A 90,541-nucleotide genomic window follows, 5' to 3' on the forward strand; every position below is an offset into this window, starting at 1 on the left:
TGTGCAATCATGATAAAGGCAGCGCTGGCGGACAGACTGTAGGCTTCGCTGCCGGCAGCGGCACACTATATCCGCAATTTGTCCTCTGGTTATATTTAGAAGGGTAAATTGTGGATTTTTTTTATGAGGAGGACAAAAGGTGGAAAAATGGTTCCTATCGATGAAGAAAGCGGATTTTAACCAGATTGCCCGGAAATACAATATTTCTCCTATTCTTGCAAGGCTGATACGGAACCGGGATTTGATTGGAGATGAGCAGATTGATTTCTATTTAAATGGCACAATTGCTGATTTATACGACGGAATACTTATGAAAGATATGGACAAGGCCGTGGAGATTCTTTCGGAAAAGATTCGGGAGGACAAGCCTATCCGGGTCATTGGGGACTATGACATAGATGGGGTAAATGCAACTTATGTGCTTCAGGAAGGAATTTCAAAGCTGGGTGGAAATGTGGATACCGATATTCCAGACCGTATGAGGGATGGATATGGATTAAACCAAGCCCTCATCGACAGGGCCCTGGCAGACGGGATTGATACAATTATCACCTGTGACAATGGGATTGCGGCGGCAGATGAGATTGATTACGGCAGGCAGCAGGGACTCACTGTGATAGTAACGGATCATCATGAGGTTCCCTACTTGGAAGACGGTGGTGAAAAAGAGTATATTTTGCCTCGGGCGGATGCGGTGGTCGACCCTCATAGGACGGATTGCGAATATCCCTTCAAAGAATTGTGCGGGGCAGCGGTTGCTTATAAGTTGATTGAGGTTCTGTTCGAAGTAATGCTAAGAGATGTGGATGATATCGATTACTTAATGGAAAATGTGGCAATTGCGACGGTAGGAGATGTAATGGATCTGACCGGGGAAAACCGGATTTTTGTAAAGCAAGGTCTGGAAATGCTCAAGCGTACACATAATTATGGCCTGAGGGCGCTGATTGAATGTACTAAAATTTCCGTAGAAAGGTTATCGGCGTATCATATCGGATTTGTGCTGGGACCCTGCATCAATGCCAGCGGCCGGCTGGATACGGCAAAGCGGGCATTGGAACTTTTGATGGCGGATAATTGCAGAGATGCTATGATGCTGGCAGAGGATCTGAAGGCATTAAATGATAGCCGAAAGCAAATGACGGAAAAAGGGGTAGAGGAAGCGGTGAGGCAGATTGAGGAGGGCCCTCTGAAGGAAGATAAGGTGCTGGTCGTTTATCTTCCCGACTGCCACGAAAGTATAGCAGGGATTATTGCCGGCAGAATAAGAGAAAAGTATTACCGCCCGACATTTGTGCTCACCCGGGGAGCCCGGGGGGTAAAGGGCTCCGGCCGCTCCACCCCTGTCTACAATATGTTTGAGGAGATGTGCCGCTGCCGGGAGTTGTTTACTAAGTTCGGGGGACATAAGCTTGCGGCAGGACTATCTCTTGAGGAGGAGAATGTGGACAAGTTCAGGAGAAGCATCAACGAGCTTTCCAATTTGTCTGCGGATGACCTGCTTCCAAAGGTATCCATTGATATGCAGCTTCCGTTTGTTTATGTTACAGAAACTCTTGTGGAGGAAATAGAGCTTATGCAGCCATTTGGAAAGGGAAATCCCAGGCCTCTGTTTGCAGAAAAACACTTGAAAGTGATTAATCCAAGAATTATCGGAAAAAATCAAAATGTTCTGAAATTCCAGGCAGAAGATGTAAACGGGAACAGACTGCAGGCTGTTTACTTTGGAGAAGTTCATGAATGCCTGAAATATATGGAGCAAAAACAGGAGCTGTCGCTTACATTTTATCCTTCTGTCAATGAATATAGGGGCGTGAAGAATCTTCAGATTACGGTAGTAAACTATCAATAGTCTCCTATGGCCGGACTATTACGGATTTAAATAAGGAAATAGTTTGAAAACTGAAAAAATAATGGTATACTTAATTCTATCTATGACACTTACGACAGGAGAAAGGGGGAATTGATATGGCTGGAACTCCGGAATACGAATTGCTGAACAAAAATTTAGAGGTTGTCGAAGGACATACCGTGAAAGCACCGGAAGATTATCAAGACCCTGAACAATTGTATCAGTCCTTGATAGACCGAATAAAAAAATATCATCCGTCCGCGGATATTACGATGATTGAGAAAGCATACCGTGTGGGAAAGGCAGCTCACAAGGAACAGATACGTAAATCCGGGGAGCCTTATATTATTCATCCTCTGTGGGTGGGAATTATCCTGGCTGATCTGGAGATGGATAAAGAGACGATTGTGGCTGGGATGCTTCATGATGCGGTGGAAGATACGGAAATGACGCTGGAGGACGTGACAAGAGAGTTTGGTGACGAGGTTGCTCTTCTAGTAGATGGTGTCACAAAATTAGGACAATTGTCTTATTCTCAGGATAAGCTTGAAGTGCAGGCGGAGAATTTGCGCAAGATGTTTTTGGCCATGGCCAAGGATATACGTGTTATTATCATTAAGCTGGCAGACCGTCTGCACAATATGAGAACTCTGGAGTATATGACGCCTGCTAAGCAAAAAGAAAAAGCCAGAGAGACCATGGATATCTATGCTCCTATTGCTCACCGGCTTGGTATTTCTAAGATCAAGACGGAGCTGGATGATTTATCTCTGAAGTATTATCAGCCGGAGGTTTATTATAATCTGGTTAGAGAGCTGAACGAGCGCAAGACTGAGCGTGAGGAATTTGTGCAGCAGATTGTGGCAGAGGTATCCACTCACATGAAAAATTCCAACATCACCGCCAAGGTTTACGGGAGAGTAAAGCATTTTTTCAGCATATATAAAAAGATGGTTAATCAGAATAAGACACTGGACCAAGTGTATGATATATTTGCTGTGCGCATTATTGTGGATTCTGTTAAGGACTGTTACGCGGCTCTTGGAGTTATCCATGAGATGTACACTCCCATACCGGGGCGCTTCAAAGACTATATTGCCATGCCCAAAGCCAATATGTACCAGTCCCTTCATACAACTTTGATGGGACCTTCCGGCCAGCCCTTCGAAATACAAATCCGTACGGAAGAGATGCATAAGACGGCTGAGTACGGAATTGCGGCCCACTGGAAATACAAGGAGGGGGGAGGAAACGGCAAGAGTGTGGAGGCCCAGGAAGAGGAAAAGTTAAGCTGGCTGCGCCAGATTCTTGAATGGCAGAGAGACATGTCGGATAACAGGGAATTTTTAAGCCTTTTAAAAGGAGATTTGGATCTGTTTGTCGATGATGTATACTGTTTTACTCCCGACGGAGATGTGAAAAGTCTGCCTAACGGTTCCACACCGGTGGATTTTGCCTACAGCATACACAGCGCAGTGGGCAATAAAATGGTAGGTGCCAGGGTCAACGGAAGACTGGTAAATATAGATTACAAGATTCAAAACGGTGACAGGGTTGAGATTTTGACCTCTCAGAATTCTAAGGGGCCGAGCCGGGACTGGCTGAATATTGTAAAGAGTACCCAGGCAAAAAACAAGATTAATCAGTGGTTCAAAAAAGAGTTTAAGGAAGACAACATTATCCGTGGAAAGGAACTGATTTCAACCTATTGTAAGGCAAAAACTATTAACCTTTCGGATGTTTTAAAGCCTAAATATCAGCAGGTGGTACAGCAAAAATATGGATTTAAGGATTGGGATGCAGTTCTGGCGGCAGTTGGCCACGGCGGCCTGAAAGAGGGCCAGATTGTGAACCGTCTTGTGGAGGAATATGAGAAGGAGCACAAAAAGGAAATAACAGATGAAACGATTCTGGAAAGACTATCCGAGGCCGGCAGTCAGAAGGTACATGTGGCCAGGTCCAGAAGCGGAATTGTAGTCAAGGGCATGAACGATATGGCGGTACGTTTTTCAAAGTGCTGCAATCCGGTTCCTGGTGATGAAATTGTTGGTTTTGTGACAAGAGGGCGGGGAATGTCTATTCACAGAACTGACTGTGTCAATATCATACATTTATCTGGTTCAGAACGGGAACGTTTGATTGATGCCGAGTGGGAAACGGATGAGTCAGAGAACAGTGGCGGACAGTATCTGGCAGAGCTGAAGGTATTTGCTCATGACAGAAAGGGTCTTCTATTGGAATTCACCAGACTATTTACCGAGGGGCAGATTGATGTCAAGTCTATGAATGTCCGGACCAGTAAAAAAGGAACTGCTACTTTAGAGTTGGGATTTATTGTTCATGGACGGGAAGAGCTGAACAGAATTATTGAGAAACTGCGTCAGGTAGAAGGCGTGATGGATATAGAAAGAACAGCGGGGTAGGAAGAGATGAAAATAGAGCGATTTGTAATTGGCATAATAAGTACAAACTGTTATCTTGTGCAGAATGAAGAATCAAATGAGTGCTTTCTGGTAGATCCGGGGGCTTGCCCGAAAAAGCTGGTGGATCATATCAAAAGTTCGGGCCTGGATATGAAAGCAATTCTGCTGACCCATGGACATTTTGACCATATTCTGGGGATTGATGGATTTTTGAAGGAATTTCCTGTTCCGGTTTATGCCCATGAGGCCGAGAAAGAGCTGCTAAAAGACGCTTCCTTAAACTCCTCGGTTACCTACGGGCCGGGTTACACTTTTTCCGATGCGTGTTATCTGAAAGATTGGGAGAAACTGACTGTAGCAGGAATGGAGATAGAAACAATCTATACACCGGGACATACTTCCGGAGGGTGCTGTTATTACATCCAGTCAGAGGGAGTTCTGTTTAGTGGGGATACCTTGTTTCGTGCTTCCATAGGCAGAACTGATTTTCCGACCGGAAGCAGCAGCCAGCTGATCCATTCTATTCAGGAAAGGTTAATGTGCCTGCCGGGAGAGACAAAAGTTTATCCGGGTCACATGGATGAGACTACCATTGACTTTGAACAGGCTCACAACCCGTTTTTATAAGAGGAAAGGAAGACTGCTAAACGGATGACAATAGATATCAGCAGTAAAGAGACTTTATATAGTTATAATTTATATCATGTAGTAAAGGCCTTTTTCCCCAATGCGGAAATCAGGCAGAAGGTGGATGAAAGGCAAGAACCTCTGGCAGAATTAGTGTTGGAAGAGGGTTCTTGCTTTTCCATTCCCGGATCAGAGGTGAGGGCGTGCCTGGACAGACAGGAGGCAAAGCACCATGTGACAAAACTTATTTATGAGTATTTAAGCAAAGAAACTGGGAAAAAACTAGCATGGGGAATGCTGACAGGTATACGACCCACTAAATTGATTATGCAGATGATCGAAAATGGAATAAGTGATAAAGAAATTGTAAAGTTTCTTAATGATACTTATAGTGTCAGCATGGAAAAGGCTGTTCTAGGCTGTGAGATTGCCCGGCGGGAAAAAGAACTGCTGCAGAAGGTGGATTATGATCGGGGGTACAGCCTGTATATCGGCATACCTTTCTGTCCCAGTATCTGTTCCTATTGTTCTTTCGGTTCCTCACCTCTTGACAGGTGGGCAGACCGGATGGATCTGTATGTGGATGCGTTGTGTAAGGAAATTGCGTTTATCGGACAGGCTGCCCGTGGGAAGAGACTTAATACAATTTATATAGGGGGCGGGACCCCAACATCCCTTGAGGCAGAGCAGCTGGAAAGACTTCTTAATCTGCTGGATTCTACTTTTTCCTATGAATATCTGCAGGAGTTTACCGTTGAGGCGGGGAGACCGGACACCATTACCCGGGAGAAGCTGGAGGTTCTTGCAAAACATCCGGTGACCAGAATATCGATAAATCCCCAGACTATGCAGCAGAAGACTTTGGATGAAGTGGGGCGCTGTCACACAGTGCAGGAGGTAAAGGATGTTTTTTATCTCGCAAGGGAGCTGGGCTTTGATAACATTAATATGGATTTAATTGCAGGTCTGCCAGGTGAGGATGCAGTGGACATGCAGGATACACTGCAGCAGATAGAAAGCTTAAGGCCGGACAGTTTGACAATCCATGCGCTTGCTATCAAACGGGCCGCAAAGTTTGGACAGGAGCACAGGCGGATAGATTTACATTCGGAAATTGCACAGATGGTGGAGGCAGGTGCCGATGCAGCAAAGCGGATGGGCCTGCAGCCATATTATCTGTACCGGCAAAAAAACATGGCAGGAAATTTTGAGAATGTGGGTTACGCGAAGGTTGACAAAGCCGGAATATACAATATACTTATTATGGAAGAAAAGCAGACGATTCTCGCGGCAGGTGCAGGCGCTTCTACAAAGATAGTCTTTCCTGATAAGATCACGCTGGAGAACGGTAAGCAGAGTAATCTGGTGAGAATAGAAAATGTAAAGGACATTGAGTCATATATCAGGCGTATCGACGAAATGATAGAGAGAAAAGGAGCAAAATGGCTATGGCATTAAAGAAGAAACCAGTCACGGGGATGAAGGACATGATGCCCGGTGAAATGGAAATCAGAGACTATGTAATCGGACTTATAAAGGACACGTATAAGTCCTTTGGATTTTCCTCGATCGAGACACCTTGTGTGGAACATATAGAAAACCTGTGCAGTAAACAGGGTGGGGACAATGAAAAATTGATTTTCAAGATTCTAAAGCGAGGGGAAAAGCTGAAACTTGATACTGCCCGGACGGAAGGTGATCTGGTGGACGGAGGACTTCGCTATGATCTGACGGTGCCTTTGTCCCGTTATTATTCCAACAATGCCAATGATCTTCCCTCACCTTTTAAGGCATTACAGATGGGAAATGTATGGCGGGCGGACAGACCCCAGAGAGGACGCTTCCGTCAATTTATGCAGTGCGATATCGATATTTTGGGAGAGCCCGGCAATCTGGCAGAGATTGAGCTGATACTTGCAACCTCCACGCTTTTGGGTAAGCTTGATTTTCAGAACTTCACCATCCGCATCAATGACAGGCGGTTCTTAAAGGCAATGGCTGACTACAGTGGCTTTAAGGAAGAAGACTATGAAACTGTATTTATCATACTGGATAAGATGGATAAAATCAGTTTAGAAGGCGTGGCAGCAGAATTAGAGGAATGTGGCTATGAAAAAGAAGCGGTTGAAAAATATCTCCGGTTATTCAAAGAGATTACGAACGATGTGGAGGGTATTCGTTACTGTAAAGAAAAACTGGAAGGCTTTCTTGCGGATGATGCAGCGGATTCGCTCGAAATGATTATTACCAGTGTAGAAAGTGCGAAAGAAGCAAAGTTTAACATTTGTTTCGACCCCACACTTGTCCGGGGGATGTCTTATTACACAGGAACCATATTTGAAATTTCTATGGACGAGTTTGGAGGCTCTGTGGGCGGCGGCGGACGATACGATGAAATGATTGGGAAGTTTACCGGGCAAAATACACCTGCTGTAGGATTTTCCATTGGTTTTGAAAGAATCGTCATGCTTCTTCAGGAGCGTGGGTTTCAGATTCCCACCGGCAAAGATAAGAAAGCATTTCTGATGGAAAAAGGAATGTCAAAAGAAGGAATGCTCAAGATTCTGAATCTTGCAAAAGAAGAAAGGGCTGCAGGAAAGCAGGTTTTGATAGTTAACATGAAAAAGAACAAAAAGTTCCAGAAGGAACAGCTGAAGGAAGAAGGATACGGTGATATCATGGAATGTTACCGGGATAATGAGTAAGTAAATTGCGAAAAATGTGTAAAGGGGAGTGTCCCCTTTGGAGAGGATGATAAGAATGGCAGAGTCAATGATGGGGTTAAAACGGACCCACCGCTGCGGTGAGCTGTCCGGTAAAAACGTCGGAGAAAATGTAACTGTAATGGGCTGGGTGCAGAAAAACCGCAATAAGGGCGGAATTGTTTTTGTAGATTTAAGAGACCGCTCAGGTATTCTTCAGATTGTATTTGAGGGGGAAGAGAAGCTGGCATTGATCGAGCGGGCAGCAAAACTGCGCAGTGAATTTGTAATAGCTGTTGTGGGTAAAGTAGAAAAGAGAAGCGGTGCTGTGAATGAAAATCTGGCAACAGGGGAGATTGAAATCAGAGCTGAGGAATTGCGGATTCTTTCTGAATCCGAGACCCCGCCGTTTCCTATCGAGGAAAATAGCAAAACGAAAGAAGAACTCCGTCTGAAGTATCGGTATCTGGATTTGAGAAGACCGGATTTACAGAGAAACCTGATGATGAGAAGCAAGGTTGCCACCCTGACTCGCCAGTTTTTAGCCGAGGAAGGTTTTCTGGAAATTGAAACCCCGGTACTGGGAAAGAGTACACCAGAGGGGGCAAGAGATTATCTGGTTCCCAGCCGTATTCATCCGGGGAGTTTTTATGGGCTGCCCCAATCTCCGCAGCTGTTTAAGCAGCTCTTAATGTGTTCTGGGTATGATCGTTATTTTCAGATTGCAAAATGTTTCCGTGATGAGGACCTGCGTGCAGACAGGCAGCCGGAGTTCACCCAGATTGATATGGAGCTTTCTTTTGTGGATGTAGACGATGTGATTGATGTCAACGAAAGATTGCTGACAAAATTGTTTAAAGAAGTACTGCATATAGAAGTAACGCTCCCTATTCAAAGAATGACCTGGCAGGAGGCAATGGACCGCTATGGCTCAGACAAACCAGATATCCGTTTTGGCATGGAGCTGATAGATGTGACAGAGACTGTGAAGGACAGTGAATTTATTGTATTCAAGAGTGCTATAGAAAATGGCGGAACAGTCCGTGGTATCAATGCAAAAAGACAGGGAGGCATGCCCCGCAAAAAGATAGACAAACTTGTTGATTTTGCAAAAGACTTTGGCGCAAAAGGTCTTGCCTATGTTTCCATCCAGGAGGACGGCACAGTAAAATCTTCTTTTGCGAAGTTTATGACGGAGGAAGAAATGCAGAATCTGATCCAGGCTATGGCAGGTGAGCCAGGAGATTTACTTTTGTTTGCCGCAGACAGAAATAAAGTCGTCTGGGATGTGTTGGGCAATCTGCGCCTGGAAATAGCAAGACAGTTGGAAATACTGGATAAAGATGAGTACAGATTCCTCTGGGTGACAGAATTTCCTCTTTTGGAGTGGAGTGATGAGCAGAATCGTTTTCTGGCAATGCACCATCCTTTCACCATGCCTATGGAGGAGGACTGGCAGTATATTGACTCTGATCCGGGAAGAGTCCGCGCAAAAGCGTATGATATTATATTAAACGGCAATGAAATCGGCGGAGGAAGTATCCGTATTCATCAGAATGATATACAGGAAAAAATGTTTGAGGTTCTGGGCTTTACAAAGGAACAGGCGCATAGCCAGTTCGGTTTCCTTCTGGATGCATTTAAATATGGAGTTCCGCCGCATGCAGGACTGGCTTACGGGCTGGATAGACTTGTGATGCTCATGGCAAAGGAAGACAGTATCCGCGATGTTATGGCGTTCCCAAAGATCAAAGATGCTTCCTGTCTGATGACAGAAGCCCCGGGTCAGGTGGATGAAGCGCAGCTTCATGAGCTGGGACTGGAAATATACAATTCTGAAAAGTAAAATAAATGGCCGAATTTTCAACCCAATATGTGAAACGAAAGGCGGTACAGACAAATGAAAGTGATAAAAAACAAAAAAATCTATACCGGAGAAAAAACCATTCCTGACGGATTTATCCGATTTGACAGACAAATCGCAGAAATTGGAGAAATGAACAACTTTGCTGCTCAAAAAGACGATATGGAGGAAGGCACAGAAGGCGACATTTTGATTCCCGGTTTTATTGATATACACAGTCATGGCGGCTACGGTCTGGACAATATGGATGCATCCCCTGAAGAAATCCGGGAGATGGTTCATAAAATGGCAAAAAATGAAGGAATCACTTCCTACTTTTGTACAACCATGACGCAGACTTATGAGAAGATAGAAGCAGCTCTGAAAAACATAGCCGATGCGGCGAAGAAGACTCCCATTATTCAGGGAGTCCACGTGGAGGGACCCTTTGTTTCAAAAGAATTTAAAGGGGCCCAGGACCCGGCTTTTATAAAAAAACCGGATGAAAAGGTGCTGGACAGATGGAATAAGATAAGCGGTGGTCTGATTCGTATTGTTACCTATGCTCCGGAAGAAGCCGAAATCGGGTTTGAAGAGTGGTGTAAGTCCCATAGTATCGTGTTAAGCGTGGGACATTCCAATGCAACGTATGAGCAGCTTTTAAAAAGTGGTGCAAGACATGTGACTCATTTATATAACGCGCAAAGAGGATTGAAACATCGTGAGCCGGGGGTGACAGGTTTTGGCCTGCTGACGCCGGGGGTAAAGGCAGAGCTCATCTGCGACGGAATACATATTGTGCCGGAAATGGTAAAGCTGGCTTTTGAGGTCAGAGGCTGTGCAGGCATTGAATTAATTACAGATTCCATGAGAGCAAAAGGTCTGCCGGAGGGAATAAGTGAACTTGGCGGACAGAAAGTATATGTGAAGGATCATACGGCGCGGCTGGAGGACGGGACTATAGCCGGAAGTGTATTATCCTTTATTCAGGCTTTTCAAAATGTGATAAAGTTTACAGGGGCCTCCCCGGAAGAAGCAGTGAAGATGAGTTCGGTGAATCAGGCAGAGGAGTTCAAGCTGAAGCAAAAAGGAATGTTGGCAAAAGGGAAAGATGCAGATATTCTGGTGCTGAACAGAGAATATGAATTACAGACAACAATAAGTATGGGAACAGTAATAAAATAAAAAAATATGTTGACAATGTTTTCTGCATGTGGTATAGTAATTATTGTTCCGGTCAGGAAACATACAACATACGCGATAGTGGCTCAGTTGGTAGAGTACGACCTTGCCAAGGTCGGGGTCGCGGGTTCGAATCCCGTCTATCGCTCTTTTACTAAGAGTGCTTGATGCCTTATTTACAGGGATCACAGCACTTTTTCTGTAAGAAATTGTAACTGTTCAGAACCAAGCAGTGAGAAAGCCATAGGTTTTCAAGTTTGGTTCTGAATAATTACAAGAAACTTATGATACAAATTCGTTTCTGCAAACAGAGCCTTAAATTCTTCAGATTCTATAGTACCCTTAGTTTCACAAAATAAAAAAAATATATACGAGATCATTTGACGGAGTGGATGCAGGGGGCGCAAATCAATTAGATTGGTACTGTCCTTACAAAAAAGTAAAAAAATGGTAAGATATGTATAGAAATTAAAAGGTGGTGTTTTCTATGGAAAGAGTAATCCTGATAGTATAAATATGAAAAAGATGCAGTTGCGGTTAAGTAGTGAAAGTTTGTGAGAAGGAGGAAATATGCAGATCAATCTAGGAGATGTCGTAGTATACAAAAGCAAGGGGATATATAAGGTAGAAGATGTTGGAGTGTTGGATTTTACTTTTGTGGACAGGAAGAAGAAGTATTACACATTACAGTCCATGGGAGATTCTAAAGACAGGGCCTATATTCCGACAGATGACAAAGAGAATATACGCAGGCCTTTAACTAAAAACGAGGCACTTGATTTGATTCACGATGCAGACAATATCAGGGAGACCTGGGTTAAAAATGGAAAAACACGTGAGCAGGATTATAAGGCATGTATTTCCAATTATAACCCGAAAGAATGGGCCAAAGTATTAAGAACGCTGTATAAGCGCGCAGAGGGTACTGGGGGAATTACCAGTATAGATAAGAAGTATCAGCAGATTTTAGAAAATGCTCTCTATAGTGAACTTTCTTATGTTTTGGGAATATCTGCGAACAAACTGGAGAAGTTCATGTGTGAAGAGGCAAACCGGGAATAAAGAGCAATATGAGGTATGAATATGGGACAAAAGAAGATTAAAGCAGCACTGCTGGGATTTGGTACAGTGGGAACCGGTGTTTATAAGCTGATACAGAGACGTGCTGATGTGATGGAACATACCATAGGTGCACAGCTAGAGCTTACCAGAATTCTTGTACGCAATAGGAATAAGCCCAGAGAAGGCTTAGATACATCCCTTTTGACAGACAACTGGAAGGATATTTTACAGGATGAGGAGATTCAGATTGTCATAGAAGTTATGGGAGGCATTGAACCGGCCCGGACCATGATTCTGGAGGCATTGAATACTGGAAAGAATGTGGTAACTGCCAACAAAGATCTGGTGGCTGAATATGGGAAGGAACTTTTAGATGCTGCTGCGGACAATCGGTGTGATTTTCTGTTTGAAGCGGCTGTAGCGGGTGGAATACCAATAATACGCCCCTTAAAGCAGTGCCTGGCGGGAAATGCAATTTCTGAAGTTGTGGGTATTGTAAATGGGACAACCAATTATATTTTAACGAAGATGTTTGAGGAAGGTGTTAGTTTTGGAAATGCCCTTGCAAAGGCTAAAGAGCTCGGATATGCAGAGGCAGATCCTACTGCAGATGTAGAAGGACTGGATGCGGGAAGGAAGGTCGCTATTATAGCTTCTGTTGCATTCAGATCCAGGGTTGTGTTTGGGGATGTTTACACGGAAGGCATCACTGGGATTACAGCCGAGGACATCCATTATGCAAGGGAATTCGACAGTGTTATCAAATTGCTTGGAGTGGCGCGCAGTACAGAAGACGGGATTGAAGTCGGTGTTTATCCTATGCTCCTGAATAAAGAACATCCGCTGGCTTCCGTGCGAGATTCTTTCAATGCTGTTTTTGTGCATGGGGACGCCGTGGACGATGCCATGTTCTATGGAAGAGGAGCAGGAGAACTGCCTACCGCTAGTGCAGTGATGGGAGATATCATCGATGTGGCAAGGAATCTGCAGTATCATTGTACAGGGCGGATCAGCTGCACGTGTTACAAGAATTTACCTGTCAAAATTTTTAACGACGTAAAGAATAAGTTCTTTATCCGAATGCAGGTGAAAAATCAACCGGGAGTGTTGGCGCGCATTGCGACGGTTTTCGGGGACCACAAGGTCAGTATTGCCAGAGTTGTACAGAAACGTGCGCGGGATACAGAAGCAGAATTAGTTATCGTGACAGAAAAAGTAAAAGAATACCACTTAAAGGATGCGCTGAGAGAATTGAAAGAAAAAGACAGTATTAAGGACATTAGCAGCGTTATCAGAGAATATTAGTAACAATTCAGACATGAGAATTGTGAAGGGGCGTAAGTTGACACGCCCCTTTTGCCATGGTATAACAATGTATAGAAAGTACATAGCAAGCTATATAATCAGTCCGGAGAAAGGAGACGCCATGAAACAGAGAAGCCAGCCAATTGGGTTTACTGTTAAGCAGATCAACAACGTTTTTGAAAAAGATCTGAATGAAAAGCTGAAGACAATTGGAATAACAGCATCCCAATGTGCGGTGTTGGATTATCTGTTTCGCACGGAAAAGGAAGAAGTGAGTCAAAGAGATGTAGAGCGCAACCTTAGTCTGAAAAATCCAACGGTAACAGGGCTTTTGAAAAGGCTGGATGAAAAAGGCTATGTACTTTGTGTTCCAAATGCCAGCGATAAACGCAGGAAGAATATCTACTTGACAGAAAAAGCGTATGATATACAGCGGCGGATGGAAGCAGACCGTAAAAAGATGGACAGACAGATGACCCGTGGCATGACAAAAAAGCAAGTTGCAGCCTTGACCAGAGGTCTGGAGAAAATACTTTATAATATAGCAGATCCATAATGTGAATTTTCAGAATTGCGGGTAAATGGAAAGCAAAAGGGTCTGACCCCCTTTAAAAGGAGAGTGTTAATATGAGTTATGCAGATCATGTGTTTATTGATATGTGCAAAGATATTCTTGAAAATGGTACAAGTACTGAGGGCGAAAAGGTACGTCCTGTGTGGGAGGATAATACGCCGGCCTACACGATTAAGAAGTTCGGGGTAGTAAATCGATATGATTTGCGGCAGGAGTTTCCGGCACTGACGCTTAGGAAGACGGCGATTAAAAGCTGTGTGGATGAACTGTTGTGGATATGGCAGAAGAAGTCTAATAATATTCGTGACTTAAACAGTCATATCTGGGACAGCTGGGCGGATGAGAACGGCTCGATCGGCAAGGCCTACGGCTATCAGATGAGCGTGAAGCATGTCTATAAAGAAGGCATGATGGATCAGGTGGACAGAGTAATATACGACTTGAAAAATAACCCGTACAGCCGGAGGATTATGACGAATATTTATGTGCACCAGGATTTGCATGAGATGAATCTTTACCCCTGTGCATACAGTATGACTTTTAATGTGACAAAGGAAAAGAACAGCGATAAGCTTACTTTGAATGGGATTTTGAACCAACGCTCTCAGGATGTGCTGGCGGCAAATAACTGGAATGTGTGTCAGTATGCTGTACTTTTGTATATGCTTGCGCAGGTGTGCGATATGAATGCGGGAGAGTTCCTTCATGTGATTGCGGATGCACATATTTATGACAGACATATCCCCTTGGTTAAGGAGCTGATTTCCAGAGAGCCCCTCCCGGCACCTGAATTCTGGCTCAATCCGGAAGTGAAAAATTTCTATGACTTTACTCGGGATGATGTGAAATTAATCAACTACGAGACACATCCACAGATAAAAAACATACCTATTGCAGTGTAACCTGATAGATGCTGACCTTAAATATATAGAAACTGGGAGGAATATTTATGAATTTAATAGCGGCAGTGGACAGAAACTGGGCCATTGGTTATGGCAATAAACTGTTAGTGAGCATCCCCTCCGACATGAAGTTTTTCCGAAAGATTACAATGGGAAAGGAAATTGTCATGGGAAGAAAGACACTGGAGAGTTTCCCAGGGGGGGTTCCCCTGCAGAACAGAATAAACATTGTGCTGTCTTCCAGCCGGACGTATCGTGTAAAAGGGGCAGTTGTTATCCATACATTAGTGGAACTGTTAAAAGAACTGGAAAAGTACAATTCTCAGGACATCTTTGTAATCGGCGGCGGCAGTATTTACAGACAACTCCTGCCCTACTGTGATACGGCTTATATCACGAAGATTGATCATGTCTTCCAGGCAGACACTTATTTCCCCAACCTGGATGAGAAGAAAGAATGGGAAATGACAGAGACAAGTGAGGAGAATACTTGTTTTGATTTGGAATATAAGTTTACAACATATAAGAGAAAAGCTGATCGGCTGTGAGACTTAAATGGAATTTGTTCTCCTGATGAATAAGCGATCCAATGTCTGTGCGGACGAACTGGCACAAGATTAAAAAACATCAAGAATTGAACATTGACAGTGCTAAAATCACACACTATAATGAATATAATTTCTACAATAAAGAAATTTGCAAAATGCGGTGACAAGGAGGAGTACGCAATTACCCGATGCCAAGAGAGGAGACGGCCGGTGTGAGTCTTCGTAACGGAATTGCGGAAGTAGCCTTCGAGCAGTGAAACGAACGGGTGGGCCCTCAGTAGGATTCAACGTAATTCCCACGTTACAGGGAGGCGGTATCGGACAGAAGTCCCGTGCCGGCAGAGCGCAAAGAGAATACTCTTTGAAGTTAGGTGGTAACACGGATTGAAGATTCGCCCTAAGCTGTTAACAGCTTAGGGTTTTTTTCAACATTTTCAGGAGGTGTATGTATGAGAAATATTTCAGGCAACAAACTGCTGGTAAAGGCATTGAAGGAAGAGGGAGTGGACACAGTATTTGGATATCCAGGAGCCTGTACGATCGATGTCAGCGACGAACTGTACAAACAGGATAATATCCGAGTAATCCTCCCCAGACATGAACAGGCTTTGGTGCATGAGGCCGATGCATATGCCAGGACAACGGGAAAAGTGGGAGTCTGCCTGGTGACTAGCGGACCGGGAGCTACGAACCTGGTGACAGGACTTGCAACAGCAAATTATGACAGTGTACCTCTTGTCTGCTTTACAGGGCAGGTGGCAAGGCATCTGATTGGGAATGACGCTTTTCAGGAAGTGGATATTGTAGGAATTACAAGAAGTATCACAAAATATGGGGTAACTGTACGGGACAGGGAAGATCTGGGCAGAATCATCAAAGAGGCCTTTTATATAGCAAGAACAGGAAAACCAGGCCCGGTACTGGTGGATCTGCCGAAAGATGTGATGGCAGAAGTGGGCAGTCCGGAGTATCCGACGGAGGTAAATATACGGGGATACAAGCCAAGTATAAATGTTCACATAGGGCAGCTGAAAAGATCAATTAAAATGCTTAACAGGGCAAAACGCCCACTGTTTCTAGCCGGCGGCGGGGTAAATATAGCCAAAGTGAATGACATTTTCACAGAAGTCGTGGAAAAGACCAATATACCGGTAATCACAACGGTAATGGGAAGGGGGGCTGTTCCCACAAATCACCCGCTGTTTGTCGGGAACCTTGGAATGCATGGGTGCTATGCAGCGAATATGGCTGTCAGTGCGTGCGATTTATTGTTCTCAATCGGCACCAGATTTAATGACAGGATTACGGGTAAACTTCACGAATTTGCTCCATCTGCTAAGATTGTGCACATCGACATTGACACAGCAGCAATTTCCAGAAACATTCATGTGGATGTCCCCATTGTAGCGGATGCAGGTGAGGCAATCACTAAGATGCAGGAGTATGTGGAAACCTGCAATACAGAAAAATGGCTGCATAAGATTCAAGAATGGCAAAGAGAGTATCCGCTGGATATGAAGCCTCATGCAGATCTGGGACCGAAGGATATTATTGATGAAATGAACCACCAGTTTGAAGAGTTGATTATAGTGACAGATGTAGGACAGCATCAGATGTTTACAGCACAATATGCGGAAATCACAGCAAAGAAAAAGATGATTATGTCCGGCGGACTGGGTACTATGGGATATGGTTTTCCGGGAGGAATCGGGGCGAAACTTGGCAATCCGGATACCCCTGTTGTAGTAATATCCGGAGACGGTGGAATGCAGATGAACATTCAGGAATTTGCTACGGCAGTCCTTGAGGAACTGCCCATTATTGTCTGCGTATTTAATAACGCATATCTTGGAATGGTACGCCAGTGGCAGAAACTATTTTATGGCAAAAGATATGGAATGACTAACTTGAGATCCGGTGCATTATTTCGCAGAACAGACGGAAAGGAAATGCCGGAGTATACTCCGAATTTTGTACAGCTTGCGGAGAGTTATGGTGCAAAAGGCATCCGGGTTACGGAGAAAGAGGAGATCGGCGCAGCCTTTGAGGAAGCGAAAAGGAGCAGTAAGGTTCCCGTATTGATAGAATTTGTCATTGATCAGGAGGAGATGGTTTACCCGATGATTCAGCCGGGCGGCACTCTGGAAGAGATGATCATGGATTAATAGAATCAGGAGGCTTAGAGAATGGATAACAGCACAAAGAAGAGATGGATTTCCTTATATGTGGAGAACCAGGTGGGCGTTTTATCTAAGATATCAGGTTTGTTTTCCGGTAAGTCCTATAACCTGGACAGTCTGACAGTGGGGACAACAGAGGACCCTACAGTTTCTAGAATGACCATCGCTACAGTCAGTGACGATGAAACATTTGAACAGATTAAGAAACAGCTAAACCGCCTGGTGGAAGTCATTAAGGTGATTGATTTTACAGATATCTTTGTCAGGATGAAAGAGATTTTATATGTAAAGGTAACAAAATGTACACAGGCAGATAAGGTAGAATTATTTCAAATTGCAGAGACATTTAAGGCAAGAGTTATTGATTATGGGAAGGACAGCCTGCTTTTAGAGTTTGTTCAGACAGCGACAAAAAATGACGCGGTGGTTCAGCTCATGAAAGGAGAGTTCAAATATATAGAAGTGGTACGAGGCGGCAGCGTTGGAATAGAGTCTATCAGCATGATGGAACGATAAAAGGAGGAATTACAGATGGATAAGAAAAATATCGACTGGGAGAATTTGGGGTTCGACTATATAGCGACAGATAAGCGCTATGTAGCCAATTTTAAGGACGAAAAATGGGATAAAGGAGGTCTGACAGAGGACTCAAATATTACTTTAAATGAATGTGCGGGGGTTTTCCAGTATGCTCAGACAGTCTTTGAAGGGCTGAAGGCCTATACAACAGAGGATGGCCGCATTGTAGCTTTTCGTCCTGATCTCAATGCACAGCGGATGGTGGATTCCGCAAAAAGGCTGGAAATGCCGGCATTTCCGGCAGAACGATTTGTGGAAGCGGTTGTTAAGACCATAAGAGCGAATGCGGCATACGTTCCTCCCTTTGGCTCCGGAGCCACATTATATGTAAGACCCTATATGTTCGGAACGAACTCTGTTATCGGTGTCAAGCCTGCAGATGAATATCAGTTCCGTGTGTTTACCACACCGGTGGGACCTTATTTTAAGGGAGGGGCAACACCCCTCACCCTGTGCGTCTCTGATTATGACCGGGCCGCTCCCCGGGGAACAGGAGACATTAAGGCCGGGCTCAACTACGCCATGAGTCTTCACGCAATTGTGACAGCTCATGCAAATGGTTTTGATGAGAACATGTATCTTGATTCTGCCACCAGAACAAAAGTAGAGGAAACAGGCGGAGCCAACTTTATCTTCATTACAAAAGACAATACAGTTGTGACACCCAAGTCCGATACAATCCTGCCCTCCATCACCAGGCGCTCTCTGCTCTACGTGGCAGAACATTATCTGGGACTTAAAGTAGAACAGAGAACCGTATATCTTGAGGAAGTAAAAGATTTTGCCGAATGCGGGCTTTGCGGGACAGCGGCAGTTATTTCTCCTGTAGGCAAAATAGTTGACCACGGCAAAGAAATCTGTTTCCCCAGCGGCATGGAAGAAATGGGTGCGACTATTCAAAAACTGTATGACACACTGACAGGCATCCAGATGGGGCACATAGAGGCTCCCAAAGGCTGGATAAAAGAAATATAAAAAGGGGGCTGCCCTTCTATGTGGCTGTTAGAGGTTAAATATGTGGGTTGCAATATTAAAGTACACCAGAAGTGAACAGATATCCACCAATGTTGTGATCAGCGGTGAAGCCATAATTGCCGGATCCAGGTTTACCTTCTTTGCAAGAAGCGGCAGCATGCATCCAATCAGTTTAGATACAACAATTGTAACCATTAGCGAAAGTCCAATAACCAGGGCCATTGTGGCATTGTGATACATAATCAGAATACGAACCCCATTTGCCGCAGCCAGAACAACACCTACCATAATTGAAACTTTAAATTCCTTAACCACAACCTTGAAAATATCATTGAAGCGGATCTCATCCAGTGCAATGCCGCGGATAATCAGAGTAGAACTCTGGGAGCCACAATTTCCGCCAGTATCCATCAGCATAGGAATGAAAGAAACAAGCAGAGGGATTGCTGCGAATGCATTTTCATATTTCGTAATAATAGTTCCCGTAAAAGTTGAGGAAAACAGTAATATTAAGAGCCATCCGATACGGCGTTTTGCATGGACAAAGGAGGAAGTTTCAAAATAAGATGCTTCACCTGGGCTCATGGCACTCATCTTTGCGAAATCTTCTGTTGCCTCGTCCACCATAACATCCATGGCATCGTCAAAGGTAACAATACCTACCATAAAATTATCGGCGTCTAGAACGGGAAGGGCAATCAAATCGTATTTCCTGAAGAGCTCTGCCACCTCTTCCTGGTCTGTGTGAGTATTGACAGAAATAATCTCTGTCTCCATTAAGTCTTCAATCATTATATGGTCATCAGCGGTCATCAGATCTTTCGCCGTCACGATACCGGCCAGCTTTCGATTATCCGTAACATAGCAGGTATAAATGGTCTCTTTGTGTATACCAGTTCTTTTAATTTGTGTCATGGCCTCGGAGACCATCATATGCCGCCGAAGTCGTACATATTCAGTAGTCATAATACTGCCGGCACTGTCATCAGGATAGTTCAGGAGGAGATTGATCATATTCCTGTCAGGCTGACTGACGGCATTGAGGATACGCGTGACAAGATTTGCCGGAAGTTCCTCCAGCATATCTACCGTATCATCCATATATAAATCATCCAATAATTCTTTTAGTTCTTTTTCCGTGAACATTTCCACCAGATAAGACTGCATGGAATTGTTCATATTGGCAAATACCTCCGCTGCCTTATCCTTGGGAATCAGGCGGAATGCAAGAGCCAGTTCTTTGTCCTCTAAATCAGAAAGAAGTGAGGCTATGTCCACTTCGTTCATGACATCCAAAATATTCCTTACTGCCTGAAAATGATGCTGTGTAAGGAGCTCTACAAAAATATTCTTGTCCATCATTATTACATCTCCGTTCTTTGTGCAATTCTTCTAGTTTCTTCGATTGATGACCGGCATCCGCGTCCATAACCTCACCTCCTGCTTATGATTCAAATAGAAAAAGCCCCATCACTGCCTGAACAATGACGGAGCTAAAAGTTCCGAAAAAACATCGTCCGAGCTTTAGCATCACAGGGCATATCAATTGCGTTAGGTTATGCCTTCACGACATAGCCTGCTAACCAGCTTATTGTGTCTCCACAATCTCACGGCAGCAATCTCAGGAAAATCCAAATCCCTGTGGTAGCCTCACCTACCGAAATAATTAAATTATACTTTATTTTATTTTAGAACGCTGTGACGGATGTGTCAAGGAAAAAAAGGGGGACTGACCCTTTTGAGGGCCATTGTCAGAATATTCTCATTTTAAAAAGTATATGGAAATTTCCTTAAGTATACTTGACAATAATAAAATATCTGTCTAATGTTTTTATTATGTTTTGTTAAATAGTTTTTGTGTTATAATTACTTTTACTGTGGCAGCTGCAATGTTGGCAAAGAGCATCTTTTTCAGAAGCAGTAAAGCGGAGATAGAAGAAATAACAATACTATAACAGAGGTATTATATAAGATGGACAGCAAGAACGAATTCAATGCATACGGCAGTTTTGCAGCCGTGTATGATACGTTTATGGATAATGTTCCGTATGAGGAATGGGGAACATATTTACATGGATTTTTAGAAGAATATAATATTGAGGATGGTCTGGTTCTGGATTTGGGCTGCGGCACGGGTACTATGACGGAGTTTATGGCTGCTCTTGGATATGATATGATTGGAGTGGACAACTCCGTTGATATGCTGGGTATTGCTCTGGAAAAGAGAGAGAAGTCCGGTCATGATATTTTGTATCTGCAGCAGGACATGAGAGAGTTTGAGCTGTACGGAACGGTAAGAGCCATTTTCAGCATTTGTGATTCATTGAATTACATTACGCAGCCAAAGGACTTAAAACAGGTGTTTCATTGGGTGCATAATTATCTGGATCCAGATGGAGTTTTTATTTTTGATTTCAATACAGAGTATAAATACCGTGAGATCCTTGGAGATACAACCATCGCCGAAGACAGGGAGAAATGTAGCTTTATCTGGGAAAATTATTATTATGAAGAGGAGCGGATCAATGAGTATGAGCTGAGTCTTTTCATAAAGGATGAAGAACTCTCACCGGGGAATGGGAATGTCTATCGTAAATATCATGAAACACATTTTCAGCGGGGATATACCCTGGATGAAATAAAGCAGCTGGTAATTTCTGCAGGAATGAAGTTTTTCGCAGCATATGATGCGTTTACCAGAGATGCACCCTCTGAAATTAGTGAAAGAATTTATGTGATAGCAGGAAAGGAAAAATTATAATGGCAGATTATATTGTAAGAGCAACGGCTGCAAATACACAACTACGTGCATTTGCGGCAATTACAACGGAGCTGGTGGAGACAGCGAGGCAGCACCACAACACAAGCCCGGTGGCTACGGCAGCTCTGGGAAGACTTTTGACAGGCGGAGTGATGATGGGGGGGATGATGAAGAATCAGCAGGACATGCTTACTTTGCAGATAAAGTGTGGCGGTCCAATCGGGGGATTGACAGTTACGGCGGACAGCCAGGGAAACGTGAAAGGTTATGTGAATAATCCTGACGTAATTCTTCCGCCGAAAAACGGAAAACTGGATGTGGGCGGTGCTTTGGGACCGGGATTTCTAAATGTCATTAAGGACATGGGGCTCAAGGAGCCTTATTCAGGGCAGACTATTTTGCAGACAGGAGAGGTTGCAGAGGATCTTACGTACTATTTTGCCACATCCGAACAGGTACCCTCTTCCGTAGGCCTGGGCGTTTTAATGGAGAAAAATAATACAGTCCGGTGTGCCGGCGGCTTTATTGTTCAGGTGATGCCGTTTATTGAGGATGAAGTCTTAAATAAGCTAGAGGAAAACATTAAGAAAATCCGGTCCGTGACTGCAATGCTGGACAACGGACATACACCGGAGGAAATGCTGAGAGAGGTTCTGGAAGGACTGGACGTAGAGATTGTGGACACACTTCCGGCACAGTTTTACTGCAACTGCTCAAAAGAGCGGATTGAGAAGGCGATCATCAGTATCGGAAAAAAAGATATCCAGTCCATGATTGATGATGGCGAAGACATCGAGGTAAAATGCCATTTTTGTAATACTGCATATAATTACACTGTGGAAGAACTGCGGGAGCTTTTGGAGAAAAGCAGATCGTAGTGAAAACTTAAAATAGCCATTTTAAAATAGGAGGATATGTATGAAACAGGGATTTGTGAAGGTTGCGGCAGCCACGCCGGACATAAGGGTTGCTGATGTAGAGTACAATACAAAAAGGATTTGTGAGGACATTTCAAAAGCAGCTTTGGAAGGAGCGAAAATCCTGGTATTTCCTGAATTATGTATCACCGGTTATACCTGTGGGGACTTATTCACCCAGGAGGTGTTGTTAAGATCCGCAAAATCAGCGCTCCATCAGATTGCTGCTTTCACGGAAGATGAGGATATACTGGTATTTGTGGGCGTTCCCCTCAGTGTGGACGGGGAACTGTACAATGTGGCTGCGGCACTGAACCGGGGAGAAGTGCTGGGCCTGACAACCAAAACATTTCTTCCCAATTATGGCGAGTTTTACGAGATGCGTCAGTTTACTCCCGGTCCTGTGACTGCAAGGGAAATTTTATTTGAAGGGAAACACATTCCTTTCGGACCACAGATTTTGTTTCAGGCCACAGGAATGGAGGAACTTGTTGTTTCTGCGGAAATCTGTGAGGATGTATGGTCCCCGGTGCCGCCCAGCATCCGTGCAGCGATGGAGGGAGCCGTGCTAATAGTGAACTGCTCTGCCAGCGATGAAACCATTGGAAAAGACAGCTACCGAAGAGAACTGATCCAGGGACAGTCTGCCCGTCTGATTGCCGGCTATGTGTATGCCAATGCCGGGGAGGGTGAGTCTACCACAGACCTGGTCTTTGGGGGGCACAATCTTATCGCGGAAAACGGGGCTGTTCTGCAGGAGGCTGAAAGATTTCAAAATGACATTATTTATGCAGAGATAGATGTGCACAGACTTCTGGGAGAACGGCGCAAAAATACAACTTTCAAAATATCTGATGAGCGTCAGCTGATGAGAGTCCCATTTTCTATAAAAATAGAAGAAACTACATTGACCAGGCAATTCCCCAGGCAGCCCTTTGTTCCGTCAAATACGCAGGAGCGGGAACGAAGATGCGAAGAAATTTTCACGATTCAGGCCATGGGGCTGAAGAAACGACTGGTTCACACACATGCAAAGTGTGCGGTAGTGGGGATTTCCGGAGGTTTGGACTCTACACTGGCACTGCTGGTAACAGCGCGTGCCTTTGATATGCTGGGGAAAGATATGAAAGATATACTTGCGGTGACCATGCCCTGCTTTGGAACGACAGATCGGACCTACCAAAATGCATGTCAAATGGCCAGACAGGTGGGGGCACAGCTTCGGGAAGTGCCGATTGCAGAAGCAGTGGCAATTCATTTTCAAGATATCCGCCACGACCCTGGGGATCACAGTGTAACTTATGAAAATGCCCAGGCAAGGGAGAGGACCCAGGTGCTCATGGATATTGCCAACCAGTCCGGCGGGCTGGTGATAGGGACAGGCGATATGTCGGAACTGGCATTGGGCTGGGCAACTTATAACGGCGATCATATGTCTATGTACGGTGTGAATGGTTCTGTGCCGAAAACTCTGGTTCGTCACCTTGTGAGATATGCGGCAGACTCTGCAGAGATGGAGGGGCTTCAAAGGGTGCTTTACGATGTTCTTGATACTCCGGTCAGTCCGGAACTTCTTCCGCCTGCTGAAGGGAATATCTCACAGAAGACAGAAGATCTGGTGGGTCCTTATGAGCTCCATGACTTTTATCTCTACTATATGGTTCGGTTTGGATATGAGCCATCAAAAATATACAGACTGGCACTTTACACTTTCAAGGACAGCTACGATGCCGATACGATTTTGAAGTGGTTGAAAACGTTTTGCAGAAGATTTTTTGCCCAGCAATTTAAACGGTCCTGCCTTCCTGATGGACCGAAGGTAGGTACAGTGGCACTTTCTCCCAGGGGAGACTGGAGGATGCCCAGTGATGCGTGTGTAGATTCCTGGCTGAGGGATCTGGAAAATATAGGAGGTTTTATCGATGAAGTTAATTAGGACAGAAGATGCGGTGGGAAACGTTCTGTGTCATGATATTACACAGATCATCCCGGGAGTAACAAAAGATGCTGTATTTAGAAAGGGGCATATTGTGACTGAGGAAGATATACCCGTACTGTTGTCGGTGGGTAAGGAACACCTGTATGTGTGGGAAAATCAGGAAGGCATGCTTCATGAAAATGATGGGGCTGAGGTGCTGCGCAGAGTATGTCAGGGAAAGTATATGACACCCACAGAGGCAAAAGAAGGAAAAATCGAGCTGAGAGCAGATTGTGATGGTCTGCTTAAGGTGGATACCAAAAAGCTCAATCAGGTCAACGCTATGGGGCAGATAGTCATTGCTTCCAGACATGGAAATTTCCCGATCAAAAAGGGGGATAAGCTTGTGGGAATGCGGGTGGTTCCCCTGGTTATTGAAGAAGAGAAAATGAATAAGGTTGAAGAGACTTGTGGGAATGAGCCAATTTTCCAGATACTTCCTTTCCATAAAATGAAAGCCGGAATAGTGACTACGGGAAGTGAAGTCTACCACGGAAGAATTACAGACAAATTTACTCCTGTGGTCAAAACGAAGATGGAAGAATGGGGAGTTGAGGTCTTAGGCAATACACTCTGCGATGACGACTCCAAGATGGTTACAGAGGCGATTCAGGACTGGATGCGTCAGGGGGCAGAGATGGTAGTCTGTACCGGGGGAATGAGCGTGGATCCCGACGACAGAACACCACTTTCTATACGCAATGCATCGGATGAAGTCATCACCTATGGGGCACCCGTATTGCCGGGAGCGATGTTCATGCTTGCTTACAATGGTGACATTCCGATTATGGGACTGCCGGGGTGTGTAATGTATTCAAAACGGACCATATTCGATCTGGTACTGCCAAGACTGGTGGCGGGAGAAAGGCTCAGGGAAGAAGACTTCACCGTCCTGGGAGAAGGTGGATTGTGCCTGTCATGCGACATATGCACCTTTCCCAATTGTGGTTTTGGCAAAAATAATGTATAAAAACCAGGGGGAAAGTAATGGCTCAAGAAAGACATATTCTTGTAGTGGATGATGAGCAAAAAATACTGGAGGTTGTTTCCTCTTATTTAGAAAGTAAGGATTACAAGGTATATACTGCCGAAACCGGCAGTGAAGCATTGAATATTTTTGAAAGGATGAATATTGAATTTATCATCCTGGATTTGATGCTGCCGGACTTGTCCGGCGAGGAAGTCTGTAAAAGAATACGGAAAAGGTCCAGGGTTCCTATGCTTATGCTGACGGCGAAAACCATGGAGGAGGATATGCTGGATGGTCTTCAAATGGGAGCCGATGACTATATGACGAAGCCCTTCAGTCTAAGGGAGCTTTACGCCCGTATGGAGGCTATACTGCGCCGCACGGCAGAGAATCCGGTTCCTCTTGCGGCTAGGTTTTTGTGGAACAAGGGAGACTTGAGCGTTGATTTCGAGAAAATAGAGATAAAAAAGAATGGGCAAATCATCAGTCTTACCCCAAAAGAGTGGAAGATTTTATCTGCCCTGGTGAAATATCCTCAAAAAGTATTTACAAGAGACGATCTGCTTAATGTTGCCTTTGATGCCAGCTATGAAGGCAGTGATCGTGTGATTGATACGCATATTAAAAATCTGAGAAAAAAGATTGAGGATAATCCTCAGAAACCGGTTTATGTGAAAACTGTTCATGGATTGGGGTACCGCTTTGGGGGTGAAAAGGAGTGAAACAAAAGCTTGGCACACAAATGTCTGCCGGATTTGCACTGATCGCCCTGATATCTATTTTTCTGGTCAGTATTTTCTCAAACATTCTGATTAACGGGCAATTTGAGAAGTATGCTCAGAATCAGCAGGAGAAATTTTCTGAAAATCTTGCAGAGGGTCTGAGTCTTCAGTATGATTCCCGTGCGGACGGCTGGAATGTTGATTACATTCACGGTGTGGGGATGTACGCACTAAACGATGGGTATATCATGAAAGTGTATGACAAGGACAGCAAAATTGTCTGGGATGCACAGAATCATGACATGGCACGCTGTCATCAAGTCATGGATACTATCCGTGCTCGGATGGAGAAAGTCCGCCCTGGACTGAAAGGGGATTTTGCCGCTCACAGATATAACCTGCATCAGAATAACTCTTCTGTGGGGTATGTAGACATCAGTTATTACGGGCCTTACTTTTTAAATGAAAACGATTTCCGTTTTTTGGATTCTCTAAATCATATTCTTTTTGTAATAGGAATCCTGTCTGTACTGGGGGCAGCTATGGCAGGAACTGTGTTTGCCAGACGTATTTCAAGGCCGATTGCAAGAACCACACAGATTACGAAGGAGATATCGGAAGGCAATTATGAAATTCGCTTTAAATCTCAAATCGGCACAAGTGAACTGCGTGCATTAACCCAGGCAGTAAATCAAATGGCAGAATCTTTGGAAAGTCAGGAGAAACTGCGAAAAAGGCTGACCACAGATGTAGCCCATGAGCTGAGGACCCCCCTGGCAAATGTGTCTTCCCATCTGGAGGCTATACTGGAGGGTGTGTGGAAACCTACCCCGGAGCGCCTGCAGGGATGCTATGATGAAATACAGAGAATATCCCAGCTGGTTTCAGATTTGGAGGGGTTAAGCCAGGCAGAGAAGGAGTATGCAGCATTGGAGAAAGAACCTGTAGAACTTCTGACTCTGGCACACACCGTACATGACAGCTTTGAGCAGGAGCTTGCTTTAAAAAATCTGTCTTGTTGTGTAACGGGGGATGTCTGTACTGTTTACGCAGATGCGAAGAGAATCAGGCAGATTCTGGATAATCTTTTGTCTAACGCAATCAAGTATTCCTATGAATGCGGGAAAATACGTATTTCTATTCATGATTCCGGGGAAAGCGGCATGCTGGAGGTGGAGGATGAAGGAATCGGAATTTCACAGGAAGAAATTCCGTTGATATTTGAAAGGTTTTACAGAACAGATAAGTCTCGCAGCCGCAAAACAGGAGGAACCGGGATTGGACTGACAATTGTAAAGTCACTTGTACAGGCCCATGGCGGAACTGTTAAGGTCGAAAGTGAGGTTAGCCAGGGCAGCAGGTTTACAGTTATTTTGCCAAAAGGAGAAGACTATGAATAAATTTGTTTTTGAAAATATAACAAAGATTTATTTCGGGGAGAAGTGTGTGGAGGAGAACCTCAGCATCCTGCTCAGAGAATATGGGGATACAGTCATGCTTTCTTATGGCGGAGGTTCCATTAAAAAGAATGGTGTTTATGATGAAGTCCTTGCTATTTTAAAAGAAAGTGAGAAAAAAGTGGTGGAGTTTTCTGGTATTATGGAAAATCCCACTTATGAAAAGGTTCTGGAAGGTAAAAGAATCGCAAAAGAGAATGATGTAAGCCTGATTCTTGCCGTAGGCGGCGGTTCCGTTATGGACTGCAGCAAGGCTGTAGCTATGGCGGCAGTTTACGAGGGAGATCTCTGGAATGATTTCTGGGCCAATGCAGGCACAGTAGATTTTGAACCGCTGCCCCTGGGTGTAATTGTTACTGCAGCTGGTACAGGCAGCGAATGCAACGGGGATGCGGTTATCACCAACGAAAAGCTGAAAGTGAAGACCGGACGGGATTATGCAAAGTGTAATCCGAAGTTTGCACTGCTTGACCCGGTTTATACGTACAGTGTGCCGAAAATGCAGATGATAGCAGGCAGCTTTGATATACTTTCTCATATTATGGAGATTTATTTCAGCGGACCGGATGAAGACAATGTATCAGATGATATATCTGAAGCTCTGATGAAAAATGTGATACGAAATCTGCGCAGGGCAATTCAGAATCAATCGGATTATAATGCCCGCAGCAATCTTATGTGGGATGCTTCAATGGCAGAAATCCGGATTATAAAGCTGGGCAAGAAGTTGGATTTCGAATGTCACCAGATGGAACACCAGATTGGCGCATACACAGGATGCAGCCACGGCTGCGGGCTCGCAGTGCTCCATCCGGCATATTACCGCCATATCTGCAAAGACGGAGCAAAAAAATTCGCAAAATTTGCTGTGAACGTATGGGGAATTCCGGCTGAAAGTAAATCGAAGGAAGAATTGGCACGCCTTGGGGTGGAAGCATTAGGTGATTTTATCAGAGAAATCGGTCTGCCCACAACCCTTCGGGAACTGGGGCTTACAGACCGATCACTACTCAGCAAAATAGCTTACAGTTGCAATATATCCACCGGAGGGTATAAGATTATGACCCATGAGGAAATCCACAAGGTATTTGAGGAATGCTATTAAATAAGCAAAAAGCCTGGGTGGAGACATTATGTACTATTCGTAATTCATTATAAGAAAGATAGGCTTAATGGCAGTGATTTCATCGTATTCTTCTTGTTCGACAGATACGCTGGAGTTTATGGCCTGCAGATCTTCCTTTAAGGTTTCTAAAGCTTCTCCGATAGTTTCTGCTCTTCCGTCTAAAATTATGTTTATCATCCGTCTGCAAACTATGGGATGTGCATAATGTGCGGGCAGGGGAAAGTCAGAATAGTTCTTTGTGAGAGACTTAAGAGAGTTCACGGCTCGTTCAAAACGTTCTTCTATTTGCCGTTTCTGCTTTCGGGATGTCGGAAGTACATTAGAACCCGAAAAGAAGAAGACAGCAGTCAGCCCGAACAGAAGAAAGTAAATTCCAAATCCGGCATGAGTGATAAGTGCATAAATTCCATAAATCAGAGTACCAATACCTAAAAGCGTTATAAAAAGAGCTGCCCAGCTATAAGCAGGCCTTCTTCTCTCATAGCTTCGTTTTATTTTAGCAGAAGCGCTCATTTCCAGGCATAGATCTGAATTCTTGTCAAGGTAAGAAGTACAGTCTTCCAGGATACGGATGCTTTCCTCTGCTTTTGGTGAAAGGGAAGCAGCCGCTTTTGCATTTCTTTTTTTCTCTTTTTCCAACAATCGTTTTTCTGCCTGTTCACTGTGAAGCTTTATGTCAGGGCGGGCCTTTTTTATATAATTCAGAAGATGGTCCACATCCTCCTCTGCTTTGAAAATGCACTGTTTCTCTTTCCCATCTTCGAATACAACAACCAGATAGGGAATAGTTGCAAACATTCCCTTTCCCGTATAGCCACCTTTGCTCATAGCAATTCGTTTGTAGATTCGTTTTACGGAAGTGAATGGAACATAGTACTTCCGATCAAAATAGAAACTGTTTAAATAGATGGCCTTTTCACCGACTCCACAGGGACCAAACTTTTTACAGGATTTTTTATCCTTGATCAGAACAGTATCGGTCAGAGAGGAGTTTCCCAGACTAGTTGGTTTGAATATCATAAAAATTCTCACTTTCAAAATACAAATTTAGTTAAAAAGAGGGAAATAAAATATTTCCCCCTTTTATGTTATTTTTATGCGGCCGGCTCTGGCTGTTTCTTTTGTTTTCTTGTGGCACGTATGAAAATAGCCAGGAAAATAATGGCAAGAACAATTCCCGCAGGATACGCAATTGTCGTTCCAAGATTCAGACATTCAGGTGCATATACAAAATAAGTCATGGAAACAGCACTCATAAAGGTTGCGGGTACGGCTGTCAGCCAGTAGTTCTTTTGCTGTTGGAACAGATACATACTTGCAGTCCACAGCACAATCATTGCGAGTGTCTGGTTGGTCCAGCTAAAGTACCGCCAGATAATGGTGTAATCCAGATGACCGATGATTGCTCCGGCGCCCAGGAGCGGTACGCAGAGAAGCAGCCGCTTGCCATATTTGGTCTGATCAAAACCAAACCAGTCAGCCAGAGTCAGACGTGCACTTCGAAACGCAGTATCTCCTGAAGTAATCGGGCAGACAATAACACCAATCATTGCCAGCGCAATTCCGATTCCTCCCATGGTCTTGGAACAGACATCGTAGATTGCAGCTGACTGACCATTTGCGAGAATATCACTTAGGCCGGTACTTAAGCCGCCGGTTACTTCATATAAGGAACAACCTGCAGCAGCCCAAATTAAGGCGATTACACCCTCTGCAACCATGGCGCCGTAGAATACAAAGTGTCCCTGCTTTTCCGATTTCATACAGCGGGCCATCAGCGGTGACTGAGTTGCGTGGAATCCCGATATGGCACCGCAGGCAACAGTAATAAACATAACGCTCCATACCGGGGTGGCACTGGGATGCATGTTTCCGAAATTAGACCAGATTTCCGGTATTACAAATTCTGATTTTGTAAAAATACCAAAGCATACCCCCACTGCCATAATAATCAGACAGACTCCAAACACAGGATAAATACGGCCGATGATTTTATCAATAGAGATAAAAGTAGAGATGAAATAATAGGCCAGTATAATCCACAGCCAAAGTTCAGGGCTTGCTAAAATACCTGTTACATTTCCGTTTTTGAACAGTGTTACGATGAGACCTGCAGGTCCAACAGCAAATACTGTTCCCACCATAACAAGCAGAACAACACTGAATACACGCATTACATTTTTCATGAAGTTACCCAGGTAGATGCCGCAGACTTCAGAAATAGATGCGCCGTTATTCCTTTCAGAAAGCATACCTGAAAAATAATCATGTACCCCGCCTGCAAAAATCGTCCCGAATGTTATCCATAAAAACACCACCGGCCCCCATAATGCTCCCTGCATAGCTCCGAAAATAGGACCAAGACCCGCAATATTTAAAAGCTGGACAAAGAAGAGTTTCCATTGCGGCATGACAACATAATCCACGCCATCGTTGACTTTTACTGCCGGGGTTTCTCTGTCATCTGGTTCGAACGTATTTACTACAACTTTACCGTAAACAAAATACCCTCCGATGAGCAGCACCAAGCAAATTAAAAAGCTAATCATTATTAGTGTCCCCCTTTTTTTATAAAAATTTTATTCTTTATTTATAATTATATGGTAACATTAGACAAAATGCAATGAATAACACAAAAAAAGATAACCAAAAATACTATTTTAGCACTCTCCTCTTGACAGTGCTAACTGTTCGTGATATTGTTATAATGTTAATAGAACAAATAGCATGAAACGACAAAGGGGGTCTTTTTATGAATATAAATAAGTTTACGCAGCATTCACTCCAGGCTGTCCAGGATTGTGAGAAGATAGCCTATGATTACGGCAATCAGGAGATTGCGCAGGAGCATCTGCTGTATGCCCTTGTGAGCCAGGATGACAGTTTGATTTTGAAATTGCTGGAGAAAATGAATATCCAGGGAACATTGTTTGTGAACCGTGTAGAGGAAGCTCTTTCCAAACGGACGAAAGTACAAGGCGGCCAGGTGTTTGTCGGCCAGGATCTGAATAATGTACTGATCCATGCCGAGGATGAGGCAAAACAGATGGGAGACGAGTATGTTTCCGTAGAGCATTTGTTTTTGGCACTTTTAAAATATGCAGGCAGAGAGCTGAAAGGATTATACAAAGAATTTGGCATTAACCGCAACAATTTTCTTAAGGCTCTATCCACAGTCCGTGGAAATCAGAGGGTAACAAGCGATAACCCGGAAGCGACCTATGATACATTAAAGAAATACGGGCAGGACCTGGTAGAGCAGGCAAGAGAGCAGAAGCTGGATCCGGTCATCGGCAGGGATGAAGAAATCCGCAATATAGTCCGCATTCTTTCCCGTAAGACGAAGAACAATCCGGTGCTCATCGGGGAGCCCGGCGTCGGTAAGACGGCAGTGGCAGAAGGACTTGCCCAGCGTATTGTGAGGGGGGATGTGCCGGAGGGACTGAAGGAGAAGACCATTTTTTCCCTGGACATGGGAGCTTTGGTTGCAGGTGCAAAATACAGGGGAGAGTTTGAGGAGCGGCTGAAAGCTGTCCTGGAAGAGGTAAAGAACAGCGACGGCAGGATTATTCTGTTTATCGACGAGCTGCACTTGATTGTTGGGGCAGGCAAGACAGACGGAGCCATGGATGCAGGCAATATGTTAAAGCCTATGCTGGCCCGGGGTGAGCTGCACTGTATCGGTGCCACGACACTGAACGAATACCGTCAGTATATTGAGAAGGATGCGGCACTGGAGAGAAGGTTCCAGCCAGTTATGGTGGAGGAGCCTACAGTGGAGGATGCTATCTCCATTCTCCGTGGTCTGAAGGAACGCTATGAAGTGTTCCACGGTGTTAAGATTACGGACAGTGCACTGGTTGCCGCAGTCACACTTTCCAACCGCTATATTTCCGACAGATTTCTGCCTGACAAAGCAATTGACCTTGTAGATGAGGCATGTGCCCTTATTAAAACGGAACTGGATTCCATGCCCACAGAGCTGGATGAGCTTCGACGCCGTATTATGCAGCTGGAAATTGAAGAGGAGGCTCTGAAAAAGGAAGAAGACCGGTTGAGCCGGGAACGTCTGGACCATCTGCAGGAAGAACTGGCAGGGCTCCGGGAAGAATATTCCGGGAAGAAAGCCCAGTGGGATAATGAGAAAACGACTGTAGAAAGAGTACAGAAGGTTCGGGAAGAAATTGAACAGGTGAATCAGGAAATTCAGAAGGCTCAGAGAGAGTACAACCTGAATAAGGCGGCAGAGCTGCAGTATGGGCGTCTTCCCCAGCTTCAGAAGCAATTGGAGGAGGAAGAAGAAAAGACGAAGGCAAAGCATCTGTCTCTGGTACATGAGGCCGTCACAGATGAAGAGATTGCAAGAATTATTTCCCGTTGGACGGGAATCCCTGTGGCAAGACTGAACGAAAGCGAGCGGAGCAAAACCCTTCACCTTGCAGAAACCCTTCATAACCGTGTGGTAGGTCAGGATGAAGGTGTGGAGCTGGTAACAGAGGCAATCGTTCGTTCCAAAGCAGGAATCAAGGATCCGTCCAAGCCCATAGGCTCTTTCCTATTTTTAGGGCCTACCGGTGTGGGCAAGACTGAACTTGCAAAGGCACTTGCAGAAAGTTTGTTTGATGACGAAAATAATATGGTGCGTATCGATATGAGTGAGTATATGGAGAAATTCTCCGTATCCAGGCTGATCGGAGCGCCTCCGGGGTATGTGGGCTACGATGAGGGCGGACAGCTCACCGAGGCAGTGAGAAGAAAACCCTATTGCGTTGTATTGTTTGATGAAATTGAAAAAGCACATCCGGATGTATTCAATATACTTTTACAGGTGCTCGACGATGGACGTATAACAGATTCCCAGGGCCGCACAGTGGACTTTAAGAACACAATCCTTATTATGACGTCCAACCTTGGAGCAAACTACCTTCTGGAAGGTATCGAGGAAGACGGAACAATTGACCAGTCCAGTCAGGATATGGTAATGAACGAATTGAAATCAAGGTTCAGACCGGAATTTTTGAACCGACTGGATGAAATCATTATGTTCAAGCCATTGACGAAATACAATATTTATGCCATCATTAACTTGTTAGTAGCAGACGTAAATAAACGGCTGGCAGACAAAGAAGTTTCCATTGAACTGACAGAACCGGCAAGAATGCTTATCTTAGAGGGGGGCTATGATCCCATGTATGGTGCCCGGCCGTTGAAGAGATATCTGCAGAAGAACGTAGAGACCCTTGCGGCGAAGCTGATTCTGGAGGGGAATGTAGGAAGAGAAGACACCATCTTAATCGATGTTGCCGACGGTAAACTGATAGCAGGGGTGAAAGGATAAAAAGGTTCTCGCCAAATTTATCCCTGCAAAAAAATATGGCATTCGCACGGGGGCACCTGTTGCGAATGCCTTTCGTAAGTGTCTCAGCCTGGTCATGGAACCACCTGACCATAAAATGTACGGGAAAAAAAGCAGGGCTCTCCATATTTGATATTGAGCTGCCAAAAAAGACTAGGAGTGACTATGACAAAAAAGAATTATAATATGGAACTGATTAGAACTGTTTCATTCGTGATGGTTGTTATCGTTCATGTTACCAATTACTACTGCAGGGCATATGCTGATATTGGCAGGGGGGAGTACATATTTGCACTTATTCTGGATACGGTGTCCAGGGTTTGTGTACCTTGTTTTTTTATGCTCAGCGGAGCGCTGCTGCTCAGTAGAGACGAATCTTTAAGTAAAAATGGTAAACGACTGACGCGCTTCTTCATTGTACTGATTTTTTGGAGTATAGTCTATTATTTTTTTAATACCCGTTACATGGGAACGGCCTACGATTTGAAAGATGTACTGCAAGTGCCTGTTGAAGCCCATCTCTGGTATCTCTATGCAATCATCCCCATTTACCTGATTATGCCTTTTTTCAAGGTGATGTGCAGCGGAATGGACAAAAAAATGGACAGAGCATTTCTCGTTGTAGGAGCAGTGACAACAGTATTTACCTATTTTTTATCATTTACACAGAGAGAGACACATCTTGACGTGCCTCTGTTCGGTGACAGATCATATATGGTTTATTTTTTTCTCGGGCATTTCATTTTCAAATACGGAGATGAATTAAAGAGACATATTTCTCTGCTGCTGGGAATTTTCCTGGGAAGTACGGCATTAAATATAGGAATGACATTGTGGTTTACGTATCAGACCAGAAATCACTATGAACGGTTCCTGGAATATGGCTGCCCGCTGATTATGATAAGCGGAGCCTCTTTCTTCGCTTTGATGATGCAGATTGGTAATGGAGATATTCGTCTGAAAGACAATATAAGAAAATGGATAGATTTGTGGTGTGGATGTTCTTTAGGAATCTATCTGATTCATATTATTTTTTTGGATACCTACAAAAAATATATGAATCCGGAGCAGCTGTCTGCCTGGATTGCCGTTCCCGGGCTTACAGTTGTTTTACTGGTGATGTCCTTTGCGAGTGTTTACCTGATTCGCAAACTGCCTTTTGGAAAATATATTTCATAATTAGATACAATAATTTCCTGAGAAGTTTTACAAGGTGGGATTATTTGTGTTATTCTATATAACACATCCGTTTGAAGGATTTTCACAAGGAGGAACATGGATGAAGCTGATTCAGTTATTAGAACGTTTAGAATATGAAGTGACACAGGGAAATGATGAAATTGAGATTACAACTTTGGTGAATGACTCCAGAAAAGTGGAGAAAGGTTCCGCATTTGTCTGTATTTCAGGCGCCGTATCAGACGGTCATGAGTTTGTCAGTGATGTGGCTGCAAAGGGTGCCTATGCCATAATAGTGGAAAAGGAAGTGGAGGCACCTGAAGATGTGACGGTTATCCGGGTGTCGGACACCAGATATGCTCTGGCCCTGATGTCTGCAGCTTACTTTGGGTATCCGGCGGAGAAGATGAGAATTATTGGAATCACCGGGACAAAAGGAAAGACTACAACTACGTACATGATTAAGTCTATTTTAGAGGAAGTAGGCCATAAGGTAGGTCTCATAGGGACAATAGAGGCAATTATCGGAGATGAAAAGATACCGGCATCAAATACCACTCCCGAGTCATTTACCATACATCAGTATTTTGCAAAGATGGCTGAGGCGGGGTGTGACTGTGTGGTAATGGAAGTGTCCTCCCAGGGACTGATGCTTAACAGGACAGCGGGGATTCCCTTTGAAATCGGGATTTTTACCAATCTGGGCAGAGACCATATTGGCCCCAACGAACATAGGGATTTTGAAGACTATAAACGATGCAAGGGACTTCTCTTTAAACAGTGCAGGCTTGGAATCGCCAATGTAGATGATCAATATTTTAAAGATGTGTTCTCAGGTGCGACCTGCAGGACTAAGACCTTTGGTTTTTCAGAGACGGCAGATTTAAGGGCAGTAAATACGCATCTGGTCTCACATCCGGGATATCTTGGAGCTGCCTACCATGTCACAGGTTTGATGGACTTTGATGTGGAGATCGACATTCCTGGGAAATTCAGTATCTACAATTCCCTGACAGCTATCGCAGTGTGCAGACATTTTCAGGTGCCGGCAAAAAAGATCCAGGAGGCGCTGAAAGTGGCAAAGGTCAAGGGCAGGATTGAGATGATTAAGGTATCGGATGACTTTACCCTGATGATCGACTATGCTCATAATGCTATGAGTCTGGAGAGTCTGCTGACAACCTTAAAGGAATATAATCCAACCCGTCTGGTATGCCTGTTTGGCTGCGGCGGCAACCGCTCGAAGGAGCGGCGTTATGAGATGGGAGAGGTTTCAGGACATCTGGCAGATTTGACAATTATTACGTCGGATAATCCGAGATTTGAAGAACCTCAGGATATCATAGATGACATTAAAACAGGTATTTCCAAAACGGACGGCAAATATGTGGAAATTTGTGACAGAAAGGAAGCCATCCGTTATGCCATAGAGCATGGACAGCCGGGGGACGTCATTGTGCTGGCAGGCAAGGGCCATGAGGACTATCAGGAAATCAGAGGAGTAAAACACCCAATGGATGAAAGGGTGCTGATTAAGGAAGTTTTAGCCGAACTGAAGAAATAAAAGAAAACATAAAGTGGGTGGACATACTTCATGTATGCGGACATTATCGTAGATATCACACATGAAAAACTGGATAAAATATTTCAGTACCGAATTCCCTCCCGGCTGGAGGGAGGACTTGCTGTGGGTATGGAGGTACTGGTCCCTTTCGGGAGAGGAAACCGGGAGACGAAGGGGTATGTCATTGGATTATCGGACACCTGCGGATATGACGAAGCGAAGGTGAAGGAGATTCAGGATATTTCCCGGAAGGGCGTAGCCATAGAAGGAAAGCTTGTAGCTCTGGCAGCCTGGATGAAGGAACAGTACGGGGGAACCATGATTCAAGCTTTGAAGACGGTTCTTCCCATAAAACGGAAGGAAAATGCAAAGATAAAGAAGCGGATACGACTTCTGTTGAGCGAAGAAGAAGGCAGACAAAAACTAAAATATTACCTGGAAAAGAACCAGAAGGCACGAGCCAGACTTATGGCCGCACTCCTGGATGACAATATACTAGAATATGAACTGGTGACGAAGAAACTTAACATTACACTTTCTGTTGTGCGGGCATTGGAAGAACAGGGAGTACTTGCTCTGGAATCCCGGCAGGTTTATCGCAATCCTGTAAAAGGGAAAAAGGAAGAAAATTGTATCATGTACACAGAAGAACAGAAAGCTGCAATTTCTGCTTTCTGGGAAGACTACAGGCAGGGAAAGCGGGGCACATATCTGGTATATGGAGTTACCGGAAGCGGCAAGACGGAAGTGTATATAGAAATGATACGACGGGTAACCGTACAGGGGAAACAGGCCATTGTTCTGATCCCTGAAATTGCCCTGACCTATCAGACAGTCCTGCGGTTCTACCGGAATTTTGGGGATCGGGTATCTATTATGAATTCCCGCCTCTCGGCAGGGGAGCGCTATGACCAGATGGTGCGTGCAAAGGAAGGTAAAATTGATGTTATGATCGGTCCCCGTTCTGCACTTTTTACACCCTTTCCCAATCTGGGGCTGATTGTGATAGATGAGGAGCATGAGCCTACATACAAGAGTGAGCAAGTCCCCAGATATCACGCCAGAGAGACGGCGCAGGCCCGGGGAAATATGGAGGGGGCAAGCCTTGTTCTGGGTTCTGCTACTCCGTCCATGGAAGCTATGTACCGTGCCAGAAAGGGAGAATATACACTTCTGCAAATGAAAAACCGCTCTGGGATGCAGGACATGGCAAAGGTATATACAGTGGATTTGCGGGAAGAATTAAAGGAAGGAAACCATTCTATCCTGAGCCGTAAACTGCAGAACCTGATAGCTGATAGGCTGGATAAGAAGGAGCAGACAATGTTGTTTTTGAACCGCCGGGGATATGCAGGATTCATCTCCTGCAGGGAGTGCGGTCATGTGATAAAATGTCCCCACTGTGATGTATCCCTTTCTTACCACAAGGGCGGCAAAATGGTCTGCCATTACTGCGGTTATGAAGAGTCAAAAAAGCAACTCTGCCCCGCGTGCGGTTCCCACCATATAGGAGAGTTTAAGGCAGGGACCCAGCAGGTGGAGGACATTGTAAAAAGACAGTTTCCAGGCGCCCGGGTGCTCCGCATGGACATGGACACCACCCGTCAAAAAGACGGTCATGAGAAGATATTGTCGACATTTGCGGACGGGGAGGCAGATATTCTGGTGGGAACCCAGATGATTGTGAAGGGGCATGACTTTCCAAATGTGACTCTGGCAGGTGTTCTGGCTGCGGATATGTCCCTTTATGCGGATGACTATCGGGCAGGTGAAAGGACCTTCCAGCTTCTGACCCAGGCGGTGGGAAGAGCCGGGCGGGGCAGTAAGAAGGGAGAAGCGGTGATTCAGACCTACAGTCCGGATCATTATGGGATTGTGACGGCTGCGGCTCAGGACTACGAAGCCTTCTATGAAGAAGAAATTCATTACAGAGAACTGATGGGATATCCTCCCGCGGAAAATCTGCTGGCAGTGCTGATAACCTGTGAGGATGAAGCGCTTCTGGAAAAAGGAGCCGGGTACTTAAAAGAATATGCTCTGCGCGTCGGCAGAGGAAAATGCATAGACATTATCGGACCTGCAAGTCCCGGCATCGGAAAAGTAAAGGATGTGTATCGGAAAGTTCTCTATCTGAAAGCAGAAAGATATGATACACTAATAAGGATAAAAGATTATCTTGAACAATACATTGAAATAAATACGGGATTTCAAAAAATGCGGATACAATTTGATTTCAATCCGATGAATGTGTTTTAGAATAAAGTAGAAAGGGAACTATTTAGAACCAAACTCGAAAACCTATGGTTTTCTCGCTGCTTGGTTCTGAACAGTTACAAAATGGAGGAAGCTATGGCAATCAGAGAAGTTAGAGAAATTGGAGACGAAATTCTGACGAAAAAGAGCAAGGAAGTAACGAAGATGACCCTTCGCACAAAGATTCTGATCAATGATATGCTGGACACACTGTATGAAAAAAGGGGAGTAGGTCTTGCGGCACCTCAAGTTGGAGTTCTTAAAAGAATTGTAGTCATTGATGTAGGAGAAGGTCCCATTGTGCTGGTAAATCCGGAGATCCTGGAGACATCAGGAGAGCAGACAGGCGAAGAGGGCTGCCTGAGCGTGCCCGGGAAATGGGGTATCGTGACAAGGCCAAATTACGTGAAGGTCCGCGCCATGAATGAAGATATGGAAGAATTTGAGATAGAAGGAGAAGGCCTGCTGGCAAGAGCATTCTGCCATGAAACCGATCATCTCAACGGCGAGATGTATGTAGACAGGGTGGAGGACGGACTCCATGATGTGCAGTATGAGGAGGACGAGGAATAAGATGAGAGTGATATTTATGGGTACCCCCGAGTTTTCGGTAGGAACCCTGGAAGCACTGATCGAAGCGGGACACGATGTGTGCCTTGCCGTGACGCAGCCTGACAAACCCAAGGGCAGAGGAAAAGAGATGCAGTATACCCCTGTGAAGGAAGCGGCAGTCAAACATGACATACCAGTCTATCAGCCTATCAAGGTGAGAAAACCGGAATGCGTAGCCGAGCTTAAGAAATATCAGGCGGAAGCCATCGTTGTTGTGGCATTTGGGCAGATACTTCCCAGAGAAATTCTGGAGATGACACCTTACGGATGCATCAATGTGCATGCGTCTTTACTGCCGAAGTACAGAGGCGCAGCCCCCATACAGTGGGCAATTATCAGCGGAGAAACTGTGACAGGTGTCACGACCATGCAGATGGACGAGGGGCTGGACACTGGGGATATGATTTTAAAGGCTCAGGTACCTATCGCAAAAGATGAGACGGGAGAAAGCCTGCATGATAAGCTGGCATATGCAGGAGCCAGACTTTGTATAAAGACATTGAAAGCATTGGAAGAAGGCACTGCCATATTTGAACGGCAGGGGGAAAGTCCCACGCCCTATGCAAAAATGCTGGATAAGAAGATGGGAAATATTGACTGGAGCCGGGCGGCGACCGAGATTGAGAGACTGGTAAGGGGGCTAAACTCCTGGCCAAGCGCTTACACCCATTGGGGAAATAAAGTGCTGAAAGTATGGAAGGCAAAGGCTGAGCCCGCTGAAGAAAGTACACAAAAGGAAACACCGGGAACCATACTGAAGGTGGATAAAGACAGCTTTACAGTACAGACAGGAGACGGACAGCTTCGTATCAGTGAACTACAGATTCCTGGAAAAAAGAGAATGGAGACAAGTGCATTTCTTAGGGGATATACACTGGAAACGGGCACACTGTTCACTCCCTAGTACACTGGCCCGATTTTGCATGCAGCAACGGAGGAATTGTTATGTTTTATTATTATTATGATCCAACTTATATATTAGTTTTAATCGGGGCGGCAATCTGTATTCTGGCGTCGGGCAGGGTAAATCGTGTGTTTAATAAATATGCCCAGGTGCGCAGCCATTCAGGACTGACCGGCCGTGAGACAGCGGAGAGCATACTGAGGGCAAATGGAATATATGATGTGCAGGTACGCCATATAGCGGGGAATCTGAATGATCATTACGATCCCAGGAACAAAACTTTAAGCCTGTCCGATGCCACTTATCAGTCAGACTCTGTGGCAGCAATCGGCGTGGCTGCCCATGAATGCGGCCATGCAGTCCAGCATAGTGCAGGGTATTTTCCATTGAAAATCAGGGGGGCTTTGGTACCAGTAGCAAATTTGGGATCTGCTGCAGCCTGGCCGCTGATCATTATCGGCCTGTTTATTCGGGGCGATGCATCTACGCTCTTGATTAACCTTGGAATCTTACTGTTTTCGGGGGCTGTTCTATTCCAGCTTGTAACTCTTCCGGTGGAGATCAATGCGTCCAGAAGAGCGGTAAAAGCATTAGAAACTTCGGGAATGCTTTATTCTGAGGAAATAGGTGCTACGAAAGAAGTTTTAGGAGCAGCAGCTCTGACCTATGTGGCAAGTGCCGCATCTATGATACTGCAGCTTTTAAGACTGCTTTTGATCGGTGGACGCAGAAGAGATTAACGGAGGATATTAAATGACAAAGCCCTTAAATGAGCGGGAAATTGTACTGGGAATTCTGCTGGATGTAACAGAGCACGACGTGTACAGTCACATTGCCCTGGGGAACACCTTAAGCAAATATCAGTATCTGGATAAAAAAGAGCGTGCCTTTATCACAAGAGTGACAGAGGGGACATTGGAGCATATGATAGAGATTGATTATATCCTGAATCAATTTTCAAAAGTAAAGGTAAAAAAAATGAAGCCCGCAATCCGAAATATTTTACGGAGTGCTGTATATCAGCTAAAATATATGGACAGTGTGCCGGATTCCGCAGTGTGCAACGAAGCAGTGAAGCTTGCAGTTAAAAAGGGGTTTGGGCCTTTGAAGGGATTTGTAAACGGCGTGCTCAGAAGTACAGCCCGTGGTCTTGACACAATCAAATACCCACAAGACCCTGTGGATGTGCTGTCTGTCAAATATTCCATGCCTAGGTGGATCCTGAAAAAATGGCTGGCCGAATATGATATGGATACAGTGAAAAAAATACTGGCTGATTTCCAGAAGGAAAAACCGGTGATGATTCGATGCAGCACAAGTCAGATCACGCCGGAGGAATTGGTACAAAAGCTGAGAAAAGAAGGAGTGACAGTCGAAAGTCATCCTTATCTGCCTTATGCTTTTTCCATTGCAGGGTATGATTATCTGGGTGACCTTTCCAGTTTTCGGGAAGGCCTTTTTGCCGTACAGGACATCAGCTCCATGCTTGTGGGGGAAATTGCTTTCCCAAAAGATGGTAATCATATTATAGATGTGTGTGCTGCTCCGGGGGGGAAGTCAATCCAGCTTGCAGATATGCTAAGAGGAACCGGCTGTGTAAAGGCAAGGGATCTGACAGAATATAAGGTAGAGATGATCCGGGAAAACATGCACAGGATGGGGCTGATAAATATAGGGGCTGCAGTGCAGGATGCGACTATATTAGATGAGTCTTCTGTAGAAAAAGCAGACATTGTGATTGCGGACCTGCCCTGCTCGGGATTGGGGGTTCTGGGCCGAAAAACAGATTTGAAATATAAGATTACAGAAGAGAAGACCAAAGAGCTTGTCATGCTGCAGCGGGATATACTCCATGTAGTTTGCCGGTATGTGAAGCCGTCAGGCACTCTGATTTACAGCACCTGTACGATCAACCGGGCGGAGAATATGGACAATGTACGCTGGTTTTTGGAGACGCATCCCGACTTTACCTTAGGGTCTATACGTGACAAAGTCTGTTCTAAGCTTCAGGAAGCTGTGCAAGAAGAGGGCTGTATCCAGCTTTTGCCAGGGATCCATGACAGTGGCGGGTTTTTTATAGCGAGATTGGTTAAGAAAGGCGCAAAATAATGAAGAAAGATATTCGCGCATACACATATCAACAACTGCAAAATGAAATGGAGTTCCTGGGCGAGAAGAAGTTTCGGGCCGGACAGGTGTACGACTGGCTTCACGTAAAGCTTGCCGATAGCTTTGAAGAGATGACAAACCTATCAAAGAATCTCCGGGAGAAACTGGACGAAAAATATCTGATTCTTCCGGTGGAGCTTGTAGAACGGCAGGAATCCGCTCTGGACGGGACGAATAAATTTTTGTTTCGGCTACATGACGGAAATGTGATAGAAAGCGTTCTTATGCGCTATAAGCATGGCAATTCAGTCTGTATTTCCTCCCAGGCAGGGTGCCGGATGGGATGTCATTTCTGTGCGTCCACTATCGGTGGTCTGTCAAGGAATCTTTCTCCTTCGGAAATGCTGGGACAGATCTATCACATGCAGAAGCTGACAGGGGAGCGGGTCTCCAATGTTGTTATCATGGGAACAGGAGAACCTCTGGATAATTATGATAATTTCGTGCGGTTTATCGGTCTGCTGACAGATGAACATGGACTACATATTAGTCAGAGAAATGTAACTGTCTCAACCTGTGGGATTGTACCGGGAATACTTAAGCTGGCAGAGGAACATCTTCAGATTACCCTTGCTCTTTCCCTGCATGGGGCCACACAGGAAAAACGCAGCAGCCTCATGCCTGTGGCTAACCGGTATGAGTTACAGGAAGTACTTTCGGCTTGTGATGAATACTTCGAGAAAACCGGGAGGCGTGTCACCTTTGAGTACAGTCTGGTGCACGGGGTCAACGATACTAACGAGGATGTAGAAAATCTGATCAGCATATTGGCCCCCAGAAACTGCCACCTGAATCTGATACCTGTAAACCCTATAAAAGAACGTTCTTTTGAGCGCCCTGACAGGAAAAATGCGTTAAATTTCAAAAATAAACTTGAAAAACGCGGAATAAATGTTACTATAAGAAGGGAAATGGGTGCAGATATCGATGGGGCCTGTGGACAGCTCAGACGTACGTTTGTGCAGACAAACAAAGAATAAAGGAGTAAACTATGAAGACATTTTCCATTACCGATGTTGGCATGGTAAGACAAGTAAATCAAGACTATGTCTATACAACAAATCATCCCTTAGGACCTCTCCCAAATTTGTTTGTAGTGGCCGACGGTATGGGCGGACATCAGGCCGGTGATTATGCTTCAAAATACACAGTAGAAGTTTTAAAAAGAGAATTGAAACAGAGCCGGGAGCAGGATGTGGAAAAAGCACTGATCCATGCAATTAAGACTGCGAACCGGGAGATTATTAAAGTAGCTTCCAAAGATTCCCACCTTAAGGGAATGGGAACCACCGTAGTGGCAGCCACTATGGTGAACCAGATGATGTATTTTGCGAATGTAGGGGACAGCAGACTTTATCTTATTAATCAAGGTATCATGCAGCTGACCAAGGACCATTCACTGGTGGAGGAGATGGTGCGTCTGGGAGGAATAAAGCCTGAGGAGGCAAAACATCACCCGGACAAGAACATCATTACGAGGGCAATCGGTGCAAAAGAAAATGTAGAAGTAGACTTTTATGAGCACCGTCTGAAAAAGGGAGACATCATTTTGATGTGTACAGACGGTTTAAGCAATATGGTGGAGGATGATGAACTTTTCCACATAGTACAGGGGGGCAGAGACATCGTGGAAGCAGCAGAGTCTCTGGTAGAAGCAGCAAAAGAAAACGGCGGTACAGATAACATAGGGCTTGTGTTGACAGAACCGTTTGCAGATGAGGTGAGTGAATGTTAAAAGAAGGGGTATTTTTAGGAAAACGCTATGAAATATTGAGCAGGATCGGCTCGGGTGGAATGGCGGATGTTTATAAGGGGAAGGACCATAAACTGAATCGGTATGTGGCAATCAAGGTGCTGAAAAGCGATTATCGCACGGACGAAGTTTTTATACAGAAATTCTTAAGTGAGGCACAGGCCGCTGCAGGTCTGATGCATCCCAATGTAGTAAATGTTTATGATGTAGGACAGGACCGTGGCCTGTATTATATGGTCATGGAACTTGTTGAAGGGATCACTTTAAAAGAATATATTGAGAAAAAGGGGAAACTTACTGCAAAGGAAACTATCAGCATTTCTATACAGATGGTGACAGGTATTCAGGCCGCTCATAATCAGCATATCATCCACCGTGACATCAAGCCTCAGAACATTATTATATCCAAAGAAGGAAAAGTAAAGGTAACAGATTTTGGTATTGCAAGGGCCACTACGGCCACTAAAACCATCAGCGGCAATATCATGGGTTCCGTTCACTATACTTCACCGGAGCAGGCCAGGGGAGCTGTCGTGGATGAAAGAAGTGACATCTATTCGGCAGGGGTTACGATGTATGAGATGATAACGGGGCATGTACCTTTTGACGGAGACTCTACAGTAACCGTAGCCTTGAAGCATCTGCAGGAACAAATTATTTCACCGGCAAAAGAAGTGCCGGATATCCCGTATAGTCTTGAATGTATCATCATGAAATCTACGCAGAAGGTTCCGGAGAACAGATATCTGAACTGCCAGGATTTGATTTTGGATCTGAAACGTTCACTGGTAAATCCGGATGGGGATTTTGTCAGTATACCTTCACGAAGCTCGGGAACGGATACAACCATTGTTATGCCTACCGAAGAGATGACTCGTGTACAGGATCGGGACTATGATCCGGATGATGACTACGATGATTATGATGATGACGATTATGACTATGACAGCGAGAATTATGACAGCGAGAATTATGACAGCGAAGAGGGCGACGAAGAGAGCCGGAGAAAGCAAGATGATGTAGACCCGAACACGAAAAAAATCATGAAGATACTCATGATTGCAGCGGCAGCTGTCATTGCCATCGGAGTGTTTTTTATGGCAGGAAAGGCAGCAGGGCTTTTTAAGATAAAACCAGGCTCTGTTCAAACAGAAACTGATAATAAGGTTTCCGTACCTAATCTGGTCGGGTTGACAGAAGAGGAAGCAAAAGCTGCCCTGAGCAAGAAGAATCTGGGGTATTATGTGTCGGGAAGAGAAGCTTCCGACAAGTATGATAAGGGAATTATTATCCGCCAGGAGACTGCTGCAAAGAAAAAGGTGGCGAAAAACTCTCAGATTAATGTTGTTGTCAGTACAGGTGCAGAAGTAAAGACAGTGCCTGTGCCCTATGTTGTAGGGCAGGATGAGGCTTCAGCGCAGAAGGCTCTTGAAGATGCAGGTCTTGTGGTGGCCGATTCTGAAGCACAGTACAGTGATACAGTAGCTGAGGGCAAGGTGATTTCAACCAGCCCGTCCCCAGGAGCTGAAGTAGAGGAAGGCTCCAGGGTTACCATGGTGGTAAGTCTGGGTGTAGAAAAAGCCGCCGTCCCCACTTTGACGGGATCGGCTGCCGCGGATGCAGATGCAGCACTGTCTGCTGCAGGTCTGGTAACGGGCAATGTTACGGAAGAATACAGTGATGAATATGATGCAGGCATTGTAATGAGCCAGGGAACAGAGCCCAATAAAAAGGTAACAAAAGGTACCGCGGTTGATTATGTAGTCAGCAAAGGGCCAAAGGTGGAGATGGTGGATGTTCCGCCACTTACAAATATGACGGAGGAAGCCGCCATACAGGCTCTGGAAAGTGTCGGTCTTGGGGGAAATGTAACCTATCAAAGCAGTAGTGTTACGCCAGGTTATGTGATTTCCCAGAGCGCAGCCCCTGGCAGCCAGCTCGAAAAGGGAACAACAGTGGACATTGTAGTAAGTGAGACACCGGATTCATCTCAGGACGGCAGTGGAAACGGAGACGGTTCAGGCGCAGATACAAGTAAGAATACAGGAGAGCCGTGAACGTATTGGGGCAATTATTTTGGCAGACATAAGGGTAGGAACTGATAATAATAGAGTCAAATCGAAATGCTTGCATTTCCGCTTGGCTCGCTGCTCGAGAAATAATAAAAGAGGGGATATCAGCAAATTTATGCAGGGAAAGATCATAAAGGGGATTGCCGGATTCTACTACGTTCATGTAGTAGAATCCGGTGTTTATGAATGCAAGGCGAAGGGGATCTTCAGAAAAGAGAAAATAAAGCCTCTGGTGGGAGACGATGTGGACATCGAAGTTCTTGACGGCATTGAAAAAGAAGGGAATATTGTGGAAATTCTGCCACGAAAGAATGAGCTGATCCGTCCCGCCGCAGCAAACATCGATCAGGCTTTGGTTGTTTTTGCTGTGTCCAGCCCGGAACCACATTTTAATCTGCTGGATAGATTTCTGGTGATGATGGAAAGCAAGGAAATCCCAGTAATACTGTGCTTTAATAAGAAAGACCTTGCCGCACAGCCTGGGCTGGCCCATATTAGGGAAATCTATCAGACCTGTGGATATGAAGTTATCTTTACCAGCGCCTTGAAAGAGGAAAACCTGGAAACAGTAAAGAAACTGCTGAAGGAAAAGACTACAGTAATTGCCGGTCCTTCAGGCGTGGGAAAGTCTTCTTTAATCAATCTCCTGCAGTCAAAGGTTCAAATGGAAACCGGAAGTATCAGCGAAAAAATCGGCAGGGGAAAACACACTACCAGGCATTCGGAGTTGATAGCTATAGATGAGAACTCTTATATTATGGACACCCCCGGATTTAGTTCTCTATATGTCAATGAGTTTGACAAAGAAGAATTAAAATATTATTTCCGGGAGTTTGCTCCCTATGAAGGAAAGTGTAGATTTAACGGCTGTAATCACGTGCACGAACCCGGCTGCCTTGTTAAAGAAGCTGTGGAAGCCGGGAAGATTCATTTAGTACGTTATCATGACTATTTGGAAATGTACCGGGAATTACAGGAAAGAAAGAGGTATTAGAGCGATGAAAAACAAATTAGCACCATCCATATTATCGGCGGATTTTAAAGTACTGGGTGAGCAGATTCGTGAAACGGCGGATAATGGAGCAGAATATCTTCATTTTGATGTCATGGACGGAATGTTTGTACCCAGTATTTCTTTTGGTATACCTGTGCTCAAATCTATTCAGGGAGTGAGCCGGCAGGTGATGGACGTGCATCTGATGGTTACAGAGCCCATTCGCTATGTGGAAGCATTTCAGGAGGCGGGAGCCGATTTCCTGACGGTACATCTGGAGGCGTGTGAGGATATACAGGCGACCTTGGACAAAATTCATTCCTGTGGCATGAAGGCGGGGGTTTCCATAAAACCCGGCACACCTGTGGATGCCCTGCTTCCGATTCTTGATCAGGCGGAGATGCTCCTGCTCATGAGTGTGGAACCCGGATTTGGAGGACAGGCATTTATCCCCGAATCGCTGAACAGAATAAAAGACTTGAAAGCATTGCTGGAAGAGAAAAATCTGAGCGCTGATATCGAGGTAGACGGCGGAATTTATCTTACAAATGTAGAAGAAATTCTGTCTGCCGGGGCAAATGTAATTGTAGCAGGTTCTGCAGTGTTTCACGGAGATATCGGGGAAAATGTCAGAGGATTTATGGAGATTTTAAGGGAAAATGAGTAAGCGTACAGTAATTGTCAGCGGAGGTCTTCTGGAAGAAGAATTTGCTGCAGGTATACTAAGAGATGAGGATACAGAATTGATTATCGGGGTGGACAGAGGGCTTGCTTTTCTTTATGAGCACAAGATCCTGCCGGATTATATTGTGGGAGATTTTGATAGTGTACCAAAGGAAATCATCGCATATTACAAAGAGAAGACAAAGGTTCCTGTTCGAGAGTTTAACCCTGTAAAGGACGCGACAGACACAGAAATCGCATTGAGACTGTGTATGGATCTTCGCAGACAAAATATATGTATTCTGGGTGGAACAGGGACAAGAGTGGATCATATATGGGCAAATGTCCAGATACTAAAGATTGCTTTGGATGCCGGAGCTGATGCGAGAATTATGGATACGCATAATCGGATACGTCTTCTGAAGGAAGACTTTGTGTTGAAGAAGGAGGAGGCTTACGGCCCTTATTTTTCTGTTTTTCCTCTCGCAGGTACTGTGGAGAATTTTAACCTTAAGGGTGCAAAGTATCCTTTAAGCCATCATGAGCTGACACCCTTTGACAGCCTGTGCGTCAGCAACGAAATTGTAGGAGATGAACTGGAAATCTCGTTTCCTTTCGGCGTAGTTATTTTGATGGAAACCAAAGATTAAGGTGCAAAAAGTGTATACAAGGAGAATATAGAAAATGAAATTAGGAATTGTGGGATTGCCAAATGTTGGGAAAAGTACACTGTTTAATTCACTGACAAAGGCGGGAGCTGAGTCTGCAAATTATCCTTTCTGTACAATCGACCCTAATGTGGGAGTCGTGACGGTGCCGGACAAGCGTCTGGACGTACTGGGGGAAATGTACCACACAAAAAAGATTGTTCCTGCGGCCATTGAGTTTGTGGATATAGCAGGCTTGGTAAAAGGTGCCTCCAAAGGGGAAGGCCTGGGGAACCAGTTCCTGGCTAATATTCGTGAAGTGGATGCTATTGTTCATGTAGTCAGGTGTTTTGAGGACAGTAATATTGTACATGTGGACGGAAACATTGATCCACTGCGGGATATTGAGACAATTAACCTTGAACTGATCTTTTCCGACCTGGAGATTCTGGAAAGAAGAATTGCAAAGACAGTAAAAGTGGCAAAAAATGATAAGACAGCAGCGAAGGAACTTGGACTTTTACAGCGCTTGAAAGTTCATTTGGAAGAGAACAGAATGGCAAAAAGTTTTACTTCTGATGATGAAGAAGAACAAACCTGGCTTGAAAGCTATAATCTGCTGACCGCAAAGCCGGTCATTTTTGCTGCGAATGTAGCAGAGGATGACCTGTCTGATGACGGTGCTTCAAATGAAGGTGTAAAGGCCGTCCGCAAATATGCAGAAGAGGAAGGCTGTGAGGTTTTTGTGGTCTGTGCACAGATCGAGCAGGAAATAGCAGAGCTGGATGATGATGAAAAGAAAATGTTTCTGGAAGATTTAGGTTTAGAAGAATCAGGATTGGAAAAACTGATTAAAGCAAGCTACCATCTTCTTGGACTCATCAGTTATCTGACAGCAGGTGAGCCGGAGGTACGGGCATGGACAATTAAGAAGGGAACAAAAGCGCCCCAGGCAGCCGGGAAGATTCATTCAGATTTTGAACGTGGGTTCATACGGGCGGAAATTGTCAGCTATGATGATCTGATGGCGTGCGGTACACATGGGCTGGCAAAAGAGAAAGGGCTTGTCAGACTGGAGGGCAAAGACTATGTGGTGCAGGATGGAGATATCATTTTATTTAGATTTAATGTTTGATGCCTGACTATTGGCATATTAGAAAGGAGCGTGAGGCATGCATTATAATATTAACTTTCCGCATTTAGGAGTCCATCTGGAGCATGTAGGAAAATCCGTCAGTATCTTTGGATTTGAAATTGCATATTACGGGATTATTATCGGGTGTGCAATTCTGATTGGTTTTCTGATTGCTACATCTGAGGCGAAGCGAACCGGACAGAATCCTGAAGATTACCTGGATATGGGGATTATCGGAGTCATCTGCGGAATTTTGGGAGCAAGAATCTATTACGTTGCCTTTTCCTGGGATATGTATAAGGACAACCTGCTGGATATTCTGAATCTGCGGGAAGGGGGGCTGGCAATTTACGGCGGTGTGATCGGCGCTGCCCTTACAGTGATTGTGTGTGCATGGGTGAAGCATTTAAAAGCTCCTCAGATATTTGATACCATAGCGCTGGCTCTCTTAAATGGGCAGATGCTGGGACGCTGGGGAAACTTTTTTAACAGGGAAGCTTTCGGAGAATATACGGACAGCCTTTTTGCCATGCAGCTTCCTTTGGACGCAGTCAGGAGCAGTGATGTAACAGACACTATGCGGGCGAATATTCAAGTGCTGGATGGAATCAGCTACATCCAGGTGCATCCCACATTTTTGTATGAATCTCTCTGGTGCTGCGGATTGTTTATTATCCTGTTCCTATATAGAAAGCATAAAAAATTCGAGGGTGAATTATTCTTGCTTTACCTTGTGGGATATGGGTTGGGAAGAGCCTGGATTGAGGGATTAAGAACAGATCAGCTATTACTGCCTCAAATTGGGCTTCCGGTATCTCAGCTGCTGGCAGGTGCACTTGTAATTATTTGCGGCGGACTGGTGATTTATTTCAGAAAGAATCGTAAGCGGTAACAACCACTACGGTTCTTTTATACTTTACTTATTGTTTTTGTGCCTTTTGTTGATTTTTGTTGATATTTCCCCTGGAAAGTTATACTATTATAATAGGAAAAATTTGATAATGGAGGGAAGACATCATGGACAGTATGTTGGCAATTTTGACGTTGATTGGCTCGGTAGCGGCGCTTCTTTTTGCGTATACCAGGGCAAAAAAGGTTCTGAGGTTTCCGGCGGGGAGCGATACAATGAAGAAGATATCTGCTTCCATCCACGAGGGTGCAATGGCTTACTTGAAGCGCCAGTACCGGATTCTGGTTATATTTTTTGTGGGAATGTTCTGTATTCTGCTTATTATGGCGGCGGCAGGACTTCTTACATGGTTTGTACCTTTTGCATTCATCACAGGCGGTTTTTTTTCCGGGTTGTCCGGGTTTGTGGGAATGCAGATTGCCACCAGGGCGAATGCAAGAACGGCAGCGGCCTGCCAGAAAGGTTTGAACAAAGGTTTGAATGTGGCATTTTCCGCCGGTTCTGTCATGGGATTCACTGTAGTAGGCCTGGGGCTTCTGGATATTTCTATCTGGTATTTAGTTTTAAGTGCAGTATTCAAACTTCCTATTGAGGACATCACCAGTGCAATGATTACCTTTGGTATGGGTGCATCATCCATGGCATTATTTGCCCGTGTCGGCGGGGGAATTTACACAAAGGCGGCAGATGTAGGTGCAGACCTGGTTGGAAAAGTAGAAGCAGGGATTCCAGAAGATGATCCGAGAAACCCTGCGGTTATCGCAGACAACGTAGGCGACAATGTAGGCGATGTGGCTGGAATGGGAGCAGATTTATATGAATCCTATGTAGGTTCCATTGTTTCGGCATGTGCACTCGGGGTAATTGCATTTAATAAGGTTGAATCCGTTGACCGTTTAAATGCTGTCGTAATACCTATGCTTCTTGCGGCGCTGGGCGTGATTGCTTCAATTATTGGGGCTCTTCTGGTAAAGACCGGCGAAGATACCCGTCAGAGTACATTGCTGCATTCCCTTGGAAGAGGAACAAATACAAGTGCCGTTATTATTGCTGTAGCCGCATTCCCATTGGTATGGGTGACTTTAGGCAAAGAGTTTATTGGAATTTATTTTGCAATTCTGTCAGGACTACTGGCAGGTGTGCTGATAGGACGATCAACAGAATATTTTACAGCTGATACATATAAACCAACCCAGAATCTGGCAGAGAAGTCCCTGACTGGTTCAGCCACCATTATTATAGGAGGACTGAGTCTGGGGATGCTGTCCACTGCTCTGCCAATTATTATTATTGCGGTGTGTGTTATGGCTGCTTATGGCTTTTCGGGTGGCTTTGTCGATGCCACAAGAGGACTATACGGTATCGCTCTCGCGGCAGTAGGAATGCTGTCCACTCTTGGCATCACTCTTGCGACAGATGCCTATGGCCCGATTGCGGATAATGCCGGCGGAATTGCGGAGATGGCGGGACTTGATGCAGAGGTGCGTACACGCACAGATGCTCTGGACTCACTGGGGAATACGACAGCTGCTACAGGAAAAGGTTTTGCTATCGGATCGGCAGCGCTTACAGCCCTGGCACTGATAGCCTCGTATGTAGAAAAGGTGCAGCAGGTAGGCGGCGACTCAGTGAAGCTTGACATGAGTGTCATGAATCCGGCTGTTCTTGTGGGACTCTTTATTGGTGCTTGCCTTCCGTTCATATTTGCTGCGCTGACTATGTCATCTGTAGGAAAGGCCGCCCAGAGTATTGTTGTGGAGGTAAGGCGGCAGTTCCGGGAAATCTCAGGTCTCATGGAGGGAAAAGCAGAAGCAGATTATAAGACCTGCGTTGACATTTGTACAAAAGCAAGCCTCCAGGAAATGATTTTGCCTACGCTTCTGGCAATTATTACACCCATTGTCACGGGATTGATTCTCGGCTACAACGGTGTGATTGGCCTTTTGACAGGGGCAACAGCATCGGGGTTCGTGATGGCAATTTTCATGGCCAATTCAGGCGGTGCATGGGACAATGCAAAGAAATATATTGAGGGTGGTAATCACGGCGGTAAAGGAAGTGACGCCCATAAAGCCGCTGTTGTGGGCGATACGGTAGGTGATCCTTTTAAAGATACCTCAGGTCCGTCCATCAATATTCTGATTAAACTGTTGTCTATGGTTTCCATAGTGTTCGCAGGCTTAGTAGTGAATTTCCATATTTTTTAATAATTGAATGATACCAGGATCAAATACCCTGCCTGCAGCTTGCTGCAGGGTATTTGACTTGGAGCTTATACGTCTTTTTGTACATCAAAATAAACAAAAATCGATCTGCGTTCTATGGACTTTTGGTATTATTAGGGATATAATAAAGGGACACGTGATAAAATAACTGTACAACGTATTTATAAGGAGGAATAAGATATGGCAAGAAAAATGAAGACCATGGACGGTAATCAGGCTGCGGCTCATGTTGCTTATGCATATACTGAAGTAGCTGCAATTTACCCGATCACCCCATCATCCGTTATGCCAGAACATATTGATGAGTGGGCAACAGAAGGAAGAGAGAATATTTTTGGACAAACTGTTAAGGTGACAGAGATGCAGTCTGAGGCAGGGGCAGCAGGAGCTGTACATGGCTCATTATCAGCCGGAGCTTTAACGACCACATTTACGGCATCTCAGGGATTGCTTCTGATGATTCCAAACATATATAAAGTAGCAGGTGAACAATTACCGGGTGTATTCCATGTATCTGCACGTGCAATTGCCAGCCATGCTCTTTCTATTTTCGGAGATCATTCCGACATTTACGCATGTCGTCAGACTGGTGCTGCTATGCTCTGTGAATCCAGTGTCCAGGAAGTAATGGATCTCGCACCGGTTGCTCACTGCGCAGCCTTAGAAGGTAAGCTCCCATTCATCAACTTCTTCGACGGATTCAGAACATCTCATGAGATTCAGAAGATTGAGACCTGGGAGTATGAAGACCTGAAAGATTTAGTGAATATGGACTCTATCGATGAATTCCGTGCACATGCCCTGAACCCAAATCATCCATGTCTCAGAGGTTCTGCTCAGAATCCGGACATCTTCTTCCAGGCAAGAGAAGCAAGCAATTCATATTATGACGCTCTTCCAGGAGTTGTCCAGAAGTACATGGACAAGGTTAATGAAAAGATCGGTACAGATTATAAATTATTCAATTACTACGGAGCACCGGATGCAGAGAGAGTCATTGTTGCCATGGGTTCTGCCTGTGATACAATTGAGGAGACTATTGATTATCTGCGTGCAGCAGGCGAGAAGGTCGGTGTTGTAAAAGTCCGTCTTTACAGACCATTCTGTGCAAAAGCACTTATCGACGCTATTCCAGATACGGCAAAGACAATCAGTGTACTGGACAGAACAAAAGAGCCGGGAGCAATCGGAGAACCATTGTACCTGGATGTTGTTGCAGCCCTTAAAGGAAGCAAGTTTGATGCTGTACCTGTACTCTCAGGACGCTATGGATTAGGCTCCAAGGATACAACTCCGGCACAGATTGTTGCTGTATTTAATAATAAAGATAAGAAAAGATTCACAATCGGTATTGTAGACGATGTGACAAATCTGTCACTGGATGTGAAGGAACCCCTTGTCACTACTCCGGAAGGAACAATTAATTGTAAGTTCTGGGGACTTGGAGCAGATGGTACTGTAGGTGCCAATAAGAACTCCATCAAGATTATCGGCGATAACACAGACATGTATGCACAGGCATATTTTGATTATGATTCCAAGAAGTCTGGCGGTATCACTATGTCTCACTTACGCTTTGGAAAGAAGCCAATCAAATCCACATACCTGATTACCCAGGCTAATTTTGTGGCATGCCACAATCCGTCTTATATTGACAGATATAACATGGTGCAGGAGTTGGTGGACGGAGGAACTTTCCTTTTGAACTGTTCCTGGGACATGGAAGGTCTTGAGAAGCATTTACCCGGACAGGTAAAGGCTTATATTGCTAACCACGATATTAAATTCTACACAATCGATGGTATTGCACTTGGCAAAGAAATCGGACTTGGCGGACGTATCAATACAATTCTGCAGTCTGCATTCTTTAAACTTGCTGCTATTATTCCGGAGGAAGAGGCAATTACTCTGATGAAGGAAGCTGCAAAAGCTACCTACGGAAGAAAAGGTGACAAGATTGTACAGATGAACTATGAAGCCATCGACGCAGGCGCTAAGAAAGTTGTGGAAGTTAAAGTTCCTGACAGCTGGAAGAGTGCTGCCGAAGAGGGCCTTGCAACACCTCATGTAGGCCACGAAGCAGGTAAGGATGTCACTGATTTTGTTAAGAATATTCAAGCGAAAGTAAATGCTCAGGAAGGAAATTCACTTCCCGTATCCGCATTTACTGATTATGCAGACGGCTCCACACCATCCGGAACTGCCGCTTTCGAGAAGCGCGGTATTGCAGTAGATATTCCGATTTGGAAACCAGAGAACTGTATCCAGTGTAACCGCTGTGCATATGTCTGCCCTCATGCAGTTATCCGTCCGGTTGCAATGACAGAAGAAGAAGCTGCCAACAGACCTGAGGGAATGGATACATTAGACATGATTGCTATGCCTAACATGAAATTCTCAATCGTGGTATCTGCTTATGATTGTACAGGATGCGGCTCATGTGCTAACGTATGTCCCGGAAAGAAGGGCGAGAAAGCTCTTGTTCTTGAGAACATGGAAGAAAACGTGGGACGTCAGAAGTATTTCGATTACGCAAGACAGCTTCCTGTAAAACCGGAAGTCGTTGATAAATTTAAAGTAACTACAGTAAAGGGAAGCCAGTTCAGACAGCCGCTGCTTGAGTTCTCCGGAGCGTGTGCAGGCTGTGGTGAGACACCTTATGCAAGATTGGTTACACAGCTGTTTGGTGACAGAATGTATATTGCCAACGCAACAGGATGCTCATCCATCTGGGGTAACTCCTCACCGTCTACACCATACACTGTAACTGCGGCAGGCAAGGGACCGGCATGGTCTAACTCTCTGTTTGAAGATAACGCTGAATTCGGATATGGTATGCTGCTTGCGCAGAACACGATCAGAGGCAGAATGAAAGGTTATGTTGAGAACCTTGTTGAAAATTCAGGCAATGAGGATGTAAAAGCTGCGGCACAGGAATATCTGGATACATTCAGATCAGGAGCTGCAAACGGAACAGCCACGGATAAACTGGTAACAGCATTGGAAGCTTGTGACTGTGATAATGAAAATAAAAAAGAACTGCTGAAAGCAAAAGATTTTCTTGCAAAGAAATCTCAGTGGATATTCGGTGGTGACGGCTGGGCTTATGATATTGGATTCGGCGGTCTTGACCATGTGATTGCAAGTGGTGAAGATATCAACATTATGGTATTCGATACAGAGGTTTATTCCAACACAGGCGGACAGTCCTCCAAATCTACAAATCTGGGAGCTACAGCACAGTTTGCTGCAGGCGGTAAAGAGACCAGAAAGAAAGACCTTGCGGGAATCGCTATGAGCTATGGCTATGTATATGTGGCTCAGATTGCTATGGGTGCAGATTACAACCAGACTGTAAAGGCTATTACAGAAGCTGAGGCTTATCCTGGACCATCTGTGATTATTGCTTACTCTCCATGTATCAACCATGGTATTAAGTCAGGTATGGGCAAGGCACAGACAGAAGAGCAGCTGGCTGTACAATGCGGATACTGGAATAACTTCAGATTTAATCCGGATGCAGAAGGCAATAAGTTCTTCCTTGACAGCAAAGAACCTAAGATGGAGAATTATCAGGAATTCCTTAACGGAGAAGTTCGTTACAACGCTCTCAAGAGAGCAAATCCTGAAAAAGCTGAAAATCTCTTCACTCAGAATGAGAAGATAGCGAAAGAAAAATATGCATATTTGCAGAAACTTGTAACACTTTACGGAGACGAAGAGTAAGAAGGCTGTTGCAAAAGTAGTAAATCCGCCCCTATGTAGGTGGAGCTGTAAAAAGGCCTTTAAAATTTAGGCCCCCAACTAAACGTAACGAAATATTATCCTCATATAGGAGATAGAATAGTTCCTATATGGGGATATTTTTTATTTATGTTGAGAAATCAGAAATTGGCATCAGTATTCTATATTTTGACTCAAAAGTATAGCTTACAATTAAGCCGTATTGGTAAATCCATTTCATAAAAGATAAGCTATAGGAATAATTTTAAAATAATAGTTAAATCTATATTTAGATTAAAATTTTTTGAAATAATAGAAATAATATTTAAGTTATGTTTACTTTTTTACATACATATGTTATATTATTATCAAATAGGGGATTGATTTTGAGAAATTAGTAGAATGCTTTTAACAAAAGAGAGGATGTGATAATGTGAGACGGAGATTAATTAGCTTTACAATTATGTTATGTTTAGTTTTTGGCTTTAGCATAACTACTTTTGCACATGATGAAACACAAGGAAAGGGAGTTAAGTTCAAAACGATTGAGGAGTACAATGAGACTGGTCGATTTTTACAACCTAATGAAGCACTTGTGGATGAAAATGGACTCATGCTTACAACTCCAACAGCGAATGTATCCCCAGAACCTTTGTATATTCCTTGTCCTGTTTTCGGTGGTAAACATCAAATGGTCGCGCGCGGATTTGGTGATGTTTATGTGGATGGTGTCCGTAAAATTCAGGGTGGGCATTGCACACAGTGTACATATTGTGGTGATGTAATCATTAGTGAAAATGTTCCCTATCAAAGTAACTATTTGGGATATTATGGATATGTAAATTATCCGTATGATGTGACTACTTATACAATAATGTATACAGATAGCCTTTGGTTTTCTAGTAATTGGAAGACGGATCCATTTTTTGAAAGTTTTCAATTTTTATAAACGATAATTTAGATACAGGTGATTTCTTAGTACAGTTGCTTTATATTTCCAGGAGGATATAAATCATGCCGAAAACCAATATATTCAGAATAATCATAACAATTTGTATTATAGCAATAATCGGAGTGGGTATTTATTTTGTCCTGCCCAGAGATACTAAGCAGATTAAAGATTTTGTGAGTCAATGGTTCACTAAGTCAGAAAGCAACACCCGTATGTATAATGAACTGAAAGAAAATGCAACTCATATTGGTACAAATGAGAATGACGAAGATACAAGCTCTAGTGCAGCCAAAGATTCCAAAAAAGTCTTAAAAGAGTACTATGGAAAATATTTAAATGATCAGGCAATAGACGATTTTATAAAGTATTCTACTATATCACTTAATCTCGAAATGAACTATGAAGACTATAAAGCGTCAAGGGTTGAGGTGAAAAAGGAAAGTAACGGATACACTTTTACAGCATACGTGAAAATAACAAAAGATTCTCAGGAAAAGGATACTATGATTTCTGGCAAAGTGCAGATGAAGGATAAGAAAATTAATTGGTTACAGCTGACAGATATAGGCGATTTTTAGGGAAAACAGCAATTTAAAAAGATGGGGCTCTGCGAAATAGAGGAATGGTTCTCTGTTTTCAGTGCCCTATCTTTGCATCTAAAAGGAGTTAATTAAACCAATTTTTTATTTTAAACAGCCAGATTTCCACCAGTACAATCAGGAGACTTAAGACACAAATGATGATGTAACCATATGGCGAGTCGAGCTCTGGCATATGTGTAAAGTTCATGCCGTACCATCCGGCAATGAGAGACAGGGGCATGAAGATTGTGGTGACGATTGTTAGAAATTTCATAATCTGGTTCTGATGCATGTCAACCTGAGTCTGGTGCATTTCCCTTAATTGCATGGAATATTCCTTGAGCATCTGCACGTTTGAATATAGCCGTTCGGCTTTGGCTGTGAACAGACCAAACAAGGGGGCGGCGGATTCTTTTGTTTTAGAAAGCGGACCTTCCTCCAGGTCTTCCCCCATATCCTGGAGCTGTTCATAAAAAGCTCCAAGGGCAGCCAGTTCTTTTCTTATCAGCAATATTCTGCGGTTAAAAGAAGAATCGTTCTTTTTCAGGATGTCTTCCTCCAGGTGGGTGAGCATTTCCTCAAAATGTTGAAGAAAAAAAACATCGTCCTTAATCAGATATTGTAGAAAAGCAAGAAAAAAGTGAGCAATCGATCTTGCGTCTGACAAAGGATAATCTTCCATTTGCTTTAGGATTGGAGGAATAAAATTATGTTCATCGACAAATATTAATTCAGAATCTGTCATATAAAAGACAAATGAAGAAAAGCCTTTCTGTTGTTTTCCCCTGGGGGGAATCGAAAGGGTGCCGATTGTAAGACCATTCATTACGTCGGCTTTGCAATAGTGAATATGAGAAAGGCTGGCCTTAAGCATACGGTAATGTTCTGTCCCCCGGAATTGCTGATCATACTCATCAGAAGTCAGGACTGTAATAGCCCCGCATTTTTCTGGTAGTTTGGCAGATACCGGAAGAGAAATTAATTTTTCTTTCAGAAAATATCTTATCATAATATAAAACATCCTTTTCTGTGAATTTACTATTATCATATCCACGTGTCCTTAAATTTTCAACCCCAATTTAGTAAAAATACTGTTTTCAGGTAACAGTTTACCCATCAACTCGATTGTATGGGACTATTAACAAATTTTGGAGAGAGATGTATAATGAGGGTACATTTTGTGGTATAGTAAGAATAATTGTGGTGACAGGGAGGTAATTATGGCAAAATATGTAATGGCGCTGGATTCCGGGACAACCAGCAACAGGTGTATTCTTTTTAATGAAAAGGGCGAAATGTGCAGCATGGCTCAGAAAGAGTTCACCCAGTATTTCCCTAAACCGGGCTGGGTGGAACATGATGCAGAGGAAATCTGGTCCAGCCAGCTGGAGGTAGCGTGGCAGGCCATGGAAAATATCAATGCCACTGCGGCAGATATTGCATCTATTGGAATTACGAACCAGCGGGAGACGGCAGTCGTATGGGACAAGAATTCAGGGGAACCTGTCTACCATGCTATTGTATGGCAATGCCGCCGTACGTCAGAGTATTGTGACGAATTGAAGTCGAAGGGACTGACGGACAAGTTCCGCCGTAAAACGGGACTTGTTATTGATGCATATTTTTCCGGGACAAAGGTAAAATGGATACTGGATCATGTTGAGGGAGCAAGGCAGCGGGCCCGGCGCGGAGAACTTTTGTTTGGTACGGTAGAGACCTGGCTGATCTGGAAATTGACCAAAGGAAATGTGCATGTGACAGATTATTCCAATGCCTCCAGAACGATGATGTTTAATATTAATACTTTAAACTGGGATGAAGAAATTTTGGAGGAGCTGGACATTCCCATTAGTATGCTTCCTGAAGCAAAACTCTGCAGTTGTATTTACGGTGAAGCGGATGTGAGCTTTTTTGGAGCGCCGATTCCCATTGCCGGGGCAGCGGGAGATCAGCAAGCAGCTTTGTTTGGACAAACCTGTTTCCAGGAAGGAGAAGCAAAAAATACATACGGAACTGGGTGTTTCCTTTTAATGAATACAGGGGAAAAGCCGGTTTTTTCTGAAAACGGCCTTGTAACCACTATTGCATGGGGACTGGACGACAGGGTAAACTATGCACTGGAAGGTTCCGTATTTGTAGCGGGAGCTGCCGTACAGTGGCTGCGGGATGAATTGAAACTGATTGATTCTGCACAGGTATCGGAATATATGGCTCAGAAAGTAAAAGATACAAATGGCTGTTATGTCGTTCCTGCATTTACAGGTTTGGGCGCTCCCTATTGGGATCAGTATGCCAGGGGAACTGTCCTGGGGCTGACAAGGGGAGTCAATAAGAACCATATCATACGTGCCACGCTGGAATCCATTGCTTATCAGGTGAATGATGTAATGGATGCCATGAAAGCAGATCTGGGGAAAGAGATATCCATACTGAAGGTGGACGGCGGAGCCAGCGCAAATAATTTCCTTATGCAGACGCAGGCTGATATCAGCAATGTTCCTGTGGCGAGACCTCAGTGTGTGGAGACTACGGCTATGGGAGCGGCATACCTGGCAGGACTTGCTGTGGGGTATTGGAAAAACAAGGAAGAAATTGCAAAAAACTGGGCTGTGGATCGGACCTTCAGACCTGAGATCGGGGACACGGCAAGAACCAAGAGGATAAAAGGCTGGAACAAAGCAGTAAGATATTCTTATGACTGGGCAAAAGACAAAGAAGACTAAATAAATACAGCCCCTTTTATTGTGAAGGGTATTTATGGTATAATGCTCTTACTTGGCGAGGTATTTGCGAGCCTAGAAAGACATATACCTAAGCACTTAGCGAGGTACTTACGAGCTTAGTATTTATGGTATAATGAGGAAATCGTATGAAGGAGAGGTAATGTATGGAAATTTTTGATTTGAAGACATATGAGATGATACAAAAAGAAGACTTATCCGATTTAAATTCAAAAGGATATCTGCTGAGACATAAAAAGAGCGGAGCTCGTGTTCTGCTGATGGAAAATGACGATGATAACAAAGTTTTTTCAATCGGTTTTAGGACTCCGACGACTGACAGCACCGGAGTGCCACATATTATGGAGCATTCTGTACTGTGTGGCTCAAAGGACTTCCCAGTCAAAGATCCTTTTGTAGAACTTGTAAAGGGTTCCTTGAATACTTTTTTGAATGCTATGACCTATCCTGATAAAACTGTCTACCCGATTGCAAGCTGCAATGACACGGATTTCCAGAATCTGATGCATGTATATATGGATGCAGTATTTTACCCTAATATATACCGGTATGAAGAGATTTTCCGCCAGGAAGGCTGGAGCTACAAGCTGGATTCAGCAGATGGCAGACTGGAGTACAACGGTGTCGTCTATAATGAGATGAAGGGAGCATTTTCATCACCGGAGGGAGTGCTGGACCGGATGATTCTGAATTCTCTTTTTCCGGACACTACCTATGCAAATGAATCGGGAGGAGACCCGGAGGTGATTCCGGAGCTGACGTACGAGCAATTTCTGAATTTCCACAGAAAATACTATCACCCGTCCAACAGCTATATTTATCTCTATGGCAATATGGATATGGAAGAAAAGCTGAACTGGCTGGACAAGGAGTATTTAAGTTCGTTTGAGAAGATTGAAGTGAATTCGGAGATTGGATATCAGAGGCCCTTTGACCGTGTGAAAGAATTTGAGATGGAGTATTCTATTTCAAGTGAGGAAACAGAAGAGGACAATACGTATCTCTCTTACAACAAAGTGATTGGAACAAGCCTTGATGAAAAGCTCTATTTGGCATTTGAAATACTGGATTATGCACTTTTGTCGGCTCCGGGGGCACCGCTGAAGAAAGCCCTGGTGGATGCAGGAATCGGTAAGGATATTATGGGTTCCTATGACAATGGAATTTACCAGCCTATTTTCTCTGTTGTTGCAAAGAATGCAAATTTAGAGCAGAAAGAGAAGTTCATTTCTGTAATAGAAGATACATTGAAAGATATTGTGAAGAATGGAATGGACAAGAAGGCATTGGAAGCTGGAATCAATTATTACGAGTTCCGGTTCAGGGAAGCAGATTTCGGTAACTTTCCAAAGGGGCTAATGTATGGACTCCAGATATTTGACAGCTGGCTTTACGATGAGAACAAGCCATTTATTCATATGCAGGCGATTCCTACCTTTGAGTTTCTGAAGGCTCAGATCGGTACAGCTTATTTTGAATCCCTGATTCAGACCTATATTCTTGATAATACACATGCCTCCATAGTTGTTGTAAAACCGGAAAAAGGACGCACAGTACGGCTGGATAAAGAGCTGGACGAAAAATTACAGAAATATAAGGAAAGTTTAAGCTCAGAGGAAATTGACAAGCTGATAAAAGATACAGAAAAGCTGCTGGCTTATCAGGAAGAGGAATCACCGAAAGAAGAACTTGAAAAGATACCCGTTCTCAACAGAGAGGATATTTCAAGGGAGATTGCACCCATATACAATGAAGAAAAAGAAGTGGACGGCATCAAGCTGCTGCACCACAATGTGAATACAAACGGTATCGGATATGTTACATTGATGTTTGATTTGTCCGAAGTTCCGGAGGAAAAGCTCCCTTACGCTGGATTGCTGCAATCTGTATTGGGGCTGATTGATACGACAAACTATGAATATGGCGATCTTTTCAATGAAATCAATGTCCATACCGGAGGAATCGGTTCCTCTCTGGAGCTGTATGCCGATGTGACGAAAGTAAAAGAAAAAGAGTTCCGGACTACTTTTGAAATTAAAGGGAAAGCCCTGTATCCAAAGATAGATGTGATGTTTACAATGATGCGTGAGATTATGATGGAAACAAAGCTGGAGGATGTGAAGCGTTTGAAAGAGATCCTTTCTATGTTGAAATCCCGGCTTCAGATGGGCTTTCAGTCATCTGGCCATACAACAGCTGCCCTGCGCGCGTTATCCTACGACTCCCCCCTGGCCAAATTCAAGGATGATACGGATGGAATCGGGTTTTATCAGCTTGTAAAAGATGTTGAAGAAAATTTTGAAGAAAGGAAAGAAGAGCTGATATCCAATCTAAAAGAGATTGCAGTAAACATTTTCCGGGCTGATAACATGATGGTCAGTTATACGTCAGAGGAAGAAGGGCTGGAACCTATATTTGAGCAAATTAAAAGGGTAAAGACATCCCTGCATGAAGAAGATAAGACTGGTAATTCACCCTGTGTTATACACTGTAAGAAAAGAAATGAAGGCCTGAAAACATCCTCCAAGGTTCAGTATGTTGCAAGGGTGGGGAATTTCATTGATCACGGCGCAGTATATAACGGTGCTCTGCAAATACTAAAAGTTATTTTAAGTTACGACTACCTGTGGCAGAATCTCCGTGTAAAGGGCGGTGCATATGGATGCATGAGCAGCTTTAATCGAATTGGTGAGGGATATTTTATCTCCTATCGGGATCCGAATCTGAAGAGAACAATGGAAGTTTACGAAGGTATAGTAGATTATCTCAAAAACTTTACAGTCGACGAGAGAGATATGACAAAGTATATTATTGGAACAATCAGTAATATTGACCGTCCTATGACCCCCGCAGCCAAGGGAGACCGATCCATGAATCTTTACATGAATCACGTGACGGCAGAAATGATTCAAAAAGAACGTATGGAAATTCTTGAGGCAGACCAGGAAGATATCCGCAGACTTTCCAAGGTAGTAGAAGCAGTTCTCTCAGCGAATCAGTTTTGTGTAATCGGAAATGAAGAAAAGATAGAAGAGGAAAAAGAGATGTTTGGTGAAGTAAAGGTATTATTCTAAGGAGGATGAATGGAAGAAAATTATAAATCGGGTTTTGTTACCTTAATCGGACGCCCAAATGTGGGCAAGTCTACTTTGATGAATCATTTGATTGGGCAGAAAATCGCGATTACATCAAATAAGCCCCAGACTACAAGAAACCGTATTCAGACAGTTTTTACAACAGAAGAGGGGCAGATTGTGTTTGTGGATACACCCGGCATTCATAAAGCAAAGAATAAGCTTGGCACATATATGGTGAATGTTGCGGAGAAGACGCTCAATGAAGTGGATGTAATCTTATGGCTGGTAGAGCCGTCCACATTTATAGGGGCTGGAGAGCAGCATATTACCCAGAGGTTGCAGAAAGTCCAGACCCCGGTTGTTCTCGTAATAAATAAAATTGACATGGTGAAAAGAGAAGAAATTCTGCCTTCCATAGATGCATACCGAAAGGTCTATGATTTTGCCGCCATTGTGCCAGTATCAGCTAGAAGCGGGGATAACACCGATGAACTTATAAAAGTGATTTTCCAGTACCTTCCTTACGGGCCACAGTTTTACCATGAGGACACCATCACTGATCAGCCTGAGCGCCAGATTGTGGCGGAGCTGATTCGTGAAAAGGCTCTGTATTGTCTCCAGGAGGAGATTCCCCACGGAATCGCTGTAGCTATAGACAGCATGAAAATGCAGAAAAAAGTTATGCATATTGATGCCACAATCATCTGTGAAAGAGATTCCCATAAAGGGATTATTATCGGAAAGCAGGGGGGTATGCTAAAAAAGATCGGAAGTACTGCCCGCTATGAAATAGAAAAGTTCCTTGACTGCAGAGTAAATCTGAAACTGTGGGTAAAGGTACAGAAAAACTGGCGTGATAGTGACTTTTTGATGAAAAATTTTGGGTACAGGGAAGAAAAGATATAAGGCCCAGAATCAGTTTGTCAAGGCATTTTGATAAAAATCTACTGGTAGATTTTACGAGGTATAGGGCAGCTTTATATCGGAGAATCTAATACTATAACATAAGAAGAGGGTGATCCGATGGAACAGAGATATTGGGACAAATTTATGGAAACCGGAAGTGTGAAGGATTATCTGTCCTACAAAGCGGGGGGATTCGCTGAAAACGATGGACAGAAAGAAGAGAAAAGCATGGGAGTAAGCAGTAGTGAATCAGATCGTACTAACAGGAATGGTGCTTTCTACGGCACCCGTTGGGGAATATGACAGAAGAGTTGTTATCCTAACAAAAGAACAGGGAAAAGTATCTGCGTTTGCCAAGGGCTCAAGGCGTCCCAACAGCCCTCTGGCAGGTGCAGTAAATCCGTTTACTTTTGGGGAATTCACCATGTACGAAGGCCGCTCCTCCTACACCATACAGGCTGCAAATATTTCAAACTATTTTCAGGAGCTTCGGGAAGACCTGATCGGCGCATACTACGGTTTTTATTTCCTTGAATTTACTAATTATTATACAAAAGAATTTAATGATGAGAAGGAAATGTTGAAACTTCTTTATCAGACTCTGCGTGCCCTGTCCAATGAACATATCCCCGACAGGCTGGTTCGCTGTATATTCGAATTGAAAGCCTATTGTATCAATGGAGAGGGCCCAGAGGTTTTTCAGTGTGTAGTCTGTGGAAATAAGGAAAGGCCGGCTGTCTTTAGCGTGAAAAAGGGCGGCCTTGTCTGCTGTGAGTGTGATGGAGATGTGATTGATGGAATTCCTCTGGAACAATCTACATTATATAGTATGCAGTACATAGAAAGCAGCAAGATAGAAAACTTATATACGTTTAAAGTGTCAGGCGAAGTGATGGGACAGTTGGTTTATGTTTTGGATCATTACCGGGAGGTTTATGTCGAAAAAAGATTTAAATCTCTGGAAATACTGGAGGCACTGCTCTAAGGCTTGAAAAAGAAAAACTAAACCGCTATAATAGGTAGCAACCGAGAAGAATAGAATGTGAGGATGTATTATGGTAGAGAAAACGATGGAAAAAATTGTGGCTCTTGCAAAATCCAGAGGATTTGTGTATCCGGGTTCAGAAATATACGGCGGTCTTGCCAACACGTGGGACTACGGAAACCTAGGAGTTGAATTGAAAAATAATGTGAAAAGGGCCTGGTGGCAGAAGTTTATTCAGGAATCTCCGTACAATGTAGGTGTGGACTGTGCGATTTTAATGAATCCCCAGACCTGGATAGCATCAGGGCATCTGGGCGGTTTTTCGGATCCTCTAATGGACTGCCGGGAATGCCATGAACGTTTCAGAGCAGATAAACTGATCGAAGACTATTGCGAAGAACATGATATTGCTATCGAGGGAGCGGTAGATGCGTGGGGCCAGGAAAAGATGACAGCATTTATTGAGGAACACAATGTCGCTTGCCCGTCCTGTGGAAAGCATAATTTTACGGATATCCGTCAGTTCAACTTGATGTTCAAGACTTTTCAAGGAGTTACCGAAGATGCGAAGAACACAGTTTATTTAAGACCGGAGACTGCACAGGGGATTTTTGTGAATTTTAAAAATGTACAGAGAACCTCCAGAAAGAAAATACCCTTTGGCATCGGGCAAATCGGAAAGTCCTTCCGAAATGAAATAACTCCGGGAAACTTTACTTTCCGCACAAGAGAATTTGAGCAGATGGAGCTTGAATTTTTCTGTGAACCTGGCACAGATCTGGATTGGTTTGTTTATTGGAAACAATTCTGTCTTGACTGGCTGAGCTCTTTAGGACTCAAAGAAGGCGAAGTGCGGTATCGGGACCACGATAAGGAAGAACTTTCATTCTATAGCAAGGCTACAACGGACGTAGAATTTTTATTCCCCTTCGGCTGGGGTGAGTTGTGGGGTATTGCGGACAGAACAGATTATGACCTGACCCAACATCAGGAAGTATCAAAGCAGGATATGTCCTACTTTGACGACGAAAAGAAAGAAAAGTATGTTCCTTACGTAATCGAGCCATCTCTTGGAGCAGACCGTATGGTTCTTGCTTTCCTCTGCAGCGCATATGATGAAGAAGAGCTGGAGGGCGGAGATAAACGTACTGTCCTGCATTTTCATCCGGCACTTGCACCGGTAAAAATAGGTATCCTCCCTTTATCCAAAAAGTTAAACAAAGGTGCCGAAGAAGTATATGCAGAGTTGTCAAAGCTTTACAACTGTGAATTTGATGACCGCGGGAATATCGGCAAGCGCTACCGCCGTCAGGATGAGATTGGAACTCCTTTCTGTGTGACGTATGATTTTGAATCGGAAGAAGATCATGCAGTAACTGTTCGTGATAGAGATACTATGGAGCAGGAGAGAATAAAGATAGAAGATTTAAAAGCTTATTTTGAAGAGAAGTTGCGTTTTTAAGGTGTGTTTCAATTAGAAAGGTAGTTTTATTATGGGTAAAAATTTATGGGAAGTTTATACAGACGAGCAATTAAATGAACTGAATTCTTTAAACGAGGATTATAAGAATTTCCTGGATACAGGAAAGACAGAGCGCGAATGCGTAACTGAGATCATCAGGCAGGCAGAAGCGGGTGGATATAGAGAACTTTCCTCCGTGCAGCAGCTGAAACCGGGGGATAAAGTATATGCGGCGTGGATGGGAAAATCCATTGCACTTTTCAACATCGGGGAGGATGACATGGAGCAGGGTATGAACATCCTTGGTGCTCATATCGATTCTCCCAGGATGGATCTGAAGCAGAATCCCTTATATGAAGCAGATGGATTTGCGTACTTTGATACACATTATTATGGTGGAATCAAGAAATATCAATGGGTGACACTGCCTCTGGCAATTCACGGCATAGTGGTGAAAAAAGACGGGACCAAAGTTGACATAGCTGTAGGAGAAAACGAAGATGACCCTGTATTCGTAATTACCGATCTGCTGATTCATTTGGCCGGGAAACAGATGGACAAAAAAGCTGCCACTGTTGTGGAGGGAGAAAATCTGGATATCCTCATAGGCAGCAGACCGCTGACAGGTGAAGAGAAAGATGCCGCTGCCGCACAGATTCTGAAGCTTTTGAAGGAAACTTACGATATAGAAAAGGAAGATCTGATGTCAGCAGAGTTAGAGGTAGTACCGGCTGGAAAGGCAAGAGATTGCGGCCTTGACAGAAGCATGATTATGGCATATGGTCAGGATGATCGTGTTTGTGCTTATACATCTCTCGCTGCCATACTGAAAGTAGGCCATGTAAAACGCACTTCCTGCTGTATTCTTGTAGATAAAGAGGAAATCGGCAGTGTGGGTGCAACAGGTATGCATTCCAGATTCTTTGAGAATGCGGTTGCAGACATGCTGGATAAGCTTGGGGCTTTCTCTGAGTTGAAGCTACGCCATGTAATGGCCAATTCTACGATGATTTCATCTGATGTAGGCGCTGCTTATGATCCAATGTATGCAGATGCGTACGATAAGAAATCCTCTTCCTTCTTTGGAAACGGACTTGTCATCAAGAAGCATACCGGTTCAAGAGGAAAGAACGGGTCTAATGATGCAAATGCAGAGTACATAGCAAAACTGAGAAAAGTATTTGATGACAGCCAAGTTGCATTTCAGATGACTGAGATGGGGAAGATTGATGTAGGCGGAGGTGGTACTATCGCATACATACTGGCACAATTTGGCATGGAGGTTATCGACGGAGGTGTGGCAGTTCTGAGCATGCATGCTCCCTGGGAGGTTGCCAGTAAGGCCGATGTCTATGAAGCCTACCGCGCATACTGCGCATTCTTAAAAGCTATGAAGTAAGATGGTGAAATGTTTAATTAAAAGAGGCGGATTGATAATATAATTTGTAAGTGCAATCTATCTGGCATGTTTTCCTGTTTTGCAACCGGAATTCAAGAAAATCCGGGTCCCATTCTTCCATTACTCCCGCACCAGGCAGGGAATTCATCCATCTTCTCTTTAAAGTTGAGAAAGAGATTCAGGATCTGCCTTGCGAAGAAAAGAGACAGAAGCATCAGGATGCGTCACAGCCTATCCTTGATGCCTTTTTGTCGTGGGTGGAAGAAACAGCAGCTCTTTCTACCACGAACGAATCTAACAACCGCAGGGGGTACTCTAAAAACCAGAGAAAATACCTGGAAACATTTTGAGAGGATGGCCGGCTGCCGATCTCGAATAATTTATGCGAGGCAAATATAAAGCCATTTGCCACAGCAAAACGTGCAAGGCTTTTTGCCCAAACTCCTAAGGGAGCAGCCGCTAATGCCGTTCTTTATACATTAGTAGAATCCGCCAGAAGAATGCAGGTTGGTCCATAAGCATAAAAAGTGCCTCAAGAAATGATAGGTTTAGTATAGCAGCATTGCGGTAGAATTACATGACGTCATCTTTTGAAGCACTTACATAGCATAGATTCTATGCTAAATGAAGCAGCGAAGCAATAAATAATATTAGAAAAAGTTAATTGTAAAAGTAAATTAGATCCCTTTTTGAAGGAGAGTCTAAATTAGTCTTGCAATTGATCATAATAGTAGAAAGAGGGTTTGCATGACAAAAATAACTGATTATTTTAAAACAAAAACAATAAGAAAAAGGGGGTCTATCAAGACAAAAGTAATTGTTATACCTTCGATCTTGGTATTAATTTCCATATCAGGAATAGGGATTATTTCTTCCTATTTTATGAGACAAAGCTTACTTAATGAAATGGATTTGCCCGGATATTACACGACGTTATCTTTTGAAGCACTTACATATAATTGATCTGACGCCTCTTTTTTTATGGAATAAATCTGGGAAAATCATCCATACTATTCCTTAGCGGATAAAAAAACCGAAATAGGAAGGAAAGATATTATGGAGAGAAAAAATGCCTGGAATTATTACAGTACAGAGGAAAGAAAACGTGTGGAAGATATCAGCCGCGCCTATTGTCATTTTCTGGACTGCAGTAAAACAGAACGTGAGTGTGCCGCCTCCGCAGTCAGACTGGCAGAGTCCCGGGGCTATAAAAATATGGAAACAATCTTAGAAACAGGAGAAACTTTGAAACCAGGCGACAGAGTATACGCCTGCCATATGGACAAGACTGTGGCGTTGTTCCAGCTAGGCGCAGAGCCTTTTGAAAAGGGCATGAACATTCTGGGGGCACATATTGATTCTCCGAGAATTGATGTCAAACAGATTCCCCTATATGAAGAGCAGGGAAATGTTTACCTGGATACACATTATTATGGGGGAGTGAAAAAATATCAGTGGCTGGCACTGCCTTTAGCAATCCATGGGATCATAGTCAGAAAAGACGGCACAAAAACAGAGATAAAATTGGGAGAAAAGGAGAAAGATCCTGTCTTTGTTATAACGGATCTGCTTCCTCATCTTGGAAAAGAGAAGAATGAACAGAAGGTAAAAGATTTCATTAATGCTGAAAAAATGGACCTTTTGATAGGAAATTACCCAGAGGCAGCTGAGAAGAACGAGAAAGAATCTGAATTGGTTAAAAAGACGGTTCTAAAAATACTCCAGGAGCAATACGAGATAGAAGAGGAGGACTTTATTTCGGCAGAGCTGGAAATAGTTCCTGCAGGGAAAGCGCGGGACTGCGGAATTGACAGAAGTATGGTACTGGCATATGGACAGGATGACCGAAGCTGTGCGTTCACTTCCCTGCTTGCACTTCTGGAAGTGAAAATGACGAAACGCACAGCATGCTGTGTGCTGGTTGATAAAGAGGAAATCGGAAGTGTAGGTGCTACCGGAATGCACTCAAAATTTTTTGAAAACACGGTGGCGGAATTGATAGAATTGTGTGGCGGTTACTCTGATATAAAGTTTCGCCGGACTATGACAAACTCTAATATGCTCTCCTCCGATGTTAGTGCCGCCTATGATCCTATGTTTGCCGAGTACTATGAAAAGAAGAATTCTGCCTATCTGGGAAATGGGCTTGTATTTAATAAGTATTCAGGAAGTGCCGGGAAATCCGGCGCAAATGATGCGAATGCGGAATATATGGCAAGTCTCAGGCAGGTTATGGATAAACATAAGGTTGTTATACAGACTGCAGAGCTGGGAGCTGTAGATAAAGGAGGAGGCGGTACTATAGCCTATATCATGGCAAATTATGGTATGAATGTAATCGATTGCGGAATCCCCGTACTGAATATGCATGCCCCCTGGGAGGTGTCCAGCAAGGCTGATATTTACGAGGCTCTCAAAGGCTATATTGCTTTTCTGAAAGAAGCATAACGTCTGCGTATCAAAGGATACCTGCAAAAGGATATACAAAAACGGCTGGCCCGAAATGGCTAACCGTTTTTGTCTCGTTTGGGGGGATACTTATTCTTCAATGTTGGTGTATACTTCAGGGTGTTTGCGTCTGTCTCTGAATTCTGCACAGGCTGTGTACAGAACGTCTGTTGAAGAATTGAGGGCAGTCTCGCAGGAGTCCTGAATAACACCTACGATGAAACCAACGCCGACTACCTGCATTGCGATATCATTCGGGATGCCGAACAGGCTGCAGGCAAGTGGAATCAGAAGCAGTGATCCTCCCGCTACTCCAGAAGCACCGGCGGCGCTTAAGGCGGAGAGAACACAGAGAATAATAGAAGGTATGAAGTCTACCTGAATTCCCAGAGTATTAGCTGCTGCAAGCGCCATTGTGGAGATAGTGACTGCGGCTCCGGCCATATTTATAGCAGCACCGAGAGGAATAGAAATAGCATAAGTATCTTCACTTAGTTCAAGCTTTTCACACAGCTCCATATTAACCGGAATGTTGGCAGCAGAGCTGCGGGTAAAAAATGCAGTAATACCACTGTCTTTTAGGCAGGTAAGTACCAGGGGAAATGGATTTTTTCTTGTACAGGCAAAGGTAACGATTGGGTTTATAATTAGTGCTACGAAGAACATAGTTCCAACCAGAACAAGAATGAGTCTGCCATAGTCTAATAAGACATGCAGTCCCTGTTCGGAAATGGTTGTGAAAATCAAGCCCAGGATACCGAAAGGAGCGCAGTTGATAATCCATTTAACAGCCGTAGCAATTGCATCGGATATATTTTCCAGTGCACGTTTGGTACCGTCTCCTGCTTTCTTGAGAGCGAGACCCAGAATGATGGCCCATGCCAGTATGCCGATATAGTTGGCGTTTACAAGAGCATTTACCGGGTTGTCCACCACATTCATCAGTAGATTGGTCAGTACTTCCGTGACACCGCTGGGGGGGGCAATGTCCGTGGTGTTCGTATTTTTTGAAAAAGTAAGCGTGATCGGGATTATGTAGCTGGCCAGAACTGCAGAAAGGGCTGCCAGCAGGTTCCCAAGCATATAGAGCACTACAATAAAGGTCATATTGGTCTTCTGCCCTTTTCTCATCTGAGACAGCGCACTCATGACCAGAAAGAACACCAGAAGAGGAGCAACTCCCCGCAGAGCGCCGACGAACAGGGTCCCCAGAATGGAGATTGCCGATGCCTGAGGAACAACCAGTCCGAGAATGATACCGACAATCAATCCGCAGATAATCCGTTTGATAAGGCTGATACTGTTCCATTTTTGAAAAATCTTGATAACAGGGTTAAAAAATTTTTTCATGTTTTCTTCTCGTGGATATATTAGCATGGTACTATACCCACATCCCTCTCTTTCTTGTTTAGATTTGTTTTCCCCAACATAACTATTATGACATAAAACTGTGCATATTACCATATAAACTATATTTTAACAATATTTCATTATCAAAAGTGGTGCATCTACAAATCAAATGAACAAAAGTTAGAGGAAAATACACAATAGAAATATTTTGCACAATATTGTATATGGGTAGAATGAATGCTATACTTAATAGGTAATCATCTGGGGAAGATGAAAAAATAACTAGGAGGCTATTGTCATGGGACAAACACAAAATGATGGTTTGATGTGGGCTCTTGTAAAAGAGAGACCGGAAGAAGGCTTATGGATGAAGAGAGTTCCCATTCCGGATGTGGGACCAAACGATGTCAAGATCAAGATCCACAAGACTGCAATCTGCGGGACAGACGTACACATCTATCAGTGGAATGACTGGGCACAGCACACGATACCCGTCGGTCTGACGGCGGGACACGAATATGTCGGAGAGGTTGTGGAAACAGGTGAGGCCGTGCGGGGGTTTAAGCCGGGCCACCTTGTATCCGGAGAAGGCCATATTACGTGCGGAAAATGCAGGAATTGTCTGGAGGGACACAAGGAGAACTGTAAAGATGCGAAGGGAGTAGGAGTGAACCGAAACGGAGCATTTGCTGAGTATCTTGTTATTCCCTCCTGCAATGTATGGCCGTGCAATCCTGCAATTCCGGAAGAAATGTACGCCATATTTGATCCTTTTGGAAATGCGACCCACGCTGCGCTGTCTTACGACTCTCTTGGAGAGGATGTGCTGATTACCGGTGCAGGTCCTATTGGATGTATGGCTGCGGCTATTGTGAAATTTGCAGGAGCTAGAAATGTGGTTGTGACAGATTTTAATGCCTATCGTCTGGAACTTGCCAGGAAGCTGGGAGCAACCAGAACTGTAAATCTCAAAGAAGAGAAGCTTACGGAAGTCATGAAAGAAATCGGCATGACAGAAGGATTTGATGTAGGACTTGAGATGTCCGGTGCACAGGCAGGGCTTAGTGAAATGATTCACAATATGAAACATGGCGGAAAGATCGCTCTTCTTGGTCTGCAGAGAACAGATGCTGTAGTGGATCTTGAGACGGTAATCTTTAATGGCCTCAATTTACGTGGCATATACGGAAGAAAGGTATGGGATACATGGTACAAGATGTCTACAATGCTGCAGGCAGGCCTGGATATTTCTCCAGTTATTACCCACCACTTTGATATTAAGGATTTTGAAAAAGGATTTGAAGCAATGATTTCAGGGCAGTCCGGAAAGGTTATATTAGACTGGTCACGTGTAAACGGGTAATTAGATGCAGCGGAATACAAAGAAAGAAGGATATAAGCAATGGCGCGCAAGGACAATATTTTAAATATTTATTCACAAGAGGTGGAGGGAATCAAAGAAGCAGGCCTTTTCAAGGGGGAAGCTCCCTTTGTTTCTCCTCAGGGATCAAAGGTAACAATGGAAGATGGCAGAGAACTTCTCTGCATGTGTTCAAACAACTACCTGGGACTGGGGGACAGCCCTCGTCTGATTGAAGCTGCAAAGAGAACCTATGATGAGAAGGGCTACGGAGTTGCATCTGTACGGTTTATCTGCGGAACTCAGGACATCCATAAAAAGTTGGAAAAAAGGATATCTGACTTCCTGGGAACGGATGATACCATCCTGTATTCCTCTTGTTTTGATGCAAACGGAGGTCTGTTTGAGACCATACTTTCTGATAAAGATGCCGTTATCAGTGATGAACTAAACCATGCATCTATCATCGACGGAGTGCGGCTGTGCAAGGCAAAGAGGTACCGCTATAAAAATAATAGCATGGAAGATCTGGAGGCCAGACTCAAAGAGGCGGATGAGGCCGGTGCGAGAGTAAAATTAATTGCCACAGACGGTGTATTTTCCATGGACGGAATTATATGTAACTTAAAAGGAGTTTGTGATCTTGCCGATAAATACAATGCTCTTGTAATGGTAGATGACAGCCATGCGGTAGGCTTTATAGGAAAGACGGGCCGTGGGACTCCGGAGTACTGCGGTGTACAGGGACGTGTGGATATCATCACTGGCACCCTGGGGAAGGCTCTGGGAGGAGCGTCCGGCGGATATACTTCAGGAAGAAAAGAGATTATCGATCTTCTGCGTCAGAGAAGCCGTCCGTATCTGTTCTCCAATTCAGTGGCTCCCGCAATTGTGGGTGCAAGCCTTGAGCTTTTTGACATGCTCGATGAGAGTACTAAGCTTCGGGATCATCTGGAAGATGTAACTGCATATTATAGAAAGCTGCTGGTGGACAATGGCTTTGATATTATCCCCGGAACCCATCCCTGTGTGCCGGTTATGCTCTATGATGAGAAGACAGCGGCTGAGTTTGCAAAGCGCATGATGGAGAAGGGCGTATATGTAGTGGCATTCTCCTATCCGGTAGTTCCCAAAGGAAAAGCGAGAATCCGTACACAGGTATGTGCCAGCCATACCAAAGAGGAGATAGATTTTATTGTAAAGTGCTTCAAGGAGGTAAGGTGCGAGATGGGACTTAAAAAATAAAAAGAGAATCCCGCAAAATAAGGCAATCTTTCCTATAATAAGGCAGATTGTCTTATTTTTTTTGGATTTTTGCAGATAATGTGAAAATAACGCTAATAAGTGGACAAAATGCTTGACGGGGATTAACAAAACCATTAAACTATTAGATGCGACATGATGCTATTTTATTTGAAAAAATTATTTAGGAGGTCATTGGAACATGGCAAAATGGGTTTATATGTTTACAGAAGGTAATGCAACCATGAGAAACCTTCTTGGTGGTAAAGGCTGCAACCTTGCAGAGATGACAAACTTAGGTCTTCCGGTACCGCAGGGGTTTACAATCACAACTGAAGCTTGTACGCAGTACTATGAAGACGGCGAGAATATTAATGATGAGATTATGGAACAGATTACAGAGTCTATTACTAAAATGGAAGAAATCACCGGAAAGAAATTCGGCGACAAAGAGAATCCTCTTCTTGTTTCCGTACGTTCCGGAGCAAGAGCTTCTATGCCGGGTATGATGGACACCATTCTGAACCTTGGCTTAAATGAAGAAGTTGTCGATATACTTGCTGAGAAGTCAGGCAATCCCCGTTGGGCATGGGACTGCTACAGAAGATTTATTCAAATGTATTCCGACGTAGTTATGGAAGTCGGTAAGAAATATTTTGAAGAGCTTATCGACAAGATGAAAGAAGAAAAGGGTGTTACACAGGACGTTGACCTGACAGCAGAGGATTTGAAGGTTCTTGCCGGACAGTTTAAGGCAGAATATAAAGAGATGATTGGTGATGATTTCCCGGATGATCCAAAGGAACAGTTGATCGGAGCTATCAAAGCTGTATTCCGTTCATGGGACAACCCCAGAGCTAATGTATACCGCCGTGACAATGATATCCCATATTCATGGGGAACAGCGGTTAACGTACAGATGATGGCCTTCGGTAACATGGGAGACACTTCCGGTACAGGTGTTGCATTTACCCGTGATCCTGCTACAGGAGAGAAGAAACTCATGGGAGAGTTCCTGATGAATGCACAGGGTGAGGACGTTGTTGCCGGTGTTCGTACACCTCAGAAGATTGCTCAGTTACAGGAAGTTATGCCGGAAGTTTACGAGCAGTTCGTGGACATCTGCCATACTCTGGAAGATCATTACAGAGACATGCAGGATATGGAGTTTACTATCGAGGATAAAAAACTTTATATGCTGCAGACACGTAATGGTAAGAGAACAGCTCAGGCTGCTTTGAAAATTGCCTGCGATCTTGTAGACGAAGGAATGATTACAGAAGAGATGGCTGTTGCAATGATTGATCCGAGAAATCTGGACACATTGCTTCACCCACAGTTTGACGCTGCTGCTCTGAAAGCCGCTGTGCCGGTTGGACGTGCACTGGGAGCTTCACCCGGAGCTGCATGCGGTAAGGTTGTATTTACAGCAGACGATGCAAAGGCATGGGCTGCAAGAGGAGAAAAAGTCGTACTTGTACGTCTTGAGACATCTCCGGAAGACATTGAAGGTATGAAAGCTGCACAGGGTATCCTGACAGTTCGTGGGGGTATGACATCACACGCTGCCGTTGTTGCCCGTGGAATGGGTACATGCTGTGTATCCGGATGCGGCGACATCGCAATGAATGAGGCAAACAAGAAATTTACGCTTGCTGGGAAAGAATACCATGAAGGGGATGCAATCTCTCTGGATGGTTCCACAGGTAATATTTACGACGGCTTAATCCCCACAGTAGACGCTACAATTGCCGGTGAATTCGGAAGAATCATGGGATGGGCTGACAAGTACAGAACTATGAAGGTCCGCACAAATGCAGATACACCTGCCGATGCTAAGAAAGCACGTGAACTAGGAGCAGAAGGTATCGGTCTCTGCCGTACTGAGCACATGTTCTTTGCAGGCGACAGAATTGATGCATTCCGTGAAATGATTTGTTCAGATACAGTAGAATCGAGAGAAAAAGCACTGGAGAAGATCCTTCCGGTACAGCAGAAAGATTTCGAAGAACTGTATGATGCACTGGAAGGAAATCCGGTAACCATCCGTTTCCTGGATCCACCGCTTCATGAATTCGTTCCTACAGAAGAGGACGACATTAAGAAACTGGCTGATGCTCAGGGCAAAACAGTAGAGCAGATTAAGACAATTATTGATTCTCTTCATGAGTTCAACCCGATGATGGGACACCGTGGATGCCGTCTGGCAGTCACATACCCAGAGATTGCAAAGATGCAGACAAAAGCTATCATCCGCGCAGCTATCAATGTACAGAAAGCACATGCTGACTGGGAAGTTAATCCGGAGATTATGATTCCATTGATTGGTGACATCAAAGAGTTAAAGTTTGTGAAGAAGATTGTTGTTGAAACAGCTGACGCTGAGATTAAAGCAGCAGGCAGTGACCTGAAATATCAGGTAGGTACAATGATTGAGGTTCCCAGAGCTGCACTTACAGCTGATGAGATCGCAAAAGAAGCTGATTTCTTCTGCTTCGGTACAAATGACCTGACACAGATGACATTCGGATTCTCCCGTGATGATGCTGGAAAATTCCTAGATTCATATTATGATGCTAAGATCTTTGAGAGTGATCCGTTTGCAAGAATTGACCAGGCGGGTGTTGGCAAGTTGATGGAGATGGCGGTTGAATTAGGAAAACCGGTTAATCCAAAACTGCACGTAGGAATCTGCGGCGAGCACGGCGGAGATCCAAGTTCTGTAGAATTCTGCAATACACTTGGTCTGGACTATGTATCCTGCTCACCATTCCGTGTACCGATTGCAAGACTCGCAGCGGCACAGGCAGCTATCAAAAGTAGATAGGAGTTCTCTTTTCCTTTGATTTACCGCTTAGTTTTGAGCAGGCAGCAGCTTGGCGAAAAGCGAACGGACAATATGTAAGGAAGAATCAGTGGCGAGAAACTACCGTAAAGGTATATATTGACCTTGATGAACACCTAAATACGATAAGCGTATCATTAGAAATAGTGGTACGCTTATTTTTTAATCTATAGGAAATTTCTCAAATAGCAAAAATAGTGTATAATAGATGTGAAATAAAAAAGAACATAGCAAAAGAGCGAAGTCGTGCCCTTGATTTCAAGCAAAAAAATGCGATAGAGATTAAAAGCATCCCAATAAGACTTGATTGTATTCTGGCTGCACCTGCGTTGCTTCAACTAATAGACGGTAAGAAACTCGCGGAGGTACTGAAAGAATTTATTGTTTTCCATGACTGTATTGTAAAAGCAGGAAACCAAACTTTGATCGGAGAGGTTCCTGCTTTTTATTTATAGTGACCAGACTATGATAACAAAAGGTACAGGATAAAACAATCTGATGTATGATTCGCCAGATTAATTTAATCTGTACTCTTTTTGTAACAGCTGTTTGCTGCCCCGCCAGTGGTCAATCCTGATGCGGCGGCGGTCACGATGGTATGGAGTTATGCAGGCGAGCTTATTTTCAATATGCTCATCTTAGTTGGTGCGGTCAAAATGGTATACCGTATTGTCCGAGAAATGATGGTCTGTAATTTATACCCCAAGGGCACCCCGTAACTCATGTCCTGCGGGCGGATTCGCAGTAAACTGCGTAATAAAGTATGAAATTTTCTGCAAGCGTTGACTTGATGGTATGAAATAAGTATAATATAGATAGAATACTACTATCTAATAAACGCAAGGAGGTTTTGTTATGAATATTCGTCCATCCGCAGCAATCCGCCAGAACTACAATGAGATTGCTAATATGTGCAGAAAGACCGCAGAGCCAGTTTTCCTTACCAAAAACGGCGAGGGAGATTTGGTTGTTATGGATATTGAAACGTTCAACCGCAGGGAAAAGATGTTAAAGCTCCGTGAGGAACTCTTAGCGGTTGAGGAAGATAGAATGGCAGGCAGAGTCGGCTGTACGCTTGATGAACTGGACGCTTATCTTGACGATGTGATTGCAGAGGTGTAGCGTATGGCAGAGAACAAGAGATACAAAGTTATTGTTTCCGACAGAGCGAAAAGAATGTTGGGAACACACATCCGATTTATGGCACAGGTCAATAAAGAAGCAACGGCGGCAAAAAAGAAAGATATAATAACCGCTATGCGTTCCCTCTGCCAGATGCCGCAGCGTTTGCCGTTATTTAAGGAATTATATATCACACCGAACAAATATCACAAAATGTTCCTTGAAAAGTGGTATCTTGTCCTCTATCAAATCCAAGACGACACGGTGTATGTCGATTATATTTTAGACTGCCGTAAGGATTACAGTTGGCTCATCAGATGACAACAAAATATGTTTTAGAAATCGTCACTTACAATTAGATGGCGATTTTTTTATGCTCCAAAGGAGGCGCAGATGATTGGAAGATAAGATAAATAAGGAAATACGTAACTATACGGAATCCATGTTTTGCGGGCTGTCACTCAGACAGTTCATTTTTTCCGTTCTTGCCTGCGGCGTTGCAGTAGGGCTTTACATTTTGCACTGGAATGTTTCCCTAAAGAAACTACATGGCAACTACCGTGAGAGATGGTACAATAAAGGCATAGAGTAACAACAATATTATTTAAAAGGCGGTTTCTAATGATTATGGTGAGCCTATTCATATCCATGTAGCTAAAGGAAAACCGTCTAACCAGAAACTCATTAAAAAGAACTTGCTTATATAAAGATCATCCTATAGAATTAAAGATAGTGTAGATGCATAGCATTTATCAGGCAACCTGAAATTGTTTCAAATTATTAAGGAGGATGAGGATGGGAACAAATGGAAAAGAAGGAGTTTTGGAAAGGGTTTTTCATTTATCGGAGAACCAGACAGATGTAAAAACGGAGGTTATGGCCGGATTTACTACGTTCATGACTATGGCCTATATTCTGGCAGTTAATCCCAGCATTTTGAGTGCCACAGGTATGGACAGTGGATCTGTATTCACTGCAACCGCTCTTGCATCATTTATTGCCACACTTTTAATGGCAGGGTTGTCCAATTACCCCTTTGCGCTGGCCCCCGGGATGGGACTTAATGCATATTTTGCGTATACTGTGGTACTAAATATGGGCTATACCTGGCAGATGGCTCTGGCGGCTGTATTTATTGAAGGGCTCATCTTTATAGCACTTTCCCTGACCAAAGTCCGGGAAGGAATATTCAATGCAATTCCTATGAATTTAAAACATGCGGTATCTGTTGGTATCGGGCTGTTTATTGCATTCCTTGGACTCCAGAATGCAAAAATCGTTGTAGACGGAGAAACTCTTGTATCTGTGTTTTCCTTTAAGGCCTCTCTGGCAGACGGTTCCTTTCATACTGTTGGAATTACAGTGTTGCTGGCAATCATAGGTATTCTTATTACCTCAATTCTGGTGGTAAAGAATGTGAAGGGAAATATCCTGTGGGGAATTATTATTACATGGGTCTTGGGAATGCTTTGCCAGGCTGCCGGCTTATACCAGCCGAACCCTGAACTGGGAATGTACAGTGTATTCCCTGATTTTTCGTCGGGTTTTGGCATTCCAAGTATGAGTTCTACCTTTCTTAAGTTGGATTTCAGCAAGGTACTTTCGCTAGATTTTATAGTTGTTATGTTTGCATTTTTGTTTGTTGATATGTTTGATACATTGGGAACCCTGATTGGTGTGGCATCTAAAGCTGACATGCTGGATAAAGACGGGAAGCTCCCCCAGATAAAGGGCGCGCTGCTGGCAGATGCTGTGGGGACCTCTGTTGCAGCATTACTGGGTACATCGACCACCACCACTTTTGTGGAAAGTGCTGCAGGTGTCGCAGAAGGCGGAAGAACCGGATTAACATCGGTAGTTACAGCTATTCTGTTTGGCTTATCGCTGTTCTTATCCCCGTTTTTCCTGGCAATTCCAAGCTTTGCAACGGCTCCGGCCCTGGTAGTGGTAGGCTTTTTGATGCTCACTTCTGTCACCAAGATTGACTTTAAAGATTATACAGAGGCAATTCCAAGCTATATCACAATTATTGCAATGCCTTTTATGTACAGCATTTCAGAGGGAATTTCTATGGGGGTTATTTCCTATGTAATAATCAATCTGGCAACGGGCAATGCAAAGAAAAAGAAAATCAGTGTTATCATGTATGTCCTGGCTGTACTATTTGTGTTGAAATATATACTGATATAATAATAAAGTAAGGAGGCTGTGTATGAGCAAAAGTATAATCCAGATAGCTAAAGGGGACATACCTGCGGACCTGGTACTAAAAAACGGCAAGGTGTTAAATGTATTTACGGAGGAGATATATGCTGCAGATGTGGCCATAACAGGAAATATTATTGCAGGAGTGGGAAACTATCACGGAGAACAGGAAATTGACTGCACTGGGAAATATATAGTTCCTGGTTTTATTGATGCGCATGTTCATATTGAATCATCAATGGTAACACCATTAGAGTTTGCAAAACATATCGTGCGCACAGGCACTACAGGAATTATTGCAGATCCTCACGAGATTGTAAATGTAAACGGAAAGAAAGGGCTGGATTTTATTTTAGATGCATCCGAAAATATACCGGTAAATACATATGTTATGGTGCCATCCTCGGTTCCAGCTACCGATATTGACACAAACGGTGCGGGAAAGTTTCTGGCAGAAGATATGCTGCCCTATAAAGCAAACCCAAGGGTGCTTGGGTTGGGTGAAATGATGCGTTTTGTTGATGTACTTAATGAGCATAAGGAAACGCTGGATAAGCTGGAGACATTTTCTGATAGGATTATAGACGGACATGCGCCCGGAATAGCCGGGAAAGATGTGCAGGCCTACCGCGCAGCAGGTGTGATGAATGATCATGAATGTGCAACAGCCAGGGAGGGGCTGGAAAAGCTGCGTGCCGGTTTCTGTATCCTGGTGCGGGAAGGAAGCGGTGCAAAAAATCTGGAGAGCCTGCTGAAAGGATTCCTGGAGGCTGGGGTATCATTGGAGCAATGTATGTTTTGCACAGATGACAAGCATTTGGAAGATATTGAAAAAGAGGGGCATATTAATGCGTGTATCCGCAAGGCGATTGCGCTTGGGGTTCCGGCTGTAAAAGCGTACAAAATGGCATCCTTTAATGCGGCAAGGGTCTATCAGATAAATAACACAGGAGCTATAGGCCCGGGCCGGCTGGCCGATATCGTTGTTGTCGATGACTTGAGTAAAGCTGAGCCGAGCCTTGTGATTAAGGGCGGAAAAGTTGTTGATGAGGAATGGCTTGAATCTTTTCACTATGAGTTAAAAGACGAATCACTCTTAAAAACGGTAAAGATCAAAAGTCTGGACCGGAAGGATCTGGTTTTTCCCCAAAAGGAAGTCAATCCTGTGATAGAATTGGTGCCGAATCAATTATTAACATTGCACAAAGAAGAAAGTATTCCGGGGGAAAACGGAGAGTTTGTACCTGATTCTGAATATGCAAAACTGGTTGTGGCCGAGCGACATGGAAAGAATGGGAAAGTAGGCGTTTGCCCGATAAAAGGATATGGAATTAAAAATGGGGCAGTAGCAACGACCGTTTCTCATGATTCACATAATATCATTGCGGTGGGTGATAATGATGATGATATTTTATGTGCAATTAATGAATTAAAGGAAATTCAGGGCGGATACGTAATTGCTTCCGGCAATCATATTGTGGATGAGCTGCCCCTTACTTTAGGTGGACTTATGAGTATGGATAAGGCTGCCAATGTACAGAAGAAAACAAGTGAGATGGTGCAGACAGCAAGAAATATGGGAGTACAGGAAGGGGTGGATCCTTTTATTACACTGTCCTTTATGGCACTTACTGTAATTCCGGAGCTTCGATTGACGGAAGCGGGAATTTTTGATGTCAGCAGTATGAAGTTCCTCCGGTAATATCGGAAATTTGAAGGCTGTATCCCAATCAAGGATACAGCCTCCTTTCGAAGTTGCCGGCTATCGAGCAGCCTTCTGTAAAAATCATAAACGCATGGGGGTCCATACTTCGAACAAGTCTCTTCAACTGCCTGACTTCATACTTAGAAATAACTACAAATAGAATGTAGGAGGTTTCGTTCGTATAGGCTCCTGAACCGTCCCAGTTGGTGACACCCCGGCCGAGCTGGTCAATAATAGCTCTGGAGATACCCAGTTTTTTGGTGAAGATCATAACACTCATATTGATATTCTGGATGTGTACACGGTCACATGCGATGGAGTAAATCACGCCGTAAATGAGAGAATAAATTGCGATCTCAACATTAAACACCAGAAGGCAGGCTCCGTATACAAAAATGTTAATGATAATGCCTATCTTACCTACACTGAAGCCTGGAAATTTTTTAGAAAAATAGATGCCCAGGATATCCTGGCCGCCGCCGGAGCTGCCGCCTCTTAAAATCAGACCTGATCCGGTACCCGCTATGATGCCCCCGATGACACAGGCGGTAAGATAGTCGTCAATAATAGGGGTTGAAGGAATCGGGAGCAGGGTGAGTGCTGCGGTCTGGATAATAATAGTTATAACGGAACGGGTAAAGAAAACCTTTCCCATTTTACTCCATGCCATATAAACCAGAGGTAAGTTAATCAGAAGATATATAATACCTGCAATATCTGTCCGTCCGAAGGAAAAAGGAACCAGCCTTATGACGAGAGTACGAGTCAACTGGGCAATACCCATAAAGCCTCCGTTATATAATGAAAGCGGAGTAATGAAAACATTCAGACCAAAAGCAAATATAACAGCACCGAGTGTCATGTTGCAGGTACTGTATATACGCTGTTTCTGCAATGCACTAAAAGAATTAAAGGATACCATGGTAAAAGCCCCCCTTATGTAGTAATAATCTATCAGATGTCACTATATTCTAGCACTTTGATTTCCCTATTACAAGAAGAAATATTATCATATACAAGATGAAATATTATCATTAAAATAGTTTACATCTGATGTTTTCATGTTATAATTCAGTTATAAATGGATAAATTCAATTATATGGATATTAAATTCCATAGGAAAGGGTGATGATATGAAGTACTTAGAGATTGAGAAGGTAGTAGGCAGAGAGATTATTGATTCCAGAGGAAATCCGACCGTAGAGGCGGAAGTCTATCTTGCTGACGGTACAGTGGGAAGGGGAACAGCTCCAAGCGGTGCATCTACAGGAGAATTTGAGGCACTAGAATTAAGAGACGGAGATAAAGGCAGGTTCGGCGGCAAAGGGGTTTCCAAAGCTGTTGCAAATATTAACAAAATCATCTCTGACACACTCAAAGGAGTGAATGCGGCGGACACCTATGCGGTGGACAAGGCCATGCTTGCTGCAGACAAGACAAAGGATAAGTCCAAATTGGGGGCTAATGCAATTCTCGCTGTGTCTATAGCCAGTGCCAGGGCAGCAGCAAATGCGCTGGACATGCCGCTGTATCGTTTTCTGGGCGGTGTAAACGGGAACAGGCTGCCGGTACCTATGATGAATATTTTAAACGGGGGTGCCCACGCTGCGAATACGGTAGATGTTCAGGAATTTATGATTATGCCTGTAGGGGCAGAAAGTTTCCGTGAAGGCCTGCGCTGGTGCACGGAAGTATTCCATGCTCTGTCAGCGCTGCTAAAGGCGAGGAAGCTGACAACTTCTGTCGGTGATGAGGGTGGATTTGCTCCTGACCTTGGAAGCGACGAGGAAGCAATCGAGTGTATTCTTGAGGCTGTAGAAAAAGCAGGATATAAACCGGGAAAAGATTTCGTGCTTGCGATGGATGCCGCTTCCAGCGAATGGAAGAGTGGTGTAAAAGGTGAATATTTACTGCCTAAATCAGGAAAGAAATTTACTTCAAAAGAGTTGGTGGCACATTGGAAGGTTCTCTGTGATAAATACCCAATCTACTCTATCGAGGACGGGTTGGATGAAGAGGACTGGGAAGGCTGGAAGATGATGACAGCTGAATTGGGTGACAAAATCCAACTGGTAGGCGATGATTTATTTGTGACCAATACAGAGAGGCTCTCCAAGGGAATCAGCCTGGGCTGTGGTAATTCTATTCTGATCAAGCTGAATCAGATTGGTACTGTTTCCGAGACACTGGAAGCTATTAAAATGGCACATAAGGCAGGTTACACTACCATTGCTTCCCATCGTTCAGGGGAGACAGAGGACACTACAATTGCAGATCTTGCCGTGGCATTGAACACAGGACAGATTAAAACCGGTGCCCCGAGCAGAAGTGAGCGTGTGGCGAAATATAACCAATTGCTGAGAATTGAGGAAGAGCTGGGAGACGCGGCAGTATATCCGGGAATAGAGACATTTAATATTAAACGTTCGTGAAGTGATTCTATAGCATTATAAACCAAAAGAAAACTGCAGGCTTCGATTTCAAAGTCTGCAGTTTCCTTTTTGTCCGGTTTTTAATCGGGCTGGCCCTCCTGAACAGTCACTTATTTTATAAGAAAACCTGCAAAGAATGTTACCATAGGAATTGTGACAATAGATAGCAATGTTGTAAACGAAAAGATTTCTGAAGTATATTTGTAGTTTTTATTATAACGAATCGCCATCATTGTCATAGCGGCAGATGAAGGGCAGGCAGCTGCAATTAGTGTGGTGAAAGCAAGTGAATGCTCAATTCGTGCCAAAGCTAAAAATAGTGCGACAGCCATTGGAACAACCAGAAGCTTTAGGAAACTTACCCAATAAAGACGAAGGTTGGTAAAAACTTTCTTTAGATCGGCCTGTGCGACAGAGAAACCAGCAACCATCATGGCAAGTGGAGTATTTGTATCAGCGACGTAACTTATAGAGTCCAGAATGGTGGAAGGAATCCGAAGTCTCGCGAAAAACAAACAGATAGCGGCTGCGGTGCTGATTATCATGGGAGACAGAAGTCCTTCCTTGAGCTGCTTCAGAGAAAAACCATTCTCCATCAGGCTGAGCCCATGGGTCCAGAAGAACAGGTTAAAGGTAGCCATATAAGCGGTGAGATAGAACACTCCTTCGTTTCCCAGCACACTGTATACCAGTGGAATTCCAATAAAGCCACAATTAGAATAGACAGAACCAAAGCGGTCAAGGAAATAATCAGGATTATTTTTGGCGGGCACAAGAAATCTTGCGATAAAAATAGCAACAAAATGGGCGGCAAATGCCAGAACGAAGGAAATTAAAAGTCCCTTTACCAGATGGATATCATAATCCACTTGGTAAGCCCTGATAATCAGGCAGGGATTTACAATCATCAGAAGCAGATTAGAAATGGACTTATTTCCTTCCTGACTTACAATCTTTAGTTTGTAACAGACAAAAGCCAATAACATAATCAGCAGCATTTTCATCAGTTGGTTAAAAATCAAAAAAAACATAATAAACACGTTATCCTCTCAGTAAAGATGTCAATCATCGTTATGAGCATCCATCACATTATTTAGTTCATGAAATTTCCTACAATTTCGCTGACTAACTTCCCGTCTGCTTTTCCTTTTACTTTTGGCATAAGTTCTTTCATAAGTTTGCCCTTTTCCTTTGAAGTCAGTGTTTCTATTCCAAGCTCGGACAGCACTTCTTTGATTGTTTCTTTAATTTCATCTTCTCCCATCATCTTTGGAGCATATTCCTCCAGCACAGACAGACGCTTTCCACACTCATCAATAATGTCGATGCGGTCTGGCGGGGTCATTTCCAGGGTTTCCTTTGTCTGCTTGATTTCCTTGAGCACAATCTGGTTTTCTTCCTCTTCCGTTAAATCGGTACGTTTGTCAATCGCCTTGTTCTTTAGAGAAGATAACAGGAATGAAAGGGCTGCTTTTCTTTCCTTGTCTCCGGCTTTCATTGCGGCTACCATTGCACTTCTCACTTCATCGATTTTACTCATTTTTTGTTGTCTCCTTTTCATAATATATAGGATCAGACTTTAAACTTTAGCCCGGTCTTTTATGTTTTACTGTATCTTTAGCATCCTTTAAAGTTTAACAGAATAAAGTGAGATTTTCAATAAACAAATGTATTAGCTAAAAATGACAAATGTAAGCTGCACGAATAATTTCCTCTATTTGACAAATACTAGTACCAGCTTTAATGATTACTATGATGTCAAATGGAGGAATTTCTATATGAAAGCTACAGGAATCGTAAGGAGGATTGACGACCTGGGAAGGGTGGTTATTCCGAAAGAAATACGGAGAACCCTGCGGATTCGAGAGGGCGACCCGTTGGAGATATTTACAGACAGAGAAGGAGAGGTCATACTTAAAAAGTATTCTCCCATAGGAGAGCTGGGAACACTGGCACGTCAATATTCCGAAAGCCTGGCTCAGACAATGGGGTGTACAGTATGTATCACTGATAATGATCAGGTGGTGGCCGCGTCGGGAAGTGGAAAAAAGGATTTGCAGGATAAATTTATCAGCAAGGAGCTGGAAAAAGTAATTCAGGGAAGGGAACAGCTGGTGGCTGGAATTGACAGTGCTAAATATACGAATATCACTTCAGATGAGAAAGAGTTTAAAGAAGAGGCAATCTGCCCTATTCTCTGTGAGGGCGATGCCATTGGATCAGTCGTATTTTTGAATAAGGATGAGAAAAAGAAATTTGGTGAGCTGGAGCAGAAGGTTGCTATGAGTGCAGCTGGATTTCTCGGACGGCAGATGGAACAGTAGTCAAAAGCAGAGTCAGCAAAAGGCGCACCAAGAGAAATGGCACACGTTATTCAGCGAAAAAACCCCCGGAGCTTTTCGTGGATATCGGTGTGTCATATTTTTATGCCAAAATACATATGTTTGATTAAGACATGTTTGAAGATTTGTAAGTTGTGGTGTGCAAAACACTGATGCATTTTCTGGATGAGGAGGAAGAAGATGGAGAAAAGAGTAAAAAATGAACATAGGGGGGAGAACAAGGCTGTCTGGATTTTAAAGTCACTTTTGTGTGCATATATAGTGACTGGGATTCTTCTGCTTTTACTGACTCTGCTGCTTTATAAATTAAACCTGGATGAAGGCAAAGTTACAGGAGGGATTACCGCAATTTATGTTATATCCACTTTTGCAGGCGGTTTTTTGGCCGGTAAGCTGGCGAAGGTACGAAAATTTATATGGGGGCTGACCACAGGAGTTCTGTATTTTGCCCTGTTGCTGCTGATTACCCTGGGTGTCTATCATACCCTACAGGGAGGCGGAATGGGTGTACTGACAACCTTTCTGTTGTGTGCAGGAGGAGGCATGCTGGGAGGAATGGTGTCCTGATTTACAGGATACCTTTTCTTTTTGCACAGATAGCAGTTAGTATTTAGAGATTAAAATTAATTACATTGAGGTATAATAAAACGATTAAAAGGTATTAGAGAGGACACTCAGGATGGAGAAGTTACCCAGAGAATTTTATAACAGAGATACGCTGATTGTTGCAAAGGAGCTTTTGGGAAAAATATTGGTTCATGAGTTAAATGGAGAAAAAGTATGCGCAAAAATCGTGGAGACGGAGGCCTATATGGGAGTAGTGGATAAAGCGGCTCATTCTTTTGGCGGGAGACGAACTCCCAGGGTTGAGGTGATGTATGGAAAACCAGGAGTGTCCTACGTATATTTTATTTATGGGATGTATTTTTGCTTTAATGTGGTAACCAGAGAAGAAGGAATCCCTCAGGCGGTTCTCATAAGAGCACTTGAACCTGTGGAAGGATTGAATTTCATGTCTCAGAACAGGTTTAAAAAGAAATACGATGAACTGAACAGGAAACAGATCATCGGGCTGACCAGCGGGCCCGGAAAATTATGCACCGCACTGCAGATTGATAAAAGTCTCAATGGCGAGGATTTGTGCGGAAGCAGTCTGTATATTGAAGAAGGGGATGGAACTGACTTTCATATAGTTTCAGCTAAAAGAGTGGGAATTGACAAAACGGAGGAAGCACGGGACTATCCCTGGAGATTTTATATAAAAGATAACAGATATGTTTCTGTAAAGATTTGACCTTGCCGAGTCTGAAAACGTACAAATGAAGCATAAAGGCTGCAAGAACTGTCACTAGAAAAGCCGGCACCCGAAAGGTATCGGCTTTTCTAGCTTTTATTGATTTTTCAGTGCAGAGCGTTCTTCTTTTTCCACATGATGTAAGTCATAATGGAAAGGCAGGACGACTGTAGATATACTTTTATGCTTACTTAAGTGACGGCTGATAAAGTAGGTAGTCTGATTATGCAGTATATTATCGTACCAATGGTCAATCATGAATTTAATAACGATAACAGAGATATTCTCTCCCGGCTTTAGTGCCTTTTCTCTTTTCCAGAGATATTCATCCATGGGCCGGATAATATCGCGGTAAGGGGTTTCTATAATCCTCAGTTTGCACGGTACCTGAAACTCATCCCACTGTTTCCGCAGTTTCTCGGCATGTTCACAGTGCCGGCAGATATGCAGAGCGGAGACGTTGTTGGAGATAGAGTTTGCATAGTTTACAGCTTTCAAAAACGGTTTGTTGACATCATGTACCATTATAATGCACTGTGTGGAAGATACCTTGCTGTATGGGTGGAACTTATCCGGTGTCAGCATCAGCTGGTGTTCTACATAAGCATAATGTTTATGGACAGAGTACATGAGGTACATAAGGAATGGTATAGCAATCCCCAGAAGCCAGGCTCCATCTATAAATTTTGTAGAGAAGACAATGATAGACACTATCAGTGTTACAATCGCTCCTATCCCGTTAATCCAGCATTTATATTGCCAGCCCTTTTCTTTTAACTTTCTCCACTTCAAAAACATACTGAACTGTGCGACAGTAAAAGAAATAAAAACACCCACGGAATACAGCGGAATCATTCTATGTGTTTCGCTCTTGAAACCAATAATCAGCAGTGCCGAGATTACATAAATAAACATGATACCATTGGAAAAGCTCAGTTTTGTTCCTCTTGAGGCAAACTGCCGCGGTACATATCCGTCGTGAGCCAGTATATATAACAATTGAGGCAGACCGTTATATGCGGTATTTGCCGCCAAAATCAAATGATCTCTCGGAATTCTGATTGATCATGCCAGCACTGCTGGCAACAGGACATTGAAAAGTGAATATTATCCAAAATGAACTAAATAGTGAAAAAAGAGTATGAGAAATAGACATAACTGTCGCTATGCCTGAAAAATTTGTTATAATAAAAACGGATTATGCTGCTTGTAGAATCAACTTTCTGAGGGCGGATTCAAAAGGCATATC

72 protein-coding genes, 1 tRNA gene, 2 pseudogenes, 1 riboswitch and 1 other annotated feature (1 of these 77 running past the window's edge) are annotated in these 90,541 nt (G+C 43.8%); of the genes and pseudogenes, 66 read left to right on the forward strand and 9 right to left on the reverse strand.

Going from position 1 to position 90,541, the window contains the following annotated elements; all coding sequences use genetic code 11:
- The 17 genes from scfB to BN3456_RS10025 form a co-directional block, all read left to right on the forward strand.
- On the forward strand, positions 1-42 hold the end of the coding sequence (gene scfB, locus BN3456_RS09945) for a thioether cross-link-forming SCIFF peptide maturase (RefSeq protein ID WP_089983991.1). 1,356 nt of this gene lie to the left of the window's left edge; only the last 42 of its 1,398 coding nucleotides appear in the window; its start codon lies beyond the left edge, outside the window; it ends in the stop codon at positions 40-42.
- Positions 43-139: 97 nt separating this feature from the next.
- Positions 140-1,852 (forward strand): single-stranded-DNA-specific exonuclease RecJ, encoded by a 1,713-nt coding sequence (gene recJ, locus BN3456_RS09950; RefSeq protein ID WP_089983992.1) that lies wholly within the window; start codon positions 140-142, stop codon positions 1,850-1,852.
- A 116-nt stretch (positions 1,853-1,968) separates the two neighbouring features.
- The gene (locus BN3456_RS09955) at positions 1,969-4,275 is read left to right on the forward strand and encodes a RelA/SpoT family protein (RefSeq protein WP_089983993.1); all 2,307 of its coding nucleotides are present in this window, start codon (positions 1,969-1,971) and stop codon (positions 4,273-4,275) included.
- Between the two features lie 6 nt (positions 4,276-4,281).
- Positions 4,282-4,902 carry an MBL fold metallo-hydrolase gene (locus BN3456_RS09960; RefSeq protein WP_089983994.1) on the forward strand — a complete coding sequence of 207 codons (621 nt, stop codon included), beginning with the start codon at positions 4,282-4,284 and terminating at the stop codon, positions 4,900-4,902.
- A gap of 24 nt (positions 4,903-4,926) precedes the next feature.
- Entirely contained in the window at positions 4,927-6,360 is a 1,434-nt protein-coding gene (hemZ, locus tag BN3456_RS09965) for a coproporphyrinogen dehydrogenase HemZ (RefSeq protein WP_089983995.1), read from the forward strand.
- Positions 6,351-7,607, forward strand: coding sequence for a histidine--tRNA ligase (gene hisS / locus BN3456_RS09970; RefSeq protein ID WP_089983996.1), 1,257 nt, complete (start codon positions 6,351-6,353; stop codon positions 7,605-7,607). Before hemZ ends, hisS begins: the two co-directional genes overlap by 10 nt.
- Before the next feature lie 55 nt (positions 7,608-7,662).
- Positions 7,663-9,450, forward strand: coding sequence for an aspartate--tRNA ligase (gene aspS, locus BN3456_RS09975; RefSeq protein WP_089983997.1), 1,788 nt, complete (start codon positions 7,663-7,665; stop codon positions 9,448-9,450).
- A gap of 54 nt (positions 9,451-9,504) precedes the next feature.
- Positions 9,505-10,632, forward strand: coding sequence for an N-acetylglucosamine-6-phosphate deacetylase (gene nagA, locus BN3456_RS09980; RefSeq protein ID WP_089983998.1), 1,128 nt, complete (start codon positions 9,505-9,507; stop codon positions 10,630-10,632).
- Positions 10,633-10,704: 72 nt separating this feature from the next.
- Positions 10,705-10,777: transfer RNA gene (locus tag BN3456_RS09985), tRNA-Gly, on the forward strand.
- A gap of 422 nt (positions 10,778-11,199) precedes the next feature.
- Entirely contained in the window at positions 11,200-11,691 is a 492-nt protein-coding gene (locus tag BN3456_RS09990) for a CarD family transcriptional regulator (RefSeq protein ID WP_089983999.1), read from the forward strand.
- Positions 11,692-11,712: 21 nt separating this feature from the next.
- A complete protein-coding gene (locus BN3456_RS09995) occupies positions 11,713-12,996 on the forward strand; it encodes a homoserine dehydrogenase (protein ID WP_089984000.1) in 1,284 nt (427 codons plus the stop codon).
- A 121-nt stretch (positions 12,997-13,117) separates the two neighbouring features.
- Complete coding sequence (locus BN3456_RS10000; protein WP_089984001.1) at positions 13,118-13,552, forward strand: MarR family winged helix-turn-helix transcriptional regulator; 435 nt, start codon at positions 13,118-13,120, stop codon at positions 13,550-13,552.
- A gap of 71 nt (positions 13,553-13,623) precedes the next feature.
- Positions 13,624-14,472 (forward strand): thymidylate synthase, encoded by an 849-nt coding sequence (gene thyA / locus BN3456_RS10005; RefSeq protein ID WP_089984002.1) that lies wholly within the window; start codon positions 13,624-13,626, stop codon positions 14,470-14,472.
- A gap of 47 nt (positions 14,473-14,519) precedes the next feature.
- Positions 14,520-15,020: a dihydrofolate reductase gene (locus BN3456_RS10010; protein WP_089984003.1), complete on the forward strand. Its 501-nt coding sequence runs from the start codon at positions 14,520-14,522 to the stop codon at positions 15,018-15,020.
- A gap of 151 nt (positions 15,021-15,171) precedes the next feature.
- Positions 15,172-15,423: a binding site (T-box leader), on the forward strand.
- A 46-nt stretch (positions 15,424-15,469) separates the two neighbouring features.
- Entirely contained in the window at positions 15,470-17,185 is a 1,716-nt protein-coding gene (gene ilvB, locus BN3456_RS10015) for a biosynthetic-type acetolactate synthase large subunit (RefSeq protein ID WP_089984004.1), read from the forward strand.
- 21 nt (positions 17,186-17,206) lie between these two features.
- Positions 17,207-17,716: an acetolactate synthase small subunit gene (gene ilvN, locus BN3456_RS10020; RefSeq protein ID WP_089984005.1), complete on the forward strand. Its 510-nt coding sequence runs from the start codon at positions 17,207-17,209 to the stop codon at positions 17,714-17,716.
- Between the two features lie 15 nt (positions 17,717-17,731).
- Positions 17,732-18,754, forward strand: a complete 1,023-nt coding sequence (locus BN3456_RS10025) for a branched-chain amino acid aminotransferase (protein ID WP_089984006.1) — start codon at positions 17,732-17,734, stop codon at positions 18,752-18,754.
- A 27-nt stretch (positions 18,755-18,781) separates the two neighbouring features.
- On the opposite strand, the gene mgtE is transcribed toward BN3456_RS10025, so the two are convergent.
- Complete coding sequence (mgtE, locus tag BN3456_RS10030) at positions 18,782-20,113, reverse strand: magnesium transporter (RefSeq protein ID WP_089984062.1); 1,332 nt, start codon at positions 20,111-20,113, stop codon at positions 18,782-18,784.
- Between the two features lie 146 nt (positions 20,114-20,259).
- Positions 20,260-20,423, reverse strand: a riboswitch (M-box (ykoK) riboswitch).
- Positions 20,424-20,726: 303 nt separating this feature from the next.
- Here mgtE and BN3456_RS10035 point away from each other — a divergent pair.
- The 7 genes from BN3456_RS10035 to BN3456_RS10065 are packed head-to-tail and all read left to right on the forward strand — an operon-like array spanning position 20,727 to position 28,664.
- Complete coding sequence (locus BN3456_RS10035) at positions 20,727-21,515, forward strand: class I SAM-dependent DNA methyltransferase (RefSeq protein WP_089984007.1); 789 nt, start codon at positions 20,727-20,729, stop codon at positions 21,513-21,515.
- Positions 21,515-22,393, forward strand: a complete 879-nt coding sequence (gene hslO / locus BN3456_RS10040; RefSeq protein ID WP_089984008.1) for an Hsp33 family molecular chaperone HslO — start codon at positions 21,515-21,517, stop codon at positions 22,391-22,393. The genes BN3456_RS10035 and hslO overlap by 1 nt, the downstream gene beginning before the upstream one ends.
- Before the next feature lie 40 nt (positions 22,394-22,433).
- The gene (locus BN3456_RS10045; protein WP_089984009.1) at positions 22,434-24,368 is read left to right on the forward strand and encodes an NAD(+) synthase; all 1,935 of its coding nucleotides are present in this window, start codon (positions 22,434-22,436) and stop codon (positions 24,366-24,368) included.
- On the forward strand, positions 24,355-25,380 hold the full coding sequence (locus BN3456_RS10050; protein WP_089984010.1) for a molybdopterin-binding protein: 1,026 nt from the start codon (positions 24,355-24,357) through the stop codon (positions 25,378-25,380). The genes BN3456_RS10045 and BN3456_RS10050 overlap by 14 nt, the downstream gene beginning before the upstream one ends.
- A gap of 17 nt (positions 25,381-25,397) precedes the next feature.
- On the forward strand, positions 25,398-26,102 hold the full coding sequence (locus BN3456_RS10055; protein ID WP_089984011.1) for a response regulator transcription factor: 705 nt from the start codon (positions 25,398-25,400) through the stop codon (positions 26,100-26,102).
- A complete protein-coding gene (locus tag BN3456_RS10060; protein ID WP_242862857.1) occupies positions 26,099-27,502 on the forward strand; it encodes a sensor histidine kinase in 1,404 nt (467 codons plus the stop codon). The genes BN3456_RS10055 and BN3456_RS10060 overlap by 4 nt, the downstream gene beginning before the upstream one ends.
- The gene (locus BN3456_RS10065) at positions 27,495-28,664 is read left to right on the forward strand and encodes an iron-containing alcohol dehydrogenase (protein WP_089984012.1); all 1,170 of its coding nucleotides are present in this window, start codon (positions 27,495-27,497) and stop codon (positions 28,662-28,664) included. Before BN3456_RS10060 ends, BN3456_RS10065 begins: the two co-directional genes overlap by 8 nt.
- A 33-nt stretch (positions 28,665-28,697) precedes the next feature.
- Here the strand turns inward: BN3456_RS10065 and BN3456_RS10070 are convergent, their stop codons facing one another.
- Entirely contained in the window at positions 28,698-29,705 is a 1,008-nt protein-coding gene (locus BN3456_RS10070) for an ATPase P (protein WP_089984013.1), read from the reverse strand.
- Positions 29,706-29,779: 74 nt separating this feature from the next.
- Entirely contained in the window at positions 29,780-31,234 is a 1,455-nt protein-coding gene (locus BN3456_RS10075; RefSeq protein WP_089984014.1) for a carbon starvation CstA family protein, read from the reverse strand.
- Positions 31,235-31,437: 203 nt separating this feature from the next.
- Here BN3456_RS10075 and clpB point away from each other — a divergent pair, with 203 nt between their 5' ends.
- The 21 genes from clpB (at position 31,438) to BN3456_RS10175 (ending at position 58,374) form a co-directional block, all read left to right on the forward strand.
- On the forward strand, positions 31,438-34,023 hold the full coding sequence (clpB, locus tag BN3456_RS10080) for an ATP-dependent chaperone ClpB (RefSeq protein WP_089984015.1): 2,586 nt from the start codon (positions 31,438-31,440) through the stop codon (positions 34,021-34,023).
- Positions 34,024-34,042: 19 nt separating this feature from the next.
- The gene (locus BN3456_RS15700; protein ID WP_347458040.1) at positions 34,043-34,174 is read left to right on the forward strand and encodes a Y-family DNA polymerase; all 132 of its coding nucleotides are present in this window, start codon (positions 34,043-34,045) and stop codon (positions 34,172-34,174) included.
- Between the two features lie 32 nt (positions 34,175-34,206).
- Positions 34,207-35,220 (forward strand): acyltransferase, encoded by a 1,014-nt coding sequence (locus tag BN3456_RS10085; protein WP_089984016.1) that lies wholly within the window; start codon positions 34,207-34,209, stop codon positions 35,218-35,220.
- A 100-nt stretch (positions 35,221-35,320) separates the two neighbouring features.
- Positions 35,321-36,784, forward strand: coding sequence for a UDP-N-acetylmuramoyl-L-alanyl-D-glutamate--2,6-diaminopimelate ligase (locus BN3456_RS10090; protein WP_089984017.1), 1,464 nt, complete (start codon positions 35,321-35,323; stop codon positions 36,782-36,784).
- A 30-nt stretch (positions 36,785-36,814) separates the two neighbouring features.
- Positions 36,815-39,040, forward strand: coding sequence for a replication restart helicase PriA (gene priA / locus BN3456_RS10095; protein ID WP_089984018.1), 2,226 nt, complete (start codon positions 36,815-36,817; stop codon positions 39,038-39,040).
- Between the two features lie 93 nt (positions 39,041-39,133).
- Positions 39,134-39,610, forward strand: a complete 477-nt coding sequence (gene def / locus BN3456_RS10100; RefSeq protein ID WP_089984019.1) for a peptide deformylase — start codon at positions 39,134-39,136, stop codon at positions 39,608-39,610.
- Position 39,611: 1 nt separating this feature from the next.
- The gene (fmt, locus tag BN3456_RS10105) at positions 39,612-40,553 is read left to right on the forward strand and encodes a methionyl-tRNA formyltransferase (RefSeq protein ID WP_089984020.1); all 942 of its coding nucleotides are present in this window, start codon (positions 39,612-39,614) and stop codon (positions 40,551-40,553) included.
- Positions 40,554-40,594: 41 nt separating this feature from the next.
- Positions 40,595-41,293 (forward strand): zinc metallopeptidase, encoded by a 699-nt coding sequence (locus BN3456_RS10110; RefSeq protein ID WP_089984021.1) that lies wholly within the window; start codon positions 40,595-40,597, stop codon positions 41,291-41,293.
- 13 nt (positions 41,294-41,306) lie between these two features.
- Positions 41,307-42,662 (forward strand): 16S rRNA (cytosine(967)-C(5))-methyltransferase RsmB, encoded by a 1,356-nt coding sequence (rsmB, locus tag BN3456_RS10115; RefSeq protein ID WP_089984022.1) that lies wholly within the window; start codon positions 41,307-41,309, stop codon positions 42,660-42,662.
- Positions 42,662-43,702: a 23S rRNA (adenine(2503)-C(2))-methyltransferase RlmN gene (gene rlmN / locus BN3456_RS10120; RefSeq protein WP_089984023.1), complete on the forward strand. Its 1,041-nt coding sequence runs from the start codon at positions 42,662-42,664 to the stop codon at positions 43,700-43,702. The genes rsmB and rlmN overlap by 1 nt, the downstream gene beginning before the upstream one ends.
- Positions 43,703-43,713: 11 nt before the next feature.
- Positions 43,714-44,457 carry a Stp1/IreP family PP2C-type Ser/Thr phosphatase gene (locus BN3456_RS10125; protein WP_089984024.1) on the forward strand — a complete coding sequence of 248 codons (744 nt, stop codon included), beginning with the start codon at positions 43,714-43,716 and terminating at the stop codon, positions 44,455-44,457.
- Positions 44,451-46,532 (forward strand): Stk1 family PASTA domain-containing Ser/Thr kinase, encoded by a 2,082-nt coding sequence (pknB, locus tag BN3456_RS10130; protein WP_089984025.1) that lies wholly within the window; start codon positions 44,451-44,453, stop codon positions 46,530-46,532. The genes BN3456_RS10125 and pknB overlap by 7 nt, the downstream gene beginning before the upstream one ends.
- A gap of 130 nt (positions 46,533-46,662) precedes the next feature.
- Positions 46,663-47,541, forward strand: a complete 879-nt coding sequence (rsgA, locus tag BN3456_RS10135) for a ribosome small subunit-dependent GTPase A (RefSeq protein ID WP_089984026.1) — start codon at positions 46,663-46,665, stop codon at positions 47,539-47,541.
- A 4-nt stretch (positions 47,542-47,545) separates the two neighbouring features.
- Entirely contained in the window at positions 47,546-48,208 is a 663-nt protein-coding gene (gene rpe, locus BN3456_RS10140; protein WP_089984027.1) for a ribulose-phosphate 3-epimerase, read from the forward strand.
- Entirely contained in the window at positions 48,201-48,854 is a 654-nt protein-coding gene (locus tag BN3456_RS10145) for a thiamine diphosphokinase (protein WP_089984028.1), read from the forward strand. The genes rpe and BN3456_RS10145 overlap by 8 nt, the downstream gene beginning before the upstream one ends.
- A 34-nt stretch (positions 48,855-48,888) precedes the next feature.
- On the forward strand, positions 48,889-49,986 hold the full coding sequence (gene ychF / locus BN3456_RS10150; protein ID WP_089984029.1) for a redox-regulated ATPase YchF: 1,098 nt from the start codon (positions 48,889-48,891) through the stop codon (positions 49,984-49,986).
- Positions 49,987-50,023: 37 nt separating this feature from the next.
- Positions 50,024-50,878 carry a prolipoprotein diacylglyceryl transferase gene (lgt, locus tag BN3456_RS10155; protein ID WP_089984030.1) on the forward strand — a complete coding sequence of 285 codons (855 nt, stop codon included), beginning with the start codon at positions 50,024-50,026 and terminating at the stop codon, positions 50,876-50,878.
- Positions 50,879-51,003: 125 nt separating this feature from the next.
- Entirely contained in the window at positions 51,004-53,103 is a 2,100-nt protein-coding gene (locus BN3456_RS10160) for a sodium-translocating pyrophosphatase (protein ID WP_347458039.1), read from the forward strand.
- A 198-nt stretch (positions 53,104-53,301) separates the two neighbouring features.
- Positions 53,302-56,847: a pyruvate:ferredoxin (flavodoxin) oxidoreductase gene (gene nifJ / locus BN3456_RS10165; RefSeq protein WP_089984031.1), complete on the forward strand. Its 3,546-nt coding sequence runs from the start codon at positions 53,302-53,304 to the stop codon at positions 56,845-56,847.
- 430 nt (positions 56,848-57,277) lie between these two features.
- Positions 57,278-57,793 (forward strand): hypothetical protein, encoded by a 516-nt coding sequence (locus BN3456_RS10170; protein ID WP_089984032.1) that lies wholly within the window; start codon positions 57,278-57,280, stop codon positions 57,791-57,793.
- A gap of 65 nt (positions 57,794-57,858) precedes the next feature.
- The gene (locus tag BN3456_RS10175) at positions 57,859-58,374 is read left to right on the forward strand and encodes a hypothetical protein (protein ID WP_089984033.1); all 516 of its coding nucleotides are present in this window, start codon (positions 57,859-57,861) and stop codon (positions 58,372-58,374) included.
- Positions 58,375-58,462: 88 nt separating this feature from the next.
- Here BN3456_RS10175 and BN3456_RS10180 read toward each other — a convergent pair whose 3' ends face one another.
- Positions 58,463-59,386, reverse strand: coding sequence for a magnesium transporter CorA family protein (locus BN3456_RS10180; RefSeq protein ID WP_176699169.1), 924 nt, complete (start codon positions 59,384-59,386; stop codon positions 58,463-58,465).
- A gap of 211 nt (positions 59,387-59,597) precedes the next feature.
- Here BN3456_RS10180 and glpK point away from each other — a divergent pair, with 211 nt between their 5' ends.
- The 9 genes and pseudogenes from glpK (at position 59,598) to BN3456_RS10230 (ending at position 71,395) form a co-directional block, all read left to right on the forward strand.
- A complete protein-coding gene (gene glpK / locus BN3456_RS10185) occupies positions 59,598-61,100 on the forward strand; it encodes a glycerol kinase GlpK (RefSeq protein ID WP_089984035.1) in 1,503 nt (500 codons plus the stop codon).
- A gap of 164 nt (positions 61,101-61,264) precedes the next feature.
- Positions 61,265-64,192 (forward strand): insulinase family protein, encoded by a 2,928-nt coding sequence (locus BN3456_RS10190; RefSeq protein WP_089984036.1) that lies wholly within the window; start codon positions 61,265-61,267, stop codon positions 64,190-64,192.
- Between the two features lie 9 nt (positions 64,193-64,201).
- Entirely contained in the window at positions 64,202-65,101 is a 900-nt protein-coding gene (gene era, locus BN3456_RS10195; protein ID WP_089984037.1) for a GTPase Era, read from the forward strand.
- Between the two features lie 117 nt (positions 65,102-65,218).
- Positions 65,219-65,404: a hypothetical protein gene (locus BN3456_RS10200; RefSeq protein ID WP_089984038.1), complete on the forward strand. Its 186-nt coding sequence runs from the start codon at positions 65,219-65,221 to the stop codon at positions 65,402-65,404.
- The gene (gene recO / locus BN3456_RS10205) at positions 65,346-66,086 is read left to right on the forward strand and encodes a DNA repair protein RecO (protein ID WP_242862858.1); all 741 of its coding nucleotides are present in this window, start codon (positions 65,346-65,348) and stop codon (positions 66,084-66,086) included. The genes BN3456_RS10200 and recO overlap by 59 nt, the downstream gene beginning before the upstream one ends.
- Positions 66,087-66,156: 70 nt before the next feature.
- Positions 66,157-67,548, forward strand: coding sequence for a glycine--tRNA ligase (locus tag BN3456_RS10210; protein WP_089984040.1), 1,392 nt, complete (start codon positions 66,157-66,159; stop codon positions 67,546-67,548).
- A 31-nt stretch (positions 67,549-67,579) separates the two neighbouring features.
- Positions 67,580-68,947 carry an aminopeptidase gene (locus tag BN3456_RS10215; RefSeq protein ID WP_089984041.1) on the forward strand — a complete coding sequence of 456 codons (1,368 nt, stop codon included), beginning with the start codon at positions 67,580-67,582 and terminating at the stop codon, positions 68,945-68,947.
- Positions 68,948-68,997: 50 nt separating this feature from the next.
- Positions 68,998-69,465: pseudogene (locus BN3456_RS10220) on the forward strand (transposase).
- Positions 69,466-70,003: 538 nt separating this feature from the next.
- The gene (locus BN3456_RS10230; protein ID WP_089984043.1) at positions 70,004-71,395 is read left to right on the forward strand and encodes an aminopeptidase; all 1,392 of its coding nucleotides are present in this window, start codon (positions 70,004-70,006) and stop codon (positions 71,393-71,395) included.
- A gap of 90 nt (positions 71,396-71,485) precedes the next feature.
- Here the strand turns inward: BN3456_RS10230 and sstT are convergent, their stop codons facing one another.
- Positions 71,486-72,745, reverse strand: a complete 1,260-nt coding sequence (gene sstT / locus BN3456_RS10235; protein WP_089984044.1) for a serine/threonine transporter SstT — start codon at positions 72,743-72,745, stop codon at positions 71,486-71,488.
- A 325-nt stretch (positions 72,746-73,070) separates the two neighbouring features.
- On the opposite strand from sstT, the gene tdh reads away from it, so the two are divergent.
- The 8 genes and pseudogenes from tdh (at position 73,071) to ade (ending at position 83,221) form a co-directional block, all read left to right on the forward strand.
- The gene (gene tdh / locus BN3456_RS10240) at positions 73,071-74,108 is read left to right on the forward strand and encodes an L-threonine 3-dehydrogenase (RefSeq protein WP_347458041.1); all 1,038 of its coding nucleotides are present in this window, start codon (positions 73,071-73,073) and stop codon (positions 74,106-74,108) included.
- A gap of 39 nt (positions 74,109-74,147) precedes the next feature.
- Positions 74,148-75,350, forward strand: a complete 1,203-nt coding sequence (locus BN3456_RS10245) for a glycine C-acetyltransferase (protein ID WP_089984046.1) — start codon at positions 74,148-74,150, stop codon at positions 75,348-75,350.
- Between the two features lie 199 nt (positions 75,351-75,549).
- Positions 75,550-78,174, forward strand: a complete 2,625-nt coding sequence (ppdK, locus tag BN3456_RS10250; protein ID WP_089984047.1) for a pyruvate, phosphate dikinase — start codon at positions 75,550-75,552, stop codon at positions 78,172-78,174.
- An 873-nt stretch (positions 78,175-79,047) separates the two neighbouring features.
- Positions 79,048-79,314 (forward strand): type II toxin-antitoxin system prevent-host-death family antitoxin, encoded by a 267-nt coding sequence (locus tag BN3456_RS10260; protein WP_089984049.1) that lies wholly within the window; start codon positions 79,048-79,050, stop codon positions 79,312-79,314.
- 3 nt (positions 79,315-79,317) lie between these two features.
- Complete coding sequence (locus BN3456_RS10265) at positions 79,318-79,635, forward strand: type II toxin-antitoxin system RelE/ParE family toxin (RefSeq protein ID WP_089984050.1); 318 nt, start codon at positions 79,318-79,320, stop codon at positions 79,633-79,635.
- A gap of 76 nt (positions 79,636-79,711) precedes the next feature.
- Positions 79,712-79,834: pseudogene (locus tag BN3456_RS16310) on the forward strand (PrgI family protein); the annotation flags it as partial.
- Between the two features lie 275 nt (positions 79,835-80,109).
- On the forward strand, positions 80,110-81,504 hold the full coding sequence (locus tag BN3456_RS10275) for an NCS2 family permease (RefSeq protein WP_089984051.1): 1,395 nt from the start codon (positions 80,110-80,112) through the stop codon (positions 81,502-81,504).
- Between the two features lie 22 nt (positions 81,505-81,526).
- Positions 81,527-83,221: an adenine deaminase gene (gene ade / locus BN3456_RS10280; RefSeq protein ID WP_089984052.1), complete on the forward strand. Its 1,695-nt coding sequence runs from the start codon at positions 81,527-81,529 to the stop codon at positions 83,219-83,221.
- Positions 83,222-83,249: 28 nt separating this feature from the next.
- Here ade and BN3456_RS10285 read toward each other — a convergent pair whose 3' ends face one another.
- The gene (locus BN3456_RS10285) at positions 83,250-84,146 is read right to left on the reverse strand and encodes a YitT family protein (protein WP_089984053.1); all 897 of its coding nucleotides are present in this window, start codon (positions 84,144-84,146) and stop codon (positions 83,250-83,252) included.
- Positions 84,147-84,357: 211 nt separating this feature from the next.
- Here BN3456_RS10285 and eno point away from each other — a divergent pair, with 211 nt between their 5' ends.
- Positions 84,358-85,656, forward strand: a complete 1,299-nt coding sequence (gene eno / locus BN3456_RS10290) for a phosphopyruvate hydratase (RefSeq protein WP_089984054.1) — start codon at positions 84,358-84,360, stop codon at positions 85,654-85,656.
- 110 nt (positions 85,657-85,766) lie between these two features.
- On the opposite strand, the gene BN3456_RS10295 is transcribed toward eno, so the two are convergent.
- Positions 85,767-86,687 (reverse strand): AEC family transporter, encoded by a 921-nt coding sequence (locus tag BN3456_RS10295; RefSeq protein WP_089984065.1) that lies wholly within the window; start codon positions 86,685-86,687, stop codon positions 85,767-85,769.
- Between the two features lie 62 nt (positions 86,688-86,749).
- Positions 86,750-87,196, reverse strand: a complete 447-nt coding sequence (locus tag BN3456_RS10300; protein ID WP_089984055.1) for a GatB/YqeY domain-containing protein — start codon at positions 87,194-87,196, stop codon at positions 86,750-86,752.
- A gap of 238 nt (positions 87,197-87,434) precedes the next feature.
- Here BN3456_RS10300 and spoVT point away from each other — a divergent pair, with 238 nt between their 5' ends.
- The 3 genes from spoVT (at position 87,435) to BN3456_RS10315 (ending at position 89,292) form a co-directional block, all read left to right on the forward strand.
- Entirely contained in the window at positions 87,435-87,980 is a 546-nt protein-coding gene (spoVT, locus tag BN3456_RS10305) for a stage V sporulation protein T (protein ID WP_089984056.1), read from the forward strand.
- Between the two features lie 198 nt (positions 87,981-88,178).
- On the forward strand, positions 88,179-88,565 hold the full coding sequence (locus BN3456_RS10310) for a TIGR04086 family membrane protein (protein ID WP_089984057.1): 387 nt from the start codon (positions 88,179-88,181) through the stop codon (positions 88,563-88,565).
- A 112-nt stretch (positions 88,566-88,677) separates the two neighbouring features.
- A complete protein-coding gene (locus tag BN3456_RS10315) occupies positions 88,678-89,292 on the forward strand; it encodes a DNA-3-methyladenine glycosylase (protein ID WP_089984058.1) in 615 nt (204 codons plus the stop codon).
- A 96-nt stretch (positions 89,293-89,388) separates the two neighbouring features.
- On the opposite strand, the gene BN3456_RS10320 is transcribed toward BN3456_RS10315, so the two are convergent.
- The gene (locus BN3456_RS10320) at positions 89,389-90,327 is read right to left on the reverse strand and encodes an APC family permease (RefSeq protein WP_242862859.1); all 939 of its coding nucleotides are present in this window, start codon (positions 90,325-90,327) and stop codon (positions 89,389-89,391) included.
- Positions 90,328-90,541 lie beyond the last annotated feature (214 nt).

Source organism: Clostridium sp. C105KSO13, assembly GCF_001517425.1.
Classification (GTDB): domain Bacteria; phylum Bacillota; class Clostridia; order Lachnospirales; family Lachnospiraceae; genus Muricomes.

Excerpts from the sequence above, each read along its gene's own strand:
- pknB (WP_089984025.1), top strand. The coding sequence starts at position 44,451 with ATGTTAAAAGAAGGGGTATTTTTAGGAAAACGCTATGAAATATTGAGC.
- BN3456_RS10035 (WP_089984007.1), top strand. The coding sequence starts at position 20,727 with ATGGACAGCAAGAACGAATTCAATGCATACGGCAGTTTTGCAGCCGTG.
- BN3456_RS10055 (WP_089984011.1), top strand. The coding sequence starts at position 25,398 with ATGGCTCAAGAAAGACATATTCTTGTAGTGGATGATGAGCAAAAAATA.
- def (WP_089984019.1), top strand. The coding sequence starts at position 39,134 with ATGGCAATCAGAGAAGTTAGAGAAATTGGAGACGAAATTCTGACGAAA.
- BN3456_RS09995 (WP_089984000.1), top strand. The coding sequence starts at position 11,713 with ATGGGACAAAAGAAGATTAAAGCAGCACTGCTGGGATTTGGTACAGTG.
- rsgA (WP_089984026.1), top strand. The coding sequence starts at position 46,663 with ATGCAGGGAAAGATCATAAAGGGGATTGCCGGATTCTACTACGTTCAT.
- era (WP_089984037.1), top strand. The coding sequence starts at position 64,202 with ATGGAAGAAAATTATAAATCGGGTTTTGTTACCTTAATCGGACGCCCA.
- BN3456_RS10175 (WP_089984033.1), top strand. The coding sequence starts at position 57,859 with ATGCCGAAAACCAATATATTCAGAATAATCATAACAATTTGTATTATA.
- BN3456_RS09960 (WP_089983994.1), top strand. The coding sequence starts at position 4,282 with ATGAAAATAGAGCGATTTGTAATTGGCATAATAAGTACAAACTGTTAT.
- fmt (WP_089984020.1), top strand. The coding sequence starts at position 39,612 with ATGAGAGTGATATTTATGGGTACCCCCGAGTTTTCGGTAGGAACCCTG.
- rpe (WP_089984027.1), top strand. The coding sequence starts at position 47,546 with ATGAAAAACAAATTAGCACCATCCATATTATCGGCGGATTTTAAAGTA.
- BN3456_RS10265 (WP_089984050.1), top strand. The coding sequence starts at position 79,318 with ATGGCAGAGAACAAGAGATACAAAGTTATTGTTTCCGACAGAGCGAAA.
- lgt (WP_089984030.1), top strand. The coding sequence starts at position 50,024 with ATGCATTATAATATTAACTTTCCGCATTTAGGAGTCCATCTGGAGCAT.
- BN3456_RS10070 (WP_089984013.1), bottom strand. The coding sequence starts at position 29,705 with ATGATATTCAAACCAACTAGTCTGGGAAACTCCTCTCTGACCGATACT.
- ilvN (WP_089984005.1), top strand. The coding sequence starts at position 17,207 with ATGGATAACAGCACAAAGAAGAGATGGATTTCCTTATATGTGGAGAAC.
- BN3456_RS10260 (WP_089984049.1), top strand. The coding sequence starts at position 79,048 with ATGAATATTCGTCCATCCGCAGCAATCCGCCAGAACTACAATGAGATT.
- BN3456_RS10045 (WP_089984009.1), top strand. The coding sequence starts at position 22,434 with ATGAAACAGGGATTTGTGAAGGTTGCGGCAGCCACGCCGGACATAAGG.
- BN3456_RS10090 (WP_089984017.1), top strand. The coding sequence starts at position 35,321 with ATGAAGCTGATTCAGTTATTAGAACGTTTAGAATATGAAGTGACACAG.
- thyA (WP_089984002.1), top strand. The coding sequence starts at position 13,624 with ATGAGTTATGCAGATCATGTGTTTATTGATATGTGCAAAGATATTCTT.
- BN3456_RS10230 (WP_089984043.1), top strand. The coding sequence starts at position 70,004 with ATGGAGAGAAAAAATGCCTGGAATTATTACAGTACAGAGGAAAGAAAA.
- BN3456_RS10180 (WP_176699169.1), bottom strand. The coding sequence starts at position 59,386 with ATGATAAGATATTTTCTGAAAGAAAAATTAATTTCTCTTCCGGTATCT.
- tdh (WP_347458041.1), top strand. The coding sequence starts at position 73,071 with ATGTGGGCTCTTGTAAAAGAGAGACCGGAAGAAGGCTTATGGATGAAG.
- clpB (WP_089984015.1), top strand. The coding sequence starts at position 31,438 with ATGAATATAAATAAGTTTACGCAGCATTCACTCCAGGCTGTCCAGGAT.
- BN3456_RS10315 (WP_089984058.1), top strand. The coding sequence starts at position 88,678 with ATGGAGAAGTTACCCAGAGAATTTTATAACAGAGATACGCTGATTGTT.
- BN3456_RS10310 (WP_089984057.1), top strand. The coding sequence starts at position 88,179 with ATGGAGAAAAGAGTAAAAAATGAACATAGGGGGGAGAACAAGGCTGTC.
- BN3456_RS10295 (WP_089984065.1), bottom strand. The coding sequence starts at position 86,687 with ATGTTTTTTTTGATTTTTAACCAACTGATGAAAATGCTGCTGATTATG.
- BN3456_RS10285 (WP_089984053.1), bottom strand. The coding sequence starts at position 84,146 with ATGGTATCCTTTAATTCTTTTAGTGCATTGCAGAAACAGCGTATATAC.
- BN3456_RS09955 (WP_089983993.1), top strand. The coding sequence starts at position 1,969 with ATGGCTGGAACTCCGGAATACGAATTGCTGAACAAAAATTTAGAGGTT.
- eno (WP_089984054.1), top strand. The coding sequence starts at position 84,358 with ATGAAGTACTTAGAGATTGAGAAGGTAGTAGGCAGAGAGATTATTGAT.
- BN3456_RS10085 (WP_089984016.1), top strand. The coding sequence starts at position 34,207 with ATGACAAAAAAGAATTATAATATGGAACTGATTAGAACTGTTTCATTC.
- ilvB (WP_089984004.1), top strand. The coding sequence starts at position 15,470 with ATGAGAAATATTTCAGGCAACAAACTGCTGGTAAAGGCATTGAAGGAA.
- BN3456_RS10215 (WP_089984041.1), top strand. The coding sequence starts at position 67,580 with ATGGGTAAAAATTTATGGGAAGTTTATACAGACGAGCAATTAAATGAA.
- ppdK (WP_089984047.1), top strand. The coding sequence starts at position 75,550 with ATGGCAAAATGGGTTTATATGTTTACAGAAGGTAATGCAACCATGAGA.
- BN3456_RS10050 (WP_089984010.1), top strand. The coding sequence starts at position 24,355 with ATGAAGTTAATTAGGACAGAAGATGCGGTGGGAAACGTTCTGTGTCAT.
- BN3456_RS10190 (WP_089984036.1), top strand. The coding sequence starts at position 61,265 with ATGGAAATTTTTGATTTGAAGACATATGAGATGATACAAAAAGAAGAC.
- BN3456_RS09990 (WP_089983999.1), top strand. The coding sequence starts at position 11,200 with ATGCAGATCAATCTAGGAGATGTCGTAGTATACAAAAGCAAGGGGATA.
- hslO (WP_089984008.1), top strand. The coding sequence starts at position 21,515 with ATGGCAGATTATATTGTAAGAGCAACGGCTGCAAATACACAACTACGT.
- ade (WP_089984052.1), top strand. The coding sequence starts at position 81,527 with ATGAGCAAAAGTATAATCCAGATAGCTAAAGGGGACATACCTGCGGAC.
- BN3456_RS10245 (WP_089984046.1), top strand. The coding sequence starts at position 74,148 with ATGGCGCGCAAGGACAATATTTTAAATATTTATTCACAAGAGGTGGAG.
- sstT (WP_089984044.1), bottom strand. The coding sequence starts at position 72,745 with ATGAAAAAATTTTTTAACCCTGTTATCAAGATTTTTCAAAAATGGAAC.
- BN3456_RS10110 (WP_089984021.1), top strand. The coding sequence starts at position 40,595 with ATGTTTTATTATTATTATGATCCAACTTATATATTAGTTTTAATCGGG.
- glpK (WP_089984035.1), top strand. The coding sequence starts at position 59,598 with ATGGCAAAATATGTAATGGCGCTGGATTCCGGGACAACCAGCAACAGG.
- hisS (WP_089983996.1), top strand. The coding sequence starts at position 6,351 with ATGGCATTAAAGAAGAAACCAGTCACGGGGATGAAGGACATGATGCCC.
- BN3456_RS10300 (WP_089984055.1), bottom strand. The coding sequence starts at position 87,196 with ATGAGTAAAATCGATGAAGTGAGAAGTGCAATGGTAGCCGCAATGAAA.
- BN3456_RS10075 (WP_089984014.1), bottom strand. The coding sequence starts at position 31,234 with ATGATTAGCTTTTTAATTTGCTTGGTGCTGCTCATCGGAGGGTATTTT.
- nifJ (WP_089984031.1), top strand. The coding sequence starts at position 53,302 with ATGGCAAGAAAAATGAAGACCATGGACGGTAATCAGGCTGCGGCTCAT.
- spoVT (WP_089984056.1), top strand. The coding sequence starts at position 87,435 with ATGAAAGCTACAGGAATCGTAAGGAGGATTGACGACCTGGGAAGGGTG.
- BN3456_RS10200 (WP_089984038.1), top strand. The coding sequence starts at position 65,219 with ATGGAACAGAGATATTGGGACAAATTTATGGAAACCGGAAGTGTGAAG.
- BN3456_RS10025 (WP_089984006.1), top strand. The coding sequence starts at position 17,732 with ATGGATAAGAAAAATATCGACTGGGAGAATTTGGGGTTCGACTATATA.
- BN3456_RS10065 (WP_089984012.1), top strand. The coding sequence starts at position 27,495 with ATGAATAAATTTGTTTTTGAAAATATAACAAAGATTTATTTCGGGGAG.
- aspS (WP_089983997.1), top strand. The coding sequence starts at position 7,663 with ATGGCAGAGTCAATGATGGGGTTAAAACGGACCCACCGCTGCGGTGAG.
- rlmN (WP_089984023.1), top strand. The coding sequence starts at position 42,662 with ATGAAGAAAGATATTCGCGCATACACATATCAACAACTGCAAAATGAA.
- rsmB (WP_089984022.1), top strand. The coding sequence starts at position 41,307 with ATGACAAAGCCCTTAAATGAGCGGGAAATTGTACTGGGAATTCTGCTG.
- BN3456_RS10145 (WP_089984028.1), top strand. The coding sequence starts at position 48,201 with ATGAGTAAGCGTACAGTAATTGTCAGCGGAGGTCTTCTGGAAGAAGAA.
- BN3456_RS10160 (WP_347458039.1), top strand. The coding sequence starts at position 51,004 with ATGGACAGTATGTTGGCAATTTTGACGTTGATTGGCTCGGTAGCGGCG.
- BN3456_RS10010 (WP_089984003.1), top strand. The coding sequence starts at position 14,520 with ATGAATTTAATAGCGGCAGTGGACAGAAACTGGGCCATTGGTTATGGC.
- BN3456_RS10125 (WP_089984024.1), top strand. The coding sequence starts at position 43,714 with ATGAAGACATTTTCCATTACCGATGTTGGCATGGTAAGACAAGTAAAT.
- priA (WP_089984018.1), top strand. The coding sequence starts at position 36,815 with ATGTATGCGGACATTATCGTAGATATCACACATGAAAAACTGGATAAA.
- nagA (WP_089983998.1), top strand. The coding sequence starts at position 9,505 with ATGAAAGTGATAAAAAACAAAAAAATCTATACCGGAGAAAAAACCATT.
- hemZ (WP_089983995.1), top strand. The coding sequence starts at position 4,927 with ATGACAATAGATATCAGCAGTAAAGAGACTTTATATAGTTATAATTTA.
- ychF (WP_089984029.1), top strand. The coding sequence starts at position 48,889 with ATGAAATTAGGAATTGTGGGATTGCCAAATGTTGGGAAAAGTACACTG.
- BN3456_RS10275 (WP_089984051.1), top strand. The coding sequence starts at position 80,110 with ATGGGAACAAATGGAAAAGAAGGAGTTTTGGAAAGGGTTTTTCATTTA.
- mgtE (WP_089984062.1), bottom strand. The coding sequence starts at position 20,113 with ATGGACAAGAATATTTTTGTAGAGCTCCTTACACAGCATCATTTTCAG.
- BN3456_RS10210 (WP_089984040.1), top strand. The coding sequence starts at position 66,157 with ATGGTAGAGAAAACGATGGAAAAAATTGTGGCTCTTGCAAAATCCAGA.
- BN3456_RS10000 (WP_089984001.1), top strand. The coding sequence starts at position 13,118 with ATGAAACAGAGAAGCCAGCCAATTGGGTTTACTGTTAAGCAGATCAAC.